Raw genomic sequence first — 109,942 nt, forward strand, 5'->3', positions numbered from 1 at the left:
CACGACGTCCTGGCGGAACTCTTCCGGATAGGGCTTTGGCACAGCGACATCCTTCCCACCTGCCCCACAGGGCAAGCCAGTTCAGATGTCACCCGATCGTGCGGCAGACCCCTCCGCCACAGACCGCTTGGACGGAGCAAGTCCGGCCAGCCACGATCGCCATGTCGCTTCGACATCGTTCATCACACCAGGATGCCCCGCCGACCGCGCGACGTGAGCACGACCAAGGGATCATCCAAGCGAGGTCGGCGCCACCGGCTGAGGGGACCGGGGGAGCGGGGGCGGCTGCCCCGGCCCTCATGCCTCCGCCGGCTGCGGGACCGCGGGCCACAGGCGTTCCACCAGCGGGGTTCTGCGGTGGCGTACCGCGGCGTCGCGGAGGCCGGCCATGGCCACGTCGCGGTAGGGGCTGGCCGCCAGTTCGCGGGCGGCGTCGGCGCGTACGTCCTCCTCCCGGCGGCGGGCGACGGCCGTGTCGAGGGCCTTCTGGAGCATCGCCTGGGGGCCGTCGGCCAGGCCCCCGATCAGCCGCAGCCAGTCCTCGCGGTCCGCGGTCGAGGCCAGTCGGGTCAGCGGCTTCTGCCATTTCCACCCCAGCCGGGTGACTTGGTGGGGGTCCGCCAGGCCGGAGCCCGCCGTCCCACGGGCCACTTCGAGCGCCACCTCGACGGCCTGACCGGGGCCGAACTCGCAGAGGCGCTCCGTCAGGAAACCGGCCCCCGAGTCGTGGATCGCCGTCGTGTCGGCCGAGAGCCGGATCTGCCCGGCCACGGTGTCGACCGCCGCGGCGACGGCTTCCCGCGTGTCCAGTGGGGTGAGGTAGATGGGCCGGCGGCACACGGACGCGGAGGCGCCCGTGCGGCGGGGCGCCGATGGGCAGCTGTAGATGGCCGTGCAGGACGTCACGGCGATGCTGCGCGACATGGCGCGGGCATTCGAGCTGCAGGCGCAGTCGGGCGAATGCGCGTGGACGGCAGAGGGCCAGGCGAACCGGGACGGGCTGGATGCGGGCACGATGCGCACGGTCGCGGGCATCCTCTGCGCGCAGGCCGACGAGATGGACGTCCAGCTCATCGCGATCGCGGGTCAACACGCCTACGGGTAGCCGCCGTTCGCGGCCGTGCACTCCGGGTGGGTCGGGAGTGCCGCTGCGCGACACCGCGGCCGGGGCCGCGGTCGGGTGCTCGTTCGCCGTCGGCCGGTGTGCACCCGACCACTCGCCGCCATCCGCTGGGCCGGCTCGGCTCCGGTTCGTGCCCCCTACGGCAGGGCTACGAAGGGTCGCCGGATTCGGGGATGTCCTCGATCCGCTTCCCGTCGAGCAGATGGGCGGGCAGGCCGGGCTGCTTCGGGTCGAGGGGGAAGCCGCGTTCGTAGGCCATGCTCGCCATCGCGAGGGGCCCGAGGGCGAGGCGGGCGCGCGGCGCCGCCGACCCGGACCAGTACCCGTCGTGTTCCGCGAGGGCTTCCGCCAGCGTCCCGGCGAAGGCGTCGGGGTCACCCGCGACGAGGCGGTGGAAGAGGGCGACGGGCTGGTAGTCGATCCGGTTCACGAAGTCCTTGGGCGCGTGGGTCAAGCGCTCGGGCATGGACGACTCCACGGTGGCCAGCAGCTTCTCCACCACCTCGTCCATGGACCGCCGGGAGAAGTAGGCCTGCAGGGTGTCGACCCAGTGCAGGACGTACGCGTCGACGGAGTCGTCCTCCCGCAGTCGCGCCGGCGGCACCGCGCACAGCCGGCCGATCCGGTCCGTCTGGCGGCATACGATCGCGAGGTACAGGGCGTCGAGCCAGGCGCGGGCATCCGCGGGCGGGTCGGCGGGGGTCGCGGGCAGCTGACCGACCCGGTCTTCGCCGAGTTGGCACTGCTGGGGCCGCGCGCCGGTGAACAGCGCGGAGCCGAGCTGGACCGAGGTGGCCCAGGCGTCCCACGTGTCGATGCCCGCCGCGTCGGGGTCGTCGACGCAGCGGGCGTGGGCGAGCGCGACGGCGGAGCCGAACGCGCCGCCCAGCCCCGCGGGGTCCGTGGCGAGACGCCGTACCGACTCGACGGTCGCCTCGGCGAGTTCGTCGACGTCGGGAGCCTTGTCCGCGGTGCGGGTGGCGATCCGGCCGGCGCCGTCGAGCCGGACCAGTCCCTTCATCATGGCGAGCAACTGCGGCGGGGGCTCCAGGGAGAAGGTGCGGGTCTCCTCGTCGAAGACCGTGAGCGAGGTCAGGCCGCCGGCGTGCCACCAGTAGACCTGCGGCGACAGGGCGCCCTGTCCCGAGTCCTCGTGGGCGCCCAACGCGTAGGCGGCGAGGGCGTTGACCGCGCCGACCACGGTTCCGTCGCTGACCGGGTGGAACACCAGGTTGTGCCGGCTGGGCACGACGACGAGGGCGCCGGTGTCCGGGAGCGGCTCACCGGTGACCTGCCGGGCCGTCTCGGACAGGAACAGGGCCTTGGCGGCGATGAAGTGGGAGTCGCCGTAGACGGAGTGCAGCCGTACCCCTTCTTCGGTGAGTACTTCCGCGTGCTCGACGGGTACCCGCATCAGGTTCGCGTACGCCGCCTGCCCCAGTTCCTGGAGCCCGGCACGCTCGACGTCCCTGTCGGTGAGGATCCGTACGCTGGTGGGTCCGTCGAGGGCGTACGCGAAGACGAGCCCGTCGGCCACCACGCGCGCGTAGCGCATGGCCCCCATGAGCTCGGGAGTGAACGCGGCCAGGGGCAGCAGCCGGGCGTGGACACCGCGCAGCAGTTCGGCGGTGTCCGTCGGGTGAAGGGCGTCGTCTCGATTCACCCCTCCGACTCTACGGGGAGGGTGTGACAGCGTGACCACGGGGCGACGGGGCAGGAGCGTTCTACAAGGTCACGCGTCCCATGTCCTTGCCGCGCCGGTCCAACTCGTCGACGATGCTCCAGTACCCCGGCTGTCCGGATTCCACCGGGTCGGTCAGGGCGTTGGAGAACAGGGGAGACAGTGACGAACAACAGCAGTTCCAGGAAGCGTCCGCCAACGGCGGCGGTACTCGTACCGCTCTTCATACTCGCCGGGTTGCTGCTGGGCCCGGCGGCAGCCGCAGAGGCGGCCGTACCGGCTGCCCGGCAGGCCCCCGCCGCCACGGCGCTGGCGCAGAACTCTCTCCCGGCGGGAGCCGGTGTGGCGGCCGGTCTCCGCGCACCGACGTCGTCCCGGGTCCAGGCCGTCACCGGCGACAAGAAGAGCAAGAAGAGCAAGAAGAGCAAGAAGAAGGGCGGGCTCTTCTCGAAATTGCTGATCGTCGTGCTCGTCGTCATCGTGCTGATCGTGGTCCTGTACGGCGTCCGCCGGGCGATGCGCCGCAGGTCGGCCTGAGGCCTGCCACGCAAGCGGATCCTGTACTCGAGCCCGACATCCTGCGGGACGCGGACCGCGGTCATCTGATGGACCATCAATAGTCTTCCTGCGCGGGCCGGGCCACGGCCCGCGCAGCAGGCCGCACCCCGTGCCCATCGCGGGCGGCCCCAGCTGCCACGACTGTCGGCGGAAGCTGGGGCTGACCTGCTTCCTCCCCGCGCCGATCGACTTTTCCGGGGACGGCCCGAATCCTTTTGGCGGGCACGAGCCTCCTATACGTGTGCCGACGACCGTCGGCACGGGAAACAGGAGGTCTTCATGCTCATCGGCATCGGCATCGCCATCGCCGCCGGAGCCGTGCTGCTCTGCACGTGCGCCTACTTCGTCACGCGCAAGCGGAAGCAAGCCCGTGGCTGACGCGTCCTGGCCCGCCGAACAGCTCGTCGTCGACGCCCAGCGAGGCGACGTCGACTCGATCACCGCACTGGTCGCGGGCTCGCACCCGAACGTACGGCGATTCGCCCGCTCGCTCTGCGCCACTCCCGAGGACGCCGAGGACGCCGCACAGGAAGCCCTGATCATCCTCTACCGCAAGATCGGGACGCTACGGGCGTCCGGCGCGCTGGCCTCGTGGATGTTCCGCATCGTCCGCAACGAGTGCCTGCGGCGCGCGCGGACGATGCGGTCCGACGCGCCCCTGCCGGATGCCGCCGTGAGTTCGGCCGAGGACGTGGTCCTGCAGCGCATCGAGGCGGGCCGGGTCGCCGCCGCCGTCGCCGCTCTGCCGGCCGAGCAGCGCCGCGTGCTGATCATGCGGGACATCCAGGGCTACAGCGGACGGATGGCCGCCGAGGCGCTCGGCCTCAGCACCGCGGCGATGAAATCACGCCTGCACCGCGCTCGCACCTCCGTCCAGCAGTCCCTCCGCGCCACACCCCGACCCACGACCGGAGACACCGCATGACGACGAGCACGGGAGCCGACGGCCCCGACTTCGCGAGTGCGTCCCTGCCCCGCCACCTGATCCGCGGCCTGATCGGCTTCGGCAGCCTGATCGCCTCGGTCGCGCTCGTCCCGACCACGGGCCCGGTCAGCCTGCTGCTCCTGCCGGTCGGCGTACTGGCACTGCGCGGCTGTCCGATGTGCTGGGCCATCGGCCTGATGCAGACCGTCTCACGGGGCCGGCTGCAGCGCTCCTGCGAGGACGGCCGGTGCACGCTGAAGGTCGCGGATCCTGCGGGGGCCGTTCACGCACCCCGGCCGGACCGGAAGCCCGCTGCGGGCCCCGCGGTTCCCACCCTGGGCGCTGCCGAGCCCGCCCGGCACGGGCCGGGGTGACCGGCCACCGACTCCACCCGGTCCGGCGAGCCGTTCCGCCGGTCGTCCCTCTCTCCCCCTTCGTGCGGGGGAGGGGGCGCGACTGCCGGCGGGATGACGAAGGGGTGCTCAAGCCGCCGGGGAACGCCTGACCAGGCGTCCGTTGAGGATGACTTCGAGCCAGGTGTAGCAGTCACCGATCCACAACCCGACCTCCGCCCCGCACCCCTCGCACGCCAGGTTCGGCCCCTCGTGCCCGCCCGGCCCGCAGCAGCCGCCCCACCGGCTGAGGATCTTCGTGGTACCGACCAGGTCGGCCGGGCTCAACAGCAGGTCCACCCCCGGCCCGTGCCCCGCCCGGGACATGCGGAATCCCTTGGGCGGCGAGCCCCAGGTGATGCGCCCCGGTTGCGGGTCGCGGGCGAAGGTGCCCGCCGCCATTCTGGGCGGGCAGGGGTCCACGGGGGAGTCGAGCGGCGTCCAGACCTCGTCCTCCGCGGGCGGTCGCACCTCACGCACCGGCACGGACAAACCGGCGCCGCACACGGCGCAGGCGAAGACCTCGGCACCAGCTGTCTGCATGTCCTCTTCCTCGTCGGTCGGTGCCGCCGAAGCTACCCCACAGCACCTCGGACCCTGTCCACGGCGGTGGTGGTTGGGGTGTCCACGGGAGCGCGACACGTGCGGCCGTCGGCGGATGCGTGCATCAGCGGTCGGGGGAATCGGGCACCCGGCGGAGTTCGAGCAGGGCCACCACGATCTTCACCGCCGTGGAGATCGTCAGGGCCTGGAGAAACGGCATGCCCATGAGCCACAGGGCCACCATCATGACCGTGAGGACCAAGAACGCGGGAAGCAGATGCGTGCGCATGACCGCACCCTTCAGGCGTTCGGCTCTGCTCCGGTCCCGGTCCACCGTGCTGAACGGGCGCGCGGTGAGGCCTTCCTCGTCGGCTTCCGGCATGGGGTGCCGCCCTTCCCTCGTACTCGTCCCCGTCAACAGCCTCGGGCACGACCCGGCGGCCTGCCACCGTTGTCACCCGTCCCCGCGGCCGTCCGGGGTACGGCACGTCCGATCCGGCCAACGGATCAGCATGCACGAGGACCGGAGTGTCGGGAGCGGGCTGACCCCGTACCCGTACACCGTGCCGCGGAACCCCCGGTGGATCTTCTGATCGCGTTCTCGCCAACCAAGCCCCCCGCTCACATTGGTCGTTGATCAGAACGGCCCTAGGGTGCTGTGCCGGGGCCGTGCGCGGGTCCTCGAACGGTGAGGGCAGTCGATGAAGGAGGGGGAGCACGTGCAGCACGTAGTCGTCCTGGGGGGAAGCATCGCGGGGCTGGCCGCGGCACGGGCCCTGCGGAGCCTTGGCACACGGGTCACCGTCGTCGAGCCCGATGGACTTGCCGCGACGGTCGCGCGGCGCGGTGTGCCGCAGAGCGGGCAGCTCCATGCGCTGCTCGACATGGGACGGACGCAGGCCGAACGCTGGTTCCCCGGCTTGTCGAAGGACCTGGTCGCCGATGGCGCGGTCCTCGGGTCGGGGAGCGAGATCCAGCTCTTCTCGAACGGACGGCAGAAGGTCAGCGTTCCCGGGAACGAGCTGATCGGCGTGAGCCGCGGCCTCCTCGAAGAGCACATCCGGCGCCGGACCCTGCTGGACGACGGGGTCACGGTGAGGGTGGGCAAGGCGTGCGGTCTGGACATCCGGGGCACGCGCGTGGTCGGCGTCCGCGTGCGCGCCGCCGACTCCGGCGAAGTGCACGTGGTGTCGGCCGACGCGGTGGTCGACGCCACGGGCCGTTCGAGCCGGCTGGCCTCCTGGCTCCGGGAGGAGGGGTGGCCGGAGCCCCCGGTCGACCGCATGCGGATCGACCTGGGCTACGCCACCGCGCGCTTCCGCAGGGGAGCGGAGCTGCCCGGCGTGCGCGTGGCGCACCAGCTGGCCGCCGCCGCGAGCGGTACCGGCGAGCAGCCGGACACCGGGGCCATGGCCGCGGTGGAGGGCGGCCAGTGGATGGCGGTCATAGCGGCGTACGCCGGCAAGCGCCCGACCCGGGACCCCGCCGATTTCCGCAGGCGCATGAGGGAGATGGACGCGAGCCCCTTCGGGGTCGTCGCCGACCGGTGCGAGCTGATCGGCGAGGTCGAGACGTACAGCATGGCGCACTCCCTGCGCAGGCGTTGGTGGGCCGTGGAGCGTCTTCCCGGAGGACTGTTCGTCGTGGGGGATGCCGTAGCGTCCTTCAACCCGGTGTACGGGCAGGGCATGACCAGTGCCCTTCTGCACGCGTCGTGCCTGGCCGGGTACCTGCGCAAGGGCGGCGGCCTCCATGCGCCGGCCCACGCCTACTTCCACCACATCAGGGTCGTGGTGAACGCGGCATGGGAGATCTCGACGCTGTCCGACCTGGCACAGCCGCACGTCACGGGTCCTTATCCCCGCGGCTACGCGATGGCCAGGAAGATGGCGGAATGGATGGAGGAGGCCTCCACGACGGACGTGTGGGTGAACGAGAGGTTCCTCGACGTCGTCAACATGCGCAGGCGTCCCGCTGATCTACAGGCGCCACGGTTCCTGTGGCGTGTCGCGATGGCGTGCGCTCAGCGGGGGCGGTGACATCGGGACGACCGGGACGACCGGGACGACCGGGACGACCGGGCGGCTAGGAGCTGGAGACCAGCCGCCCGTCCTTGTCCACTCCGGCCGAGGCCAGAACCTCGGGGTGGTCGAGGAGGCGGGCCATGCGGACCAGGTGGGCGCGTTGAGCAGCCGCTTCCAGCTCGGAGCCCGGCAGCGGGACGCCCCTGCCGCTGACCTGGGCGGCTCCGTCCTCGGCGAGCGCCACCGCCCCGAGGAGGACGGCGGCGGCAGCCGCGGCCCGCTCGTCGTCCTTCGACCAGCCGGCGCCGGCGGCAGCCTCGCGGACCCGGTCGGCGGGGGCGTGGCCGAAGTAGGGGTGCAGGCTGCGGATGCCGCTGAGGATGTCGGCCATACGCGTGATCAGGTGCCAGTCCCGTACGTAGACCAGTCCGAGCTGCGCCACCGGGTTGGGCTCGGTCAGCGCGATCCGGGGGTCGGCGCGACGCGTCAGCTGCCACAGCGGGGCCAGCGCCAGGTAGTCCCGACGGTCCGCGCGCCACGTGGCGATGGCGGCACCGGAGAACCCCCAGTTGATGATGATGGCCCCGATCGTGCCGGAGACCGGGCCGAGGCTGTGCAGGGGGTCCAGGCCGCGCCAACCGGTGGCGCCGGCCACGGTGGCCGGCCCGACGCACGCCACGTACCCGGCGATGAACCAGGTGGCGAACGCGATGTGCTGCAGTGCCCGGCGCAGCCTCGGATCGTTCTGCGAGGAGAGGGCGTTGTGCCGGAACCGCAGGGCGGTGGAGACGGAGGCGTAGCCGAGGCCCAGCTGGAACGCGCCCAGCATGACCAGGGTGCCGGGGTCCCGGCCGTAGGTGATGTTGAAGTCCAGCGGGTGCGGTGCGTCGTCGACCCCGGCAGCGAGGAATCCGGTGATCAGGGCACCCGCGACGAGGCCGTACACGACGAGCGGCCCGGTCAGCGGGTTGCGGCCGGCCTCGCCCGACGGGGAAGGGCGCCACAGCAGCGACATGATGTGCGTATGGGCGAAGAAGCCGAGGATGCAGAGGAAGACCAGCAGCTCGGCAAGGTTCTGTCGGCCCGTCAGATCGGCCGTGCCCCGGTAGACCACGGGCGTCGCGAAGACGAAGGCGCCCACGCCCAAGGCGGAGCACATGGCGATCAGCCGCAGCGCGGGCGAGCGTTCCCGCTGCCAGGCGACGAACTTCGCGAAGGTGGTGCACGACCCGATCGCGGCGACGGTGAGGTAGACGATGTTCGCCGTGTCCTCAGACACCGGTCCCCCTGTGACGCAGGGCGGAGCTCACCGAGGTGGTGGCGTCGCCGCTGATGTTGGTGATCATGCTGACGATCAGCCGCCCCAGGGTCTCGGCTTCCAGCTCGGGCGGAGTCTGCCCGCAGGACAGTGTCGTCTCGGGGCCGTCGAAGTAGGTGCGGGCCAGCATCATTCGGCTGACCTTGGGGTTGAGGGCGGGAGCCAGGCTCGCGAGCAGCTCGTCCTGAAGGTCATGTCCCGCTGTTTCCGGATCGTGCCCGAGGAAGGCGTGTGCCAGTTCGTGGGCGATGACGAAGTTCTGCAGGATGCTCTGCGAGTCCTTGTCGACCACGATGATGAGCTCGGAGGGTGCCCGAAGGAGTCCCCCCGTGAGCGGGTACTTCAAAGGGAGGTGGAGGATCCGGATCGGCACCCCGCAGCGGTCGGAGACGGCCGATACGACCTCGTCGATGGTCGGGTGGGCCGGCAGCCCGAGTTGCGAGCAGAAGGTGTTGCGCAATCTGCGGAGGGTGCGGATCTCCCGGAGCGTCTCTGAGACGATTCCGACGGTCTCCCGGATTCCCGCCACGGTCTACCCCTTCTGCAAGAACCACGGCACATGGGACGCGTGCTGTGGTTCCTTCGTGAATCTGCTGGATTCTTCGTACGCGGTCCCACGTCCTTGGACCGCCGACGGTGACGTTCGCCGCGGTTGAACAGGAGCCGGGCTCCGGTGGCTGCCTCCCGCTCTGCGTTCCGCGGTACGGATGTCCGACCCCACGGCGGGCGACCGCGTCTGGAGAGTCACAGTGAGTAGCTTGTACGTTCATTGCGAGGGAGATCAAGTGGGACAGGCTTCCGGTTGGCGTACTTCCTGGATCGGAAAGCCGTGGGGGAGAGGCAATCACGAACGAACCGGGTGATTCCGGCGGGGGCTCCCCGGGCGGGCCGCCGAGCCGGTCGAACGAGGCCTTTGAGGCCGTAGAGGCAGGGGCCGTTGCGGTGGGTGGAGGCGGTGGCCCGCTTCGCGCCGTGGAAGACGCCTGTGGCCGGCGCGAGGCGCTCAGTCCCGGGAGCCGGGCAACGTCCCGAGATAGCGGCTGAGGACCGCCGGGGCGCCGGCTTCGCGCAGCAGTGCAACGAGTTCCACCTGGTCCTTGGTCTCCTGCACCAGGGCGTCGGTGTCGGGGAGGGTGAAGAACGCGGGGCCTGCCTCGATGCCGAAGTGCCTGGCCAGGGCCTCCAGGGGGTCATCCGTGAAGAAGGACGGATCCACCTTGAAGATCTTGCAGAGCAGCTTCGTGGATTCGAGGCTGGGCTTGCTCTTTCCCTCCAGCAGGTTGTAGAGCCACATCCGCGACTTTCCGCATGCCCGGGCCACGTCCGTCTGGGTGTGGGGCCTGCCCTCGTCGGTCGTCCGGGTCTTCAGCAGGTGCCCGAGCCGGCCGATGAACGGGTCGTCTTCGACGCTCTCCCCTGCGGGCCTGCCCGCCCGCAGGGCCTGCAGGAACTCCAGCGGCACACCGGTGGTGTGGCTGACGGCGGCGTTCGACTGGGGCTCGGAGCCTCGCGGGAAGATGTGCGTGAACAGGAATGCGAGACGCTCTGAGATCAGCAGCGCCCGCTGGTCGCCCGTGCCGCTCATCGATCCCTTTCCTGCCACGTCCGAGTGGCTGTCGCCGTGACGGCCTGTCCGGCCGCACGGTGACTGCCGTGATCATCACCGCTTCCGCCGCGTTGGCGAGGGAACCGCCGCCGCACTGGCAGAACTCGGGGCGGCGGGCGCCCCTGCGAGAAGTTACTCGAACTGCATGCTTGCCGCATCAAGTCTAACCAGCAAGCCGTGGCGGCCGTCGATTCCAGCTCCCCGCCGACATCCAAGAGCCCTTGTCCGTCTCCAAGTTGGCGTCATGTGCAAACTATTGTTGACACCGGGCGGAGGGTGCAGCAGGATCTTGTCCATGCCGCCAGCTGGCCGGGCCCCTCCCGAGAGGTGAGGGGTCTTCATGGCTGGTTGTTTGCGCCGCCCGAAGGCAGCGATCCCCACGGGGGAGGGTCGCACCCCGGGTCGGGCAGCCCGTTCGGGCTCCGATCCGACGTCGGAGGGCGGCGCACGGCATCTCTTCCCGCAGGGGCCGGGCTGCGGCACCCGCCACCGACTCCGGCAGGTCCGCGGATCGGTGGAGCAGGTCGTTTCCCGGGCCGGACAGGCGCCCGGGTCCACGGTCCGTCAGGCGGCGGTCCCGCCCGCGTTGCGGATCAGCTGCATGAGCACCTTCACCGTGGTGACGTAGTCCGCGTCCTCGATGCCCTCGTGGAGGGCGGCGCGGATCGCGGGACCGTTGAGTGCGAGGTCGACGCGGGCCCGTTCCCCCTCCTCGGTGAGCCACAGCCGGTCCTCGGCGTCCCGGGTCAGCCAGCCGCGCTCCACGAGCACCTCGGCCTCCGCCGCCAGGTCGTCCTCGGGCCGGATGTACAAGGCCATGGCCTTGTACAGCTCGGGCAGGGTCATTCCCTCGCCGTCGGGCGAGATGTCGTTCTCCGACAGGTTGCGCAGCAGCCAGAACTGGGGCTGGGTGTAGCCCATTTCGGCCTGCCACGCCCGGGTGAAGGCGATGAGCGCCTCGTAGGCGACACCGCTCCAGTAGGCGGCGGGCTCTCCGGCGAGCTCGGCGTCGGAGAGCTGCTGCTGGGTCGTCATGGGATGTCCCCTCCTGGTGCTTCGGGTGCGGAGCCTGCGTGCCGTGCAGGTCATGTGGAGAACGTAGGACCTCAAGTCCGGTCGAGGTCAAGCGGGTGATCTTCCGGACGGCATCGACGCGGATCCCGAGGCGGCTTCCGGAGGCCTGACGGCCGAACGGGTGGCAGGTCTTCGCCGCCGGACAGCGCGGAGGTTCCCCGCGGTTCGAGCTCGTGCCCCAGGCGATCCGGGTGCCGGGTCCGGGAGCCCGACCCGGTACGCCGCTGCACCGCGGTAGTGCCGGGACGGGCCGACGGGGCAGATCAGTGCGCGCCGGTCAGGGGCACACCCAGCAGGGCTTCGAGTCGGGAGATCGTCTGCTCGGGCCGCTGCGCGTGAACTCCCGCGAAGCCGAGCCGCTCGGCCGCCTGCACGTACTCCTCGGTGTCGTCGACGAAGACGCACTCGTCGGCCGACAGCATTCCGCTGCTCGCGGCCCTCGCCTTCCTCCTCGGCCTCGGCGGACTCTTCTTCGACACGGCCGCCACGGCCTATCTGCCGGATCTGCTCGGCCGCGACCCCGCGCTCCTGGAGCGCGCCGACTCCCGCCTGCGCGGCACCCAGACCGCCGCGTCCGGCTTCGCCGGGCCGCCCGCGGGCAGTGCCCTGCTCGCGCTCGGCCGGGCGGTGCCGCTGCTCGCCGACGCGGTGTCGTTCGCGCTCTCCGCACTGCTCGTACGGTCGCTGCCGGCCGCGCCCAGGCCCGTACCGCAGGCCCGTGAGTCGCTGCTGAGACAGGCGCGGGCCGGCGCCTCGTACGTGTTCCGGAACCAGTTGCTGCTCGGGCTCGCGCTGCGTCCGGCGGTCGGGAACATCGCCTTCCTCGCCGTGGAGACCGTACTCGCGCTCTTCGCGCACGACCGTCTCGGCATCGACGCCTTCGGCTTCGGCCTGCTCCTGACGGCAGAGGCCACCGGCGGTCTGCTCGGCGCGGGCATCGCCTCCTTCCTCGGCCGGCGACTCGGCACCGGCACCGCGCTGACCTGCACGGCCACAGTCGAGGGACTCGCCATCCTGGGCCTCGCCGCCGCCCCGAACCCGTACGTCGCCGGCCTCGCGCTCGCCGTCTGCGGAGCGGGCATGGGCGCCACGATGGTGCTCGGCCCCTCCCTCCGGCAGGCGATCGTCCCCCCGCACCTGATGGGCCGGGTCGCCTCCACCTCCCGCATGCTCGCCATGTGCGCCGCCCCGTTCGGCGCCTTCCTCGGCGGCTGGCTGGCCACCGCATACGACGTGCGCACCCCGCTCTACACCGCCGCGGGCCTGCTCCTCACCATGACCGCCGTCACGTCGACCACGACCGGCAACCGCCGGGTCGAGGCGGCGCTGCGGGCCGCCGCCCCGGCCGCCGCCCCGGCCGACGTGCCGGCCGACGTGCCGGCCGACGTGCCGGATCACCCGGAACCCTCGGAATCCGTCCAGGAGCGTGTCGTTCAGGACGCCGTTGCGGCGAAGCGGCCGTCCGCCGGCGAGAAGGGGTGAAGGGATGGCCGGCCATCGAGTTCCTGCCACGACCGTGGCGGTTTGGCCGGAGTTCCATGGATCGCCTGCCACGGCTGTGGCAGGATCGGCTTCGCAACAGCTGCTGTGCCGGCGCTTCGACGAGGATGCCGGGGTGATGCGTCCTGCGCTACGTCGGGGGGACCAGCCGGTGACAGAAGCATTCTCCGTACCGCCCGTGTCCGCCCCGCAGTTGGCCACGGTCGTGGAACGGATCATCGACCTGGGGGCCAAGCTGGGCCGCGGCCGGGACGAGGTCCTGGATCCCGAGGAGCTGCACCGCGCCTCCGGGGTGCCGCTCCACGTCGTACGAGCGCTGCTCCAGGGGCGGCCGGCGGGGGAGCCGGACATCCACGAGCGGTTTCGGCAGCGGCTCGACCTGCTCCACGAGACGTACCTCAAGGAGAACGGCCGCAAGTTCTCGCACGGGGAGATCGCCCGGCAGAGCGGCATTTCCCGGCAGCAGGTTCAGGCGCTGCTCGGTGGCGACCGCCGCCCGACGATGGACCACTGCTCCCGGCTGGAACGGTTCTTCGAACGGCCTGCCGGCTTCCTTCAGTCGGACGACGCCGAGGCGCTGAGCTGCGTCCTGGCCGTCATCGAGAAGGCGCTGCTCCAGGAGTACCGGGAGCACAGCGAACGCGGCGTCCTGGCGGCGGCCCCGGCCGGCGCCCGGCGGCCGAGTCTCTACGAGCGACACGGCGTCGACGGCATCGCGCTGCGCGCGGCCCTGCTGCCCGACCAGGGACGCACCAGGTTGCTGGAGTGGCTCGACGACTACATGGACGAGCGTGCGGCCGAGGGGACTGCGGACGGGAAAGCGGACCGGAACGCCGACGAGCACGCCGACGAGCACGCCGACCGGAACGCGGACGAGAACGCCGCGAAGGACGCCGAAGGGAACCGGCGCTCGCCCGGCGATGCCTCCTGAGGCGCGCCGTCCGTTTCGCGCCGGCGGGCTCGGGGGGCCGTGCCCTGCCCCGGCGGAGCGGGCCGGCCGCGTGGAATCCGCCAGGGCGCGAACTCCTGCCCGTCGCGGAACAGGGCCGGGACCAGAGGCAGAAGCAGTGGCAGGGGCAGGAGCAGGGGAGAGACACGTGTTCAAGCAGCGGGAGATTCGGCGGTCCGTCGGCGCCCTCACGGACGGGATCGGACACCTGAAGTCTCCGGCTCCGGCCGAGGCGGTCTGTCGCGCGCTCTGCGACGCCATGGGGCTTCGCCGGGGGCGCAGGATCGAGTTCCGCACCACGCCCTTCCCTCCGGGCACCGCCAGCGGTCTCGCCCTGGACCTCGGGGACCGGGACCTCGTGGTCGTGGAACAGAAGACCGCGGCCGAGCACCAGATCGTCATCACCGGGCACGAGCTGCGCCACCTGGAGCTGGGCCACTGCCACCTGCACGTGAGCGAGGGCTCCGTGGCCGCTCGTCTCCTTCGCCACGACGCCGACTTACAGGCGGTGGTCGAGTCGGCTCTGGCGGTCGCGGGACGCCACAGTCCCGCCCTCCTCAAGCAGGACAGGGCCGCCGCCAGGAAGCACGCGGGAGAGGAGCAGGCCGCCGAGCGCTACGGCCTCGAACTGGCGCACGCCGTACGGCACCTGCTGGCAGTGCCCGACGCACCCGTACTCGACCGCGGCACGACCTCCGGCCGCATCGCGGCCGCCCTCGGCCACCACGGCATACGGGGCTGAACCATGTCCGATCTCGCCTTCTTCGTTCCGGCCGCGCTGGGGACCGTGGCCGTCCTCGTCCGGCTTCCCAGCCTGCGCAGGAACACCCGCGATCCCCTCCTCCGGGCCGTCGTGGTGTTCCTGCTGACGGCCACGGGGGTCTTCTACTTCGGGGCGACCTCGACGATCGTCAAGGTCAACGAGATCACGGGCGTGCCGAACTTCGCCGCGCCCCTCCTCTACTCGCTCCTGATGGCCTGCTGTGGCTCCGGCATCATCCTGATCATCAACTGGCGAGGTGGCCCGCCCGCCTGCATCCGGAGGTCCACGCGCTGGTGCGCGGGAACCTACGCGGCCCTGGCCGTCGCGATGTACGCGCTCTTCGCCCTCGGCGAGGCCCCGGTCGAACGGCTGGAGGACCTGGACACCTACTACGCCAACACGCCGTACATCCGCGAAATGATCGTGCTCTACCTGGTGGGCCACTCCGCCGCGGCGGTGATCATGGCCTCCCTGTGCCGGCGCTGGCTGAGCGATGTGTCCCGGGAGCTCCGTGCCGGCCTGGCCCTCTTGATCGCGGGCTACACCAGCACCCTCGGCTTCGACGTGTGCAAGTTCGCGGCCGTCGGCGCTCGATGGGCCGGAACGGACTGGGACGTCCTCAGCACCGAGGTGGCACGGCCGTTCGTCACGGTCTCCTTCTGCCTGATCCTCCTCGGTTTCGGCCTTCCCCTCGCCGTCCAGCGCTTCAAGGCACCCTGGCGGGACTGGACCCGGTACCGCCGGCTGGGCACCCTGTCACGCCTGCTGCACGGGCTGACGCCGACCACGGCGGTGGTCAGGATGCCCCTGCTCTCCACGGTGGGCGTACGCCGGCTGCACCGCGAATCGGGCATCCACGACGGACTGCTCACCCTCAACCCCTACTTCGACCTCACCCTGCGGGCCCGCGCACTCGCCGACGCGCTGGCCCATGGCGCCTCCGACGACGACGCCGCCGCGGACGCGGACGCGGTCATGGTCGTCGCCGCGGTCGACGCGCTGCACGCCGACCCCGAGCGCCACGTGATCGCGTCCTCCCACGAACTTCAGACGGAACCCGGCGAAGAGCGCGATCTGGTACGGATCTCGCACGCGCTGGCCCGGATCCTCTCCGGGGGTCCGGGCGGGCCGGCGCCGGAGAGGGAGCACGCATGACCACCGTGTACTTCTACCTTCTCGTCGGCGTCCTGTCGGTCGCCTTCGCCCTGAGGGCGCCCGCACTGGTCAGACACTGGCGCGATCCCCTCGTCCGTTCCGTGTCCCTGCTCCTGCCGTTGGGCGCCGCCGTCTTCTTCTTCGCGGCGCCGCCGACGATTTCCCAGGTGAACGCCCTCACGGGCGTCCCCAACTTCTCGGTGCCGCTGGTCTACGGCACGGTCACCGCCGCCAGCGCCGCGCTCATCAACCTCACCATCACCTGGCGCGGAGGCCCGCGGGACCGGCGCCGGGCCGCCACCCGCTGGTGCGTCGGCGTCTACGGGGCGCTGATCGTGACGCAGTTCACCCTGTTCGCGCTCGGGGACGCGTCCGAGGAACGCCTGCGGGACTTCGACACCTACTACGCCACCACCCCGTACGTCCGGGAGATGGTCGTCCTGTGCGTACTGGCCTACGGGCTGGCGAACCTGGTCCTGGCCCGCCTGTGCTGGCGCTGGTCCCGTGAGGTCCCGGGTCTGCTGCGGACCGGGCTGCTCCTCATCGTGACCGGCTCGGTCCTGAGCCTGGGATACGTCGCGTGCAAGCTCACGGCCATCGGGGCGCGATGGGCCGGCCACGACTGGGACGGCGTCAGCACCACCGTCGCCCCGACGATGTCCTCACTCGCCTCGCTCCTCCAGTGCGTCGGCCTCGCCCTGCCCTCCACCAGCCAGTGCGTGATGAGCCTGTGGCGCCGGTGGTTGCAGTACCGGCGCCTGCGCCCGTTGTGGCTGACCATGCGCGCGGTGACCCCGTACGAACTGGTCCGCATTCCCTGGGGCTCCTCGCTCGGCAAGCGCCAGCTGCGCCGGACCTGCGACATCCGCGACGGCCTCCGGCTGATCGCGCCCCGTCTCGACCGCCACGCGCAGGAAGCGGTACGGGCGGACGCGCTCCCCGGCCCGCTGAAACCGGATGCGGCACGCCACGTCGCCATGGTGGTCGCGGCGTTCGACACCCTGCACGGCACCGGGGCCGACCCGGGGGAATGCAGCCTGGAGAGCATGCTCTCGGGCGACGACGAGCAGCTCGTGCGGCTCTCGGACGCCCTGCGCGTGCTGGCCGTTCCCGACCGGACCCGCAGCCCGGATTCCGGGCGGCCGTCGCTCTCCGAGCGGACCTCCGACCGCGTCTGACCACTCACCGATACGTCGGGCGGGGCCGCGCGGATGCCTGACCGCCGGGCGGCCCCGCTCCCCTGACCAAGAAGGCGCCCGCCCCTCGGCGGCCCGCGAGAGAGCAGTCACATGACCCACCCCGGCAACACCCCCACGGCGGCGATACGACGCAGGGCCATCGTCATGGGCGGCGGCCTGGCCGGCACCCTGGCGGCTGCCGCGTTGCGCGAGGCGGTGGACGAGGTCCTCATCGTCGAGAACGACGAACTGCCGGCCGCCCCGGATCCCCGCAAGGGACTTCCCCAGGCGAGCCACGCGCACATGTTCTGGAGCAGCGGAGTGCACGCCGCCGAAGCCCTCCTGCCCGGCGTCACCGACCGGTGGATGGCCGCCGGCGCGAACCGCATCCCGATCCCCACCGGCATGGTCGGCTTCACCGCCGAGGGCTGGCTGCGCCGCTGGAGCGCGGAGACCGCGTTCCTGATCGCCTGCAGCCGTGACGTGCTGGACCACGTGGTACGCGAGCTCGTGCTGGCCGATCCGAGGGTGACCGTCCTCCAGCGCACCCGCGTCGAGGGCCTCACCGGCACGGCCGCCCGAATCACCGGCGTGCGCATCCGGGGGGCGGACGGCCGGGAAGCGGCCCTGGAAGCCGACTTCGTCGTCGACGCGAGCGGGCGGGGCTCGCGGGCCCCGCGGCACCTGGCGGAGCTGGGGGTCGGGCCCGCCCCCGAGCGCTCCCTCGACCTCGGCCTGACGTACGCCAGCCGGGTCTTCCGGGCACCCGGGGGAACGGCCGGCTTCCCCATGGTCGTCGTACAGTCCGACCCCCGCACGGCGCGCCCCGGGCAGAGCGCCAGCATCCTGCCCATCGAGGACGGCCGGTGGATCGTCACCGCGGCCGGCACGAGAGGAGGCGAACCCACAGCGGTCAACGAAGACTTCGAGCCGTTCGCCCGCGGACTGCGCCACCCCGTCATCGGCGAGATCATCTCCGGCCTGGAGCCGCTGACCGACGTCACGGTCAACCGCAGCACGCGCAACACCCGCCGCTACTTCGAGAACGTCAGGAACTGGCCGGAACGGTTCGTCGTGCTCGGCGACGCCCTGGCGGCGTTCAACCCCATCTACGGGCACGCCATGTCCGTCGCCGCCCGGGCCGCGCTCGCGCTCCGCGATCTCGCGTCCGCCCACGGGGTCGACGCGCCCCGGCTGTCCCGGCGGGTCCAGAAGGCCATGGCCAGGCCGGTCGCGGCGGCCTGGGACCTGGCACTCGGACACGACGTGTTCTATCCGGGAGCGCAGGGAAGCGGCCAGAGCACCCCGACGCGCAAGGACAAGGTCCTGTCCGGCTACACCTACCGCCTGCTCAGCACCTGCTGCGGCAGCTTCACCATGACCAGGGACTTCTTCGACGTCACCTCCCTCCAGGCCCCCCTGACCACCCTGGTCAGGCCGCGCGTCCTCCTCGGCGCCCTGCGCGGCCCGCTGCGCCCGCCCCTGAGCGCACCGCCCCTGACGGACCGGGAACTGACACTCGTACGGACCGCCCCCCGTGCCTGAGGCGTCCGGCCCCGCCCGGCCCACCGCCGTCGTCATCGGCGCGAGCGCCGCCGGCCTCTTCGCCGCAGCCGCGCTCACCGAGTTCGCCGACGTCACGCTCATCGAGCGGGACGAGCTGCCCGAAGGGCCCGAGGGCCGCAAGGGCGTGCCCCAGGCCCGCCACGCGCACCTCCTGTGGAGCGGCGGTGTCCAGGCCTTCGAAGAGCTCCTGCCCGGCCTGACCGACGACATCGTCGCCCGCGGGGGCCGACTGGTCCACATCATGGGCGACATGGTCTCCCGGGCACCGAACGAGGTCTGGTTCCGCCGGTTCACGTCCACCCACCACCGCAACCTCGTCTCCTCGCGGAACCTCCTGGACCACGCCCTGCGCGAGCGGGTGCTCGGGGACCCGCGCATCGGCCTGCTCGACAACACCGTTGCCGAGGGCCTGGAAGGTGATGCCGTCCGCGTCACCGGAGTCCAAATCCGGTCCGGTGCCGGCGTACGGACCCTGTCCGCGGACCTGGTCGTCGATGCCTCCGGCCGCGGCTCCCGCGCCCCGTCGTGGCTCATGGACCTCGGCCTGCCCCGCGTCACCGAACGGGAGGTCGACGCGGGCGTCGCGTACGCCACCCGCGTGTACCGGGCTCCCGCGGCGACGGCGGGCGGCTTCCCGCTGGTCAACGTGCAGGCCAACCCGGCCAGAACGCCCGGTCGGGGCGGGATCATCCTCCCCGTCGAGGACGGCCGGTGGATCGTCACCCTGTCCGGCACCCGTGGCGGCGAGCCCACGAAGGACCCGGACGCCTTCGTCGACTTCGCCCTCGGCCTGGGCGACCCCGTCATCGGCACACTCATCGAGGAAGCCGAACCCCTGGGCGAGATCGCCACCACCCGCGGCACGGCCAATCGGCGCCGCTACTACGAGAGGATGCGCGGCTGGCCGGACGGCTTCACCGTGCTCGGCGACGCCGTCGCCGGATACAACCCCGTGTACGGGCACGGCCTCACCGTCGCCGCCCAATGCGCCCTCGCCCTCGCAGGAGTCCTGCGCGCGACCGGCGTCACCGCCCCCGGCGCGGCCCGCCGCGCACAGCGGTCCGTGGCCCGGCCCGTCGCCGGAGCGTGGGAACTCGCCGTCGGTCAGGACGCGTTCTACCCCGGCGCCAGTGACACGCCGCCCAGGGCCGTCGAGAGGCTCCTCGCCCGGTACGTCGACCGAGCCGTCGAAACCGGAGCCCGCAGCCCGCGTGCTCTCGGCGCCCTCCTGGACGTGATGAGCCTGGAGAAGCCGGCGACCCGTCTGTTCTCCCCGGACATGCTCCTCCCCATGCTCTTCGGCCGCAGACTGCCCCGTCTGCAGGGCCCTCCCCTGAGTGACGCCGAGAAGGAGTGCGTCTGAGCCCTTCGCGTGACCGCCATGGCGCCCTCCGTCCCGGACCTTGTCTCGTCTATCGACAATCGATAGATTTAGATCGTAAGTCGATGGAAGGGTGGGTCATGGGCAAGCTGGCAGTGGGTGCGTTGCGCGCCGTGCTCGCGGTGGTGCTCGTCGCCACCGTGTTCGTGCAGGCAGTGATGGTGTGGGCGTTGGCGACCGATCCCGAGGACGGGTCGCTCCCGCTGACCCCGCTGCGGGTGATCACGATCCTGGGCATGGTGGCGGCCCAGGTCGCCCTCGTCTGCGTAGGGCGGCTGGTGGCGATGGTGCGACGCGGAACCGTGTTCTCCCATGCTGCCTTCCGGTACGTCGACGGAGTGATCGGCGCGATCGTGGCGGCCGCCCTCGTGTGGTTCGCGGTCACGATCATCAACGCGCCCGGTCAGCGGGAGGACCCGGGGGTCACGGTCATCATGGGCGGGGTCGGCGTGGCCATCCTGGGCGTCGCGCTCATCGTGCTCGTGCTGCGGATGCTGCTCGCCCAGGCCGTCGCGCGCGATGGCGAAGCCGCGCGGATGCGGGCCGAGCTGGACGAGGTGATCTGATGCCGATCGCCGTCGACATCGACGTGATGCTGGCCAGGCGGAAGATGTCGGTGGGGGAACTCGCGGACCGTGTGGGGATCACGCCCGCCAACCTGGCGGTACTCAAGAACGGCCGCGCCAAGGCGGTGCGCTTCGCGACGCTCGCCGCGCTCTGCGAGGTCCTGGAATGCCAGCCGGGCGACCTGCTGCGCTGGGAAGCCGAGGAAGCCGTGGACGCCGCGGGCGGATGACGTGCCCCGGGGGCGAGGTTCCGCGCCCGACGCGCCATCGGCGGTAGGGTGCCGCCCGTGTCCGAGCAGCAGCAACGCGACCTCGTCGGCTACGGCGCCGAGCCGCCGCACGCCGCCTGGCCCGGTGGCGCACGCGTCGCCGTCAGCCTCGTCCTCAACTACGAGGAGGGCGGTGAACAGAACGTCCTGGACGGCGATCCCGCCTCGGAAGGCTTCCTCCACGAACTCGTCGGCGCGCCGCCCGTCGTCGGCGGGCGAGACCTGAACGTCGAGTCCCTGTTCGCCTACGGTGCGCGCGCCGGGTTCTGGCGCGTGCACCGCACGCTCGCGGCGCACGGCGCGCCGGTCACCGTGTACGCCGTGGCGCAGGCGCTCGAACGCAATCCGCAAGCGGCGCGGGCGATGGGCGCCGCCGGCTGGGAGGTCGCGGGCCACGGCCGGCGCTGGATCGACTACCGCCACGTTCCCGAGGACGTGGAGCGCACCGACATCGCGCACTCCGTGGCGACGATCGAGCGGCTCGTCGGACGCAGGCCCGTCGGCTGGTACACCGGCCGCACGAGCCCCCGCACGCGGAGCCTCGTCGCCGAGGAGGGAGGCTTCCTCTACGACTCCGACGACTACTCCGACGACCTGCCGTTCTACGTCGAAGCGGCCGGACGCCCGCACCTGGTGGTGCCGTACACCCTCGACGCGAACGACTTCAAGTTCCTCATCGTCCACGGCTTCACCACCGCCGACGACATGCTCACCTACCTCATCGACACCTTCGACGCGCTCCATGCCGAGGGCGCCGACCGGCCGCGCATGATGAGCGTCGGGCTGCACTGCCGCATCATCGGCCGGCCGGGCCGCATCCGCGCCCTCGACGGCTTCCTGGAGCACGTCGCGCGGCGGGGCGGCGCGTGGGTGGCCACGCGCGAACAGATCGCACGCCACTGGCTCGCCACGCACCCGCCTCGGCCCTGAACCGGCGCAGCCGCCACCTCCCCCGACGGTTTCCTCTACGACCCCGGTGTCCGGGCGTCCACGGGCGCCCTCGCGCTCGGTGGCGGCTCGCTCGCGCCGGAGGCGGCCGCGGCCGTCCGCTCGGCTTCGCAGGCGTCTGTTTCCTCAGGTGGTGGGGGCAGCGGACGGGGCGAGGGCTTCGGCGACGGCGCCGGGCAGCCAGTCGGCCGTGCGGGAGAAGGCGAAGCCCAGTTCCTTCGCGCGGGCATTGCTCATGGCGTAGTGGCGGTCGAAGGAGAACGGTGAGGCGGTCCCGCCCGCCGCGGCGGTGCGGTAGACGGGCTCCCGGCCGGTCTGTGCGGCGACGGCCACGGCCAGGTCGCGCACGTCGAGCAGGCCGTCGGAGCAGGCGTTGAGCGGGCCGGTGAAATCGCTGCCGGTCGCCGCCCACCGCAGCAGGTCGGCCAGTTCCGCGTAGTGGATGAACACCGTGGGCAGTGCCCCCGCGTGCACGGTGATCTCTTCGCCGTGGGCGATGCGCCGGGTGTAGTGCGCCAGCCGGCCGGTGAATTCCCGTTCTCCGCCGCCGAGTACGTGTGCGCTGCGTACGGAGGCGAACGCGAAGCCGCCGGCGCGGGTGAAGACGGCCTCGGCCTGGCGCTTGCCCTCGGCGTAGTGCGCCTCCAGGTAGGCCTCGTCGTGCCAGGGCAGGTCCATGGCCACCGGCCAGGCACCCGGGTCCACGTTCTCCTCCGGGACCGGAGCGCCCGCCGGGTCCGGCAGTACGGCGCCCGCCGGGTCGTAGACCTCGATCGTGGAGGTCATGACGTAGCGCCGGGTGCGGCCGGCGAAGGCGCGGGCGGCGATCGCTGCCTGCACGGGGGTGTAGCAGACCTGATCGACCACCACGTCGAAGGTGCGGGCACCGAGTACGGCGACGAGGGCCGCCTCGTCGTTGCGGTCGACGACCAGGTGCTCGACGCCGGCGGGCGGTGGGGTGGAGCCACGGTTGATCACCGTGACCTGGTGGCCGTCCGTTTGCAGGCGCTTCACCAGGAGCTTTCCGAAGTATCGGCTTCCGCCGATGACACAGATCCTTTGCATGCCCCCATCCTCGGCACCTGCCGTCGCAAGCAGAAGTGGCCGATTGCTGCACGGGTATTAAGTATTGCTGTCGACCGATGTGCGGCGGGCGTACGCGCGGGCGGCGCGGGCCCGGTCGCCGCAGCGGGTCGAGCACCACTGGCGGCGGCCGTGGCGCAGCAGGTAGCGGTTGCAGGGGGCGGAGCCGCAGGCGGTGAGGCGTTCGGCGTCCGGGGAGGTGAGGAGGTCGGCGGCGTCGGCGGCGAGGGCCGCCAGGGCGTGGTCGACGATCGCGGTGGTGGGGTGGGTGGTGGCGCGGTAGGGGCCGTTCTCGTCGTCCCAGGCCAGCAGTGGGGCGGTCGGGACGCGGGTCATCGCGTCGTTGACGGCCCGGACGGCGGCGGGGAGGGCGGGGAGCCCGGCGGCGCGGGCCGCGAACAACGACCTGATCTGTTCGCGCAGCGCGCGCAGTTGCGCCGTGCACATCTCCCGCATGCCGGCGTCGGCCGGGGCGAGACCGCGTTCCGTCAGCCAGTGGTTGGCCTGTGCGGGAGTGCCCAGGAGATCGAGGGTGTGCCCGCCGGGCCGTGCGACGGCGCTGTTGGCGAGGGCGAGGGAGATGTGCTCCTCCTCGCCCTGGGCGGGCGGCACGAGGGGTTCTTCCCGTACGGACTCCTTCATGTTCCTCATGTTACGGCTTGCGGCCATCCGTGAGAAACGGCTACCTTCATCTCACGGTTCATCCGAATCTATCCGTGAGGTGTTCTCTCGTGTCCGCTGCGCCCGCATCGACCGACCATTTCCCCGTCCGCGTCCTCGGCGGCCCGACCGCCCTCTTCGAGTACGGCGGCCTGCGCTTCCTGACCGACCCGACGTTCGACGGCCCCGGCGACTACCCGGTACCCGGCACGACGCTCACCAAGACCGCCCCCTCCGCCGCCGCCCCCGGCGACCTCGGCGCCATTGACGTGGTCCTGCTTTCGCACGACGAACACCCCGACAACCTCGACCACTCCGGCCGGGCCCTGCTCGCCGACGTGCCGCTCACCCTCACCACCCCCGGAGGCGGAAAGCGCCTCGGTGGGAGGGCCAAGGGCCTGGCCGACTGGGAATCCGTCGAGCTGGACCGCCCCGGTGGCGGCACGGTCACCGTGACCGGCGTACCCGCCGTACACGGACCCGGGGCGCGCGAGGAGGTCGAGCCGGTCGTCGGCCAGGTCGTCGGCTTCGTCCTGACCGGCGAAGGCCTGCCCACCGTCTACGTCAGCGGCGACAACGCATCGCTCGACGCGGTCAAGGAGATCGCCGGGCGCTTCGCCCGGGTGGACACCGCCGTGCTCTTCGCCGGAGCCCCCCGCTTCCCGGTGCGCTTCGACGGCCGCCTGCTCGTCCTGGACAGCGCCCAGGCCGCCGAGGCCACCCGGATCCTCGGCGCCCGTCGCGTCGTTCCCGTCCACTGCGACAGCTGGGCCCACTTCACCGAGGGCCACGCCGAACTGGAAGCCGCGTTCACCGCCGCCGGATTGGCCGACCGCCTGGACCCGGACTGGCGCCGGCCCGCCTGAGCCGGACGGGGTTCGTGCGCGGTACGGCCCTCACTGACGCGGGACGTCGATGCCGGCCGCGCGCAGGTTCGCCTCGACCAGGGCGTTCAGCCGCACGAGGGCGGGCGACCGCTCTTCCCGGTGGTGGTTGACCAGCCCGTAGCGGGAGGCGGTGTCGGACCGGCTGCGGAACCCGTCCGGCATCGCCAGCCGCTCGCGCTCGGCCAGCAGCCTGTCGGCCAGCTCCGACGCCAGCGCGTCGATCCGGGGGTCGTCCGGATCCCAGGACATCGCCTCCCAGCCGCGCTGGGTCAGCTCGATCCATCCGGGGTCGTCGAGCCACCGTTCGAGCTGGGCGAGGAAGCTGTCGAAGACCTCCGGTACCAGCGCCCGGGCCAGCACCAACGCCTCCCGCTGCGTGGCCGCGTAGTCGGCGCCGAACCCGAGACCGGCGAGCCGGTCCAGGACCGCGCAGGCCCGGTCGGGCAGCAGGGCCCGGTCGCCGTGGGCGAGCCGGTGCAGTGTGTCGCGCCGCGCGGTCAGGTCTTCGATCTGTTCGGTGAGCCGACGGCGGACGTCCTCCAGGGTGGCGGCGAACCGCTCGGGACCGGCGTCGATCAGCCCACCGATCTCGGCCAGCGGTATGCCCGCCCCGGCCAGCGTCCGTACCTGGACCAGCCGCAGCAGGTCGGCCGACCCGTAACGCCGGTAGCCGGAACCGTCGCGTTCCGGCTCGGCGACCAGGCCGAGCCGGTGATAGTGCCGCACCGTCTTGATCGTGACGCCGACGTACGCCGCCGCCTGACCGATCGTGAGCCCGTCTGCCATCGGCTCGGTGCACCTCCGGATCGTAGGTCTCGCCCGGGAGCGGGCGTGCTCGCCGGTGGCCCGCACGCCCGCCTCGCGGTCATGGGCCGCGGGCGGTCCCAGGGGCGAGGGTAGCGCGCATCCGTTCGGACCCCGTCACCCCTTGCGACCGGTGCCGGTTGCCTCAAGGGTCGGACAGGGCTTGAGGTTGACCCTGGGTCAGGGTGCACGCTCCTCGCATGGCCGCTTCGACGGGGCCGGTGGCCGTCAGGGTCACCGCCGCGCCGCCGAGCCGTGCCGGACACCTGCTTCCGAGAGACGAGGAACGACCATGAACGAGTCCCTCCACACCGTCGAGACCGCCGCCGCCGGGCCGGATCGCCCCGAGCTGCGCGAGGCCATCCAGGAGATCGTCGACTCCGGTTTCGCCGGAATGCAGCTGCGGGTGAACGACGAGCGGGGCGAATGGGCCGCCGCCGCCGGGGTGCGCGAGCTGGGCGGGGCGGCCGGGCCCCCCGCCGACGGGCACTTCCGGATCGGCAGCATCACCAAGACCTTCACGGCGACCCTGGTGCTGCGGCTGGTCGCGGAGGGAAGGATCGGGCTGGACTCACCGGCGGACGACCACCTGCCCGGCTTCGGGCTGGACCGACGGATCACCGTACGGATGCTGCTGCAGCACACCAGCGGATTGTTCAGCTTCACCGGGGAGGTCTACGACGACGGGACGGTCGTGCCCGGTGGGGTCCCCGGGATCGGCAAGGAGTGGATGGAGAACCGGTCCCGCACCTACCGGCCGGAGGAGCTGGTACGGCCCGCGCTGTCCCGGCCGGCGCGGTTCGAGCCGGGGACGGACTGGAGCTACTCCAACACCAACTACGTACTGGCCAGGCTGCTGATCGAGAAGGTCACCGGCCGTCCCTACGCCGAGGAGATGCGCCGGCTGGTGCTGGATCCGCTCGGGCTGACCGGCACCGTGATGCCGGAGGCCTCACCGGAGATCCCCGAGCCGCACGCCCACGGCTACTACGGGTACGAGGATGCCGGCCGGTGGACGGTGGCCGACACCACCCGCTTCAACCCCTCCTGGATCTCCGCCGCCGGTGACATGATCTCGACCACCCGGGACCTGCACACCTTCTTCTCCGCGCTGATGGGCGGCAGGCTCCTGCCGGCCCCGCTGCTGGCCGAGATGCGCACGCCGCACCCCAAGATGGGCTACGGCCTGGGGGTGTTCGTGGAGAAGACGGACGACGGCGGCACCATCTTCCAGCACAACGGCGGCTTCTGGGGCTGGGCGGCGCTGATGTACAGCACCCCCGACGGCAGCAGGACCCTGACCGGCTCGGTGACCTGCGGGGACGCGGAGCTCGACCTGGCCGCCACGGTCCGGACGTTCGAGAAGGTGAAGCAGCGGCTCGTCAAGGAGGTCTTCTGCGACGGGCGGACCGCGCCGGATCGGCCGACGGACTGAGCGCGGCAGGACGGCGTACGCGGTACGCGATACGTGGAACGCGGAGCTCCGCGGCCGGGCCGGGCCCCGCCGCGGGGTCCCACGCCGGCCGGAGGGCGGGCGGCGTCGGGTCACTCGCGGAGCCGGGCGTTCGCCGGGGGATGCGACGCTTCGCCGCTGTCCGCGCCCAGGCCCTCGCCCAGGCCCGCGAGCAGGCGCAGCCCGTCCTCGGCGGGGCTGCCGGGGGCCGCGGACAGGACCAGCAGTTCCACTCCCGATTCGTCCGGCAGCGCGAAGTTCTCCTGGTGCAGTTCCAGCAGTCCAACCAGCGGGTGCCGGTACGCCTTGCGTCCGTGCGTACGGGCGCGCACGTCCGCGCGGGCCCACAGGCGGCGGAAGCGCTCGCTGCCCATCGCCAGCTCGCCGACGAGCGAGGCCAGTCGGGGGTCCTCGGGGTACTTCCCGGCGGCCAGGCGCAGGTGCCCGACCACGTCGAGGGTGCATTTCTCCCAGTCCGCGTAGAGGCCGCGCTCGTCCTCCTCCAGAAAGATGTGCCTGGCGATGTTCAGGCCCGGCAGCGGCCGGCCGAAGAGCAGCCCGGCGAGGCGGTTCCCGGCGAGCACGTCCAGACGGTGGTCCATGATCAGCGCGGGTGCGCCGGTGACCAGGTCGAGGACGCGCAGCAGTTCCGGCCGGACCCGCCCGCCCGGCGACTTCGCGCGCCGCCCGCGCTGCCGGGCGAGCCGGCAGAGGTGCCCGCGTTCGGTCTCGTCGAGGCCGAGGACGCGGGCGAGCGCGTCGAGGACCTGATCGGAGGGCTGGGTCGCGCGGCCCTGCTCCAGGCGCACGTAGTAGTCGACGCTGACTCCGGACAGGTGCGCGACCTCTTCGCGGCGCAGCCCTTCGACCCGGCGGCGGCTGTCGACGGGTATGCCGACGGCCGCCGGGTCGACCCGGGAACGCCTGGTCCGCAGGAAACCCGCAAGATCGTCCATGTCCCCAGTATGGCCTCGGAGATGCCCGTGAGGGTGGCCCTGCCGATACCAGGAACCCCGGTCCGATGGAAGAGGAGCCCCTGAACGCCGGGCGCCGCGTCGCCCAGGATCGAAGGCATCCGATCCGAAGGAGTTCCCGTGAAGACGCTGATCGTCCACGCCCACCCCGAGCCGAAGTCGCTCAACAGCTCGCTCAAGGACCTCGCCGTGTCCACCCTGGAGGCCGCCGGGCACGAGGTGCGGGTGAGCGACCTGTACGCGATGGACTGGAAGGCGGTCGTGGACGCCGCGGACTACGGCCCCGCCGCGTCGAGTCCGCTGAAGGTCGCCCTGGACTCGGGCCGGGCCTTCGACGCCGGGACGCTCACGCCGGACGTCCTCGCCGAGCAGGAGAAGCTGCTGTGGGCCGACACGATCATCTTCCAGTTCCCGCTGTGGTGGTACGGCATGCCCGCGATCCTCAAGGGCTGGGTGGACCGGGTGTTCACCTACCGCTTCGCGTACGGCGTCGGCGAGCACAGCGACACCAAGTACGGCGAGCGCTTCGGCGAAGGCACCCTCGCGGGCAGGAGGGCCCTGCTGTCGGTGACCGTCGGCGGGCCGGAGTCGCACTACTCCGCCCGCGGGATCAACGGCCCCATCGACGACCTGCTGTTCCCGATCCACCACGGCATCCTCTACTACCCGGGCATCGAGGTGCTGCCGCCGTTCGTGCTGCACGCCGTGGACAGGATGACGGACGAGGAGTACGCGCCGGTCGCCGAGGCCTGGCAGCGGCGCCTGCTCACCCTGGAGTCGACCGAGCCGATCGCGTTCCGAAAGCAGAACTTCGGCGACTACGAGATCCCCTCGCTGCACCTGAAGGAGGGTCTGGAGCCCGCCGGCCGCACGGGATTCGGGCTGCACGTGCGCGGCTGACCGCCGGAGCCGGCCGCACCGCAGGAGCGCAGCGGCCGTAGGCCTCCCGTTGAGACCCGGGACCGGTCCTGGGCCCACGGACGACAGGCACGGACGGTGACACCTTCGGGTGATCGCCGTACCGGGGTCTTCCGAACGATCCGTTCCGGAAGGAGTCTTGACCCTCCCCCTCACTCACGGAGGCGTATCCGATGACCGGCGAGGACAGTGGAGTACGGGCGGACGAGGAGATCGACTTCTCGTGGGACGGCGACACCCGCTGGGAGGCGGCGAAGTACATCACGCTGCGCCACATGGCCCGGCGTCTCCCGCACCTGATGAAGCGCTCCCTGTCGATCGCCTGGCGCGTCGACCGGGCGTCCGTGGCCGGGCTCCTGGCCTGCCAGGTCGTCTCCGGCATCGCGGCGGCCCTGGGCCTGTTCGCGACCACCTCGACGATCACCGCGCTCATCTCCTCGGGGAACATCACCGACCGGCTGTGGCAGGCGTGGCCCTCCGTCGCGGTGCTCGCCGCCGCGGCCGGGATCAGGGCCACCCTCTACATCGTGGTCACGTGGCTGTCCTCCCGCATCTCGCCCCTGCTCCAGCAGGAGTACGAGCTGATGCTGCTCGACGCGGCCACCGGCAGCGAACTCGCCGCCTACGACAGCCCCGGCTTCAAGGACCGGTGGGACAACGCCGAACGCGGCGCCGTCGTCTCCAAGGACATCATCGAGGAGGGCCAGGACCTCCTCGCAGCCCTCGCCTCCCTCCTCGCCGGCGCCGTCGTCCTCGGCACCCTCCACCCCCTCCTCCTGCCGTTCCTGGTCCTCGCGAGCCTCCCCCAGGGCATCGCCCAGGTCCACAGCGCCCGCGTCACCTACCTGGCCGCCGTGAAGACGACCGGCCACGGCCGCATGATCGGCGTCCTGCGCTGGCACCTCGCCGACCGGCACTCCGCCGACCAGATCCGCGCCGGGACCATGGCGCCCTTCCTCCTCGGCAAGTACCGCCACCTCACCGACCGGGTCACCGCCGTCCACCGCCAGGCCGTCACCGAAGGCGCCCGCATGGCCTTCCTCGGCGCCCTCGGCGGCGGCCTGGCCTCCGCCGTCGTCTGGGGGGTCCTGGTCGCCCTCCTCGCCACCGGCCACCTCACCGTCGCCGCCGCCGGAACCGCCGTGCTCGCGCTGCGCACGGTCACCGGCTCGGTGCAGGGCGTCGTCCGCAACGCTGCCATGATCTTCCGTACCGGCATGTACATGGACGACTGGTCGACGTTCCTGGAGGAGACCGGCGGCTACCGCCTCACCGCCGGGGAGGCCGTCCCCGGCGCCCCGCGCGAGATCCGCACCGAGAACCTCGTCTACCGCTACGAGGGCGCCGACCGCAACGCCCTCGACGGCATCGACTTCACCGTCCGCACCGGCGAGATCGTCGCCCTGGTCGGCGAGAACGGATCCGGCAAGAGCACCCTCTCCAAGCTCCTCACCCGCCTCCACCTCCCCACCGCCGGCACGGTCACCTGGGACGGGCACCCCACGACCGCGCTCGACCCCCACGCGGCCTGGAAGCACGTCTCCCTCGTACCGCAGGACTTCTCCTGCTGGCCGATGACCGCCCGCGACAACATCACCCTCGGGCAGCCCCGCAGCGACGACGAGAAAGACGTCTGGGAAGCCGCCGCCGCTGCCGGTGCCGACGAGGTCGTGCACGAACTCCGCGCGGGCCTCTCCACCCTCCTGGCCCGCGAGTGGCTCAACGGCGCCGAACTCTCCGGCGGCCAGTGGCAGCGCGTCGCCCTGGCCCGCGCCTTCTACCGGCCCGCCGCCCTCCTGGTCCTCGACGAACCCACCTCCGCCCTCGACCCCCGCGCCGAACACCGCATCTTCGCCAACCTGCGCCGGGCCGCCCGTGACCGCGCCGTGGTCCTGGTCACCCACCGCCTCGCCAACGTCGCCGTCGCGGACCGCATCGTCGTCCTCGACCACGGCCGGGTCGTCCAGGAAGGCACCTTCGCCGAACTGTCCGGGGCGGAGGGACTCTTCCGCGAGCTCCTCGAACTGCAGAACGACCGCACCGTCCCCGGCCAGCGCACCCGGAAGGAGACCACCGCGTGATCGCGACGCCGCCCGGCCGGCTGCCGCCCGCGCAGTACGTCGAGACCGTCGCCCGCTCCACCTCGTACGCCTGCCTGTACTTCACCGACACCCTCGGCCGGCCGGTCCGGCTCCGCGCCGCCCGCCAAGAATCGGTTTTCCCGCTGACCTCGACCGACGACCCGGCTCCGCAAGCGGTATGACTTCTCTCCGGTGGACACCCGGTGCCGGGGAACAGCAGTAGCCTCTGCGCCAGTTCCCCGGCCCTTCGGGGCCGACGCTCCAAGGAGAGGGTCAGGAATGCGCGTTTCAGTGATCGGCTGCGGCCACCTCGGCATCCCGCACGCGGCGGCGATGGCCGAACTGGGCCACGAGGTCATCGGCGTCGACGTCGACCGGGCCAAGGTCGACCGGCTCAACGCCGGCGAGTGCCCCATCTACGAGACCGGCCTGCCCGAGCTCCTCGTCCGCCACACCGGCGGCGGGCGCCTGCGGTTCACCACCGACATCCGCGAGGCCGCCGACTTCGCCGAGCTGCACTTCATCGGTGTCGGTACCCCCATCGACGCCGACGGCCGCTCCTACGACACCGCACAGGTCTACGGCGCGATCCGCGGGCTCGCACCCCACCTGGGGCGGCCGTGCACGATCGTCGGGAAGAGCACGGTCACGGTCGGCACCACCAGCCAGGTCACCGCCCTCGCCCAGCGCCTGGCTCCCGCCGGTGAACGCGTGGAAGTGGTGTGGAACCCCGAGTTCCTCCGCGAAGGCCATGCCGTCGAGGACACCCTCCGCCCCGACCGCCTCATCGCCGGCCTCACCACCGCCGAGGCCGAGAAGGCGATCCGCACCGTCTACGCCCCCATCCTCGACGCGGGCGTACCCCTGTTCGTCACCGACCCCCAGACCGCCGAGCTCGCCAAGGGAGCCGCGAACACCTTCCTGGGCCTGAAGATCAGCTACATCAACGCCGTCGCCGACATGTGCGAGGCCGCTGGCGGCGACATCTCGCAGATCGTGGAGATCCTCGGCATCGACTCCCGCATCGGCAGCGGCGGCATGCACCCGGGCATCGGCTACGGAGGCGGCTGCCTCCCCAAGGACGTCCGGGCGTTCACCGCCTCCGCCCGCCGGCTCGGCGTCACCGGGGCAGCCGACCTCCTGCGCGCCGCCGAGAAGATCAACGAAACCCGCACCGACGTCGCCATGGACCTCATCGTCCGCGCCCTGGGCGAGCGCCCCCTCAAGGGCGCCCGCGTCACGGTGTGGGGAGCGGCGTTCAAGCCCGGCACCAACGACGTCCGCGAATCCCCGGCCCTCGCCCTCGCCCACGCCCTCCAGCAGGCCGGCGCCGCCGTCACGGTCCACGACCCACAGGCCGTGCCCACGGCCGTGATCCGCAACCCGGAGCTCGACTACGCCGACGACCTGCCCGCCTCCCTCGACGGCGCGGACCTCGTCGTCCTGGCCACCGAATGGCCCGAATACCGGCAGGCCACCCCCGAGGCTCTCGTGGACCGCCCCGCCAACCCCCTGATCGTCGACTGCCGTACCACCCTCGACCCCGCCCCCTGGCGCACCGCCGGCTGGACCGTCCACCAGCTCGGACGCCCCGGCAAGTAGATCGGGCGCCGACGGCGCCCCGTCGTCGGCCGACCTCCGGGCACAGGACCGTCAGTCGGCTGCTGCCGAGCGCTTGCATGTCCGCAGCCGGCGACGCCAGCCTGGCCGTGCGCCGGAGGCCGGTGCGGCGGGATCCGGCGACGGGACGGGACGGGGCCTTCCCGCTGCTCGACGATGCGCTCGCTGCCGGCCCGCCGCCGCCCACCGCCTGCGGAAGGGTCGCCCCGCGGCCCTTCATGTTCACCACGATGGTCAGGATGCTGCCCGAGGCGCCCCCGTACCCGGTACTCCGACTGGGAGCGGTACGCACACTTCCGCAGCATGATGCGGTGGAGCCGATGGCGCGCGCGGCCAGGGGGAGACGCGGCCAGGGGCAGAGGGGCCGTCCGTCGCCGCCGATCGTCGCTACCTCACATCAAGCCCCCGGCCCAAACCGAGATCAAACGGACGAGTTGACGATCCGCCACTCCTCGGGCCCCGGGCCGGATATGAAGATTTCATGAACGGCCCAACCCCGAAGGGGGTTTGATCATCTTCTCGGTCGATTCCGTCACCGCCCCCGAGGTGACGGTTCGCGATCGAGGAGGTCCGCATCCCCCATGAGGCTGCCCCGCAAACACCGCGCGGACCGAGGTGCCACGGACGAAACCGGAAGCCCGGAGCGGACGGAAGGCCCGAAACGCACGCGGCGCGCCGCCGGCCGGGCGAAGAGCCGCAGGAGAGCGGCCCGGAAGGCGCGTCGCCGCCTCATCGACTTCCCCAGGCGCGGCCGGCGGGGATGGCGGCGCTGGACACCGTCCTGGAAGCTGACCTCCGGCCTGTTCCTGCTCTTCTCCGGCGCCCTCGCCGCCCTCTTCACCGCCGTCTACCTACAGGTCCGGATCCCGGACCCGCACGACTCCGCGCGCCGACAGGCCACCCTCTACTACTGGGCCGACGGCAGCCGGATGGTGAGCGTCGGCGATGTGAACCGGCAGGACGTGAAGCTCGACCAGGTGCCCGAGTTCGTCCAGCACGCCGTCATCGCGGCGGAGAACGCCGACTTCTACACCGACTCCGGGGTGTCGGTGACCGGCATCGGCCGCGCCGCCGTCAACATCGTCAAGGGCGAGGAGACCCAGGGCGGCTCGACGCTCACCCAGCAGTACGTGAAGAACACGTATCTGAGCCAGGACCAGACCGTCCAGCGGAAGATCAAGGAACTCTTCCTGGCCCTGAAGGTCAGCAACCAGCGGCCCAAGACGGAGATTCTTGAGGGGTACCTCAACACCTCTTGGTTCGGCCGGGACGCGTACGGCATCCAGGCGGCCTCGTACGCGTACTACGGCATCCCCGCCCATGAGCTCAACCCCAGCCAGGGCGCCCTGCTGGCCGCTGTCCTCAAGGGCGCGGAGAGCTTCGACCCGTCCCTCGGCGCCGAGAACCGTCAACGCGCCGAGGACCGCTGGAGCTGGATCCTGGACCGTCAGGTCGCAACGGGTTCGATGAGTGCCCAGGAACGCGCGAAGTACACGGTGTTCCCCGAGCCGAAGTCTCCCGTCAAGCCGACCAGCCAGGCCGGGCAGATCGGCTACCTCGTCGACATCGCCAACAAGTACCTCAAGAGCCGCGGCGGGATCACGGACAAGGATCTGGCCGGTGGCGGCTACAGCGTCCACACGACCTTCGAGAAGGACAAGGTGCTCGCGCTGACCAAGGCCGTCGAGCAGGTGTGCGCGGAACGACTGGATCCGAAGAAGCGCGCGGAGGACCAGTACGTGCAGGTCGGCGCCGCCTCGATACGGCCCAAGGACGGGGCGGTCGTCGCGGTCTACGGAGGCTCCGACGCGATCGAGCACTTCACCAACAACGCGGACACCTCGGGCGTGCCCGCGGCCTCGGCGTTCAAACCCTTCGTGTACGCCGCCGCGATGGAGAAGGAGCTCGAAGACGGGGAAGGGTCCGCCGAGGGCGCTGACCAGGGCCAGGACCGGGGCCAGGACCAGGACCCCCTGAAACCCAGGCCGACAGAGCCGCCGAAGGCGTCCACGAACCTCCACTCGGCCCTGGTGAACTCCGACCACACGCCGTTCGTGGAGAGCGGCAAGAGGATCGGGCTGAAGAAGGTCAAGGAGCTCGCGGTCGGGGCGGGACTGCGTGAGGAGAGCATGGCCAAGCTGGAGCCGACCTTCTCGATCGGTACCTCCACCCCCAGCGCCGTGCGGCTGGCCAGCGCCTATACGACCTTCGTCAACCAGGGCCGGGCCACCGAACCCTACTCGGTGGTCAAGGCCGAACGGAACGGTGTCGCGGTGGAAGGCCTGGGCCACCCCAAACCGCGGCGGGCCATGAGCTCAGAGGCGGCCTCGCGCGTCGGCGCGGCGCTCCGCCAGGTGAGCTCGAACGCCGTCGGACCACCGAAGGGCTGGGGGACCAGCCCGCCGTCCTGGGCGGGCAAGACCGGTCCGAACGACCGTATGAACTCCGCCTGGTACATAGGCGCCACGCCGGAACTGAGCACCTCGGTCGCCATGTTCCGTACGAAGCCCGACGTACCGCGACTGCTGCCCATGCAGGGTGTCGGCGGCCCCGATTCCGAGCGGGGCAGCGCCTTCCCGCCGCTGATCTGGAAGGCCTACAACGAGGTGGCGACGCCCGCGCCGCAGCACCCGGCGGACGGACCACAGGACCGCCCGTGACGGCCTCTTAGCGCGGGGCGCCCTCCGGCGCCGGCCGGTCCGGGGACGCGACCGACACGACCGCGCCCCCGGCCGATCCCCCCGCCGACGGCCGTGCCGACCCCGCTCGTCGGGTGTCCGAGCCGGTCGTTAACCTCGGCGCATGATTCCTGACCGGCCTCTGAAGGTCATCACCCGTCACCGCGACGGACGGATCCACGCCTACGTGATCGACTCCGAGGCCCTCGGGACGCTGGAGCCCGCCGCGGTGTTCCGGCCGCCGGACGGCGACGAGGTGGTCGCGTCGGCGGTCCGGCCCGATCTGGAGCGGGTCGTGTACACGACGCTGAACCGCGTCGTCTGCCTCACGCGCGCCGGTGACCCGCTGTGGGCGTCGGACTTCGAGCCGCACTCCGACGTACGCCACGGCCACCGGCCCGGCTGCGCGCTGTCCCTGGACGGCCGGACCGTGTGGGTCTACCGGCCGGACGCGATGGCGGGACGCGGGGGCGGGGACCAGTGGGTGGTGTACGACGCCGACAGCGGGGCGGTCCTCGCCCGCCGGGAGCTGGAGACGGTGGGGCACGGGGCCGGCCACCACGTGCACCCCGTGGACGGCAGCATCTACCTCGATGTCGGGGAGGGCCAGGACGGCTCCGTCGTGTTCCGGGGCACGACCGGAGCCGACGGAGAGGTGGAGTTCGTGGCGTACCCGTGGGGGGACCGCTGTCTGATCGACCTCGCGCCGGTCGGGGAGCAGTTCATGACCGTCGACCACGGGCAGGAGGACGTCGCCTTCCACCGCCACCCCGACGGCGAGGTCCTCTTCACCCTCCCCGTCGAGGCCTTCGGGTACGACCCGGAGGAGACGTTCGTGGAATGGGGCGGCGGCTACCTGACCCCGGACACCGCCGTCGTGGTCCTGGGCGGTGAGACCCAGGATGAGGAGGAGTGGTTCCGTTACCACCTGGTCGACGTGCGCACGGCCACCGTCACCGGTGAGATCGCCGTCGAGGTGACCAGCCCCTACGAACTGGTGCCCCTGGGCGACGGCTCATGGCTCACCGGCGGCCCCGTTCGCTGTTCCCCGGCCACCGGCACGGACCCGGTGGTCCCGCTCCCGTAACCCCGCTCTCTTCGGCGGCAGGCGTCGCCGCAGCCCATCGTGATCACGACGTCGGAGGACCGCACCGCCTTCACCCTGAGGACCTTCGGAATCTCGGAGGAGATGTCGATGCCGGCCTCGACCGCCGCCCGGCGGGCCAGGGGCGCCGGGGTGCTCACGTACCCGCTTTCGCGGGTGCGGCGGGGATCTGGAGCAGGGCGGACAGTTGGGCCAGGGCCAAGCTCGTCCTGATCGAGGGCGAGGCGGACGAGCCCACCGCCTCGACCACCTCGGCGTCGAGGTCGCCACCACCGAGGAGGTCACCGCCGCCACGACCCGCCTGAAGGAGGCGGGGCTGGCCACCTTCGAGGAGAACGACACCTCCTGCTGCTACGCCCTCCAGGACAAGGTCTGGGTGACCGGCCCCGGCGAGGAGCCGTGGGAGGTGTACGTCGGCAAGGCCGACGCCGCCACCCTCGGCAAGAGCGCCGACGCCGCGCCGCAGGCCTGCTGCGACACGCAGACGGGCGGAAGGAAGGCCACCGGCCGCTGATTGGCCCTCGACCCGCAGCCGTGCAGCGGGGAGGCTCAAGATCCGCCACCGTACGTCAGGGAGTCGTGATGCAGGTAGCCGTGGTCACTTTCGACGGGTTCAACGAGCTCGACAGCTTCATCGCCTCCGCGCTGATCAACCGGTGCCGCAAGGACGGCCTGGAGGCCTTCATCACGACGCCGACACCGGTGGTCACGTCCATGGGCGGCGTCGAGGTGACGGGACAGCGCCCGATGGAGTTCGTGACCGAAGCCGACGTCGTGCTGATCGGCAGCGGAGTGAAGACGCGGGACGTGGTCGCCGACGACCGGCTGATCTCCAGGCTGGTCCTGGACCCTTCGCGACAGCTGATCGGCGCGCAGTGTTCCGGCGCCCTGGTGCTGGCCCGGCTCGGATTGCTGGACGGCATGCCGGCCTGCACCGACATGACGAGCCGGCCCTACGTCGAAGCCTCCGGCGTCACCGTGCTGGACGCGCCGTTCCACGCGGAGGGGAACATCGCCACGGCGGGCGGTTGCCTGGCGTCCCAGTACCTGGCCACCTGGGTGGTCGCCCGGACGCTCGGGGAGGACGCCGCGCGCGACGTCATCGACTACGTGGCTCCGGTCGGCGAGAAGCAGGAGACCGTCGAACGCGCCCTGCGCGCGGTCCACATGGGCGAGACCGCCCTGCGCTGACGCTCTGCGGGCCGCGCGTTGCGGCCGCGGGCGGGGGGTATCCGCGTCACGGGCGTCACCAGCGTCACCGGCGTCACGGCAGCCTGAGCAGGCCGGAGCAGGGCGGCGGCCGACGGTGGTCAGCAGCCGAGGAAGGACAGCCGGACCTCGCGGTGGGGATTGTCCCGGTTGGTGTCCACCAGGGTGACGGACTGCCAGGTACCCAGCCGCAGCGCACCGTCGATCACGGGGAGCGTCACATGGGGCGGGACCAGCGCGGGCAGCACGTGGTCGCGCCCGTGGCCGGTGGAGCCGTGCCGGTGCTGCCAGCGGTCGTCGGCGGGCAGCAGCGACCGCAGAGCGGCCAGGAGGTCGTGGTCGCTGCCCGCTCCCGTCTCGATGACGGCGAGTCCGGCCGTCGCGTGCGGTGTGAAGACGTTGAGGAGTCCGCTCCGGCCCAGTGCCACCTCTCCCAGGAAGGAGGCGCAGGCGGCGGTCAGGTCGTGGACGGTCTCCCGGTCCCCGGTCGTCACGTCCACGGTGCGTGAAACGAAGGCATCGCTCACGGCTCCGTCCTCCCCGTGAGCGGCGTCCAGGCCGGATCGCGCCCGCTCAGCCCCACTGCCCTGTCCAGCAGCGGAGCGTCGTCCGGTACGGGCACGACGGCTCCGAAGATGCCCCCGCCCCGGCTCTCGTCCTGCGCGGCAGCCAGCAGGAACTCGTACGAGGCGCGCAACGCGGCCTGATCGGGTACGTACTCCTGGCCGGTGGCCCTGGCCAGGTCCCAACCGTGGATCACCAGTTCGTCGACGGCCACCGCGGCCGCGACGTCGCCGGGCAGGTCCACGCCGCCCGCGCGGGTCATGCCGGTCCGGGCTGCCGGATCCCTCCAGGCTTCGGCCAGTTCGTCGAGGACCCGGGGGAGGTCCGCGCGCCAGGACGCGGACAGGGAGGGTGCGGCCGCACCGGGGGCCGTGGCCGTCGTGGGCCCCAGGTCCTTGCGGGCGGCGTCCCGGAAGGCGACGGCGAGGCCCGCGAGGTGGCCCAGCAGGTCAGCGACTGCGTACGCCGGGCAGGGCGTCCGGCCCCCGAGCCCGGTGTCCGGGACGCCCGCCACGAGACGGGCCACGATCCCGGCCTGCGGTCCGAGGCCGAGGGTCGTCGTATCGGTCATCTGCCGCTCCTCCGGGACGATGGGTCTGCAGGGTAGACCGGCGGCGAAGCCCGTCCTCGGCACAACGCGGTCCGAAGATTCACCCGGGCGGACCGGATTCCGGCCGGTGCCCGTCCCCCCGTATCTCGGATGTACGGGTCCCGGCGGCGCCGCCTACGCTCGGTGCGTGGGCCCCGTCGGACTCGCCCGCGTCGTACTGCCCGTCACAGCCCTGCCGTACGGGATCCTCGGCCTGCGGACCCGTCGGGGGTGGAGGTGGTGGCGGGTCGTCACCGGGCGGCGGGCCGCGCCGGTCGACCCCTACCACGCAGCCGCCGACCGCTGGTTGCTCGGGGACGACATCCAGGCCGCCGCTGCACGCCTGTTGCTCGACGGGCTGGCCACGGTGAACCACCGGGGCAACCTCGCCGTCACAGCGGCCGGCGCGGACCCGCAGGCCGACGCGGGCCACCGCGTGCCGGACGCGTTGCTCGCCGCCCTGCGCCGGCGCACGGCGCCCGTCGCCCTGGGCAACCTCGTATCGCGTGACGTCGAATTCGCCACCGCTCGGGCGGAGTTCCACGCCGCCTGCGGCAACCGTCTCCGGCTCCGGCGGCCGGTGATGCCCGGCGGGACCGACCGTCTGGCCACGCCGGCCGTGTGGGCTGCGTGGGCCGTGTGGGCCGTGCTGGCAGTGATCACGGTGACGACCGTCGCCCTGATCCGGACCGACCCCCACGGGCCGGTGGAGGGTACGGCGGCCACCGCGACCTGGTGTGCGCTGGTCGCCCAGATCGTCGTCCTCGTGGGGTACGGCAGGCCCCGCGACGCCCATCGCAGGGAGGCCGACCCGGGCGCAGCGCCGGCCCTCGGTGACGTGCATCCGGCGCTCACCGAGCTGGTGGCGCGCGACTCCCAGGCCGCGGCCCGGCTCCGGGTGAGCCGCCGACGGACCCGCCGCGGCCGCAACCGCGGCCGCCCCCGCGGCCCCCGCCACCCGGCCGTCGCCTCCCAGGCGATCAGCTCCCCGGCGATCGCCTCCCAGGCGAGCCCGAATGGCCGATCGCCGGCCGGCAAGGCCTGAGGAACCGTCACCGAAGGGAGTGTCCCCCTGGATCGAGGCACCTTCCGCACGCCGTGGACGTTGCGATGGTTGTGATCGAACTCAAACGTGTCATCGCCGTCCTCGCAGTAGCCCTCGTCGGCGCCGCGGCCCTCACCACACCCGGCGCAGCCGCCGACCGCGCCCCGTACGAGCCCACCCGCGCGGGCTCCCGCGCAGCGGGAGGCCCGGCTGCGCCGGACACGGCGACCGTCACGGAGGGGCAGGTCAAGGAGGTCGCGCCCGGGGGTGTGATCACGTACCCGAGCGTCACCAGCTGCCTCACCGTGACCGTACGGCTGGGGGACGGGGGTCTCGTCGGTGCTCACGCCAGCCTGTTCCAGGTACCCGGCGAACTGCGGTCCGATGAGATCCTGGCCGCGCTCAAGGATCGCGTCGGCAACCGCCGCGTGACCGCGGTCCAGGTCAAGGGGGCCGTCGGCGCGTGGCATCCGAGCTACTTCGTGAGGGCGATCGAGAGCTACGGCGAAGGGGAGCGGGTGGCGGTCCCGTCGGGCCCGGACGCCGAGGGGCTCGCCCGGGAAGTCTCGCGGGGGCTCGGCGCGTCCCGCACGCTCGTCACGGTCGAGGACATACCGGACGGGGATCAGATCCTCAGCTGACGTTCGCCGTGCGGGCACCTGCGCGCGAGCTCCCGCGCGCGAGCTCCGCCGCGCCGGCCACTCGCGTCACGAGCGCCTCGTCCGCACCTCACCGTCGGCGCCGAACGCCCGGCCGCGGTCCCCGTCGGCGGAGAGGAAGTCCCGGAACACCCCTGCGGAGCGCGGGTTCCGGGTGCACTGCCATACGCCGTGCGGGCAGTAGTCGGTGATGCTGTGGTAGAGCGGGCGGTGCTGCTCGATCCACTCCAGCATGCGCCCCATGTACTCGGGGTTGTCGCCGTTGCGGAACAGCCCCCACTCGGGGTACGAGATCTGCTTCCCGTGCGCCCTGGCGAAGTCGACCTGCTGCTGGAGTCCGTAGGGCTGGGTCACCTGCTCGTCGAAGGTGTGGCCGGGCGGCTGGTCGTAGCTGTCCATGCCGATGATGTCCACCACGTCGTCGCCGGGGTAGCACCTGGTCCAGGCGATCGCGTCACCACCGCGGTTGGGGGCGAAGTCGAAACGGAACCGCTGGCCCTCCACCGAACGCATGGCAGCCGCGATGCGCCGCCAGTACCTCTTCCAGTTCTCGGGGTCGGGCCGGCAGCGGTGGGTGTAGTCGAAGCCGTTCATCTCCCAGCCGAGCACGATCACCGTGTCCGGCACCCCGAGGCCGACCAGACGTTTCGCCAGCCGCCGGAAGTGGTGGTCGTACTCACCGCGGGCGCCGGAACGGATCAGCTCGGCGACGCGGGCGTCGGGGACGCCGCGCTCGTTGTGATCCAGCATGGGCACGTTCAGCACGAACAGCCGGTCGGGCTTTTCCCTGCGCCACCGCGCCCAGGTGCGCAGGGAATCGGGAGCCCCCTCGATGTTCGCCCATGTGTCGCCGGGCAGGTAGGTGTGGCCCGCGCGCAGCTCGGTGCCCCCGAGCCAGCCCGAGAGCTCCCGCATCCTCTCGACGCCCGGCGAGCCGTAGTGGAGGTACGCGCCCACCGCGACCCCTTCCGGGGATCCGTCGCCGGAACCCGCGCGCGGCGGCGTGGTGAGGGCGACCCCGGTGACGAGCAGGCCGGCGGCGATCGCACTCGTGCAGGCGCCCGCCAGGCGGCGGCCTCGACGGGACATGGTGCCTCCACGCGCTTCGGGACCCGGTGTCTCTCGCGCCGATATTAGGCATCCCATCCGACGAACGGCCCGTCCGATGGCCCGAAGCTGGGCCATTCGCGCTGTCCTGTCGCCCCTCCCGGGCCGACCGGGTGAAACGCGCGCACGCCGACGAGGCCGGGTTGTCGGGCGTCAAGGAATCCTTGACAAGTCGGCGATGTCAAGGTTTCCTTGACGCATGTTGATCTTGAATTCCAAGGTCCGGAGCCGGACCGCCCTTCCCGCCACCGCGCCCACGGCGGGCGCACTGCCGCTCGCCGTCATCCTCCCGGCCGTGACGGTGATGTTCGGCGACCGGTTCGGCACCGCCGGCACGGCCGCCCTGATCGTCGCCGGCCTCGCGCTCATCGCCTGCACCGCCGGCCTGGCCGCCCGGGCGGCGGCCCGCGACTCCGCCGAGCGGGCCCGCCGCGACGAGGAAGTCCTCGACGCCCTCGAACCCCTTGCCGGACTGCGCTGATGAGCGATGAACCGCTGCTCCGCCCGACGGAGATCGACCGGATCCGGGAGGGGATCGCCGCAGCCGTCCTCGGTGCACCCGAAGGGCTGGCCGACTCTCTCGAACACGACGCCCACGGGTACCTGCGTCTGGTGGACGCCTCGCGCGTCGGTGCCGAGGAGTCGAGTCGCCTCCTGCGTGAGGCCGTTCAGGGTGCCAGGGCCGCCGGGCACAGCTGGGACACGGTGGGCCGCGTCCTGGGGGTGAGCCGCCAGGCGGCCCAACAGCGCTTCTCGGGCAAAGCCGGGGAAGCGGGTTCGTCGGCACCGCCCGGCGAGGGATCGAATGCCCCCAAGCGCCGCACGCTCGGCGGGCTGACCGCGTTCGACGAGATGGCGGCCCTGGAGGAGGCCGGCCGCGACGGCTGGCACGTGGTCGGTTACGGCCCCTTCTACCATGAGGTGGAGGCGTCCTCCCATCCCTGGGAGCACTGCCGGGTCGCACTCCCTTCCGCCGCCCGGCACCGGCGGATGGAGTCGGAGGGATGGATTCCGGTGGGCGCGGGATGGTTCCCGTGGCGGTACTACAAGCGGCCCCTCAACCCCGGCACCTGAGGGGCTGCGGGATACGGGGTGCCGTGGGGAAGCGCCGTGCCGCCCGCGCCCGATCCGGTGATCCGGCGCGGTCGGTGCGAACCCGTGCGTCCGGCGGTGCCTCTGGCGGGCCGCCGGCGGCGTCCCGCTCTACCTGAACAGACGGTCGCCGGAGGTGGCCATGCGATGGGTGCCGCCGTGGCGGTTCACCCAGTCACGGACGAGGTTGACGGCGTTGGCGCACTGCCAGCTGTCGTCGTACTCGCGCACTCCGGTGAAGGCTCCGTAGCCCGCGATGATGCCGTCCACACGCCCGTCGCCCAGCAGTTTGTCGACGTACCAGGGGTCGTTGTACGTCGTGGTCCAGGACAGCGTGGCCGCGAGTCGTCCGGCGTCCCGGTCCCCGGCACCCTTCTTCAGTTCCGCGCACGTGTTGGAGGACGCTTCCGTGCAGTTGCCGAAGCCCTTGGTGATGTCGCTGTCGCCGTAGTCCATCACCCGGCGGCCGGCCGGGAAGCCGGAACCGGACCGGTTGAACGCGCCCCGGACCTGGTCGCGGGTGCCGGTCGACGTGATGCCCTCCAGGCTGCCGAGCCTGCCTTCCAGGCTCTTCCAGCCCCGGCCGCCGACGTCCGGGGTGCTGCCGCCGTGGTACTCGTAGAACCCGTAGAGCACCTGGATCCCGGCAGCCGTCAGCCGCTGCGCCTTGTCGCGCAGTCCGGCGACGCTGCACCCGCGGTTCTCCTGCTCTCCGCAGTAGTTGGGGTCCTTGATGTCCAGCCAGACCAGCGACAGCCGGCGCCCCGCGTTCGCGTTCGAGAGGATGCGGTCGACCATGCTGTCGAAGCCGGGGCCCAGCCGGTTGTCACCGGCCGAGGAACAGTCGTGATAGGCCCGCCATTCGTTCGGGTTCCACCATGCGCACACGTCTATCTCGATGCCGTTGGCACCGTGCTTGAGCGCGGCGTCCACGCCGGCCAGGGTGTCCACGCGGTGGGCGATGGCATAGATCGGGTGGCGCTGATCGGCTGCCGCTGCCGGGGTCGCGCCGAGCGCGGCGATACCGACGATCCCGCAGAGGGCGGCGACCAGCGCCCGTAACATCCTCGGTCCGCCGCCGCGCCTGAGGGCGGTGTTCAAGAACGTACTCCTTCGTGTCCGTCCGCTGAGCAGACGATCGATCCCGTCAAACCACATGGTGGCACGCGATGAATGCATGATGAATGAAGTTCGGTCGAAGGAGTTCCGGGGCGGGGCCGTTGCGCGGGGGAGCGTCAATTCCAACGGTGGCTGATTCACCCTCAAGTGGGACGGTCGCGCGAGGATTGACATGGGCTTTCGGTCATGACGGCGCGGGCGGGAGGGGGCCGGGAGGCGGGTGTGGTGGGGGCGGTCTGCCCCCGCCGCCATCGATGACGGCGCGGCGGGAGTCGCTGCGAGGGCGGATTCCGCAAACCCGCCGCGCGGGATTGGCCGAGCCCCTCCATTCGTCACTTTACGTGTTCAGTCGCATGCGATGCCCTTGCGGGAGTGTTCCGCTCCGCCAGGTCACTCGGCAGTCGGGGCCGACCGGCGGTGCGCTTCGGCAGCATCGATTCGAAGGGAAGAATCATGGCAACACCTCCCGCTCCGCTCCGGGTTGCCCTGGCCAACGGCAGCTTCGAGCAGCCCGTCGTCGCCGGTGTGGAGATCCTGCCGGACTCCTCGCAGACGCAGGCGCCCAAGCGGGTCCCGGGCTGGCTCACCACCGCCTCCGACCACAGGATCGAGCTGTGGCACTCGGGATTCCAGGGCGTTCCGGCGGCCGAGGGCACCCAGTTCGCCGAACTCAACGCGAACGAGGTCTCCACGCTCTACCAGGACCTGCCGACGACCCCCGGCTCCAAGCTGTACTGGCGGCTGTACCACCGCGGACGCCAAGGGGACGACACCATGGCGCTGGACATCGGCGCACCCGGCGCCCCGGCGGAGCAGCGGCGCTTCACCGACGGCAACACCGCCTGGGGTTACTACACCGGCACCTATACCGTTCCGGCGGGCCAGACGCTGACGCGCTTCGCGTTCCGTTCCATCTCCGCCGCCGGCGGGAACCGCGGCATCGGCAACTTCCTGGACGGCATCTTCTTCGGCACCGCCCCCTACGTGGTGCTCGACAAGATCGCCGTCCCCGCGGGGCCGCTGGAGGTGGGCGACGTCGTCACCTACCGCATCACCGCCAGGAACGAGGGCGGCGGCGCGGCGGAGAACCTCGCCCTGACCGACGCCGTTCCGCAGGGGACGACGTATCTGCCCGGCTCCCTGCGGATCCTCGACGGCCCGAACGCCGGGGCGAAGAGCGATGCCCAAGGCGACGATCAGGCGCACTACGACGGCCAGGCGAACAAGGTCGTCTTCCGCCTCGGCAACGGCGCCACCGCCGTGGACGGGGGCAGCCTGCCCAGTACCGAGACGGTGCCTGCCGGGACCACGGTCGAGTACCGGGTCACCATCGACCGCGCCGCCGGCGGCAAGCAGATCAGCAACACCGCGACCGCCTCGTACGAGAACCGGCTCGGCGACAGGCCGGAACCCCTGACGTCCACCTCCGACGAACAGGTCACGCAGGTCAAACCGGCCGCCGACCTGAACGTGACGAAGGCGGCCGACGCGACGACCGTCACGGTCGGCCAGACGGTGACCTACCGCGTCACCGTCCGCAATGCCGGTCCGAACGGTGCCACCGGCGTCACCGTCACCGACCGGCTCCCGGACGGCCTCGCCTTCCTGTCCGCCGACGGCCCCGGGACCTACGATCCGGCCACCGGGCTGTGGAGGCCGGGCGGCCTGGCCGAGGGAGCCACCGCCACCCTCGTGCTGCGGGCCAAGGCCACCAGGGCGGGCCTGATCGGCAACACCGCCACGGTCACCGCCAACGAGAAGGACCCCGACACCACCGACAACACCGACACCGTCAGCGTCTGCGTCGAACCGGCCCCCTCCTGCTGCGACCCCTGCGCCGGCCGGAAGTAGCCGCCCACCGGCCCGCGACGACCACCCCGCCCTCCCTCAGGAGACCGGCGGCCTGACGCCGGCTTCGGTGAGGAAGCCCACGAGCAGGGCGGTGACTTCCTCGGGGCGCTCCAGGGAGGGGAGGTGGCCGGCCCAGTCGAGTTCCAGGTGGCGCGCGTTCGGCAGGAGCCCGGCCAGGTCTACGGCGATCTCCCGGTGGTCGGCGAAGTCATGGGCGCCGGCGACGGCGAGGGTGGGGGCCGCGATCCCGGAGAGGTCGAACTCGGGGGCCGCCTGCCGGGTCTCCTGCGCCGCGTCCGACCCTTGCGACTCGTCGGCGGCCTCGGGCCGATCCGGCTCGGAGGCTTCGGCTTCGGCTTCGGCGGCTTCGGCCTCGGCGGCCAGCTGGACCTGGAAGGCGTGCCGCTGCATCTCGGCGACCGCCGCGCGGGTCTCGGCGGCGGCGTCGGGGCCGAGCCAGGTGTCGACGTTCAGGGCCACCGCGCCGTCGAGGTCGTCCGCGTTCAGCAGGGCGTCCTCCCGGGCGCCCCAGGCGCGGAGTTCGGCACTCGGCGCGCGGCCGGGGAGGCCGGAGGCGAGCAGGGCCAGGGCGGTGACCCGCTCCGGGTGGCGCGCGGCGGCGGCCAGGGCCAGCTTGCCTCCGTACGAAGCGCCGATCAGGGCGGCCCGCTCGATGCCGAGCGAGTCCAGCAACCGCCATACGTCCGCGACGGGGTCGTAGTCGCCCGCCTCCGCCGGGGTCTCGCCGAAACCGCGCAGGTCGGCGCGGACCACCCGGTACCCGACAGCCCGCAGGGCCTCCCACTGCGGGTCCCACATACGGCGGTCGCAGACACCGGAGTGGAGGAGGACGAGAGCAGGGCCCGAACCGGCCGCGTCATGAGAAAGGATCACGCCCCCGATCATGTCCGGCCGGAAGCCTTCGGCCAACCGGGAATCCGCCCGTCCGCCGTCCGCCCATCCCCCCGCGAGGAAGCAGGGACACCATGACCATGACCACACAGTCCGCCGACGTCGCGCCCGCGCCGCCGCGCGGGCGGTCCGGAACTGCGCCGGTCCCACGAGGACTTCCGGTTCGCCGTGCCCGAACTCACCGCGGCCATCGACGAGCTCCTCCCCGGGGTGGAGCGCACCCTTGCGGTCGACTGCCGCGACACCGAGTCCCTCTACGGCCTGAACGTCTACGGCGACGGCGACTTCTTCGTACCGCACCAGGACTCCTGGGACACGTTCCGCCCCGGGCGCGTGGTGACCTTCGTCTACTGTCTGCACCGCACGCCCCGTCCCTTCACCGGCGGTACCCTGCGCGTGTTCGACGGCGCGAGCTCTCTGCGTACCGGCGGGCGGCCCCTGGCCCGGGAGGACCGGGCCTGGAGGGACTACGAGCCCGAGCACGACGGCATCGTCTTCTTCCGCCCGACGACGTGGCACGAGGCGCGGAGGGTGCAGTGCCCCGGCGGGCAGCCGCGGGACTGCCGCTTCGCCGTCAACGGCTGGCTGACGCGCCGAGACGCCGACGCGGTCGCGGTGGTGCCGGGACTCTGACGCGGGGCCGCCCGCCGGGCGGACGTGTCCACCGGTCGATGGACAACCGGTCCATCGGTCGGTTGTCCAGATCCACCCCTCTCGGTCCCTAGCGTTGGAGTGGAAGATCCGGGAGAGCCGCGAAGCGCCCCCGCCACTCATCGAAACGAGGGGTTGCACCATGAGTCCGTTCCTGACCGCCTTGATCGCCAGCGGGGTGATCCTGGTCATCATCCTGTCCACCGACCTGGGTACCCGTCAGATCACCAACATGCGGCTGCTGCGCTCGATCATCGCGATCGCCGTCGTGCTCGCGCTCTTCGTCCGTTCGCTCCCCCTGGACGGGAACGACCCCTGGCTCCAGCTCGCCGGAATCGGCGCGGGAATCCTCTGCGGCCTGATCGCCGTACCGTTGCTGCCCGCCCACCGGGGCTCCGACGGCAACGTCTACACGCGGGGCGGCGCCGCCTACGCGATCCTCTGGACCTTGGTCTCCGCCTCCCGCGTGCTGTTCGCCTACGGTTCCGAGCACTGGTTCGGGCAGGACGTCATCATGTTCAGCATCGAGAACAAGCTGAGCGGGCAGGACGTCTACTCGAACGCCTTCGTGTTCATGGCCCTGGCCATGGTCCTCACGCGCACCGGCGTGATGCTCGTCAGGCGCCGTCGGCTGCAAGGCGCCCCGGCCTCGACGACCGAGAACTTCGTCGAAGCGTAGAACCGTTCCACGGTGGCGGCCTTCCGTACCCGGCCGGCCCGCAGACCGGCGGAACGGCGGAACGGCGGACCGGCGGAATGCAATGCGGCGGCGGCGTCGATGTCCCGGGCTTGACGGGCATCGGCGCCGCCGCCGCGCTGCCTTCTAGGGGAGGTCGTCGGGCAGGGTGAAGTGGGTGCCCCGGGCGGCGGCGTCGACGTGGACGACGTGGCGGCCCACGCGGACGGTCTGGGTGCCGGCCGCGGTCCAGGAGCCCGCGGGGCCGTCGCTGTCGGGCAGGGGCGTCCAGACTTCCAGGAAGGTGCTGCCGTCGAGGTTGGTGCCGGTTTCGATCATGCGGGTGCCCTCGGGCCGCAGGGTTCCGATGTCGTGGCCGGGGGAGCCCACGTCGTGGTGGAAGGTGACCTGCTCGCCGTCGTAGGAGGTACTCCCGGCGAAGCCGCGGCTGTCCGCGTACAGGGGGCCGGTCTGGAGCCAGACGACGTGCCCGGTCTCTTCGAGCGGGCCGCCGTCACGGCTGATTCCGGCGCGGAGCCACGCGCCACGGGTCGGTGCGTCCATGGGGCCATGGTGGCAGAGGTCCTGCCGTGCGCCACCCGTCGGCCAGTGAGTCGGCGGTGCGGGGACCAGTGCCGGGTGCTGGTCGGACCGGTTGTACGGCCCCTTAAGTATCTTGACGTCGAGATTAGTCTCGGGCAGGCTGACCGCCGGGTATCTCGACATCGAGATATTTTCGCTGAGGATTCGGGGCTCGGGATGTGGCGGGGCGGGGACGGCTGGGGGAGCGGGAAGGGCCGGCGGGGCCGGCGGGGCGGAGAGGGCGGGCCGGGTCGGCGGGGTGGGGCCGGCCTGTTGGCGCAGCTGCGCCGGCCGCCGGGGGGCCGTCCCGCACGGATCATGCTGCTCGCCCTGTTGCTGGATCGGACCGGCTCGGGAGTGTGGGCCGCGGCCTCCGTCCTGTACTTCACCTTCGTCGTCGGGCTGGACGCCGGGCAGTTGGGCCTGCTGTTCGGCGCGGCCGGAGTGGCGGGCATCGTCGGCTCGCCGCTCGCCGGCCACCTGGCCGGCCGGTTCCCGGTGCGCGCGCTGCTGATCGGCTGTCATCTGCTGCGCTTGGCGACCCTGTGCGCGCTGCTCGTCGTCACCCGCTTCGAAGCGCTGCTGCTCGTGGTCGCCCTCACCAACCTGGGTGACCGGGCGGCCAAGACGCTGGAGATGCTCTTCGCCACACGGGTCGCGGGCGAACGGCGCGCCACCTACCAGGCGTTGTCGCGCAGTTCCGCGAACGCCGGCTACGCGCTCGGCGCGGGCCTCGCCGCGATCGGCCTCGCGGTGGGCAGCCGCGAGGCTTACCAGGCCCTGATCCTCGCCAACGCCTTGTCCTTCGTCGCGGCCGCCACGCTGGTGTGGCGCACCGGGGAGGCGGGCGGCCACCCGCAGGCCCGCACGGCCCGCACGGGCGGCCCGCTCGAACAGGCCGGCCAGGAGGGGCGGGAGGGGGCGTACGGACCGACCGGGCGGCGGAAGCCCGGGCCGAGCCCTTGGCGGGACCGCGGATACCTGCGGTTCGTCCTGCTGGACATGCCGATGAACCTGGACGACTCGGTCCTCGGCGTGGGGCTGCCGCTGTGGCTGGTCCACCACACGGACGCACCCCACGCACTGGTCCCGGCCTTCCTCGTGATCAACACCGTGCTCGTCGTCGTCCTGCAACTGCGGGTGTCCGCCAGGGTCGAGGAGCCGCGCCAGGCGGCGGGCGCGGTCCGCCTGTACGGGCTGACGATGCTCGCCTCCTGCGTCCTGCTCATGCTGTCGACGGGGGGCGGGGCCTGGACCGCCTCGGTCGTCCTGCTGGCGGTGGCGGTACTGGTCACCCTGGCGGAGCTGATGCGGTCGGTGAGCTCCTGGGAGCTGGCGGTGTCCCTCGCGCCCCAGGAGGCGCGGGCGTCCTACCTGGGGGTGGCGGGCATGGCCCAGTCGGTACAGAAGTCCGCCGGGCCGCCGCTGCTGACGGGCGCCGTGATGGCGGCAGGACCCGCCGGATGGCTCGTCCTCGGAACGGCGGTCGCGGGCCTGTCCGTCGTACAACGGCGCTACAGCCTGCTACGGCTGGACGCCCAGGACGCCCGACCGGCCCCGACCGTACCGGTTCCCGCCACCGGACGCGGTTCCGGGACCAGCCGAAGCTGATGCCTCAGGGGCGGACGCGGCGTGAACGCGCCCGTTTCGACAAGAACTTCGAGCGGTGGCTCAGGAGCCTATCCGCTCGATGAGGCGGAGATTGCAGGACGCCTGGCCCCTGCCGTTCTTCGCCAGCACCCAGAACGATCCGTCGCTGTCGCGGCCCACCACGGTCGACGCGCTCTTCAGTGAGTCGGGCCTGTGCTTCTTCGCCACGTCGTACAGCTCGGCGAGCGCCTGCTCCCGGGTCTTGTTGCCGTTGACGGTCCGAACGAGCGTGACCTGCCGGTGCGGTGCCGCTCCTTCGGCCGTGCTCGTCTCCTCCGAGATGATCAACCACGTGGACATCGTTCAGCCTCCTTGTGACGGGCGGTGTGGGCACTCGCTCAACACGAGCGGCGAACCGCAGCCGGATGCGCATCCCGCGGCGGGACACGACCTACGTCTTCGGCCCCGCCCCCGCGACGGTGCCCGTTCCGGGCCGCCGGCTCACCGCGCCGGCGGCTCGTATTGCCCTTCGAGGCCCATGCCACGCACCAGCTCCCGCATCAGCAGCTCGAACATGGGCTCCTGGTCGGAAAAGAGCGGGGCGAAGTGCCCGAAGACCTCCAGTGCGATCTGGCCGTAGAGCGACCGCCAGCAGCTCAGCATCACCACCATCGCGCCGGGGGGAAGGTCCACGCCGGTGTCCGCCCGGTAGTCCAGCATCTGCTGCCGCAGGCGCGGATCCATCTCGTCCTCGGCGAGAACCGGGAACGGGCGTTCCGCCCACAGCCGCACGAAGACCGGACCCCAGAGGGCGGCAAGCCGCCGCACCCAGGAACTGGTCAGCTCGCGGTGCGCGTCGCCGGCGGCCGTGGCCGGCGTGCCGAACAGCAGGTTGAATTCGGGCTGGTGCGTGATGGCCCAATGCCGGAGCGCACGCACCGGTTCGATCATCCGCATCGCGATGTTTTCCGCGGGGTGGGAGAGGGCCGCGGCCTGGAGCTCGTTCACCAGATCGTCGACGATGTCGTCCGCCACCCGGTACACGATCTCCGGGAGTCCGCCCTCGAAATGGTGGTAGAGGGCGGCGGGGGTGACCTCGACGCGCCGGGCGATCTCGGCCAGCGTGAGGGCCTCGACGCCCTGGTGTGTGATGACCTGGCGGGCGGCGGAGCGCACTTCCGCGGACATCTGAGCCCGTAGCCGTTCACGACGCCCTGATGCCGCCATCCGCTCGCCCCTCCTCGCGCCTCGACCTCGGGGAGTACGCTACGTCATCCCTCGTCGGAGAATTCGGCGCGGTGGTCCTTGGCGGAGATCCGCCAACGGTCCACGAACCGGTCCATGAAGGTATAGCTGACGTCCTCCGGCTTTCCCTGCGGATTCAGGGTCATTTGTGCCTCCTTTCCCTTGACTTGCACCTTCTTCACCAACATCCTGCGGCCGCTGTCCGTCAGGAAGTCCGCGTCGGAGCTCTGTGAGGCCGTCTCCATGTACGTGGCGCAATCCCCGTTCGCCTGTTCCAGGGCCTGCCGCGCCTCCGGGGTGTACAAAGCGCACATGCGAGCGAAGTCCCGGTCCTTCATCGCAGCGCCGAACGCGTCCCAGGTCTCCCTCACGCCGCCTTCCCCCGGGTCCGCTCCGATGGATGCCACGCTGCGCGTGGAGATCTGACCGCCTCCGCCGCCACCACGCGCGGCGACCGGCCCCGGGCCGGCGCCGTCATCCCCGCCGACCCACTGCGTGACGCCGTAGCCACCGAGCACGACGGCCAGGACGGCGAAGGCGCCGAAACCGATGCGGGTGGTGCGCTTCCTGCTGCTGTCGATGTTGCCGCCTGCGACCTGGGCGTTCTTCCCGCTGACGCCTCCACCGTTGATGTTGACCTGGTGGTGCGACGAGCCGGAGGTGACGGTGCCCTGGTTGGTGTTGTGCTGGTGGAGCTTCACCGCGTCCTCCAGTTCCCGCGCGAACGAGGCGTCGCTCCGGGCAGAGGCGGCGAGCAGGCCAGCGGTCTCCATCCGGCGCCCTGAATCCTGCGGAGTCTCTTCGAACCGCTCCAGCACCCTCGCGCCGTCAGCCGTGGACCGCAGGCGCTGCCTCACCAGGTCGGTGACCGAACCGGCGGCCATGTTCTGGAGGACTCCGGACAGGAAGTCCCCCGCGATGCCGACCGCTGCCGCCGCCAGGATCCCGAGCTCCACCATCTTTTCCTCCCCGTATCCGGGACAACCGGTCAACCCCTTGAACTAAAGGGCCTTTAGAAAGTAGCGCACCTTTAAGATCGATATCCAGTCAAGTGCGCCAAGGAAAGTCGGACTTGGTGTGAGTATTCAGTGGCTGTCGCAGTAAACGCCGGATTTACTGCGGCAGCGCCGATATCCTCGCCCGGGGCCGGGTGCGCACATTCACTGTGGGAGGACCGGAAGGGGCGGACGGGTGGCGATCGAACGGGCGGCCGTGCCGGAGACCGTGACCATGACCGAGCGCGAGACCGAGCGCGAGACCGAGTCCGAGACCGAGTCCGAGCGCGAGATCGCGTCGCGGGTGCCGAACCCCCGGGCCGCGCCCCCGCTGCCCGCCCCGCCGCGGACGTACGCCTCGGCGGTCGAGCGGTACCTCACCGGTGCGGGCATCGCGGAGTCCTCCGTACGGATCTACCGGATCTCGCTCACCACCTGGGGCTGGATGCTGCGCGGCGAACGAGCCCCGACCGGGCCGGCCCGCCGCCGTGCGACGCCCCCGCCCTTCGACCTCGCGGCGGTCGACGACCCCGGGCTGCCGCCCGTACTCGCCGAACTCGCGGCGGCGCGGGCGGAGGAGATGGACGCCGACACCGTCAACCGCGAAGTGTCCATCGCGCGCAAGGCGATCGGCTGGTGGCAGGCCCAGGGGTGGATCGTGGCAGACCCGACGACCGGGGTCGAACGGCGCCCGGTACCGCCGAACCGCGAGAAGGGGTTGTCGAAGCCTCAGATCGCCGCCCTGTGGGCGCTGGAGGCGTCCTTACGGGAGAAGACGTTCTGGCGGCTCCTCTACGAAAGCGCCGCACGGGCCGAGGAGATCCTGTGCCTGAACGTCGAGCAGCTGTCGCCCGCCGACAAGCGCGGCCGGGTCGTCTCCGAGGGCGGCACCCCCGAGTGGATCCACTGGCGGTCCGGTACCGCCCGGCTCCTGCCCCGGCTCATCGCCGGCCGCGCCCACGGCCCGCTCTTCCTCACCGACCGCAAGGCCCCCGCCCGCACCCCGGCAGCGGACACCTGCCCGACGACCGGCCGCGCCAGACTGTCCTACCGCAGGGCGGAACAGATCTTCGAGGAGAGCACCCGGCTGCTGGCCAACCCGCTCGCGGGCCCCGACGACTTCGCCGGCCTGGAGGGCTGGACGCTCCACCGGCTCCGCCACGGCGTCCCGACCCACGACGCGCAGGACGACACCCCGCCCGGAACATCGCGGAACGCGACCCCGCCGCCCGGCGGAAACCGGGCGTGAGCGGTTCCGGTACGGGGTGGCGGCACCGACGATCCCACCGGGCCATCCGGATCGACCCGCTCGGGTACGGCCGGTCGGCCGGACCGGCCGACCACCCGTGCTCCCGAGGCCGCACGCCGGGGCGCCGTGGTAGCGGACCGGCCCGGCGTCGAGCACGCCGTGGTCCCGGTGGACTCGGGGGAGGCCCGGCGTGTCCGGTCGCGCACTGCGACGATGCGCGGAGTGCCGATGTCGGAGGGCCCGCGTACGGTTCGGTCGACCGCCCGGCCGGGCGGCGAGGAGGGGTGGGACATGAAGTGGGTCGGGGACGCGCGGCTGGCAGCCGGGCCTGAGGCCGCCCGGTACCTGGAGGCGGCTTTCACTCCTGGCGCTCACCTGGGGACGGTGTACGACGATCCGACAACGCCCGTCGTTGTGACGGGCATCGAGGAGGTGACCACCATGCGTGTGCCCAGTGGCCGTCTTGTCGTCGATGCGCCCTGGGACGACGACGACGTCGGGAGATATGAGCGAGGGGTGCCGACGAGGCCCCCGCGGGAGCTGGCCGTGCGCATTCCCCCGGGCGTCTACCGCGTGGAGATCGCGTGGACGGCGGGCCCGTACGAGTTCTTCGGCGAGCACTTCGATGGCATCGAGTCCGCGGCGACGCGCCTGCGCATCAGCGATGTCCCCGTGATCGGGTGGGAGATGGGTCTGGGCGTCGACGAAGACATCGACCGCCTGTCGCCGGGCGAGAAACCCCGGTTCGGCGCGGATCACAATGTCGGCTGTTTCGCCGACGCCGGCGCGTGGACGACCTTGTCCGCGCCGTTTCGCAGGTGCCCGGACGGCCGTTGGGAGCCGCGTGGAAGCGGGCAGCTGCCGGACGGGTGCGAGCGGATAGGCGACGAGTCCCAACAGGCCGATCTGGTGACGTTCACGGCGGAGTCGGGCGGCATCGTCTGGCTGGGGCGGACCGGGACCGGCGACGTGGCAGCGATCGTCGTCACCAGTGGCATGGCCGGCGCCACAGCGTGACGTGTCTCGCCCCGGTCATTCTTCCGGGGGACGGTTCATCGGCTCGGGGATGAGCCGGCCGAGGCCGGGCGTCGTCCTGCCGGGCGACGCGCGGTCGGCAGGCCCACAGCCAGCATGTGGGCATGACGACAACCGACATGCCGAGTGCCTCCCCGGCCGCGCCGCTCTGGGCCCGCCGTGCCGCCCATGCCATCGCCCTGTGTGCCCTCCCGTCCGGCTTATGGCGCATCGCCATGGCATCCGGGGTCTACGTCGGCTACAGCGACGAGGTCCTGCGGGATGTCTACGCCATCCCGGGGTGGGGCATCGCGTACGTCGTCGGCCTGTCCGTCCTCGCCGAACTGGCCGCCCTCTTCCCGCTCCTGCTCGTGAGCGGGCGGCAGCGGCTGCTGCGCTCCCGGACCCTTGCCGCGACGGCCTGCACGGCCGCGGCCGTCCTGGTCGCGGCGACACTGTGGCAGGCCGTGGTCGCCCTGACCGTCGAGAGCCACACGTACCTGTCGAACGGTCCGGCCCAGGTCGTCTGGGCCTTGCTCTTCGCCCCGCTCGCCGCCATACCCGTGCTGATGGCGGCCGTGACCTTCTCGTACATGAAGCGCCGCCGAGAGATCCGGTGACGGGCTGGCTGCCCGGTCCCGGGCGGACGAGCGTTCGCAGGGAGATTTTTCAGGATTCGCGTCCCTCCCCCCGCCCCCGCTCGCTACCGTTTGCCGTCACCGCAGGAGCCGATGCGGGCGGGTTTTCGGGTGATCGGGGGCCGGATTGCATCCAAATCTGCGTGCTCGCGTCCGGCAGGCGATGTCGGATCCGCAGGGACCCGCGCCGTGGTCGACCGACGAGCGCGACAGCGTGCTGGCCGGCCGGACGCACTACAACGTCGCCATGACGCTCTACGACGTGCGTGACCGGCTCACGCCGGACCAGACGGGCGCGGCCGGGGACCTCGCCTTCGACGAGGTCTACCTGACCGCCTACTACTACCTCGCCCGGTGCCGCCACCTGCCCGAGGAAATGCGCGAGTGGAACGTGAACGCCACCCGGCTCCTCTTCGACGTCGTGCACGCGGTGCGGCCCGAGCTCGTGCCCGAGCACCTGCGCGAGCTGCACGAGCGGGATCCGCAGGGAGTGGCCCCCGCGTACGAGATCGTGCACGCCGTGGGAGTCGCCCTGTTCCTGGCCGGCGTGGAGGACGGCCACCGGGAGGGCATCACCGCGTCCACCGTGTGCCTCCTCTGGGCGCGGGAGAAGGCCGAGGGCACGCCGTCCGAGCCCTACATCACGTTCAACCTGGGCTCGGCCGTACTGGCGATGGCCGGTGTCGCCGACGAGCCCCGGAAGTACCGGCGGGCGGGGCTCGACCACATGCGCCGGGCCCTCGCCTCCCTGCCCGACGGCGACCCCGCCCGTGCCGGGATGCTGGCCGGACTCAGGCAGGCACTGGCCGACGAGCCCCCGACCGCGCATCCCGAGGACAGCCCGGAAGCCGAGGTAACCGCATACATGCGGGACGGCGGCCGGGAGCGGCTCGACCGGGCCGTCGACATGCTGCGCGCGGCCGTCGAAGCGCCCCGGATCGAAGAGCCGCACCGCAGCCGGCGCCGCGCCGAACTGGGGCAGGTACTGCGGATGCGCTTCGAGCTCATCGGTGAGATCGCCGATCTCGACGCGTCGATCGCCGTCCTCGAGACCGTCCTCGAGAACACGGCGTTGGACGACGAGACGCTCGCCGCGACGTCCTCCTTCCTGGGCCTGGCCCGTCTGGACCGGTACCACACCTTCGGACAGGCGGCCGACCTCGAAGCCGCCGCGGAAGCCGTCCACCATCCCGCCGTCGCACGGGCGGCAGCCTCCCCCCACCACGCCCAGCGGCTCACCAACCGGGCCGCCGTCCTCACCGCACGCTTCGGTCGCCACCACGACCTCGCCGACATCACGCAGGCCGTCGACGATCTGACGTTCGCGGTGTCGGCGACGCCGCCGTCCCAACACGACCACCCCGTCATGGCGATCAAACTGGCCGTGGCCCTGTTCGAGCGCGGGAAGCACACCGAGGAGCCCGGCGACCTCCACGCGGCCGAGAGGCTCCTGCGGCCGCTCGCCGGGGAGCCGTCGGACGCCGGCCCCAACCAGCTGATGGCCCGGCTGGAACTGGGACACGTCCTGCACGCACGGGCCCGGCTGCTGGGCGGCGTCGAGGACCTTGCCGACGCGGTCGACCAGTACGAGGCCACCGCCCTGGCACCCGCCCAGGACATCCGCAGTCGGCTGCACTGCGCCGCCCTGTGGGGCGTGGGAGCCGCCGAACTGGGCGCCCTGGAACGGTCCCGCACCGCCTTCGACCTGGCGCTGAGCGATCTCGTGCCCAAGCTGACCGGTCGTGCGCTCGGCCGTGAGTCGCAGGAGGCACGGCTGCGCGAGCTGCCTTCCCTCGCCACCGTCGCCGCGACCGTATCGATCAGGGCCGAAGAGGTGCGGGAGGCGCTCGTCCGGCTGGAACAGGGGCGCGGCGTCCTGCTGGCCCAGGCACTGGAACTGCGCGGCCGGCACGACGAGCTCACGGCCGCGGCCCCCCGGCTCGCCGACCGCTTCGAACGGGTCTGCGCCGAGCTGGTGGCATCACACCGCAGCCCGCAGCAGCGCCGCCAGTCGGCGGGCGACTTCGACTCGCTGGTGGCGGAGATCCGGGCTCTGACCGGCTTCGAGGATTTCCAACGCCCGCCCGCCTGGGAGCAGTTGCGCGAGGCGGCGGCGCAGGGGCCGGTCGTCGTGATCAGTGTGTCGCCGCTGGCCTGCTTCGCCCTGCTGCTGACTCCCTCCGCCGACGGCCCGGGGACCCTGGAGCATCTGCCCCTGAGGGTCACGGCGGACGACATCACCGCCCGTGCCGAGACCTTCCGCACCGCCGTCGCGGCGCTCGTCGATCGGGCGACCCCCGGCCCGGAGCGGTACCGGCAGGACCGCGCCATGAAGGACACCCTGCGATGGCTGGGCACACACATCGCCGGCCCCGTCCTCGACCGCCTGGGCTTCAGCCGGAACCCGCTCCCCGGCGAGCCCCTGCCACGGCTGTGGTGGTGCCCGACGGGAGTGCTGTCCCTGCTGCCGCTGCACGCGGCCCTCCTCGACCACGACGACCACACCGGCCACGACGGCGCGTACGTCCAGGACCGGGTCGTCTCCTCGTACGTCCCGACCCTCGGCTCCCTGCTGCACGCGCGCTCCCGGCCGGCTCCGGGCCCCGACCGGGCCTCGCTCCTGACCGTCGCCGTCGACGCCGCCGGTCAGGCGTACCCGCATCTGGCAGCCCTGGACGACGAGCTGACGGCGGTGGGCGCAGTGCCGGGGCGCCGACAGCAGCTGCGGGACACCGCCGCCACACCCGACGCCGTGCTCGCCGCCCTGCGCACGCACACCCACGCCCACCTGGCCTGTCACGGCGTACGGGACCCGGGTGACCCCTCCCGCAGCCGGCTCCTGCTGTCCGGCGGCGAGCTGACCCTGCGCGAACTGGCCGCCGAGCGACTGCCGGACGCGGAGTTCGCCTACCTGTCCGCCTGCCACAGCGCGGCCGCCGGGGAGGAGCTGGCCGACGAAGTCATCTCCGTGGCATCCGCGTTCCAGCTGTGCGGCTACCGGCACGTGATCGGAAGCCTGTGGACGGTCCAGGACGACATGGGGCCGCTCCTGGCCCGCGAGGTCTACCGGAACCTCGCGGCACCGGACGGCCCCGGCCCGGCGTACGCCCTGCACCGGGCGGTCGCCGAGCTGCGCGCCCACGGTGACTACGACGACCCGCTGTTCTGGGCTTCGGTCATCCACAGCGGACCATGACGACGAACGGGGGAAGGACCATGGAGGAAGACCGTTCGCTGCGCCCGGCTTTCTGCGCGGCGATGTCATGGCTGGAGGACGTCATGGCGTCCGAGGGCCGGGGCGACGAACTCCACTCCGCCGCGCGGGCCGTCCGCGCCGGTACGACGACCGTACGGCGGGCGATCGCCGCACTGGGCATCCCGGAGCACGTGCTGACCGGTGCCACGGGTACGACCCGCGGGGAGGGCGAGGGCGACGTTCCCGGACTGGTGCCGCACCCCGCCGGTGAGGTGTACACATGCCCCGACGGCTGGTGCGGCCTGAAGGAGGTCCGGCAGCCGGGCGGTGCGATACCGGCCGGCGGGCGCTGCCGGCTGCGGGACCAGCCGCTGCGCGTCCTGGAGGCCTGAGCCGGTGACCCCCGTACTCGACCAGCTCGGCGAGAAACTGGCCGAGAAGTGGGTGTCCGCCCTGGCGCTGCCCGGGCTGCTCTTCGTCGGGGCGAGCGCCTGCGCCGCCGTGCTCGGCCAGGATCATGCCCTCGACGCGGGTCTCCTGATCGAGAAGGCCCGACACTGGGCCACGACGCTGGCGCACCGGCCGGTCGTGGGTCAGGTCGCGGCGGTGGCGGTGGCCCTCCTCGTGGCCGTGGCCATGGGGATGCTCGTCCGCGTGTGCGGCGAGGGCGCCGTACGGGTCTGGACGGGGGACTGGCCACGACCGGCCCGCCGGCCGGCCCGGCGGGTGACCGCACGTCGGGCCGGGCTCTGGGAGGACCTGCAGCGGCAGATCGACGGGATCCGCCGCGACAACCCGCCGTACGACCGCGACGACGCGCAACTGCGGCAGATCACGGACCTCACCGCCCGCCGTGACCGGATGGGGCTCTCCGCACCGGCCCGGCCCACGTACACCGGCGACCGCTTCGCCGGGGTGGAGAGCCGCCTGCGGGGTCAGTACGGCATCGACCTGGCCGCCTGCTGGCCCGGGCTGTGGCTGGTGCTGCCGGAGGAGGTCAGGACGGAGCTGCGGACGACGAGGGCCCGCTTCGATGCCGAGGTGGCCGGATCGGTGTGGGCCTGCTGCTACCTGGTGCTCGGCTGCTTCTGGTGGCCGGCCGCCGTGGGAGGCGCCGCCGCCGGCCTCGTCGCCTGGCGGCGGGGCCGCCGGGCGGCCGCGGTGCACGCCGGGCTGGCGGAGGCCGCCGTCGACGTCCACCTGCGGAAACTGGCCGAGGAGGTGGGCATCGCCGTGCCCCCGGGGTCCACCTGGGAGCCCCGCGTGGGCCTCCTCCTCAACCGCCTGTTCCGCAAGGGCGCATAGCCTGCCGCCGCCCATGCGGATTCCGGTCGGCCCGCGGGCTCAGCCGAGGGCGGTGACCAGCAGGGTGAAGGCGGCGATGATGACGGCGACGCGGACGTAGTGGAAGCGGTCCCAGCGGTTCATCTGCTGCTTCCAGTCGGCCGGCAGGCCGTCGGCGGTCCACGTCTTGACCCGGTTGTTGATCGGGACGAGCAGCAGGACCGACATGACCACGCTGAGGATCAGCAACGCGGCGGCGGTGACGACGAGGCCGGCGCCGTGGTGGTTCCGTCCGGCGACGGCCCAGACCGCGGCGAGGACGAGCGAGCCGATGTACCAGAACGGCATCACGGCGCCGAGCAGCCGGGCCCCGTGGGTGCGCCCGCGCAGGCCGTTGTCTCCGGGGAGGCCGGCGAGGATCGGGTTGACGAAGAAGGCGACGGAGAACTCCACTCCCACCATCACGCCGACGGCCACGGTGGTGAAGACCTCAAGTGCATGGAGCATGATGACCCCTCCTGGGATCTAGCGTCGCTAGATGATGAGGCAACGCTAGTACTGCTGCCGCTCGTATGTCTAGCGATGCTAGGATCGAATCATGTCGGTACAGGAACGCAAGGAGCGCGAACGGGCGGGCCGCGAGCGCCTCATCTTGGCGACGGCCCGCGAACTCGCCGAGCAGCAGGGCTGGGACGCGGTCACCACGCGCCGTCTCGCCGAGCGCATCGAGTACAGCCAGCCCGTCCTCTACAGCCACTTCCGCGGCAAGCGCGAGATCATCGGTGCCGTCGCCCTCGAAGGCGCCGCCGAGATGGCCGCGGCGCTGCGGGCGGCGGCCTCCGCCGCGGACGGCCCGCGCGCCCGGGTCACCTCCCTCGCCCGCGCCTACCTCGGCTTCGCCGAACGGAACCCGGCGGTCTACGACGCCATGTTCCAGCTCGACGGCGGCCTGGCGTTCGCGCGGGAGGACACCCCGGAGCCCCTGAAGGACGCCTTCGCCGCCCTGCTGGAGAGCCTCGGCGAGGTCGCCGGGGACGGCGTCCACCCGGCGTTGTTCACCGAGGTGTTCTGGGCGGCCCTGCACGGGCTGGCGACCCTGACCCGGGCGGGACGGCTGCCGTCGGGTGACGCCGAGCGGAGGGTGGAGCTGCTGGTGGACCGGCTCGCCATGGTCTGACGCACCGTCCGGGCGGTCCGGCGGCCAGGGCCTTCCGGTCCGGCCGCCGGCCCCGGGTACCGGTTCTGGCCGCTCCCGCTCCCGCCCACGCGGCGGAGCGGCGGACCGCCCGGCCCCGCGCCGCGCCCAGGGCTCAGCCACCGATGGGCAGAGCCGGGTGGTGCTCCATCCGGACTCCGGCGGGCCGCAGCTCCAGAGGGGCCGGCACGGGCGGTGGGAGCTCATCGGAGCCACGGGTCCCGGCGCCCCGGGGGTCGCCTGCTCGGCCGGGCCGGGCATTTGCACCAACGTGCCCGCCTACGCGGACTGGATCCGTACGGCCATCAGGCACAGCGCCTGACATCGGACAGCGGACAGCGGACGAGACGGTCGCCCGCTTCCTGAGCGGCCTCACCGGCCCCACTGAGCCCACTGGGCTCACTGCGACGTCGACGGGCAGCCGCTGCTCTCCCGGGGACCGCGAGGAGCGGCCCGCGCACCGGGAACGGTGTGCGGGCCGCCGTGTGGCCACCGGCTGGTTCAGCAGTGGGGGAGGCCGGGCACGTTGTGGAACTGCGCCGCGCCGTCCACGTACGGTCCGAACGTCCAGCTCACCCCCACAGCGACCGACCGATTGTTCTGCCACACGTTCTCGGTGCGGTACCAGACGTTGCCGTCGCTGCCGACGGGCCCGCCGGCCACCCAGCAGTCCGCCAAGACCCAGTCGCTGCCCGGCGCGAGGGTGATGTTGTTGTACTTGCCGGATCCCGCGTCGGGGGAGGTGTAGACGCCCACGTAGTGGCTGGTGCTCAGCCGGATCCACTGCGGGGTGGAGCCGGTGTGGTTGGGGTTCGGGTCGGCGGACGCCTGCGAGGTCGCGCAGAGGATGGATGCCCCAGCCATGACGAGAGCGGCGAGAGCCTTGATCGAACGGGCCATGACGTTTCCCCGTTTCCTCCCGGCCCCCCGGTGGGGCCGGTCGGTGTACGAGCGAACCTCACCCGGCGCGTGCAGTCCAGGCCGCAAACCGGCCAGGATCCGCAGCCGGACGGCTGCCCGGACGGCGGCCCGGACGGCGGCCCGGGCAGCCGCGGCCGGTGAGGACGTGGCCCCGCCGAGCGGACCGGGTCGGCTACCTCGGGCTGATCGTGACCCGGTAGGTGGCTCCGGCCCTGCCGCGCGTGCTCACGGAGACGGTCTGGCCGTGGTCGTCCCAACTGGCCTTTCCGCCTTGGATGTCGACGCGGTAGCCGCCCGGGTACGTGTCCCTGGGCACGGTGATCTGGGTTGGCCCCTCCGCGTTGTCGCGGGTGCGGAAGGTGAGCGTGTAGGTGCGCGTAGCCGGGTCGTACGCGAACCGGAGCGGGTCGCCCGCGACGGCTCGCGCGTACGGCTGGACGAGCAGCCGGGCGTTGGGCTTCACGGCGCCCGTCTGGTCGAGGAAGCAGTAGCCGCCGCCCCGGCACCACTGCCACCACGTCCAGCCACTGGAGAAGCGGTCCAGGGAGGCCGTCATGTCGGTGACGAACTGGCTCGCGTGCGGAACGTACGGGTTGCCGCCCCATTCCCCCACGATCACCGGCATACGGTTACGGGTCGGGTAGTCGCTGATCGCGGCCTCGTAGGCGGGGATGAAGGTGCCGTTGGGGTCGTAGTCGGAGCCGGTTTCCATCGCGGTCTCGTAGAAGTGCGGCGCGTAGCCGGCGTGCGGGTCGTCGATGCGGCCCATCCGGGTCGGGACGCCGAGACCGACGATGACGGTCGGTTCGACGAACACCCACGACTTCTGGTCGACCAGGCGGATCGCCCGGGCAAGACGGTTCCACATCTCGGTGAGTTCGCCGGCCTCGAAGCGGGCCGCGGCGGCGGGGAGGTCTTCGCCTTCGAGGAACTTCGCGAACGGCTCGTTCATGAGGTCGTACCCGAGAAGCGCCGGGTGCCTGCCCAGGGCGGAGGCCACCGTCAGCCACATGCGGGCGTGCGCGGCGCGGAGGTCGGCGTCCTTGTACAGGTGGTCGAAGGCGGTCTGCACGGACGGCTCGAAGTACTCGGAGAACCAGTCGTCGGGTATGGGCGTGAACGGCAGCCCCTCGTCACGGGTGGCCCAGTCGGGGACGCCGCGGGAGCCGAAGTGGGGGCCGTACACGTCCTGGTGGGCATCGAGGACGACCTTGACGTGGTAGCGGTCGGCCCAGTCGAGGATGCGGCGCATCTTGGCGAGGTAGCCGCGGTCGTAGTGCCCGGGGGTGGGTTCGAGGTCGTCCCAGAAGAACGCGAGGCGCGCGAGGTTGAAGCCCCGGGCGGCCATGTCCTTGAGGTCGCTCTCGTGGATGTCGGCGAACGCGTTGGCGCCTCGGCTGCTCTTGTCGGAGAGGTTGAAGCCGCGCCACTGGAGCGCGCGGCCCTGGCCGTCGGCGATGAAGGTGCGGTCACCTACCGTGACCCGGTCGGGGGCGCGGTCGGGGCGGGCCTGGGCCTGTGTGGGGAGGACGCCGAGCAGGAGGGCGGCCAAGGCGAGGGCGGCGGGGACGACGCGGGAGGTCAAGCGCATGCAGGAGACCCTTTCGCGGGCGGCTGCTGGGCCGGCGGGTTACTGGCGGGTCGGATGTTACTGGCGAGTGGGTCAAGTTCACAGTGGTTCACGGGAGTTGACGAAACCGTGGCCCCGATCAGTGGCTTGCCGGGATCGGCCGCCCGTGCCGTCACCGCCCCCGGATTTCGGACGACGGCACGCACGCGAAGGGGTTCTCGACGGGGACCGGGTATCGCCGCCGCAGACGATCCGGTCTTCGCCGACCGCGGCCTGGCGATCCGGGCCCGCCCAAAGGGCCGGCGACGTCGTCCTGACCCGACCGCCCTTGCTGCCTCACGACCGGCTCGACCTGTGGCAAGCGCGCCCGGCCACGAGTGGAACTACTGCCGGAGCACGCTTCGCCGGTCGCTACCCGGCGGCCACAACCGGGCCGGCCGTGACCTGAGGAGGGTTGGGGAGCAATGGCGCGAGGTTCTCCCGTACGAAGTCCGCCGCCTGCTTGACCGATTCATCGGCCCCGGACCGGTCGGCGAAGACGCCGGTGGAGACCATCACTCCGTCCCCGGCATCCACCCAGTAGTACGCCACGAAACCGGGGACCCGGCGGAGCAGAGGCACGAACCCCTCGTCCACCAGGCGTCCCGCCTCGGCGGAGTCGGTCACTCCTTCGTAACGCCGAATCACTGCGTACACAGCTGATCTCCTCATGCGTCCCTGGGTCACCCTGTGCGGAACGACCTACCCCCACCGAGCGCCTCCCGCTCGGGGGACGTCCGGAAGTGACCCGGATAGGCGCACCGGTGATCCAGAAACGGGCATCTGCCGTGACCAGGGAGGGCCGGGCGAACGGAAGCGGCCACGCCCCGGCGGGGCGGGGTCAGGCCGGCGATGGCCAGAAGCGGCTCGGCAGCATCATCGTCATCGCAGTGCGCTCCGGAGCGATGAGCAGGGGGAAGACCGAGTCGTTCAGTACGCGGCCCGGAAGATGCCTGCGGGCGACGATGACGTCGGTGCAGTAGACGGCGGCACTTCCCGTCAGTCGCCTGGGAACCTCCAACCGCATCTCCCGGTCCATCTCGCTGGCGAGCATGCGCGAGAACGCGGCGAGTTCAGGATCCTGCTGCCGGGTCCCCTTCAGCCGGTACAGCTTTCGCGCGATGTCGAGGAGCAGGTCCGGGCTGTCATCGAACACCGCTGTGTCAGGGCTGTAGATCACGGCGGCCGGGAGGTCGTCCCAGCCGCGCCCGAACAGAGCGTTGTTCGCCTGCACGAGGGCGCCCCAGACCAGGCGGCCCTCGGCCAGCAGCATGTCCTGGACCTTCAAGATCTCCGCGAGCGGATCCTCACGCTCCACCCAGTCGGACCTGGGTATCCGCAGATATCTGAACTTGTCGAACCAGGAGAAGCTACGCGGTGCCTCTCCGAGGGCCGCCCTGCACTGGGCGATGGCTGTCGTTGATCCCGTCACGCCGCAGAGCGTAACCAGCAGCCCCTGCGGACCCGACCCCCGGCCCGGCGACCGCAGGCCGCCGGGACGTGCGGCGGAAAACCGAGCTTCTCGGTCTCCGCCGTCCGGCGGCGGGGTGGCACTCGTGAGGCCCGGCGATCCTTGACCGGAGCGCGAACGCCCCGTGACGTCGGCGGACCGACGTCACGGGGCGTTCGCGGACCAGGATTCCGCACGGCTACCGGCTCACCGGCTGAGCGACTTGAGCGCCTCCGCGTCGTACGGCTTCAGCTCGTCGAAGCGGTTGCCGAGGACCTTCGCCGCCCACTGCGGGTCCTGGAGCAGCGCCCGGCCGACGGCGACCATGTCGAACTCGTCGCGTTCCATGCGGTCCAGGAGGTTGTCGATGTCGCCGAGCGCCGCACCCTCGCCGGCGAAGGCGCGGATGAAGTCGCCGTCGAGGCCGACCGAGCCCACGGTGATGGTCGGCCGGCCGGTGAGCTTCTTGGTCCAGCCCGCCAGGTTCAGGTCCGAGCCCTCGAACTCCGGGAGCCAGTAGCGCCGGGTGGAGGCGTGGAACGCGTCGACGCCGGCCGCCGCCAGCGGGGCCAGGATCGCCTCCAGCTCCTCCGGGGTCTGCGCGAGCCGGGCGTCGTAGGCCTCCTGCTTCCACTGCGAGTAGCGGAAGATCACCGGGAAGTCGGCCGGGACGCGCTCGCGGACCGCGGCCACGATCTCCGCGGCGAACTTCGTACGGGCCACCGCGTCGCCGCCGTACGCGTCGGTGCGGCGGTTGGTCCGCTCCCACAGGAACTGGTCGAGCAGGTAGCCGTGGGCGCCGTGCAGCTCGACGCCGTCGAAGCCGATCCGCGCGGCCTCCGCGGCGGCGTCGGCGAACGCGCCGATGACGTCGTCGAGGTCGGCGCTGGTCATCGCCTTGCCGGTCCCCTCGGTGCCGTCGACGCGGATGCCGGAGGGGCCGACGGCGGGCGCGTCGGCGTACGGTGCCTCGCCCTGCTTGCGCACCATGCCTATGTGCCACAGCTGAGGAACGATCGTGCCGCCGGCCTCGTGCACGGCCGCGGCGACCTTCGCCCACCCCGCCAGCTGCTCCTCGCCGTGGAACCGCGGCACCCGGTCGCTCTGCCCGGCGGAATCGTGGCCGACGTAGGTGCCCTCGGTGACGATCAGGCCCACGCCCGCGGCGGCCCGGCTGGCGTAGTACGCCTGCACGTCCTCCCCGGGCACGCCGCCGGGAGAGAACATCCGCGTCATCGGAGCCATCGCGATGCGATTGGGGACGGTCAGGCCGTTCAGCGTGACGGGCCGGGACAGGATGTCGGCCGCGCGGGAGGCGGTGGACGTGGTGACGGTCATGCGGGTCATGCGGGTCCTCCGGGTTGAGGCTGTGGCTCGTCGGGGTGACAACGAGAAGTGCATAGTACACATGTTATGTATCATGCATATTGCGTGCGCTGCCGCCGGTCCGGCCCCGGCCCTCGCGGGGAGTCGCCCCCGGGCCACCCCGGCAGGGGTCGGCCGGTCCACGGGTCGGCGATAATGGTGGGTGCCGGAAGGAGCGGGAGGCGCAGTGCTGGAGAAACTGGAGCGGGAGCTGATGCTGCTCTCGCGGCACCAGGTGCTGGCCCGGCGCGAGCGCGACCCCGAACGCCTGGAGCGGTCGGCGTACCTGCTGCTCAGCCGGATCGACACCCAGGGCCCCATGTCCATCGGACAGTTGGCGGAGGCCTTCGGGCTCGACACCTCGACCGTGAACCGCCAGACGGCCGCACTGCTGCGCTGCGGACTGGCCGAGCGCGTCGCGTGCCCGGACGGCGGCATGGCCCGCAAGCTGCGCATCACCGCCGAGGGCGGGCGCCGGCTCGCCGGAGACCGCGAGGTCAACCAGTCCTGCCTGGCCCGGGTGGTCGCCGACTGGTCCCCCGAGGAGGTGCGGGAGCTGGAGGACGTCCTGATCCGGCTCAACCGCAGCGCCGAGGCCCTCGAAGGCCGCTTCTGGCCGCGCGCGGAGGAAGACGACACCGCCTCCCCGTAGGAACGCCGGCGACCCGCCCCGTGAAGACGCCGGCGCTTCGGGCGGCGCCCAGACCCGGCGAGCGGCCGTGCCCCGGTCGGGCTGTCGGCCGATCCCTGGGTACTGGTGTCGTCCACCCGGGCCGGGTATCGCACTCGGTCACAACCGAGACTGCGCGCGACAGTTGGTTCCGGCCGCGCTTCCGTGATGACTACGCCTGGAGTTGAGGGAGGGCGTCAGGTTGGATGGTCGGATGGAACGTATCGAGGCTGAACTGTTCACGGATCCGGGGAACGACGCGGTCGTCCGTCTGCCCCCGCGTAATTTTCCGGGCGTGCTGATCCAGGGAGACTCCCTGTCGACCATCCGCGCAGATGTCGCTGAGATCGTAGAAGCATGCGATCAGGGCGACGTCGGTGAAGCCCGCGAGGCTGCGGCCATCCTCCTCTCCAACCTTGACGAGCTGCTGGCTCGCTACACGACGGCTCTGAACGCTCACGGCATACCCATCCCCTTTCACCAGGCTCCCTGACCGCCCAGTTGCAGCAGGTCGTACCTGGCAGCATGCGTTGAGGGGTCTGGACCCCGTGGTGTAGCGGGCCGTGCTCGCGGATGACGGCACGCTGGTCGACGCGAGCGATCGCGGGCCTCGGGGAGCATCGCAGTGTCAGCAGTCCGCCGCACGCGTGCACAGTCGGTATTGGCGTGAAGACCTGGAAGGTCCTTCGCGACCGCCGCGTCAAAGGCGACGGCGTTCACCACGGCATGCTCGGAATCGCCCGGATGCACAACCGCGCCCTCGCGGGATAGGTGGCGGGGCCGAACGACAGGCCACCGCCCCCGAGGCGACCCAGAGATCATTTAGAGGACCGTGCCGGCCGGCGGTCGCGGGGCCGTGTCGGCCCCTCCAGGGGACGGGTCAACTGCCCGGGTGGGAAGCCGCCCAGCCCTGTTCGAGCAGCGCGAAGGCCTCGTCGGCGGCTCGGCGCGGCTCGGCGTGCCGCTGGATGAGGCCACGGGCCTCAAGGGCGAACCGAGCCAGGGCGGCGCAGCCGATGTCGTCCTCGGGAGCGCCGACAGCCTCGGCGATGGCCCGTGCCAGGGCCGCTTCGTGGCGCGTCCACATGCGGTGGGCGTAGTCGCGCAGCGCTGGGGTCTCCCGCACCATACGCGTGAAATCGGCGAACCGCGGGTCCGTGGCATGGACGGCGAACTGGGTCTGCTTCAGCAGGATGTGCTCGCGCAGCGCCTGCGGGATCGACTGGCCGGGGGTGCGCTCGTGCACGGCGGCGACGAGCGCTGCTTCCAGGTCGTCGTCCTGGTCGAAGACCAGGGCTTCCTTGCCGGAGAAGTGCTTGAAGAGGGTGGTCACCGAGACGTCGGCGGTGTCGGCGACGTCCTTGACGCCGACCTGGTCGTAGCCGCGGTCGAGGAAGAGTTCGAGTGCGGCCTCGGCCAGGGACTGGCGGGTCTGGGCCTTCTTGCGCTCGCGGCGCCCGGTCGGTTCGGTCACCCGTCCATCATAGGCCGGCGTGTAGTGACTAGGAAAGTGAAGTCATTGCACTTATTTTGTGAGTGTGCTTTCTTGGTGATACCGGACCTCCCGGCAGCTCACCCACCTCCCGGGGACACTCCCATGAACTCTGCCCGTGATCCCCGCATCGCGATCGTCGGTGCCGGCCTCGGTGGCCTGACCTGCGCCCGAGTCCTGCAGCAACACGGCCGCCACGTCACCGTCTTCGAACGCGAGACCTCCGCCGACGCCCGCCCGCAGGGCGGCACCCTCGACCTGCACGCCGACACCGGTCAGGCCGCCCTGCGGGCGGCAGGACTCCTCGACCGGTTCCAAGCCTTCGCCCGCCCCGAAGGAGAGGAGTGGCGCGTGCTCGACTTCGCCGACGCCACCCTCCTGGCGCATCAGGGGCCTTCCGCCGCCGGTGGCCGGCCGGAGATCGACCGGGGCCGACTACGCGGACTCCTCCTGGACTCGCTCACCGAGGGCACGGTGCGGTGGGACCGCGCCGTCACCGGGGCCACCCCGCTGCCGGACGGCACCTGCCGGCTGCTCTTCGGTGACGGCACCGCCGAGGACTTCGACCTGGTGGTCGGCGCCGACGGCGCCTGGTCGCGTGTCCGCCCGGCCCTGTCGCACGCCGCACCCCGCTACACCGGCGTCACCTTCGTCGAGACCGGATTCGACCACTGCGACACCCGCCACCCCGACCTCGCACGGCTGGTCGGCAACGGATCGATGCTGGCGAAGGGCGCCGGCAGGTCGCTGGTCGCCCAGCGCAACAGCAACGGCCACATCCGCGCCTACATCGCGCTCCGCGCGCCGGAGAACTGGCACGTGGCCGCCGGTATCGACCTCGGCGACCAGCGGGCCGTGCGGACGCACCTGCTGAGGATGTTCGACGGATGGGACGAGAGCCTGCGTTACATGCTGGGCAACAGTGACAGCGGGTTCGTCAACCGGTCCCTCTTCGTTCTGCCCGCCCCGCACACCTGGGAGCACGTACCCGGCGTCACGCTGCTCGGCGACGCCGCGCACCTGATGCCCCCGGTCGGGCTGGGCGCCAACCTCGCCATGCTCGACGGATCCGACCTCGCCCACGCCCTCGTTACCGAATCCGGCGTCGGCGACGCCGTCCACGCCTACGAGAGCATCATGCTGCCGCGCTCGATCGAGGCCGCGACGAGCAGTGCGCAGGGACTCGACCACATCGTTCCGGCGACGGCCTCCTGAGCCGACTCCGCCGCCACCGCCACCGGCCCCGGCCCCGCGCACGCGGCGAGCGCGAGGACGAAGGCGGGGGGTGGAGGCGGCCCTTGGCCCGGCGCGGATCGGGCACCGCCGCGAGGCAGCCCGGAGCCCGAGCCGGTTCCCTGTGTGCGGGCCGCTCCGCGAGCGGCGGTCAGCTCGATGGGGGGACGAGGACGATGCGCCCGCGCCGGCCGCGCGAGGCCAGGGCGTCGTGGGCCGCGGCGGCTTCCGTGAACGGCATCGTCCGGTCCACCCGTAGGGTGACACGGCCGGCGTCCGCGAGGGTGGCCAGTTGGGCGAGCTGCACGGCGTCACTGTGTACGCGGACCTGCGAGACCCGGATCCCGCGCTCCGGTGCCGGACCGGCGCCGAGGACACTGACGAACGTGCCTCCGTCTTCTACCGCGCCGATCACCGACCCGCCCAGGGCCGCGGCATCGATCAGCCCGGTGACTCCGCCGGGAACGGTTGTGCGGATCGCGGCGGCGGGGTCCGCAGAGCGCGGGACGAAGAGGGTGGCTCCCAACTCGCTCACCAGTTCCCGGTCCTGGGACCCGGCGACGGCGACGACCCGCAGACCACGCGCGGCCGCCAGCTCGACGAGGTAGCCGCCCACGGCGCCCGCCGCACCGGTGACCGCCACGGTGGCGCCGTCGGCCGCGGCGAGCAGGTCCAGTGCCTGCCAGGCGGTGAGTCCGTTCAGCGGGAGCGTCGCCGCCTGGGCCGGGCTCGCGTGCCGGGGTGCGGCGGCGACTGCGGTGGCGGGCAGGACGACGTACTCGGCGTGCGTGCCCGCCCGGGTCTCCGGCCAGTCGGACAAGCCGATCACGGCGTCGCCGACCGCGAAGCCCCGGACGCCTGCGCCCAGGGCGTCGACGGTTCCGGCGACGTCGAGACCCGGAACGTAGTGCTCCTGCGCGGGGACGCGCGAGGCCAGGGCGCCGGAACGGATCAAGGCGTCGGCGGGGTTCAACGCGGCCGCCGCGACCCGGATACGGATCTGACCGTCGCCCGGCTGAGGGGTCGGGACCTCGGCGACGCGGAGCACGTCGGAGCCACCGTATTCGGACAGGATGACGGCACGCATCTTCGTGTCTTCTCTCTGAAGGTGTCCCGGCCGGGCGGGCCCCGGCGGTCCACCCCTGGAACCTGGACGGCCGGTTCCTCATTCCGGCGGGGCGACAACGGGCCGAATTGCGCTGGGTGGAGGCGCATGCGGCGCCCGGTGGCACCCACCGCCTGTGGCCGGCCCTGTGGCACGGGCCGGCCTCAGCGGGATTCGCCCTGGGCGACTTCGATGCCGTCGTGCAGGTCGTCGGCCGCCTGGAGGGACGCCCCGGCGGAGAGTGCCACGCAGGCCACCAGTGCCAGCACCGCGGCGCGCCGGGCGAGGGGCCGCGCCGGCCTGGTCTCGGTGCCGTGGCCGAGGAGGGCGGCGACGCGGCGGGGGACCGGCCCGGCGGTCGCGGGGAGGGCCGGACCGGGGCGCGTACGGCCGGTGGCGGAGGAGGCGCGGGTCGCGAGGGCGGCCCGGCCGATGGCCCGGGCGGTCAGGCGCCGGCTGCCCACGGCGCGGGCGGCGGATTCGTCGGCGCTGCGTTCCAGCGCGTACGCCAGCGGCTCGCGCAGGGTCCGCAGTGCCGGGTGGCACAGGCCGGCCAGGTCGACCACGGCGGTGAAGAGGTGGTGGCGCTCCCGGAGGTGGGCGCGCTCGTGGGCGAGCAGGACCTCGCGCTCGGGCGCCGAGAGTGCGCGGAGCATGCCGGTCGTGACGACGATGCGGCCCGGACTTCCGGGCAGCGCGTAGGCGTCGGGGTGCTCGTCCGGCAGGACGACGAGCTCGCCCTCCGCCTCGGCCGCGAGCCTCCCGGCGCGGCGGAGCTGGGTCCGGCGCCGGCGCGCCCCCCGCACCAGCCGGGCGGTGCACCAGGCGAGCAGGGCCCCGGCGGTGACGGCGATCGCGATGACGGCGTCGGGTGAGCCGCTGCTGAGCGGGGTGAGCAGATGGCCCAGGGCGGCGACGACGTGGAGGTGGGTGGCGCCGGGGACGATCAGCAGGGCCAGCGCGCAGGTGCTCCCGGCGGCGAGGCCGACCGCGGTAACCGTCAGCAGCCAGACCACCTGCCGCGGAGGCAGGTGCGCAGACAGGTGCGAGGCCAGCCGCCTGCCCGCCGGTGCGGCCAGGAACGGCACGAGGAGGGGGAGCCAGGCGATGTGGATCACGCCGCGTCCCCTTCCCCGTCGAGCAGGGCGCGCAGCAGGCGCTCGTCCTCGCTGCTCAGCTGCGAGACGAAGCGGCTCAGTACGGCCTCGCGGTCCCGGTCCTTCGCCAGTTCGGCGTGCATGCGCCGGGCGGTGAGGCCGGAGGCGTCCTCGGTCGGCACGTAGACGAACCCGCGGCCGGACCGCTTGCGGGTCACAGCGCCCTTCTCGTACAGGCGCGACAGGATCGTCGTCACGGTCGTGCGGGCGAGGGACCCGCCCATCGTCTCCTGGACCCGGCCCGGGGACAGGGGGCCGTCCGCCGCCCAGAGCGCCGCCAGCACGCCGGCCTCCAGCTCGCCGGCGGGGCGCCGTTCGGGGGTCCTGTCGCCCATGGGTGCGCTCCTCCAGGCATCGATTCCAGGCGCCGATCGTCTACAGTGTTGTAGACCTTGATGTGGAACTGTAGCCGTCAGTCGGCAGGGCGTCGCACCGGACCCTGTTCCTCTCACCCTATGGGAGCTGTTCGACATGACCTTGCCCGCTCTCGCCGCGGCGTCGCAGGCGCTCGGCCCGCAGGCCGTCAACCCGCTGGACGCCGGTTCCCTCCTGTCGGCCTTCGGCGCCCTCGGCGTCGCGGCCGTCCTCTTCGCGGAGACCGGCCTCCTCGTCGGCTTCTTCCTGCCCGGTGACTCCCTCCTCTTCACCGCGGGCCTGCTCTGCGTGGCGGGCGACCACGGACCGGTCCACCTCTCGCTCCCGCAGGTGCTGTGCGCGGCCGTGGCCGGAGCCCTGCTCGGGGCGCAGACCGGCTACCTCCTGGGACGGCGCGGCGGACGCGCCGTGCTGGCCCGCAGCCGCAGCCGCAAACTCCACGAGGGCGCCGCGAAGGCCGAGGAACTCCTCGACCGGTACGGGCACGCGAAGGCGATCGTCCTGGCCCGCTTCGTGCCGATCGTGCGCACCGTCCTGAACCCGATGGCCGGGGCGCTGAACGTCCCCGCCCGCGTCTTCACGCTCTGGCAGGTGAGCGGCGGGCTCGTGTGGACGGTGGGTCTGGTGCTGGCCGGCTACGCGCTCGGCTCCTCGGTGCCCGATGTCGACCGCTACCTCCTGCCGATCGTCGCCCTCGTCGTACTCGTCTCGCTCACCCCGCTCGCCGTGGAAGTGATCCGCCGGCGCAGCCCCCGCACTTCGAACGGAGGCTCGCATTGAGCCTGCTCGCCCTGGACGGCCCCGCCGTCGACGGACACCTGTACACCCGGCTCACCGGCCTCGCCCAGCGGGCCCCCGGCTGGCTCGACGGCCTGGTCACCGCCTGGTCCGACTACGGCCTCGCCCTCTTCGCCGTACTGATGCTGGCCGCCTGGTGGCGCGCCCGGGCGGCGGCCGACCCGGCGAGGACCGCCGCGGCGCTCGCGGCGCCCCTCGTCGTGGTCCTCGCCTTCCTCGCCGACACCGGCATCAAATCGCTCTTCCGGGAGCAGCGGCCCTGTCAGACCCTGCACGCGGTCACGCTGGAGGCCTGCCCGCCCCTGGGCGACTGGTCGTTCCCCAGCAACCACGCCGCCATCGCCGCCGCGGCGGCCGCGGCCCTCTGGGTCACAGACCGCCGGCTCGCGGCGATCGCGGTGCCGGCGGCACTGCTGATGGCCTTCTCCCGGGTCTGGGTGGGCGCCCACTACCCCCATGACGTCGTCATCGGCCTGGTCGTCGGGGCGGCGATCGCCTGGCTGCTCACCCGTGCGGCCCGGCGCGCGACCCCCCTCGTACAGCGGCTGGGCAGCTCGCCGCTGCGGCCTCTGGTGGCACCCCGATGAGGGCCCCGGCCGCGCGGAGGGCCACCCGCTGGGGCCTGGTCGCAGCGCTGTGCGCAGTCCTGTTCGCCGTGCTGGCCGCTCTGGTCGCGGCCCGCCACGGCAGCCCGTACCCCCTCGACGAGAGCCTGCACCGCTGGTCGGTACAGCACCGCCCCGCCGCCGCGGTCGCCTTCGCGCGGGCCGTCACCACGACCGGGACCGGCCCCGTCCCGTACCTGTGCGCCGTGACCGCGGGGCTCCTCGTGGGCTGGGGCCGGGGCGCGCGCGGCCGGCTGCTGACGGCCGCGGGCGCGCTCGGGTTCCTGCTGCTCGCCCAGGGTCTGCGCTACGCCGTCCTGTACGCGGTGGCCCGGCCGCGTCCGCCCGTTGCCGACCGGGTGACGCACGCGTCCGGCTTCTCCTTCCCCTCCGGTCACACCGCCACCTCGGCGCTCGTGGCCGGTCTGCTGGCCTGGGCGGTGTGGCGCACGGCCTCGCCGGCCGCCGCCCGGCTCTGGTGGGTCCTGTTCGCCTGCTGGGCCGTCACGGTCGGCCTGACCCGCGTCTACCTCGGCGTGCACTGGCCCACCGATGTCCTCGGCGGCTGGCTCTACGCCCTGACCTGGCTCGCCGCCGCCATGGCCGTGGACGCCGGGGTCAGACGGGCCCGGGTGCCCCGAGAGGCCGGTGTGTGAGGGGTGGTGCGCGGCGACACGGCGGGTGGGGGCCGCCGGTGTGCCCGGGTGGCAGACGTGCCGCGCGCCATCGTCTACAGTGCAGTAGACGAAAGGGCAGCCTTGCCTAAGTTGAGGCTTGCCGCGGCTTTGCCGTCCCGCCATGCCTGGGAGTACCCATGTCCTCATCCGCCCGCTCGGTGCTCTTCGCCGCCGCCGGTCTCGCGATAGTCACCGCCACCGTCACGGGGTGTGCCCACAAGAGCGACGACAGCGGGTCCGGCGCCATCAAGGTCAACGCGACGGACAGTGCCTGCGAGGTCTCCAAGACCGAGTTCCCGGCCGGCAAGGTCTCCATCGAGGTCGAGAACAAGGGCTCCAAGGTCACCGAGCTCTACGTCCTCTTCCCGGACGACCGCATCGTCGCCGAGCGCGAGAACATCGGCCCCGGCACCAAGGCCACCATCACCGCCGAGATCAAGGCGGGCGACTACGAATTCGCCTGCAAGCCCGGCATGAAGGGCGACGGCATCCGCACCGAGGTCAAGGCCACCGGCAAGAGCGGCGGCGACAAGCGCAGCCCCGAGCTGGACGCCGCCGTCGCGGCCTACCGCGGCTACGTGCTGGCGCAGGCCGACGACTCCCTCCCCGCGGTCAAGACCTTCACCGACGCCGTCCGCGCCGGTGACGTGGAAGCCGCGAAGCGGGCCTTCGCCCCGTCGCGGCGCGGCTGGGAGCGCACCGAGCCGGTCGCCGAGTCCTTCGGTGACATCGACCCGAAGACCGACGTCCGCGAGGACGGCCTGGAGCCCGGCCAGAAGTGGACCGGCTGGCACCGGCTGGAGAAGTCCCTGTGGGCCGACAACAGGATCGGCGACGAGGAGAAGGCCCTCGCCTCCCAGCTGGACACCGACATCGCCGAGTGGCACAAGCGCGTCGGCACGGCGGAGATCGCCCCCACGTCCATGGCGAACGGCGCCAAGGAACTGCTGGACGAGGTCTCCCGCAACAAGGTGACCGGCGAGGAAGACCGCTACAGCCACACCGACCTGGCCGACTTCAAGGCCAACGTCGAGGGCGCCGAGAAGGTCTACGAGCTCCTGAAGCCCGTCACCGTCAAGAACGACGCGGAGCTGGCCAAGAACCTGGACGCGCAGTTCACCGCGATCAACACGCTGCTGGACAAGTACCGGGCGGACAAGACCGGCTACGACTTCACCGCGTACGACAAGGTCACCGAGGAGCAGCGCAAGGAGCTCTCGGACGGCGTCAACGCCCTCGCCGAACCGCTCTCCAAGCTCGCGGCCGCAGCGGCCGAGTAACCGGCGAAAGGAACCCCACGCCGTGTTCGGCAACTATCTGATCGGCCTGCGCGAAGGGCTGGAAGCCAGTCTCGTCGTCTGCATCCTCATCGCCTACCTGGTCAAGACCGACCACAAGGACAGACTCGCGCCCGTATGGCTCGGCATCGGCCTGGCCGTCACCCTCTCGCTGGCCTTCGGCGCCGTCCTCCAGTTCGGCTCCTCCACCCTCACCTTCCAGGCCCAGGAACTGCTCGGCGGCACCCTGTCGATCATCTCGGTCGGCCTGGTCACCTGGATGGTCTTCTGGATGAAGAAGACCGCCCGCAACCTGAAGTCCGAACTCCAGGGGCAGCTCGACGCCGCGCTCGCCGTGGGCACCGGCGCGCTCGTCTTCACCGCCTTCATGGCCGTCGGCCGGGAAGGGCTGGAGACCTCGCTGTTCATCTGGACGGCCGTCCAGGCCACCGGCGACGGCATCCGCCCCCTGATCGGCGCGGTCCTCGGGCTCCTGACCTCGGTCGTGCTGGGCTGGCTGTTCTACCGCGGCGCCCTGAAGATCAACCTGGCGAGGTTCTTCACCTGGACCGGAGCCATGCTGGTCGTGGTCGCGGCAGGAGTCCTCGCGTACGGCTTCCACGACCTCCAGGAAGGCGGTTTCCTGCCCGGCCTGCACACCCTCGCCTTCGACATCAGCACGACCATCCCCTCGGACAGCTGGTACGGGACCCTCCTCAAGGGCGTGTTCAACTTCCAGCCCAACCCGACCGTCCTCCAGGTCACCGCGTGGTGCCTCTACCTCGTCCCGGTGATGGCGCTCTTCCTCGCACCCGCACGCAGCACCACTCCCGCCGCCGGCGCGGAGGCGAAGACGGCGAAGGCCGGCTGAACCCCGCCCTCCCCATGGAACCGAGGCCCGCATGAGCCGACACGTCCTGGTCGTCGAGGACGACCACCGGCTGCGCGACGTCCTGCTGCGCGGCCTGCGCGAGGAGGGTTTCGAGACCACCCCCGCGCAGGACGGCGCGGCGGCCCTGCGGCTGGCCGTGGCCGACATCGACGCCGTCGTCCTGGACATCGGCCTGCCCGACGCGGACGGCCGCGACGTGTGCCAGGCGCTGCGCGCCAACGGGTTCGACCGCCCGGTGATCTTCCTGACCGCACGTCATCACCTCACCGACCGGCTCAGCGGGTTCTCCGCGGGAGGCGACGACTACCTCGCCAAGCCCTTCCACCTCGCCGAACTCGCCGCCCGCCTGAGGGCCGCCGTCAAACGCAGCCCCCGGGCCGCTCCCGTCGCCGGGGGAGAGGTGGTACTGGACGCCGTCCGCCACACCTGCACCGTACGGGGCGTACCCCTGGGCCTGACCCCGACCGAATTCCGGATCCTGGCCGCCCTGCTGGCCGCCGCGGGGGACCTCGTCCCCCGGCGGGACCTGGTCCGCGCCGGCTGGCCGGAAGGCGCCCAGGTCAGCGACAACACCCTCGACCAGTACCTGACCCGGCTGCGCCGCAAACTGCGGGAGGCCGGCAGCTCCCTCGCCCTCGCCACCTCGCGGGGCGTGGGGCACCGGCTGTCATGAGAGTGCTCCGGGACGCGGCGCGGCCGGCCACCCTGCGCGGACGGCTCTCCCTGCTCGCGGTCGCGACCGCCGCCTTCGTCATGGCGGTGTTCACCATCGCCTTCAACGCGTTCGTGCACCAGCACCTGGCCCGCCAGGCGGACGACCAGCTACGGGCCCGCGCCTCCGCCATCGCCGCCACCATCGACACCGGCGGCCCCGTACTGCGCGTACTGGAGACCCCGCAGGAGGACCTCCTCGACACCAACGCCTGGATCTACCAAGGGACGAGCCTGGTCGAGCAGCCCCCCGCCGCCGGGGCGAACAGCCCCGTCACCCGCGCGGCCGCCCGCCTCGCGGCACAGGGCGGCGCCCGGTGCGCCACCGCCTCGCACGCCGGGGTGCAGATCCGGCTCTGCGCCCGGCCGGTACCGCCCTCGCCGGACGGCGGCGGCCCGATGCGGACCGCGACCGTGGTCACCGCGCTCGACCTCACCCCGTACCGCGCATCCGGCGACACCCTGCTGATGGCCTCCCTGGCCCTGGACACCGTCATGCTCCTGTGCACGTACGCGGTGACCCGCTTCGCCGTCGGCCGGGCCCTGCGGCCCGTCCGGACGATGACCGACCAGGCCGCCCGATGGAGTGCGACCGCCTCCGAAGAGCGCTTCAGCGGTGCGCCCCGGCCCGCCGAACTCGCCCGGCTGGGTGCCTCGCTGGACGCCTTCCTCGACCGGATCCGGGCCGCCCTGCGCCACGAACAGCAGCTCACCAGCGAGCTGTCCCACGAACTGCGCAACCCGCTGGCCACCATCGTCGCCGAACTCGACTGGTGGCAGGCCCGCCCCCGCGGCGAGGACGAGACGCGCACCGCACAGCGGGCCATCGGTGATGCGGCCCGCAGCATGCGGACCATCTGCGACACCCTCCTCGCCGAAGCCCGCGAGGGCGCCGGCGGGGCGCCCGGCACCACCGCCGTGCTCCCCGTACTGAACGCCCTTGCCGACCGCACCGACCCGGCCGTCGTCCCGGTCCGTGTCGTATGCGCGGAGGAGGACGGGGAACTGACGGCCGGGGTGCCCGCCGCCGTCCTGGAGCGGATCGTCAGCCCCTTGCTGGACAACGCGCTGCGCTACGCGGCGACAGCGGTCCACCTCCGTGCCTTCCGGGAACCGGGCCGTGTCCGCATCGAGGTGGGCGACGACGGCCCCGGCGTTCCCGAAGGCTTCCGCGCCCACCTGTTCCGGCCCGGCCGCCGGGCCGATCCGGGCGACGGCCATGACGGGGCGGGCCTGGGACTGCCGCTCGCCCGGCGCCTGGCCCGCTCCGCGGGCGGGGAGGCGGAACTCGGCGAACCGGGCGGCGGGGGAGCGGTGTTCGTGGTCAGGCTGCCGGCCGGCTGACCCCCTTCCGGTCGGCGGCGTCCGCGGGCCCCCGCCCGGGTGGCGGGGAGCCGAGCAGTTTCGTCTACAGTTGTGTAGACATTGGTTCGGGTGGCCGGCCGGCTCCGGGATGCCCGGTTGCCGACGCCTGCCCGCACACCGGCATCAGCGGCACGGCGCCCCAGTCGGCGCCGGGAGGGTGGACGTCGATGGCAAGGGTAGAGACGGACAGCAGGACGGCGGCACGGCGGACTCCGCGCGTGCCCGGGCAGGGGGAGTCCCACCACGCCCGACCGGGGGCGGCCCTCTCGAAGGTCCCCGAGGTCACCGCCTGGTTCTGGACGGTGAAGATCCTCACCACCGGCATGGGGGAGACCGCCTCCGACTTCCTGGCCCGGACACTGGGCCCCGTCCCGGCCGGCTGCCTCGGACTCGCCGGACTGGCCTCGCTGCTGATCCTCCAGTTCTGGTCGGCGCGCTACCGGCCGTGGCTCTACTGGTCGGCGATCGTCATGGTCAGCGTCTTCGGCACGATGGCCGCGGACGTCGTCCACGTCATCGCCGGCATTCCCTACACGGTGTCGGCCGTCGGCTTCAGCCTCGCCCTCGCAGCCGTCCTGACCCTCTGGTACGCCTGCGAGCGGACCCTCTCCATCCACAGCATCCACACCACCCGCAGGGAGTTGTTCTACTGGGCGACGGTGCTCACCACCTTCGCCCTGGGCACCGCGGTCGGCGACCTCACGGCCGGCACCCTGAACCTGGGCTACCTGCCCTCCGGGTTCCTCTTCGCGGCCCTGATCGCCCTGCCGGTGCTGTGCCGCCGCTTCCTCGGGCTGAACGCGGTGGCCGCGTTCTGGGCCGCGTACATCCTCACCCGGCCGCTGGGCGCCTCGTTCGCGGACTGGATGGGCGTCCCCGCCACGCGTGACGGGCTCGGGTGGGGGACCGGCGCGGTCAGCCTCGCCCTGCTGCTCCCGATCGCCGCACTTGTCGGATACCTCCAGGTGAGCCGCGCCGACACGCCCGTTGCCCCGGCTCCCGCCGCGCAGGCCGGCTGAGCCGCCCGGGGGCGGCGCGCAACGCCGCCCTTGCCGCACCACTCCATGACAGGTGCACCCGGGAGGCCGACGTACCGGGCCGTCGGCGGGCCGCCGGGTCAGGGGCGCCCGGCGACGAACCAGCGGGCCGGGAGTTCCACCGGCGAGCCGTCGGGGCAGGTCTCGCTCATGGCGAGGGCTGTCGTGCCCTCGTCGAGGACGGTGAGGCCTGCCGCGCGCAGCAGGGCGGCGACCTCGCCCTCGGCGACTTCGCCGGGGCGCAGGTCGTGCTCCTTGACGCGGCGCAGCTTGGGGGAGGGGCCGCCGGGCCGGGCGGCGAGGGCGGCGATGACGTCCTTGGCCCCGCCGGTCGGTTCCAGGACGAGGGCGCGGCCGTGCGCGCCGACCAACCGGGCGACCGCGGCGGCCACCGAGGGGCGGTCCTGCGGGTCGCTCTGGTGCAGGACCGCCCGCATGTAGACGTTGGCGTCGCCGAGGCGCTCATGCAGGTCGCGGGCCTGGACCGGGTCGGCGAGGTTGAGCTGTTCGTACGCGGCCGCGCCGTCCGGGTCGGCGCGGCGGGCGTGGGCGACGGCGGCGGCGGAGAGGTCGACGCCGACGGCGCGGGCGAAGCGGGTGGCGAGGAAGCGGGTCTGGGTGCCGTTGCCGCAGCCGAGGTCGGCGACCGGCAGGCAGTGGTCGGCGTACGGGGCGAGGTGGTCCAGGTCGCGCTGCGCCGTCAGGGCCGGGTCCGCGTCCCAGAAGGGCTCGCCCGGTTCACCGGAGCTCTGCTCCCAGTAGCCGTCCCAAGAGGTGCGGTAGCGGTCGGACACGGTCATGGAGGACTCCTCGCGGTGTGCGGCGTACGGCGTGCGTGTTCGGTGTGCGGCGGTGGTGCATCGGGTTCCGCCGTGCCTGCTGGCTACCCGGCAGGCGACCGCCCCAGCCTCGCGGGGATGTTCGAAAGGGCGCTCATGCCGCCCGCGCGGCCGCGCTCGCGCAGCGAGATGCGGTTGCCGTCCGGATCCGACGTCTTGCCGCGGACGCCGAATCCGTGGTCCTCCGGCTCCGGCCGTCAGTCTGCGAGAGCGGCGTTGACGAGCGCCTTGATGTACGGGAGGTCGTTGCCGGTACCCGTCGGGTTCAGGGAGTACACCAGGCGGTGCCGCAGGTCGCGGGTGGCGAAGAAGCCGTTGTCCCAGCCGGGGCGGGACCCGGTCTTGCCCCATGCGTACTCCTCGTTCGCGAGCTTGTAGCGCATGAGTCCGCCCACGCTGTAGCAGGCCCCCTGCCCGAAGCAGTTCTTGTTGTCGGCGGCACTCTTCACCGTCGGTACCTCGAACACCAGCTTCTGCTGGGCGGGCGGAAGCAGGCGGCCCCGGAACAGCGCGGTGAAGAAGCGGTCCAGGTCGGCGGCGGTGGAGATGAGGCCTCCCTCGGCCCACGGGTACGGACTCTGCTCGGTCACGTCCTGCCCGCCGACGTACACCTGCGCGTGGGGCGAGGGGATCGTCGGGTCATCGGCGGCCGGCAGGCCGGTGTGGCGCAGTTGCAGCGGCCGGATGATCCTGCGTTCCAGTTCGTCGCCGAAGGGGCGGCCGGTGACCTTTTCCACGATCAGTCCGAGGACCAAGGAGTTGAGCCCGTTGTACTGCTGCTCGGAACCGGGTGCGGGCGGCGCGTCGGTGGCTGCGGCGAACGAGTCGCGAAGGCTGTCTCGGGGTGTCACGGACCTGAACTGCCAGCCGGGTCCGTCGGCGGGGGAGGGGGTCGGGGCGGGTTTGGGCAGGCCGCTCGTGTGGTCGAGGAGCCGGCGCACGGTGACGCGGTCGTACGCCTCGGGCACTGTCTCGGGGACGTACCGGCGTGCCGGCGCGTCGAGGTCGATCCGTTGTTCGGCGACGAGTTGGAGCACCACGGTATTGGTGAACACTTTGGTGACACTGCCGATCCGGACGTGCGCGTCGGCGGTGACGGGCCCGGCAGTGGCGCCCACGCCATCCCGTCTGATCAGCGCGCCCGCGACGACATCGTCCGGCAGGTGGTCGAGGATGTCCTGGACGGTGGGGTTCGCGGACGCCGGGGTGCTGGAAGCGGGTGTGGCGGCGGCCGTGGCGGCGGCCGTGGGCAGCGCCGCGGCGGCAGTGAGAGCGGCGGCCAGAGCCAGGCTGGTGACGGCGAGGCGGACGGGCATCGAAGTTCCTCCGAGTGACGCTGACGGGACCTGGTGACCACGCCAACACTGCTGTACACAAAGCTCGTTGCCATCAGTGATCACCCTGACTGCAACCCTGGACCACCCCTGAAGGACCCGCCCCGCCGCAGGGACGGGTTCGGCGGGCAGGATGGGGTGGTGAGCTTCACCGTGCATGCCCGCCGCGTCCGTGACGAGCGTCTGAGCCCTGCCCGGCGCGGCGCCGCCCTGGGCAGTGCCATCGTCTTGTACGGCCCCTTCGGCTTCACCTGGACCCGCTCGTACCTGGGCCTGTTCGGGGATACCCGCCGGGACCCGCGGGCCATGGTGAGGGCTTTGGAGGCGCTGGAACGCAGTCGGAACGCACGTCGCGCCGAGTGGGCGGAGTTCTCCCGCCGCCGGACCATCGAGAAGCACGAGGCGCACCGGCGCACGCCGACGGCAGCCGACCGGGCCTGGATGGCGGCCCCCCGATGGCCCGGCCCGGACCTGCACCATGCACACCGGGCCATGGTGCTGCGGTGGTCGTGCCTGCCCGTCCCCCCGCCCGCGGAGCTGCGCCGTGAGGGGCTGACGACCTGGACCGGGCCGTTACCGCCCAGGTCGACGCCTACCTGGCGGCGGACCGGCCGAACCCCGAGGCGGCAGCGGTCCTGGGTGCACTCCTGCCCCGGCTGCGCCAGGCTGCGGCGTCCACGCGCGGCACGCGGACCGTGAGCCGGTTGGAAGCGCGCGCGGACCGGTTGCGCATGACGGCCGAACTCGTCCTCTGGGACCGTCCCCCCACCTGACCACCCCACCGGTGGGACCCGGTCGCGGGCCCCGCAGGTCGCCCATGACGGCACCCACGACGGTGCCGGCCCGGTCGTCCTCGCCGTCCCCGTACGCCCTGGCGTTGTCGCGGTCACCGCTGCACGCCAGTGCCATGCCGCCGGGCCCGGGCTCCTGGCGTGCGGCGGCGTCAAGAACGAGCGGCCCTCGCGGGGGGACGGTCAGAAGCTCCAGCTGTAGAGGCCGCCACCCGTGTTCGCCGCAGACGCCGCGAGGCGGGCGACGCCCCGCAGGACCGCAAGGAGATCATCGTCGGTCATATCGTCGCCGTCCTCGGACCGGAGCCGCGCAATCCAGCGGCCTGCGAGCTCTTCGAGCTCGGCGGAACTCGCTGTGCCGAGCGCTCGGGTCAGCCGCTTCGGCAGGGCGAACACCTCGACGCCATCGTTCAAGGGGGCGGTGACCCACTCCGGCCACGGCCGCCACGCATAGAGCCGCTCAAGCGGCGGGGCCTCGGCCGAAGGCGCCTCGAAGTACATGTCCCACTCGGCGATGGCACTGTCCGGCTCAACAAAACGGCAGGTCACAGACTTGAAGTCCTCGCCGGGTCCCCGCAGGCGCGTCGAGGCGGCCGTCTCGTCGTCAGGGGCGAGGAAGAACACTATGTCGTGGGCCATCCGAGCATGATGGCAGCCCGCGGCAGACGGGTGCTGCGCAGTCGGTCTCAGCCGTCTCGATGACCCGGCGGCGACCATCGACCGTGATCCACCCGGCCGCGAACAACAGGTTGTTACGACGGCCCTGCGCGCACGTGAGGAGCGGGATTCAGCCGCGGTTGCGGTAGCCGGGGTGGACTCCCGCAGGCAGCTCCTGTTCGGCGGCGACGCGTTCGAGGAGGTCGAGGAGGTGCCTGCGCTGCTCCGGGTCGAGGGCGGCGAGCAGGGCGTCCTCGTGGGCCGCGGCCGCGCGGGAGACCGCGCGGAGCGTGCGTCCGCCCTCCGCCGTGAGGTGGAGTTCGTGGTTGCGGCGGTCCTCGGCGCTGCGCCGCCGTTCGACGAGATCCTTGCCCTCCAGACCGTCGATGAGCGTGACGACCCGACTCGGTACGACGCCCAGTTGCTCCGCGAGGGCCCGCTGGCTGCGCCCCGGCTGCCCGGCGACCATGCGCAGCAGTCCGACGTCCGCCGGGGTCAGTCCCAGGTGGCCGACGCGTTCGGCGAAGCGTCCGGCGGCGTGCGCGCCGATCTGGGCGAGGAGGAACGCGGCTCCGCGCGGCCCGGTGGCCGGGGCCGGGGCCGGGGCGGGATCCGTCGTATGTGGTTGCCGGGGACTGTTCACCCACCTATCGTAAGCCAGGAGCAATGATTCTCATCAGTGAACGATTGACTTGAGAGAACGGATTCTGCCGTGACCGCCATCCCAGAGACCGCCCCTGCCGAGACGCGCGGCCGCCGCGACCCGCAGGCCGGGCCGCCGCCCGGCATCCTCGCCGTGGTCTTCACCGCCCTCTTCGTCGCCGGGCTCGTGTCCAGCACCCTCCTCGCGGGTGGGGACCCCTTCCCCTCGCCCTTCGGCTCCACCGACACCGTGACCTCCTACTTCCGCGACCACACCGGCGCGGTCCGCCTCTCCGGGGCCCTGCAGTTCGCGGCCTCGGTGCCGCTCGCGATCTACGCCGCGACCGTCTCGGCGCGGCTGCACAAGCTCGGGGTCCGCGCCCCCGGCGCCACGATCGCCCTCGCCGGGGGCGTCCTCGGCTCGGCCTTCCTCGCCTGCTCCGGGCTGGTCACCTGGGTGCTGTCGCGGTCCGAGGTGGCCGCTCACGCCGAACTCGTACGGCCCCTGCAGTACCTGGCCTTCGGACTCGGCGGGCCCGCCCACGTCGTCTTCCTGGGGCTGCTGGTCGCCGGGATCGCCGTACCGGGGCTGCTCGCCGGCCTGCTGCCCCGCGCCCTCGCCGTGGCGGGCCTGGTCATCGCGACGGTCGCCGAACTGTCCACGCTGGTCCTGCTGGCCGACGGCGCCGCCCTGCTGCTGCCGGTCGCCCGGTTCGCCGGTCTGCTGTGGCTGATCGCGGCCGGGTTCCTGCTGCCGCGCCGCCGTGTCCGTACGGAGGGCTGACCGCCATGACGGACGACACCACCGCCCCCGCCCACGACCCGGCGGAACGAATGCTCCGCTTCCACCAGCCCGAGAAGCTCCTGCGCCACCTCGGCCCGGCTCCCGACGAGGCCGTGCTCGCGGCCCTGTTCGGGCTCGACGAGGCCGGCTACCGGATCCGCCTGGACCGGTTCGAAGAGCGGAACCGAGCGGCCGCCGCCGCGCTCTCGGCCGCACCGGGGGCGGCCGCACGCCTGGCCGGGCTGCCGTTCCGGCCGGGCGAGCACGTCGTGGCCGTCGGGGAGAGCACCACCGCCGACCGGCTCTCCTGGTTCGAGATCCTGCGGCACCTGCTCCCGGAGGGCGTCCGCTGCACCAACCTGGCCCTGTCCGGGAGTACGACGACCCAAGCCCTGGCGAACATCCCGCTGCTCGCGTTCCAGCGCCCCGACTGGGTGCTGTGCATGCTGGGGGCGAACGACGTCCAACGACTGGACGGGGTCCCGCTGGTCGCCGCCACCGAGACCCGCCGCGCCCTGCGGGCCCTGCGCGACCTGACGGTCCGCCGGACCGGGGCCCGGTGGATCTGGCTCACCCCGACCGGCGTCGATCCCGGGCGGGTCGCGCAGTACGCGCACTTCCGCAGGGCGGGGCTCACGTGGGCCGCGGAGGACCTCGACGCCCTCGCCGAACTGCTGCTCGCGGAGCCCGGGATCACGGTCGACACCCGGGTCGCCGCGCACGGCCACGTGGAGGAGGACGGCCTCCACCTCACCCCCGGCGGTCAACAACGCGTCGCGGCGGTCGTGCTCGACGCGCTCGGGCGGGTACCGGTCCGGGCACAGGACCTCGCCCCCGGTTCGGTAGCGCCACGGGGGTGACCGGGCGGTCCGCCGTCCGACCGGGGCGGGCGTGCGGGGCTCCATCTCCGCACCCCGCTCCGAGGTCCCGGTAGGGCGCGCCTCTTTCGGGAGGGAGGGCACAGGGCCGTGTCCACCACGGCCAGGAGGGTCGCGGCAGCGGTCTCCGTGGTCGGGGTCCCGTTGACCATGACGGTCACCCGGCGCCGGTACGGACGGCTATCGAGCCCGTGCCCATACCTCCCGGGTGAGCTCGTACTCGACCTCGCCGTGCTCGGAACCCCCGATCGCCTCCGGCCAGTCCCCGGTGAAGCTCCGCAGGAAGGACAGCCCCGACTTCTCCATGACGCGCCGGGAACCGGTGTTGACGGCCATCGTGTTCGCCGTGACCCGCTCGACCCGCAGGTCCGTGAACCCCTTGCGGATCAGGGCCCGGGATCCCTCCGTGGCGTACCCGCGCCCCCAGGCCGCCCGGTTCAGCCGGTAGCCGAGTTCGACCACGGCGGGGCTGTGCTCCTCCAGCGGACGGAACTCGAACCAGCCCAGGAAGGTGCCCGTGGTCTTCTCCAGCGCGGCCCGGTATCCGCGGGCTCCCCAGCACGGGTGGTCGTGCAGGAGTCGCGGCAGGACCCGCGTCTCGATCGCCTGACGGCTGGTGGGGCGCCCGCCGTTGATGAAGCGCATGACCTCGGGGTCGCTGTCCAGGGCGAGCAGGTGATCGGTGTCGGCCGCCGTGAACGCGCGCAGGACGAGCCGGTCGGTCTCCAGGAAGTTGGCCATGCCGCGATCCTCGTCACGGCCGGGCGGGCCTGCCACCGGTATTACCGCCCGCAGCCGGATACGGGGACCGCCCCGCCCGCAGCAGGCCGCAGGGAGGGATGGGGGTGGACACCTCGATACGCCGATGACACCGCACCGGCGCAGCCGCCGCAAGGGATCGTGGAACCGGCAGATCCGGCGCGAACGGCACCACGCGGCGCCGGTGAGGCACCGGCTGCCGGCGGGCGGCTCAGCCGCGCTGGGCGCGGATGAGGTCGCGGTACCAGGCGAAGGACGCCTTCGGGGTGCGGACCTGGGTGTCGTGGTCGACGTGGACGAGGCCGAAGCGCTGGTGGAAGCCCTCTGCCCATTCGAAGTTGTCCATCAGGGTCCAGGTGAAGTAGCCGCGGACGTCCACCCCCTGTGCCACGGCGGCGTCGACGGCCCGGAGGTGGGAGTCCAGGTAGTCGATGCGGTCGAGGTCGGGGACGGTGCCGTCCGCGGTGACCACGTCCTCCACCGAACAGCCGTTCTCGGTGATGTAGACCGGAGGGAGGGCCGGGTAGCGCTCCTTGAGGCCGACGAGCAGTTCCCGCAGGCCGTCGGGGACGACGGGCCAGTCGAAGGCGGTGCGGCGGTAGCCCTCGATGGGAGCCTCTTCGAACGGCAGGCCCTCCGACGTCGGAGCCTGGATGCGCGTCGGGTTGTAGTAGTTGATGCCGAGCGCGTCCAGCGGGGCCGAGATCAGTTCGAGGTCGCCGTCCCGGACGGAGCCGCCGAGGGTGGCGTCCGCGCCGTAGGCGGACAGGTCGGGGTAGGTGCCCGTGAGGAGCGGGTCGTTGAACAGGCGGTTGTGGAGGTTGTCGTAGGCCTGCGCGGCGGCGCGGTCGGCGGGGGCGTCCGAGGCGGCCCAGACCGGGGTGCAGTTGTTGGCGATCATGACCTGGAGGCCGCGTGCCCGCAGCTCCCGCAGCGCGAGGCCGTGGGCGAGCAGTTGGTGGTGGACCACCGGCAGGCAGTCCAGGAACAGGGTGCGGCCCGGCGCGTGGACGCCGAGGCCGTAGCCCCAGACCGCGTGGATGAACGGCTCGTTGAGCGTGATCCACTTCTGGACGCGGTCGCCCAGCCGGTCGGCCACGACGGCGGTGTACTCGGCGAAGCGGTACGCGGTCTCGCGGTTCAGCCAGCCGCCCTCGTCCTCCAGGCCCTGCGGGAGGTCCCAGTGGAACAGGGTCGGGACGGGTTCGACGCCGCGTGCGAGCAGGCCGTCGACCAGCCGGTCGTAGAAGTCCAGGCCCCGGAGGTTGACCGCGCCCCTGCCGGTCGGCCGGATCCTGGGCCAGGCGATGGAGAAGCGGTAGCCGGTGAGGCCCGCTTCGGCCATCAGCGCCAGATCCTCCTCGTACCGGTGGTAGTGGTCGCAGGCCACGTCACCGGTGTGCCCGTCGCGGACCGTACCGGTGCGGGCGGTGAAGGTGTCCCAGACCGACGGTCCGCGGCCGTCCTCCTCGGTGGCGCCCTCGATCTGGAAGGACGCCGTCGAGGCACCCCAGACGAAGTCCGCCGGCAGATGGTCCAGCCTCATCTCCTGCAACCTCCCAAAATGTGAGCCTGACTCATATTAGCTGGCTGGATGGGATGATGGAACGGTGAATCAAGACCGCAACCCGGGGACGCTGCGCCGCCGGCCCGTCCAGAAGCGCAGTGCCGAACGTTTCGAGCGGCTGTTGGACGCCTGCGCCGAACTCCTGGACGAAGTCGGCTACGCCGCTCTGACCACCAAGGAAGTGGCGCGCAGGGCCGAGGTGTCCATCGGTACCCTCTACCAGTTCTTCTCCGACCAGGAGGGGCTGATCGGCGCGCTCGCCGCCCGGAACCTGGAGGCCTTCCTGGAGCGGGTCGCGGTACGGATGGAGCGCGAGAACCCGCAGGACATCGCGGGCGTCGTCGAGGTGGCCGTCGAGGAGTACGTCGCCATGCGCCGGACCGTTCCCGGTTTCGGCGTGGTCGACTTCGGCGCGGTGGGCCGGGACCACACCCTCGATCCGGCCCTGGACAACAACACGGCGGTCGCCGGACGGCTGCGCTCGCTGACTGCGTCCCTGTCCGGCGTTCGGGACGACGCCGAACTGGACATCGCCGTCCGGGTGGCCCTGGAATGCGCGGACGGCGTGCTCGGACTTGCCTTCCGTACCGATCCGCAGGGCGACCCCCAGCTGATCGCCGAGTGCAAACGAGTCCTCAACAGCTACCTCAACGATCGGATCCGGTCGCTCGCGACAGGTCGGGAAGCGCACTAGCGGACGCCCCTGACCTTCCAGACCAGGACCGCGCCCAGCGCGGACATGGCCGCCGAGCAGAGGAACAACGAGGGGTAGCCCCCCAGGTCCCCGAGTACGACGGAGGCGATCGGGGGTACCAGGACGTACGGCAGGGAAGCCATCAGGTTGGCCAGGGCCATGTCCTTGCCGCGGTCCGCCGAGGCGGGCAGCACCTCGGTGACCAGGGCGGTGTCGACGGCCAGGTACACGCCGTAGCCCAGGCCCAGGATGACGGCCGCGACCAGCGTCATGGTCCAGGTGGGCGACAGGGCGAGCGGGACCGCGGCGACGGCCATCGTGACGCCGCCGGCGAAGACGAGCATGCGGCGCTTGCCCAGCCTGTCCGAGAGCCAGCCGCTGAGGACGACCGTCGAGACCGTGGCCAGGCAGTTGACGCCGACCACGATGAGCAGGCCGTCCTCGGTGGACCGGCCGGGGAACAACTGCTCGTAGTGCAGGACGTCGTCCAGGAAATACGGCATGTAGAGCGTGCCCAGGCCGTAGCCCAGTCCCATGATGAACCGGGAGCCCATCGCCCAGACGAAGTCGGGGTGCCTGCGCGGGCTGATCCGGTAGCCGTCCAGGAACGCGCGCGGCGAGAACGGCTCGCGGTGGCCGGGGGGAAGCGGCGGGTCCTTCATGACGACCGCGAACAGCGTGATCAGCAGAGGGAACGAGGCCATCAGCACGTACTGCGCGGGGAAGCCCGTGATGAGCCCGAGCAGCAGCCCGCCCGCGATCAGGCCGCCGGCCTGCGGGACCGTGGCCCAGCCCAGGACCACACCGCGCTGTGCGACGGGGACCCGGTCGGGTACCACCGGCGCCATCCCGGCTCCGACGACCATGAAGGCGGCGGACAGGACGAGGGAGCCGACCGCGACCCCGGCGACCGTCGTCTGGACGCCGGTGAAGACCAGCGCCGCCATGCAGGCCAGCGAACCCGCGATCATCCACGGCCGGCGGCGCCCGAAACGGCCGGTGGTGCGGTCGCAGAGCGCGCCCGCCAGCGGCGCGATCACGATTCCCGAGATCGCGCCCATCATGCTGACCCAGGCGTAGGCGCCGACCTTCCCCGCCGGATCGATCTCGGCGATCTGCGCGGGCATCAGGAACGTGGTCGGCACCTGCATCGGGATGAACATCCCGGTGTTGGCCAGCACGTACAGGACGATCCAGCCGGGGCCGACCCTGCGGGTCGGCTCGGCGAGGGCCTCGGGCCGTGCGGGGGCGAGGCTCATCGGGACACTCTCTTGAGGTGGACGAGCTCGCTCGTGCAGTCGAAGGCCAACAGCGGCGGGAGGCCGTGGCCGAGCAGGACGGCGCCTTCGTGGACGGCCCCGGTGTCCTCGTCCCGGTAGCGGGCACGGGGGTCGAGGCCCTTCAGCCGCGTGCGGGCGACGGTGCGGTTCAGCCCGGACGGCTGGAACCGGAAGACGACGGCCTCGTCCCCGGTGAGGTACTGCACGGCGTCCTGTCCGAGCCGGTACAGGGCTCCGCCGTGCACCACGGGCCGGATCCGCTTGTACTGTCCGACCAGCTCCCGGGCCCAGGCCAGCTCGTCCTCGCTCCATGTGCGCAGGTCGCCGCCGATGCCCATGGCCCCGGCCATGGAGACGTGGAAACGGTACCGGACCGGGGCCGGGCGGCCGGTGGAGCCGTTCGGGCTGTCGGTGACCCAGGCGCCCATGGTCCGGGCGGGCAGCAGCTGGCAGTGGCCGTGCTGGATCGCGACCCGTTCGGCGGCGTCGGTGTTGTCGGAGGCCCAGACCTGGTCGGCGCGGGCCAGCACGCCCAGGTCGGCCCGCCCGCCGCCGCCGGCGCACGACTCCAGGTACAGGCCGGGACGGGCGGCGCGCAGCCGGTCCATCACCTCGTAGACGCCGCGCGTGTGCTCGATCCATACCCGGTCGGGGTCGGCGGCCCCCGGCTGCCCCGCCTCGCTGAAGGACCGGTTCATGTCCCATTTGAGGAAGGCGACGTCCAGCTCGGTGACGGTCCGCACCAGCCATTCGACCGCCCATTCGCGGACGTCGCGGCGGGCGAAGTCCAGGACGTGCTGGTTGCGGCTCTGCGTGCGCGTACGGCCGTCCTGGCAGAGGATCCAGTCGGGGTGCGCACGGAACAGGTCGCTGTCGGGGTTGACCGCCTCGGGCTCGACCCACAGGCCGAAGCCCATGCCCAGCGCGCGAACGTGGTCGGCGAGCGGGCGCAGGCCGTTCGGGAAGCGGTCGGGGTTGGGCCACCAGTCGCCGAGCCCCGCCGTGTCGTTGGTGCGGGCGCCGAACCAGGCGTCGTCCACCACGAAGACCTCGACGCCGATCCCCGCGGCCAGCTCGGCCAGCTCGGTCTGCTGCTTCTCGCCGATGTCGAACTCGGTCGCCTCCCACGAGTTGAAGATCAGTGGGCGTTCGGCCGGCCGGGCCGGCAGCACCTCGCCTTCGACGTAGGCGTGCCAGCGGCGGCTGGTGCCGCCGAAGCCGTCGGGGGCGTACAGCCCGGTGAAGACGGGGGTCTCCAGGCGCTCGCCGGGGAGCAGTTTCCAGACCAGGCCCTCATGGCCGAAGCCCCCGGTCCAGGAGGCGCGGCCGTATGGGTCGCGGCGCAGGGTGATCCGGCGGCTGCCGCTCCAGGCGAGGGCCGCGCTCCAGACCTCGCCGTGTTCCTCGGCGGCGTCGTGCGCGTCGAGCATCAACCAGGGTCCGGCGTGCCGTCCCGTGATGCCGAGTCGGCTGGTGAACACCGTCTCTCCGACGGGCACCCGGTCGCGCCGGAGCTGGAACTCCCTGCCCCACTCTCCCACCACATGGCTGACCCGGTAGTCGTCGCGGGCGGGCAGGGTCCAGGCGGCGGAGTCGAACCGCAGGACGTCCACCGGCTCGTCCGCGGTGAGCACCGCCCAGCGTTCCACCTGGTCGTGGCCGTCCCGGATCCGGTAGTGCAGGTCGAGCCCCAGGGAGCGGACGCGGTCGGTGAAGGAGAGCGTGAGCAGGCCGGCCCCGGCCCGGTGCGAGACGAACCGCCACTCGAAGCCGCGCACGCCGTCTTCGAACCGGACGGTCAACGACGGTGCCCCGAACCGCAGACCGCCCTCGACGGCGTACTCCTCGCCGCCGGGGTCGTCACCGCCGGGGTCCTCGGCGGGCAGGTCGCCAGCGATCGCGACGGCCTGCTCCAGGGTCAGCGGCCGGCCCCAGTGCACGTGCCGGGGGACGTCGTCCGCGTCCAGCCGGAAGGCGTAGGAGGTGCCGGGCGTGCTCAGCAGCCAGAGACGGGCTTCGGAATGGTAGGTGATCACACGCAGCCTCAATGTGAGTAGGGCTCATGTTTTGCGCGTATGCTACGTGAGCGCACCTGCGGCGCCAACCCCCTTGACGGGGGCCTGTGTCGGGGAAAGAGCTCTGGCGGGGGCGGGCTCCTCCCAAGGGCGAGGGCGGGGGCGCCGAGCGCGTATGGCGGTTCGACCGGCCGGGCTCAGGCTTCCCGCAGCGGCACCAGGGCCGGGGGGCCGGAGCGGTGTCCCGGCATCAGCGGCGGCACGCTGATGACCCGGGCCCGGCGCGCCCCCTCTCGCCGACCTGCCGGCACGAGACTTCCGCGTCTACAACTACGACCGCCGGGGCCGCGGCGACAGCGGCGGCCCGCCCGACCGCGACGTCCGGCGGGAGATCGACGACCTGGACGCCGTGATCGGGCTGGCAGGCGGCCCGGTGCTGCTCTTCGGCATGTCCTCCGGAGCCCTACTCGCCCTGGAGGCCGTGGCCAGGGGGCAGCGCCGTATCCGCCCTGGCCCTGTACGAACCGCCGTTGGTCGTCGACGGGACCCGCCCGCCGCTGCCCGCGGGCCTGGCCCTGCCGCCGCGGGCCGCCGCCGAGCTGCGCGACGGTCCCGCGCGGACGGCCTGGCGGGCCGCCGCCCGCACCCTGCCCTGCGACGGCATGCCGATGTGCGACCTCATGTCGGGCCGCCCGCTGTCCCGCGACCGCTGGCGCACCGTGGACGTCCCCGTCCTCGTCTGTCACGGCGGCGCGGGCGAGCCGTACATGGCCAGGGCGGCCGGACAACTCGCCTCTCGGTCGGACCGCTTCACCCTCCACGCCCTCCCGGGGCAGGACCGCGCCGTCGACCCCCACGCCCTCGCGCCCGTCCTCACGGAGTTCTTCACCGCGTCCCGAAGCCGGGCCGCCTCTTCGGACCGCCTCGCCGACCGGAGGAAGACGGAGGTGAGCGATCCGCGTGGTCCGGCCCCTTCTCCGTGCGCTCCAGCGCGTTCGTCGCACCTGTCGTGGCCGAGCCTGCCTTCAGGGTGGCGGGTAGGCGGGAGCACGGGTAGCCACCGGCTGCGCGCGGCGAAAAATACCCCCGGGGGTACCCGTGCTACGCTCCAAATATACCCCCGGGGGTAAATGTCAGCCGAAAGGAGCGAGCACGTGTTCTTTATCGACACCATCGAGACCGAGGGCCTCGGAAACCGCAGCTACCTGGCGGGCGGCGCGCACACCGCGGCGGTCGTCGACCCGCCCCGCGACATCGACCGGGTGCTCGCGGCGGCCGCGGCACGCGGGGTGCGGATCTCCCACGTGCTCGAGACCCACCTGCACAACGACTACGTGACCGGCGGCCTGGACCTGGCCCGCCTGACCGGCGCCGCCTACCTGGTGCCCGCCGGCGCGCACGTCGGCTTCACCCGGACCCCGGTGACCGACGGCGACACCGTGGGCGTCGACGAAGGGATCACGCTGCGGGCGCTGGCCACCCCGGGCCACACGCCCCATCACACCTCCTACGTCCTGGAGGACCAGGGGGCGGTCGCGGCGGTCTTCACCGGCGGTTCGCTCCTGATCGGCTCGGTGGGCCGCCCCGACCTGGTGGAGCCCCGGCTGACCGTGGAACTGGCCCGCGCCCAGCACGCCTCCGCGCACCGCCTGGCGGCCGAGCTCCCCGACGAGACGGCAGTGCTGCCCACCCACGGATTCGGCAGCTTCTGCTCCTCCTCCCAGTCCGAGGGCGACACCACCACCATCGGCAAGGAGAAGACCGCCAACGACGCCCTGGTCCAGGACGTCGACAGCTTCGTCGCCGCCCTGCTGGCCGGCCTTGAGGACGTGCCCGCCTACTACGCCCACATGGGCCCCGCCAACGCCGCCGGCCCCCGGCCGGTGGACCTGAGGACGCCTCCCCTGACCGACGCGGCCGACATCGCGGAACGTCTGGCCGCCGGAGAGTGGGTGGTGGACCTGCGCAACCGGGTCGCGTTCGCCGAAGGACACGTGGCGGGCTCCTTCAACTTCGAGGCCGAGGGGAAGATCGCCACCTACCTCGCCTGGATGATCCCCTGGGGCAAGCCCGTCACCCTCCTCGCGGAATCACCCGCCCAGCTCGCCGCCGCCCAGCGCGAACTGGTCCGGGTCGGCATCGACCGCCCGGCCGCGGCCGCCACCGGCACCCCCCGCGACTGGATGCCCGACGGGTACTCCCCGCGGTCCTTCCCCCGGGCCACCTTCGCCGACCTCGCCGCCCGAGCTCGGACGGCGGACTCCGAGCCGGTGGTCCTGGACGTGCGCCGCAGCTCCGAGCGCGCCACGGGCTGGATCGAGGGCTCCGTACACATCCCCGTCCACGACCTGCACCGGCGCCTGGCCGACGTCCCGGCCGGAACCGTTTGGGTGCACTGCGCCGGCGGGATGCGGGCCGCGATCGCCGCCTCCCTGCTGGATGCGGCCGGACGTGACGTCGTCGCCGTCGACGACTCCTTCGCCGCCGCCTCCGAGGCCGGCCTGCCCCTCACCGGCGGCAGCTGAACCCCCACCCCCACCCCCACCCCCACCCCCACCCCCACCCCGACACCGACACCGAGAACCGGAAGGAAGACGGATGTTCCTCTTCCGTCGCGGCACCGCCCGCGTCACCCCCGCCCAGGCCCACCGGGACACCGCCGACACCGCCGACGGAGCCGCCGTGCTCCTCGACGTGCGCGAGCAGGCCGAGTGGAACGCCGGACACGCCCCCGGAGCCGTACACGCCCCGCTCTCCCGGCTCGCCACAGGCGCCGCCCTCCCCGCCGCCGCCCGGAACCGGCCGCTGGTGGTGATCTGCCGCTCCGGGCACCGCTCCCGGCAGGCCGCCAAGCTGCTCACCGGGCGCGGAGCCGACGCCGTGGACGTCAAGGGAGGGATGAACGCCTGGGCGTCGGCCGGGCTCCCGGTCGTCGACGGGCGCGGAAGCCGCGGCCGGATAGCGTGAGCACGCTCATACTCGCCCTCGCCGCCGGAGCCGTCATCGGACTGGCCCTCGGGGCGCTCGGCGGCGGTGGCAGCGTCCTGGCCGTACCCGCCCTGATCTACCTCCTCGGCTTCACCCCGGCCGCGGCCACCACCGCATCCCTGATCATCGTCACCGCCACTTCGGCCACCGCGCTCCACACCCACGCCACCTCCGGCAACGTCCGGTGGAAGACCGGCGCCCTGTTCGCGGCCGCGGGCATCCTGCCCGCCATGGCCGCGGCGATGCTGGCCGCCCGCGTCCCCGAACCCGTCCTGACCGCGGCGTTCGCAGCCGTAGCCGCCCTCGCGGCCTGGCGGATGTTCAGCTCGTCGGGCCCCGGCCGGCAGCCCCGGCCCGTACGGCCCGCCCGTGCTGCCGGAGCGGGCGCCGGGCTCGGTGCGGTCACCGGGTTCCTGGGCGTCGGCGGCGGCTTCCTGGCCGTCCCGGCCCTGGTCTCCGTACTGGGACTGCGTATGCGCGCCGCAGTCGGCACCAGCCTCCTGGTGATCACCGTCAACTCCCTGGCCGCGCTCGCCGCCCGCGCCGGCAGCCACACCCCGCTGCACTGGGCGGTCATCGCCCCCTTCGCCGGCGCCGCGATCCTCGGCGCGTGGGACGGAAAACGCCTCGCGGCCAAGGTCTCGGGCCCCGCCCTTCAGCGGATCTTCGCCACCGTGCTGATGGCCGTCGCCGCCCTCATGCTCGCCGACGCCCTCCACTGACCTCGCGAATCGCCCCTTCACCACACCACCATCAATACCCCCATGGGTATCGCGAGAGCGGCCCCCCACCAATGAGGAACACCATGAACCAGCCCCGCACCCTCGACGTTCAGCAGGCCGGCAGCCGGCTGCACGAACTGATCGTCCTGGACGTCCGCACCCCCGGCGAATACGCCACCGGTCACCTCCCCGGCGCCCTCAACATCCCCCTCGACGACCTCACCCGCGCCCTGCCCGACATCCGCGAAGCCTCCGACCGCGGCGACATCCTCGTCGTCTGCGCCTCCGGAAGCCGCTCCGCCAGGGCCTGCGAGACCCTCGCCGACAACGGCATCACCGCCGCCACCCTCGCCGGAGGCACCGACGCCTGGACCGAGGGCGGCCACACCCTCCACCGTCCCGACAACGCCCCGCGCACCGCTTGGAGCATGGATCGCCAGGTCCGCCTCACCGCGGGCGCCGTCGTCCTGACCGGCCTCGCCCTCGGCCGCCTGCGCCCCGCCTTCCGCCTCGCCTCCGCGGGCGTCGCCGGAGGCCTGGCCTTCTCCGCTCTCACCAACACCTGTGGCGTGGCCGTCCTCCTCGCCAAACTTCCCCACAACCGCCCCCGCCAAGGCGACCTCGAAGCCACCTTCAAGGCCCTGCGCGACCACTGACCCCGTCGAGCAGATACCCCCTGGGGTACCATGGGTGGACAGCGCACAACGCCAGGAGGCACCGGTGAAGGTCGACGACGACGCAGTGAACGCAGTCCTCAACCGGCTGCGTCGCGCCCAGGGGCAGCTCGCGGGCGTCATCGCCATGATCGAAGCCGGACGCGACTGCAAGGACGTGGTCACCCAGCTCGCCGCCGTCTCCAAGGCCCTGGACCGCGCGGGCTTCAAGATCGTGGCCAGCGGCATGCGCCAGTGCATGACCAACGCCGACGAGAGCCAGCCCCCCATGACCGAGGAAGAACTCGAGAAGCTCTTCCTCGCCCTGGCCTGACCCGTACCCTCACGCCGAACCGCTCACACCCGATGACCGGGCTGCCGACATGCCACGGCAGTCACCGGCGAGCCCAACCCTCGATCGGTGACGGTGCTTCACCTCCTGACGGCAGCCGCATGGTGAACCGGCCGTCGGCGGGGCTCGCCGTCCAGGACCGCCCACATGCGCCGACCATCCTCCCCGGTGTCCGTTCCGACCGAGTCGACAGTGGTGAGCATGGCCACTGTGCCGAGCACGGTCTGGTCGGGCGCTCCCGTGGTGTGGCTGAGGACGGCGACGAGCACCTTCCGGTCCTGGTCGCCCAGATGCACACTGAGCCGCTTTCCCCCATCCGCCACGGCTGAGGTGACGAGCAGCCGAACGGCGCTCGCCAGATCTTCCTCGTTCAGGGCCGGGTATCCCCACCCCCGGACCGTCTCAAGGACTTGGCGTACGGCCTTCGTCGGGGCCCATTCATCCGCCCGGAAGGGGTGCGCGGCCGTACGCCGGTTCCGTACCACCATGCGCGGCCGGGTACGCAACGGCATCCCGTCGGCCGACTTCGTCGCCGGCTGCGGTCGCGGGGGCTCCATCGGCTTCTTCTGCGGCGGCGGGGTCCTCGGGGGGTAACTCGGCGGGACCTTGGGCCCCTTGGCCTCGGGACTGGTCAACGCGGCCTCCTCGCAACAGGGGGACTCCATCTTGGCAGGCTTCTTCCACCCCGGGAGCCGATTCATCCGGCTCGGGACACGAATCCGGGCCAGGCCGCTCATCGGTACGACGACGGCAGGACGGCTCCGGACACCGCCGGTGTCAGTGCGAGTTGGCAGTATGACCCCATGAGCAAGGTAGTGAATTTCAGCATGGCGAACCGCGGCGCGGTCGCGCGCTTCGTACCCGCCCGCGATCTGACGGCGGACGAAGAGCGCCGTCTGGGCAACATGCGGGCGAAGGCGCGGGCGCGCCAGGACGATCTCGATGCCCAGGGAGTGGACTGGGAACTGCCGGTGCCGGACGCGCTGGAGGGTCTGATAGCCGGTCGGGCGGACTCCACCGCCCAGTACGCCGGCTGCGCCTATTACGCGGCCCTCCAGATCATCATCGATCACAACGCCTCCGACCCCGACACCCTGGCGAGTTACCGGAGCCCCGTCACCTACTTCTCCGCGCTGGACGGCGCATTGAGCGCGGTGGGCGTCCCCGCGGACCTGCTGCCCTCCCAGTACGTCTTCAGCGGTCCGCCCACGGAGATCGGGATCCACATTCCCGGCCCCGTGGACGGCTCACCCGAAATCGGCTGCTGGCCGCTGGCGCAGGCCGGCCCCGCGGTGGACGCCTACCGCGCGGTGCTGGACCGGATCGACACCGATCTGCGGTACGACCTGGAGGAGCTGATCAAGGCCCTAGACAGCTGGGCCTCCGAGTGGAACGACGGCCGGGGCGCCTGGTGGTGGGCCGAGGACGGCTCGATCTTCTTCTCCATCGTCGGCTGACCGACGATACGGAGCCCGGGGGCAACCGCACCCGACGGTGCGCCCCCGGGGCGAGAGGCACGGCGGCAGGTCAGTCCGGCGCTCCGGGCAGGAGCAGGGTGAACGTGGCCGGAGAAGCGCCGCGCAGGCTCAGCCTGCCCCCCGCCGCCTCCGCGAGCTCCCGGGCCACCGCCAGACCGATCCCGTTGCCGGAGCCGCCCGTTCCGCCCCGTGCGAAGACCGCCCCGGCGTCCAGGGTGAGCGTCCCCTCGTCGGCCACATCGACCGCGACGGCCCCGGCCGCCTCGCGGGCGGTGACGGTGGTCGTACCCCGGCCGTGGCGCAGGGCGTTGTCGATGAGGACGTCGAGGATCTGAGCCGTGGTGCGGGCGGGGACCTCGAAGGAGCCGGCCCCCGGCTGGGAGCGCACCTCCAGCCGTCGGCCCGCCGCGGCGAGCACACCGTGCCACCGCGACTCCGCCCGCTCCAGCACCCGGCCGAGCGGCTCACGGGGGAGGGGAGGCCCCCCGCCGACCCCGGACCGGGCCAGCCGCAGCACCTCCTCGACCGTCTCTTGCAGATGGCGTGCCTGCTCCAGGGCCTCCCGCAATGCCGGACGCAGGTCCGAGCCCGGCGGGAGCCGCCGGGCGTCCTCCAGACCGAGCTGGAGCCCGGTCAGGGGAGTGCGCAGCTGGTGCGAGGCGTTGGCGCTGAAATCGCGCTCGCGGCGCAGGAGCTGGGTCAGCCGCTCGACCATGGTGTTCTGGCTGCGCGCCAGCTGGTCCAGCTCGGTGATCCCGCAGGGCCCTGCCCGGGCGCCGAGGTCACCGTCGGCGATCTCACGGGCCGTACGGGAGAGCGCCTCCACCGGAGCGCTGAGCGCGCGGGCCTGCCGGCGTGCCACCAGAACCGCCGTGGCCAGCGCGACCAGGGTCACTCCGAGGAGCAGCGCCCAGGCCCACAGCACCCGGGTCCAGACCGACCGGGCGGGGACCGCGGCCCGCACCACCGCGATCACCTTCTCGGTGGAGACCACCGGGACGGCGACGACCAGGTCCGATCCGGTGCGGCCACTGACGGCCTTGCCGGCGGCCGCCTCACGGGTCACCCGGTCCGCGGCCGGCCCACCTGTGCCCCCGCGCAGTCGCGACGCGAGGTCGTACACCCCCAGCGTCCCGCCCGGCCTGGGCGACGTCAGCTCCAGGGCGTCGCCGGAGGCGAACTCCGGCCCCACCGTGACCGTCGCGGCCAGGGCCGTACGCTCCAGGGCGCCGCGTTCGTCCTCGAAGAAGGACCGGTGGATGACCCAGGCGAGCGGCACGGCCAGCAGGACCAGGGCCACCAGCACGGCGGACACCGCGACACGCACCACACGCTGCCTCATGCGCCCATCATGGCGCCCGGTAACCGGTTTTGCCGTCGTCTCACCGTCGCCGCCCCGGGGCTTCACCTTCCGCCGCCTAGCGTGGAAGACACCTCGTCCTGCGGAGGTCCTCATGAACGTACGCGGCACACTCGCCCCCTGCGCGGGAGTCGTCCTCCTCACCGCGGTGCTCGCCGGATGCGACGCGTCCGGCTCCGCCACGGCCGCCGGCCCGAAGCCACCACCGCCCGCCCCCACCGAGTCCAACCCACCCGGTGACATCCCCGACAACCAGGCCTACGTGCCCTTCGCGCCTCCCGGCACGGGGTTCACGGTCAGCGTGCCCGAGGGCTGGGCGCGCACCACCACCGGCCCCGTCACCACCTTCACCGACAAGCTGAACCGCATCGAAGTGTCCGAGCACCCCGCCGCGAAGCCGCCCACCCCCGCCTCGGTGACCGCGGGGGACGTGCCGTCGCTGGCCGGGACCGTCCCCGCCTTCGCACCCGGCAAGGCCACCGACGTCAGCCGCAAGGCCGGCGCCGCCGTCCTGTACACCTACCGGGGCAACTCGGCCGCCGACCCGGTCACGGGCAAGGCCGTACGCGACGCCTTCGAGCGGTACGTCTTCCACCACCGGGGCCGTGACGTCGTCGTCACCCTCTCGGGACCGGTCAACGCCGACAACGTCGACCCCTGGCGGACCGTCACCGATTCGCTGAGGTGGCGGTGATGGACGTGGCGACGGACCGCGCGGGCACCGTGCCGGCCCTCGACGCGCGCGAGCTGTACCGCTTCTACCGTTCCGGGGAGGAGGAGACCCTCGCCCTGCGCGGAGTCTCCCTCACGGTGGCCCCGGGAGAGCTCGTGGCCGTGGTCGGCCCCTCCGGCTCGGGGAAGTCCACGCTGCTGGCCTGCCTCGCGGGCCTCGACGAGCCAGCCGGCGGGTCCGTACGGATAGCGGGGGAGCGGATCAGCCACCGCCCGGAGGCGGAGCGGGCCGGGGTCCGGGCCCGCCGGATCGGCATCCTCCTCCAGACGGAGAACCTGATCGCCCACCTCGACGTGGCACGCAACATCCGCCTCGCCCGCACGGCCGCCGGCCGCCACGCTCCCCCGGCCGCCGGCCGCCACGCCACCCCGGCCCAGGACATCGACGTACTCCTCGACCAGGTCGGCCTCCTCGGCCGGGCCCACGCCCTGCCCCGGGAACTGGCGGGCGGGGAACTGGCCCGCGCCGCACTGGCCGTGGCCCTGGCCAACGACCCCGACCTGCTGCTCGCCGACGAGCCCACGGGAGAACTCGACGGGAGTACCGAACACCGCGTCCTGGAACTGCTGAGGGCCCGGGGCAGCGACGGACGGCGGGGCGTGCTCCTCGTCACCCACAGCACCGCCGTCGTGGCGGGCGCCGACCGGGTCCTGACCCTCCGCGACGGCAGGCTCCGGCCATGACCGGCCGGGCGCTCGTCACCTGCCGGGACGCCGGGCGGACGTACGGGCGCGGGCCCGCGGCGGTGGTCGCCGTACACGGCACGAACTGCCAGGTGCACGCCCACGACCGGATCGCCGTCATGGGGCCCTCGGGCTCGGGAAAGTCCACCGTGCTCCACCTGATGGCCGGACTGGAACAGCCGACCGCGGGCGAAGTGGTGTGGCCCTGGCAGGCGGACGCCGCCGGCCCGCGGGCCTGGGTACGGGCGAGGGCGATGGCCATCGGGGTCGTCTTCCAGAGCCCCAGCCTCATCGCCACCCTGGACGTCGCCGAGAACACCGGCCTGCCGCTCGTGCTGGCCGGTGAGAGCGCCGACCGCGCCCGCGTACGAGCACTCGCCGCCCTGGAACGCGTCGGCGTCGCCGACCTCGCCGACAGGCTGCCCGACGACATCTCGGGCGGCCAGGCACAGCGCGTCGCGGTCGCCCGGGTCCTGGCCTCCCGGCCCCGCCTCGTCCTGGCCGACGAACCGACCGGCCGTCTCGACCGCGCCACGGGCCGCCACGTCGTGGACGTCCTGCTGTCTGCGGCCGACGAGATCGGCGCGGCCCTGGTGGTGAGCACCCACGACCCGGCCGTCGGAGAACGCCTGCGGACCCGCTGGACCATGCGCGACGGCCGACTCCTCCTCCACCCGGACGGAGGCACACCCCCGTGAACACCGGCCGACCGGCAGCCAGGGGCCGGCACTGCCCCGGCCCCCTCGCCCTGACCGCCCTCTTCCTCGTCCTCGCCGCAGTCGCAGTGCTCTTCGCGGCGCTGCCCCACCCCGCTCCGGCCGACGAACCGGCGGGACGCGGCGACCACACCATCGTCGGGCGCCTCGCCGACGTCCTCGGGGACACCGTCGCCGAGAAGGGGGCCGCGGGCCCGGCACCCCGGCACACCCGGGGAGCCGGCGGACCTCCACGAGCTGCCCTGACGGTGAGCGACGGACACCCGACCACCACCGCCGCAGGAGGCGCACCGTGATCACCGCCTGGCTGGCCGGCCTGCTCCGCCACCGCGGCGGCAGGCTCCTCGTCGCCGCCCTCACCGTAGCCCTGGCCGTCGCCCTCATCGCCGCGCTCGGTACGTTCCTGACCGCCTCCCGCTCGACGATGACCGCGCGCGCCGCCCGGTCCGTCGCCGTCGACTGGCAGGTGCAGCTCCAGCCCACCGCGCAGCCCGCCACCGTGCTCGACACGATCCGCCACACCCCCGGGATCCGCACCGCACTGCCCGTCACCTACGCCCGCAGCACCGGCTTCCAGACGAAGGCCGCCGGTTCCGTACAGACCACCGGCGAGGGCGTGGTGCTCGGCATCCCCGACGGCTACCGCACCGCCTTCCCGGGCGGGATCCGGCCGCTGACCGGAGCCCGGGACGGAGTCCTCCTCGCCCAGCAGACCGCCGCCAACCTGCACGCCGCCCCCGGCGACACCGTGCACATCACCCTGCCGGGCACCGCCGCCGCCACCGTCACGGTCGCCGGAGTCGTCGACCTGCCCCAGGCCGACTCCCTGTTCCAGAAGGTCGGCGCCCCACCCCAGTCGCAACCCGCCGCCCCGCCCGACAACGTCGTGCTCCTGCCCGCCGCCCTGTTCGACTCCCTCACCGCGCGCACCAGGGCCCTGGATCCCGCCGCCGTCACCACCCAGGTGCACACGGCCCGGGACGCGCGCCTGCCCTCCGACCCCGCCGCCGCGTTCAGCGCCGTCACCGGAGCCGCCCACCACCTCGAAGCCCGCCTCTCCGGAGCCGTCCAGGTCGGCGACAACCTCGGCGCGGCCCTGGACGCCGCACGCCAGGACGCCCTGTACGCCCAGCTGCTCTTCCTGTTCCTCGGAGCCCCCGGCGTGCTCCTCGCAGCCCTGCTCACCTCCGCCCTGGCCGGCGCCGGAGCCGACCGCCGCCGCCGGGAGCAGGCCCTGCTGCGCACCCGCGGCCTCGACCGGCGCCGGGTCACCGCGCTCGCCGCGGTCGAGGCCGGCGCCATCGGCCTGGGCGGAGGCCTGCTCGGCATCGCCCTCGCCGCCGTGGCCGGCCGGATCGCCTTCGGCCGCGCGTCGTTCGGGGCCGCCGGCCTCGTACCGCTGCGCTGGTCCCTCATCGCCCTCGCCGTCGGTGCGGCCGTCGCGGCCGTGACCGTCCTGCTGCCCGCCGTACGGGACCAGCGCACCACCACGGTCACCACCGCGCGCCGCGCTCTCCCCTCGACCGGTGCCCCGCTGTGGCAGCGCACCGGACTCGACTTCATCCTGCTCGCGGTCGCGCTCCTCCTCTTCCGGGCCGCCGCCGGCAACCAGTACGCCCTGGTCCTCGCCCCCGAAGGAGTGGCGAGCATCTCGGTGTCCTACTGGGCCTTCCTCGGCCCCGCGCTGCTCTGGCTGGGCTCCGCGCTGCTCCTGTGGCGGCTGACGACGTACGCCTTCGCCCACGGCCGGCGCCCGCTCACGCTCCTGGTCCGGCCGCTGACCGGCACCCTCGCCGCCGCGACGGCCTCCGGCATGGCCCGCCGGCGGCGCGTCCTGGCACGCTCCGTCGTCCTGCTCGCCCTCGCCGTGTCCTTCGCGCTCTCCACCGCCGCCTTCAACGACACCTACCGCCACCAGGCGGAGGTGGACGCCCAGCTCACCAACGGCGCCGACGTCACCGTCACCCGGCCACCCGGCACGGCGACCGGCCCCGACGCCGGGCACGCCCTGGCCTCCGTCCCCGGAGTCCGCCACGTCGAACCGCTCCAACACCGCTTCGCCTACGTCGGATCCGACCTCCAGGACCTCTACGGCGTCAACCCCGCCACCATCACCTCCGCAACCGCCCTCCAGGACACCTACTTCGCGGGCGGCAGCGCCCGAAGCCTCCTGGACGGGCTCGCGGCACGCCCCGACTCGGTCCTCGTCAGCGAGGAAACGGTGAAGGACTTCCAGCTGACCCCGGGCGATCAGCTCAATCTGCGCCTCCAGGACAGCCGCACCAGGCAACTGCGCACGGTGCGGTTCCACTACGCGGGCGTCGTCAAGGAGTTCCCGACCGCCCCCAAGGACAGCTTCTTCGTCGCCAACGCCGCGTACGTCGCCCGCGAGACCGGGAGTGACGCCGTCGGCGCGTTCCTGGTCGACACCGGCGGCGTACACCAGCAGACCGTCGCCGCCCGGCTGCGCGAGCGACTGGGCACCACGGCCACGGTCACCGACCTCACCCAGACCCGGTCCGCCGTCGGCTCCAGCCTCACCTCGGTGGACCTGGCCGGACTGACCCGGATCGAACTCGGCTTCGCCGTGGCGCTGGCGGCCGGCTCCGGAGGAGCGGTACTCGCCCTCGGCCTGGCCGAGCGCCGCCGCACCCTCGCCGTGGCGAGCGTTCTCGGCGCCACCCGGGACCAGCTGCGCGGCATGGTCCTCGCCGAGGCGGCCACCGTCGCACTCGCCGGCCTCGCCGGGGGAGCCCTCATCGGCTGGGCCCTCGCGCAGATGCTCGTCAAGGTCCTCACCGGCGTCTTCGACCCGCCGCCGTCCACCCTGTCCCTCCCCTGGCCCTACCTGGCCCTCACCCTCCTCGTGACGCTCGCGGCCCTCACCGCCGCCGCCCTGCACGGCGCCCGCGGTTCCGGCCGCCCCGCCGTCGAAGAACTCCGCGAACCGTGACCAGCGCATAACCTCACACCATGAGCACCGGTACCGCGGGGCGCCCGCCCACCGCCCTGGTCATCGAGGACGACGACACGATCGGCCGCCACCTGGAGCGCGGGCTGCGCGGCAACGGCTACACCACCACCTGGTGCCGCACCGGCTCCTCGGCCCTGACGGCCGCCCACCACAACCCGCCCGACCTCGTCCTCCTGGACCTCGGCCTGCCGGACCTCGACGGGATCGACCTCGCCCGCCGCCTTCGTGAGGACCTCCCGGACCTCCTCATCGTCATCCTCACCGCCCGCACCGACGAGATCGACGTGATCGCCGGACTGGACGCCGGAGCCGACGACTACCTGGTGAAGCCGTTCAGCATGACCGTTCTCCTCGCCCGCCTACGGGCCCACCTACGCCGCAGACCTCCCGCGGAGGCGGAACAGGGCACCGAGCCCATCCGGCTGGGCGACCTCACGGTCGACACGGCGGCCAGGCGCGCGCTGGTCGCCGACCTGGAAGTCCCCCTGCGGGCGAAGGAGTTCGAACTCCTCGCCGAACTCGCCCGCCATCAGGGGAGCGCCGTCTCCCGGGAGACGCTGATGGCGCGGGTGTGGGACGAGAACTGGTTCGGCCCGACCAAAACCCTCGACGTCACCATGGCCTCCCTCCGCCGCCGCCTCCACACGGCCGAAGCCACGGCACCGCACACCCTCCGCCTCCCGCAGATCACGACACTCCGCGGCCACGGCTACCGACTCGACCCGGCGCCTTCCCGATGACCCGTTCCTCGTCCCCGGAGCCGGTCCGTTGCCGGATGGTGGCATTCGGGGAGTCAGGGGCTGGTGCTGGTGCGGGCTTGTCCCAGGAGGCGTTCCCAGGTGCGGGGGGATCCGCCGTGTTCCTGAGCGAGGACGGCGGCGCTGCGGCTGAGGGGTGTGTCGCCCGCGGTGTTCAGGGCTTCGGCGGCGGTGTGCAGTCGCGGATCGCCTTCGTAGGCGTGGGCTTTGCGGGGACCTTGGCCCTGGCCGGGCCTGCGGCCGCCGCCCTTTCCCTGTCCGGGTGGGTTGTCGCGCCGGTTCTCGATCTCGTGGCGGGGCCAGACGCGGGTGCCGTAGACGCTCTCGCCGCGTGAGAGGTACTGCACGGCCGGGCTGGAGCGGGCGACCGCGGGGTCCGTCGAGATCCTCGGGACGGACGTCCGCTCACTCAGCCCCCGCAAGCAGGCCGCGTTCCGCAGCGAGAACATCGGCTTCGTCTTCCAGGAGTACAACCTCGTCAGCTCGCTGACGGTCGAGGCAACATCACCCTGCCGGCGCGGCTCGCCGGCCGCCGGGTGCCCAGGGCGCGGGTCGAGGACGCCATGGCGCGGCTCGGCATCGCCAAGCACGCGCGGCGACGCCCCGACCGCCTCTCCGGTGGCGAGCGCCAGCGCGTCGCGGTGGCCCGGGTGGTGGCGAACCAGCCGCGGATCGTCTTCGCCGACGAGCCGACGGGTGCGCTCGACCTCAAGTCGGGTCATGTGGTGCTCGACTGGCTGCAGGCGCTTCCCGCGCAGGGGAGCACGGTGCTCATGGTCACCCACGACCCTCATGCGGCCGCGCGGGCCGATCAGGTCGTGGTGATGGGGTCCGGGCGGGTACACGCCGTCATCCCCGGTGGCGACTCCCGCGCGGTGGGCGACGCCGTCCTCGCGGCGCAGTCGGCGGACGAAGCGGGCGGGGAGGAGTCGTGATCCGGCTCGTGCTGTCGGACATCCGCCTGCAGGCGTCGATGTGGTGGTGGACGCTCCTGTGCTCCACGGTCGGCGCGGCGTGCTCGGCGGGCTCGGCCATAGCGATGTTCACCGCCGTCTCGGCGGCGCGGGCGGCGGGTGACGCACGGATGGTCTCCGCGTCGATCGCCCTCGGCGGCAACATCGTCTTCTTCACCGTGCTCGCCGCCGTGGGCGTCGTCGCCTCCGCGGTCGGTCTGATGCTGACGGCCCAGCGGCGCGAGCACGCCCTGTGGGTGATCCTCGGGGTTCCGCGCCACCGGGTCAGGTTCATCCTGCGGACGGAGATGGTGGTGCTGGGCGCGGTGGCCGGCGCGCTGGCCGCACCGCTCGCCCTGCTGGTCGCGGGTGTCGCCCTCGCGCAGTGGAAGGGGACGGGTCTCGAACTGCACGGGGCCTCGGTCGGGTTCCGGTTCTGGTACGTCGGCGTGAGCGTGCTGTTCGGACTGGTTCCGTGCCTGCTCGGGGGCTGGGGCGTCACCCGGCGGGCCGCCAGGACGCCGGAGTTGCGCGCCTTCCGGGACTTCTCCGATCCCCCGGCGCGGCCGGGCGTAGCCCGCGGTGGCCTCGCCCTGTGCCTGCTCGCCGGCGTGGTCGGGATGTGGGTCCCCGGCCTGGGCCTCGAACTCAAGGGCGGGCTCGCCCAGCGGACGGCCTTCGCGTTCGCCGGGAACCTCTTCCTCGTCTGCCTGCTGCTGCTGATGGGGCCGTGGGTGCTCACCCCGCTGATGAAGCTCTGGACGGCGCTGGTGCCCTCGCGCGGTGTCGCCTGGCACCTTGCCGTGCAGTCGTGCCGGGCCCGCGCGACGAGGAGCGTCACCACGGTGCTGCCCTCCGCACTCTCCCTGTCGTTCGTCGGCCTCTTCATGGTGATGGGGAAGGTCATGCCCGGAGGCAGCGCCGGGCTGGACAACATCCTGGTCGTGCTGGGCTGGGTCTTCGTCGTGTCCTGGGTCGGGGGCCTCGCCGTGATCGCCCTCGTCGGGCGGGAGCGCGCCCGTGACTCCGCCGTCGTGACGGTGGCCGGTGCGCGGCCGGGCGTGGTCACCCGGTCGATGGTCTACGAGGGGGCGATCTACGCGGGGACGGCGATCGTCTTCGGCGCGCTGTTCGTCGCCGTGTCGAGTCTCACCGCGGACTTCTCGGCCGGACCGCCGGCGGCGACGTCCGGCTGTCGGACCTCCACGGAGCCAAGCTGGCCCTGGAAGGCGGCGACGGAAGCATCGAGGGCGACGGGATCTGCGCCCGGTCCGTCAGCGTCACGTCGCGGAACGGCAACGTCGACCTGGGCCTGGCCGCCGTGCCCGACCTGGTCGACGTGCAGAGCAGGGACGGCAACGTCGAGCTGGGCCTGCCGGAATCGAAGTACGCGGTCCGCACGGCCGCGAAGAAGGGCGACGTCACCGTGAACGTCGCGAAGGACGACGCGAGCGGCCATTCCGTGGCCGTCCGGACCCGCAACGGCAGCATCGCCATCGGCAAGGGCGGGAAGTCCTAGCCACCGCGCAGCAACCAGGCCGGAAGCGTTCGATCGAGCGCGAAAGTCGAACAGGAAAGAACGAATGTCAAGCAACTCCCTCTCCGGAATCAAGACACCTCGGGTACGGCGGCGTACAGCCCTGGCGCTCGCCGCTTCGATGACGGCTGCCGTGGCGATGACGGCGTGCTCCCACAACTCCACGGACAACTCGGCCCCTCCGGCAGCGGGTGCTACACGGGTAAGCGCCGACCTGCAGAAGCTCATGAGTACCGCGCTGTGGTCGTCGGGCCAGTGGGGCCTGCAGGTCGCCGATCTGCAGACGGGGAAGGTCGTCCAATCCAAGGGCGCCGATTCTCAGTTCATGACCGGTTCGACGGCCAAGACCTTCGCGGTCAGTGCTGCGCTCGATGTCCTGGGTGACGACCATCGCTTCCGTACGCCCGTGGTGCATTCGGGTACGGTCTCCGCGGACGGGCGGCTCTCCGGCGATCTCATCCTGGTCGGGAGCGGCGATCTGGCACTCGGTGGGCGGACCACCGCGTCAGGCGGACTGGACGTCCCCGACTTCGACCACTATGACGCCAACGCCGTACCCGGCATGGCGACCATCACCGAAGAGGATCCGCTGGCGGGTGTCAACGAGCTGGCTCGACAGGTCGCGGCCAGTGGAGTCCGCCATGTCGACGGCGACGTGGTGATCGACGACCGACTCTGGGATCCGGTGTCGATCGGCGGGGTGCCGGTCACTCCGACCATCGTCAACGACAACCTGATCGACGTGCTCATCACGCCGGGGGCACCCGGCGAGCCAGCCAAGGTCGACTGGCGCCCGAAGACGGCCGCCTTCGGCGTCGACGCGCAGGTGACGACCACACCCGCCGGAAGCAAGCCGACGGTGACGACCGAAAGCGTGAGTCCTGGTCGTATTCGGGTCCGAGGTTCCGTGCCCGCGGACGTGAAGGCTCCCTTCGTGACGACCTACCGGGTTCCCGACCCGGCGGCGTTCGCCCGCACCGTCCTCATCGAGGCACTCGCCAGAAACGGCGTCAGCGTATCCGCCCCCTCGCTGGGAGCGAACCCCGACGGCAAGCTTCCTCCGTCGGCGGAAGTGAGCTCGCTGCCCGTATCGGCGACCTACACTTCTCCGCCCTTCAAGGAGTACGCAAAGCTGATCAACAAGGTCAGCCACAATCTCGGGGCGAACCTTCTGCCGCCGCTGATGGCAGCACACAACGGGCAACGAACCCATGCGGACGGCATGAAGATCGAGAAGGAGTTCCTCGCTCACTCAGGTGTGGATCCGAATGCAGTGAGCCTCGTCGATGCCCAGGGCCTCCCCGGCGACAAGGCGACGCCGACTGCCCAGGTGGCGCTGCTGCGGCACCTGGCACGACAGGACGACTTCGACGTCTTCTACGACTCCATGCCGAGCATGGGCGTCGACGGTTCGCTTGCCGACGTCATCGAGCGCACCGATCCCGCCGCAGGACACATCCGTGCGAAGACCGGCACCCTGGTCAGTTCCTACCAGGGCAAGCTGGCTCTCGGCACGAAGGCGCTCGCAGGCTATATCGATGCGAAGGACGGCCGCCGCTACGCCTTCGCGATCTACGTGAACAACATTCCGGTGCCCAGTGACTCCGTGAGCGATGCCATCGACCTCGCGCTCAAGGCCAACAAGCAACTGGGAGCGATGGCCGCCACCATCTACAAGTCGCCCAAGGCGTGATGGGCAGCCCGAGCAGGTGATGTTTTGCGGTATGGGCTGTCCGGTAGGAATCCTGCCGCGCCTCGGCTGCGGAGACGGCAGGATGCGGCCATGGCTGACGATCTCTTGCTTGTGCGCGCCCGGGAGCTCTGGGCGGAGCTGGCGGGCTCACCGGTCGAGTTCCGTCCTTCAGGAGGGGCACAGGTCGTGGTCGCGCCCGGGTCACGGTTGTGTCCGCCATCGTGGACCGGGATCGTGCGGATCGGTGACGCCGTCCTCGTCACTGCGCCGAGCGTGCAGGCTGCCGGGCTGGTGGACGACGCCGCGCGGAGGATGACCCACGAAGAGGTCGTTGACGTCGCTCGTCTGCGTGCGGTGCTGCCCGTTCTCGATGTTCTCGGGCCGGCTTCGCTCTTCTATCTCGGCCACGACGGCTTTCTTCCCGCGCATGAAGGCATCGGGGTCGAGCAGTCGCCGAGCGGTGATGGCGGCCTGGTCGCGCTGCTGGCCCTGGCGGGGGAGGAGGAAACAGACGAGAGCGGTCTGGAGGACATCTCTTCTCCAGCGTTCTGTCTTCGTCGGGGCGATGAGGTGGTAGCTGCAGCCGGGTACCGGTCCTGGCCGCAGTCGGTAGCCCACCTGAGTGTGCTGGTTGCCCCCCACTGTCGGGGCCGGCGCCTGGCCCGGGTCGTGGCGTCCGCAGCAGTGGCCCATGCGCTCGATGCCGGGTTGCTGCCGCAGTGGAGAGCACGGTCCTGTCCATCACGGCGTGTGGCTGTAGCTCTGGGGTTCCGGGAACTGGGCACCCAGCTCAGTGTTCGGCTCGGCGACGTCCCCCTCGACGAGGGCCGGTAAGGACGGAGCCTCTTCTGGTTCCGAAAGCGCGGACGACATGGCAGGGCAGGTCCCGTGAACACCGGCCACCGTCCCCGGGCCCGTACCGCCGAGACTCTCGCCGCCCGGCACCGCAAGACACGGACCGCGCTCGGACGGGGGCCCATGAGGCCATCACCCGCCTCCGCCGCGAAAAAGCCCCGGTCGGCGTCGCCGCCGGCGCCCGCCGCGCGGACGTCTCCCGCACCCTCCTCCACGACGACCCTGAGGCCGGAGCCGCCGAAGCCTCGCCGAGCAGGAGGACGG

The 109,942-nt window shown here is 72.3% G+C and carries 114 protein-coding genes and 5 pseudogenes; 75 read left to right on the plus strand and 44 right to left on the minus strand.

Annotated features, from left to right (window positions below):
- Positions 1-297 precede the first annotated feature (297 nt).
- Positions 298-906 carry a hypothetical protein gene (locus ACEPPI_RS05915; protein WP_373914158.1) on the minus strand — a complete coding sequence of 203 codons (609 nt, stop codon included), beginning with the start codon at positions 904-906 and terminating at the stop codon, positions 298-300.
- Between ACEPPI_RS05915 and ACEPPI_RS05920 the strand changes: the two genes are divergently transcribed.
- A complete protein-coding gene (locus ACEPPI_RS05920; protein ID WP_373914159.1) occupies positions 887-1,105 on the plus strand; it encodes a hypothetical protein in 219 nt (72 codons plus the stop codon). The genes ACEPPI_RS05915 and ACEPPI_RS05920 overlap by 20 nt on opposite strands.
- A 166-nt stretch (positions 1,106-1,271) precedes the next feature.
- On the opposite strand, the gene ACEPPI_RS05925 is transcribed toward ACEPPI_RS05920, so the two are convergent.
- The gene (locus ACEPPI_RS05925) at positions 1,272-2,786 is read right to left on the minus strand and encodes an immunity 49 family protein (RefSeq protein WP_373914160.1); all 1,515 of its coding nucleotides are present in this window, start codon (positions 2,784-2,786) and stop codon (positions 1,272-1,274) included.
- A gap of 180 nt (positions 2,787-2,966) precedes the next feature.
- On the opposite strand from ACEPPI_RS05925, the gene ACEPPI_RS05930 reads away from it, so the two are divergent.
- The 4 genes from ACEPPI_RS05930 (at position 2,967) to ACEPPI_RS05945 (ending at position 4,661) form a co-directional block, all read left to right on the plus strand.
- Complete coding sequence (locus ACEPPI_RS05930) at positions 2,967-3,341, plus strand: hypothetical protein (protein ID WP_373914161.1); 375 nt, start codon at positions 2,967-2,969, stop codon at positions 3,339-3,341.
- Between the two features lie 300 nt (positions 3,342-3,641).
- On the plus strand, positions 3,642-3,740 hold the full coding sequence (locus ACEPPI_RS05935; protein WP_373914162.1) for an LPXTG cell wall anchor domain-containing protein: 99 nt from the start codon (positions 3,642-3,644) through the stop codon (positions 3,738-3,740).
- Positions 3,733-4,287, plus strand: a complete 555-nt coding sequence (locus tag ACEPPI_RS05940; RefSeq protein ID WP_373914163.1) for an RNA polymerase sigma factor — start codon at positions 3,733-3,735, stop codon at positions 4,285-4,287. Before ACEPPI_RS05935 ends, ACEPPI_RS05940 begins: the two co-directional genes overlap by 8 nt.
- Entirely contained in the window at positions 4,284-4,661 is a 378-nt protein-coding gene (locus ACEPPI_RS05945; protein WP_373914164.1) for a hypothetical protein, read from the plus strand. Before ACEPPI_RS05940 ends, ACEPPI_RS05945 begins: the two co-directional genes overlap by 4 nt.
- Before the next feature lie 108 nt (positions 4,662-4,769).
- On the opposite strand, the gene ACEPPI_RS05950 is transcribed toward ACEPPI_RS05945, so the two are convergent.
- Complete coding sequence (locus ACEPPI_RS05950; RefSeq protein ID WP_373914165.1) at positions 4,770-5,222, minus strand: hypothetical protein; 453 nt, start codon at positions 5,220-5,222, stop codon at positions 4,770-4,772.
- A 124-nt stretch (positions 5,223-5,346) separates the two neighbouring features.
- Positions 5,347-5,604 (minus strand): hypothetical protein, encoded by a 258-nt coding sequence (locus ACEPPI_RS05955; RefSeq protein WP_373914166.1) that lies wholly within the window; start codon positions 5,602-5,604, stop codon positions 5,347-5,349.
- A gap of 337 nt (positions 5,605-5,941) precedes the next feature.
- Here ACEPPI_RS05955 and ACEPPI_RS05960 point away from each other — a divergent pair, with 337 nt between their 5' ends.
- Positions 5,942-7,261 carry an NAD(P)/FAD-dependent oxidoreductase gene (locus tag ACEPPI_RS05960; protein ID WP_373914167.1) on the plus strand — a complete coding sequence of 440 codons (1,320 nt, stop codon included), beginning with the start codon at positions 5,942-5,944 and terminating at the stop codon, positions 7,259-7,261.
- A gap of 46 nt (positions 7,262-7,307) precedes the next feature.
- On the opposite strand, the gene ACEPPI_RS05965 is transcribed toward ACEPPI_RS05960, so the two are convergent.
- From ACEPPI_RS05965 to ACEPPI_RS05985, 5 genes are all read right to left on the minus strand, one after another.
- Entirely contained in the window at positions 7,308-8,525 is a 1,218-nt protein-coding gene (locus ACEPPI_RS05965; protein ID WP_373914168.1) for a DUF6545 domain-containing protein, read from the minus strand.
- Positions 8,518-9,093 (minus strand): ImmA/IrrE family metallo-endopeptidase, encoded by a 576-nt coding sequence (locus tag ACEPPI_RS05970; RefSeq protein ID WP_373914169.1) that lies wholly within the window; start codon positions 9,091-9,093, stop codon positions 8,518-8,520. The genes ACEPPI_RS05965 and ACEPPI_RS05970 overlap by 8 nt, the downstream gene beginning before the upstream one ends.
- A 474-nt stretch (positions 9,094-9,567) precedes the next feature.
- Entirely contained in the window at positions 9,568-10,149 is a 582-nt protein-coding gene (locus ACEPPI_RS05975; protein WP_373914170.1) for a helix-turn-helix domain-containing protein, read from the minus strand.
- Between the two features lie 585 nt (positions 10,150-10,734).
- Positions 10,735-11,205, minus strand: coding sequence for a MarR family transcriptional regulator (locus ACEPPI_RS05980; protein ID WP_373914171.1), 471 nt, complete (start codon positions 11,203-11,205; stop codon positions 10,735-10,737).
- 302 nt (positions 11,206-11,507) lie between these two features.
- On the minus strand, positions 11,508-11,666 hold the full coding sequence (locus ACEPPI_RS05985; RefSeq protein ID WP_373914172.1) for a hypothetical protein: 159 nt from the start codon (positions 11,664-11,666) through the stop codon (positions 11,508-11,510).
- Between ACEPPI_RS05985 and ACEPPI_RS05990 the strand changes: the two genes are divergently transcribed.
- From ACEPPI_RS05990 to puuE, 10 genes are all read left to right on the plus strand, one after another.
- Positions 11,629-12,726: an MFS transporter gene (locus tag ACEPPI_RS05990; protein ID WP_373914173.1), complete on the plus strand. Its 1,098-nt coding sequence runs from the start codon at positions 11,629-11,631 to the stop codon at positions 12,724-12,726. The two genes, ACEPPI_RS05985 and ACEPPI_RS05990, sit on opposite strands and share 38 nt — an antisense overlap.
- Before the next feature lie 169 nt (positions 12,727-12,895).
- Positions 12,896-13,675: a transcriptional regulator gene (locus ACEPPI_RS05995; RefSeq protein ID WP_373914174.1), complete on the plus strand. Its 780-nt coding sequence runs from the start codon at positions 12,896-12,898 to the stop codon at positions 13,673-13,675.
- A 166-nt stretch (positions 13,676-13,841) separates the two neighbouring features.
- A complete protein-coding gene (locus tag ACEPPI_RS06000) occupies positions 13,842-14,435 on the plus strand; it encodes a toxin-antitoxin system, toxin component (RefSeq protein ID WP_373914175.1) in 594 nt (197 codons plus the stop codon).
- Positions 14,436-14,438: 3 nt separating this feature from the next.
- On the plus strand, positions 14,439-15,611 hold the full coding sequence (locus ACEPPI_RS06005; RefSeq protein ID WP_373914176.1) for an MAB_1171c family putative transporter: 1,173 nt from the start codon (positions 14,439-14,441) through the stop codon (positions 15,609-15,611).
- Positions 15,608-16,789 (plus strand): MAB_1171c family putative transporter, encoded by a 1,182-nt coding sequence (locus tag ACEPPI_RS06010; protein ID WP_373914177.1) that lies wholly within the window; start codon positions 15,608-15,610, stop codon positions 16,787-16,789. The genes ACEPPI_RS06005 and ACEPPI_RS06010 overlap by 4 nt, the downstream gene beginning before the upstream one ends.
- Positions 16,790-16,900: 111 nt before the next feature.
- The gene (locus tag ACEPPI_RS06015) at positions 16,901-18,334 is read left to right on the plus strand and encodes an NAD(P)/FAD-dependent oxidoreductase (protein ID WP_373914178.1); all 1,434 of its coding nucleotides are present in this window, start codon (positions 16,901-16,903) and stop codon (positions 18,332-18,334) included.
- Complete coding sequence (locus ACEPPI_RS06020) at positions 18,327-19,718, plus strand: FAD-dependent oxidoreductase (RefSeq protein ID WP_373914179.1); 1,392 nt, start codon at positions 18,327-18,329, stop codon at positions 19,716-19,718. Before ACEPPI_RS06015 ends, ACEPPI_RS06020 begins: the two co-directional genes overlap by 8 nt.
- A gap of 98 nt (positions 19,719-19,816) precedes the next feature.
- Positions 19,817-20,302, plus strand: coding sequence for a DUF2975 domain-containing protein (locus tag ACEPPI_RS06025; protein WP_373914180.1), 486 nt, complete (start codon positions 19,817-19,819; stop codon positions 20,300-20,302).
- The gene (locus tag ACEPPI_RS06030) at positions 20,302-20,532 is read left to right on the plus strand and encodes a helix-turn-helix domain-containing protein (protein WP_373914181.1); all 231 of its coding nucleotides are present in this window, start codon (positions 20,302-20,304) and stop codon (positions 20,530-20,532) included. Before ACEPPI_RS06025 ends, ACEPPI_RS06030 begins: the two co-directional genes overlap by 1 nt.
- A 48-nt stretch (positions 20,533-20,580) precedes the next feature.
- The gene (gene puuE, locus ACEPPI_RS06035) at positions 20,581-21,501 is read left to right on the plus strand and encodes an allantoinase PuuE (protein ID WP_373914182.1); all 921 of its coding nucleotides are present in this window, start codon (positions 20,581-20,583) and stop codon (positions 21,499-21,501) included.
- Positions 21,502-21,645: 144 nt separating this feature from the next.
- On the opposite strand, the gene ACEPPI_RS06040 is transcribed toward puuE, so the two are convergent.
- A complete protein-coding gene (locus ACEPPI_RS06040) occupies positions 21,646-22,584 on the minus strand; it encodes an NAD-dependent epimerase/dehydratase family protein (protein WP_373914183.1) in 939 nt (312 codons plus the stop codon).
- Between the two features lie 57 nt (positions 22,585-22,641).
- Positions 22,642-23,244, minus strand: a complete 603-nt coding sequence (locus ACEPPI_RS06045) for an ABATE domain-containing protein (protein ID WP_373914184.1) — start codon at positions 23,242-23,244, stop codon at positions 22,642-22,644.
- An 89-nt stretch (positions 23,245-23,333) separates the two neighbouring features.
- Between ACEPPI_RS06045 and ACEPPI_RS06050 the strand changes: the two genes are divergently transcribed.
- Positions 23,334-24,128, plus strand: coding sequence for an MBL fold metallo-hydrolase (locus tag ACEPPI_RS06050; protein ID WP_373914185.1), 795 nt, complete (start codon positions 23,334-23,336; stop codon positions 24,126-24,128).
- Between the two features lie 30 nt (positions 24,129-24,158).
- On the opposite strand, the gene ACEPPI_RS06055 is transcribed toward ACEPPI_RS06050, so the two are convergent.
- Positions 24,159-24,935, minus strand: coding sequence for a MerR family transcriptional regulator (locus ACEPPI_RS06055; RefSeq protein WP_373914186.1), 777 nt, complete (start codon positions 24,933-24,935; stop codon positions 24,159-24,161).
- Positions 24,936-25,245: 310 nt separating this feature from the next.
- Between ACEPPI_RS06055 and ACEPPI_RS06060 the strand changes: the two genes are divergently transcribed.
- The gene (locus tag ACEPPI_RS06060) at positions 25,246-26,388 is read left to right on the plus strand and encodes a serine hydrolase domain-containing protein (protein WP_373914187.1); all 1,143 of its coding nucleotides are present in this window, start codon (positions 25,246-25,248) and stop codon (positions 26,386-26,388) included.
- Between the two features lie 110 nt (positions 26,389-26,498).
- Here the strand turns inward: ACEPPI_RS06060 and ACEPPI_RS06065 are convergent, their stop codons facing one another.
- Positions 26,499-27,362: a helix-turn-helix transcriptional regulator gene (locus tag ACEPPI_RS06065; protein WP_373914188.1), complete on the minus strand. Its 864-nt coding sequence runs from the start codon at positions 27,360-27,362 to the stop codon at positions 26,499-26,501.
- A 138-nt stretch (positions 27,363-27,500) separates the two neighbouring features.
- Here ACEPPI_RS06065 and ACEPPI_RS06070 point away from each other — a divergent pair, with 138 nt between their 5' ends.
- The 6 genes from ACEPPI_RS06070 to ACEPPI_RS06095 all read left to right on the plus strand — a co-directional run bounded on the left by ACEPPI_RS06070 (position 27,501) and on the right by ACEPPI_RS06095 (position 35,764).
- Positions 27,501-28,280: an NAD(P)H-dependent oxidoreductase gene (locus ACEPPI_RS06070; protein ID WP_373914189.1), complete on the plus strand. Its 780-nt coding sequence runs from the start codon at positions 27,501-27,503 to the stop codon at positions 28,278-28,280.
- 191 nt (positions 28,281-28,471) lie between these two features.
- Complete coding sequence (locus ACEPPI_RS06075) at positions 28,472-30,379, plus strand: ABC transporter ATP-binding protein (RefSeq protein ID WP_373914190.1); 1,908 nt, start codon at positions 28,472-28,474, stop codon at positions 30,377-30,379.
- Positions 30,376-30,561 carry a hypothetical protein gene (locus ACEPPI_RS06080; RefSeq protein WP_373914191.1) on the plus strand — a complete coding sequence of 62 codons (186 nt, stop codon included), beginning with the start codon at positions 30,376-30,378 and terminating at the stop codon, positions 30,559-30,561. The genes ACEPPI_RS06075 and ACEPPI_RS06080 overlap by 4 nt, the downstream gene beginning before the upstream one ends.
- A 97-nt stretch (positions 30,562-30,658) precedes the next feature.
- Positions 30,659-31,981, plus strand: a complete 1,323-nt coding sequence (locus tag ACEPPI_RS06085; protein WP_373914192.1) for a UDP-glucose/GDP-mannose dehydrogenase family protein — start codon at positions 30,659-30,661, stop codon at positions 31,979-31,981.
- Between the two features lie 599 nt (positions 31,982-32,580).
- Positions 32,581-34,659, plus strand: a complete 2,079-nt coding sequence (locus ACEPPI_RS06090) for a transglycosylase domain-containing protein (RefSeq protein WP_373914193.1) — start codon at positions 32,581-32,583, stop codon at positions 34,657-34,659.
- A 142-nt stretch (positions 34,660-34,801) separates the two neighbouring features.
- Positions 34,802-35,764, plus strand: a complete 963-nt coding sequence (locus tag ACEPPI_RS06095) for a hypothetical protein (RefSeq protein WP_373914194.1) — start codon at positions 34,802-34,804, stop codon at positions 35,762-35,764.
- Positions 35,765-35,781: 17 nt separating this feature from the next.
- Here the strand turns inward: ACEPPI_RS06095 and ACEPPI_RS06100 are convergent.
- Positions 35,782-35,892 (minus strand): annotated as a pseudogene (locus ACEPPI_RS06100) (phosphotyrosine protein phosphatase); the annotation flags it as partial.
- A gap of 90 nt (positions 35,893-35,982) precedes the next feature.
- Between ACEPPI_RS06100 and ACEPPI_RS06105 the strand changes: the two are divergent.
- Together ACEPPI_RS06105 and ACEPPI_RS06110 are read left to right on the plus strand one after the other, a co-directional pair.
- Positions 35,983-36,296: pseudogene (locus tag ACEPPI_RS06105) on the plus strand (ArsI/CadI family heavy metal resistance metalloenzyme); the annotation flags it as partial.
- A gap of 68 nt (positions 36,297-36,364) precedes the next feature.
- The gene (locus ACEPPI_RS06110) at positions 36,365-36,973 is read left to right on the plus strand and encodes a DJ-1/PfpI family protein (RefSeq protein WP_373914195.1); all 609 of its coding nucleotides are present in this window, start codon (positions 36,365-36,367) and stop codon (positions 36,971-36,973) included.
- 119 nt (positions 36,974-37,092) lie between these two features.
- Here the strand turns inward: ACEPPI_RS06110 and ACEPPI_RS06115 are convergent, their stop codons facing one another.
- Positions 37,093-37,518, minus strand: a complete 426-nt coding sequence (locus ACEPPI_RS06115) for a secondary thiamine-phosphate synthase enzyme YjbQ (protein ID WP_373914196.1) — start codon at positions 37,516-37,518, stop codon at positions 37,093-37,095.
- On the minus strand, positions 37,515-38,126 hold the full coding sequence (locus tag ACEPPI_RS06120; RefSeq protein WP_373914197.1) for a TIGR03086 family metal-binding protein: 612 nt from the start codon (positions 38,124-38,126) through the stop codon (positions 37,515-37,517). The genes ACEPPI_RS06115 and ACEPPI_RS06120 overlap by 4 nt, the downstream gene beginning before the upstream one ends.
- Before the next feature lie 166 nt (positions 38,127-38,292).
- Between ACEPPI_RS06120 and ACEPPI_RS06125 the strand changes: the two genes are divergently transcribed.
- Both ACEPPI_RS06125 and ACEPPI_RS06130 read left to right on the plus strand, forming a co-directional pair.
- On the plus strand, positions 38,293-39,189 hold the full coding sequence (locus ACEPPI_RS06125) for a hypothetical protein (RefSeq protein ID WP_373914198.1): 897 nt from the start codon (positions 38,293-38,295) through the stop codon (positions 39,187-39,189).
- A gap of 65 nt (positions 39,190-39,254) precedes the next feature.
- A complete protein-coding gene (locus tag ACEPPI_RS06130) occupies positions 39,255-39,830 on the plus strand; it encodes a hypothetical protein (protein WP_373914199.1) in 576 nt (191 codons plus the stop codon).
- A 66-nt stretch (positions 39,831-39,896) separates the two neighbouring features.
- Here ACEPPI_RS06130 and ACEPPI_RS06135 read toward each other — a convergent pair whose 3' ends face one another.
- Positions 39,897-40,937, minus strand: coding sequence for a glycoside hydrolase family 26 protein (locus ACEPPI_RS06135; RefSeq protein ID WP_373914200.1), 1,041 nt, complete (start codon positions 40,935-40,937; stop codon positions 39,897-39,899).
- A 217-nt stretch (positions 40,938-41,154) separates the two neighbouring features.
- On the opposite strand from ACEPPI_RS06135, the gene ACEPPI_RS06140 reads away from it, so the two are divergent.
- A complete protein-coding gene (locus ACEPPI_RS06140; protein WP_373914201.1) occupies positions 41,155-41,436 on the plus strand; it encodes a hypothetical protein in 282 nt (93 codons plus the stop codon).
- Entirely contained in the window at positions 41,436-42,029 is a 594-nt protein-coding gene (locus ACEPPI_RS06145) for a hypothetical protein (protein WP_373914202.1), read from the plus strand. The genes ACEPPI_RS06140 and ACEPPI_RS06145 overlap by 1 nt, the downstream gene beginning before the upstream one ends.
- A gap of 129 nt (positions 42,030-42,158) precedes the next feature.
- Here ACEPPI_RS06145 and ACEPPI_RS06150 read toward each other — a convergent pair whose 3' ends face one another.
- A complete protein-coding gene (locus ACEPPI_RS06150; RefSeq protein ID WP_373914203.1) occupies positions 42,159-43,112 on the minus strand; it encodes a phospholipase in 954 nt (317 codons plus the stop codon).
- A 507-nt stretch (positions 43,113-43,619) separates the two neighbouring features.
- Between ACEPPI_RS06150 and ACEPPI_RS06155 the strand changes: the two genes are divergently transcribed.
- Positions 43,620-45,017 (plus strand): hypothetical protein, encoded by a 1,398-nt coding sequence (locus ACEPPI_RS06155; protein WP_373914204.1) that lies wholly within the window; start codon positions 43,620-43,622, stop codon positions 45,015-45,017.
- Positions 45,018-45,053: 36 nt separating this feature from the next.
- Here ACEPPI_RS06155 and ACEPPI_RS06160 read toward each other — a convergent pair whose 3' ends face one another.
- Positions 45,054-45,911: an alpha/beta fold hydrolase gene (locus ACEPPI_RS06160; RefSeq protein WP_373914205.1), complete on the minus strand. Its 858-nt coding sequence runs from the start codon at positions 45,909-45,911 to the stop codon at positions 45,054-45,056.
- Positions 45,912-46,097: 186 nt separating this feature from the next.
- On the opposite strand from ACEPPI_RS06160, the gene ACEPPI_RS06165 reads away from it, so the two are divergent.
- Both ACEPPI_RS06165 and ACEPPI_RS06170 read left to right on the plus strand, forming a co-directional pair.
- Complete coding sequence (locus ACEPPI_RS06165) at positions 46,098-46,562, plus strand: 2OG-Fe(II) oxygenase (RefSeq protein WP_373914206.1); 465 nt, start codon at positions 46,098-46,100, stop codon at positions 46,560-46,562.
- A 160-nt stretch (positions 46,563-46,722) separates the two neighbouring features.
- Positions 46,723-47,259 carry a hypothetical protein gene (locus ACEPPI_RS06170; protein WP_373914207.1) on the plus strand — a complete coding sequence of 179 codons (537 nt, stop codon included), beginning with the start codon at positions 46,723-46,725 and terminating at the stop codon, positions 47,257-47,259.
- 144 nt (positions 47,260-47,403) lie between these two features.
- On the opposite strand, the gene ACEPPI_RS06175 is transcribed toward ACEPPI_RS06170, so the two are convergent.
- Complete coding sequence (locus tag ACEPPI_RS06175; RefSeq protein ID WP_373914208.1) at positions 47,404-47,820, minus strand: hypothetical protein; 417 nt, start codon at positions 47,818-47,820, stop codon at positions 47,404-47,406.
- Between the two features lie 291 nt (positions 47,821-48,111).
- Here ACEPPI_RS06175 and ACEPPI_RS06180 point away from each other — a divergent pair, with 291 nt between their 5' ends.
- On the plus strand, positions 48,112-49,449 hold the full coding sequence (locus tag ACEPPI_RS06180; RefSeq protein WP_373914209.1) for an MFS transporter: 1,338 nt from the start codon (positions 48,112-48,114) through the stop codon (positions 49,447-49,449).
- Positions 49,450-49,509: 60 nt separating this feature from the next.
- Here ACEPPI_RS06180 and ACEPPI_RS06185 read toward each other — a convergent pair whose 3' ends face one another.
- From ACEPPI_RS06185 to ACEPPI_RS06195, 3 genes are all read right to left on the minus strand, one after another.
- Positions 49,510-49,788 (minus strand): hypothetical protein, encoded by a 279-nt coding sequence (locus ACEPPI_RS06185; protein ID WP_373914210.1) that lies wholly within the window; start codon positions 49,786-49,788, stop codon positions 49,510-49,512.
- A 141-nt stretch (positions 49,789-49,929) separates the two neighbouring features.
- Positions 49,930-50,616 (minus strand): TetR/AcrR family transcriptional regulator, encoded by a 687-nt coding sequence (locus tag ACEPPI_RS06190; protein WP_373914211.1) that lies wholly within the window; start codon positions 50,614-50,616, stop codon positions 49,930-49,932.
- Between the two features lie 83 nt (positions 50,617-50,699).
- Positions 50,700-51,632, minus strand: coding sequence for a hypothetical protein (locus ACEPPI_RS06195; protein ID WP_373914212.1), 933 nt, complete (start codon positions 51,630-51,632; stop codon positions 50,700-50,702).
- A gap of 232 nt (positions 51,633-51,864) precedes the next feature.
- On the opposite strand from ACEPPI_RS06195, the gene ACEPPI_RS06200 reads away from it, so the two are divergent.
- The 6 genes from ACEPPI_RS06200 to ACEPPI_RS06225 all read left to right on the plus strand — a co-directional run bounded on the left by ACEPPI_RS06200 (position 51,865) and on the right by ACEPPI_RS06225 (position 59,070).
- Entirely contained in the window at positions 51,865-52,917 is a 1,053-nt protein-coding gene (locus ACEPPI_RS06200; protein ID WP_373914213.1) for a site-specific recombinase, read from the plus strand.
- Between the two features lie 291 nt (positions 52,918-53,208).
- Entirely contained in the window at positions 53,209-53,934 is a 726-nt protein-coding gene (locus tag ACEPPI_RS06205) for a DUF4241 domain-containing protein (protein ID WP_373914214.1), read from the plus strand.
- 122 nt (positions 53,935-54,056) lie between these two features.
- Positions 54,057-54,551: a hypothetical protein gene (locus ACEPPI_RS06210; RefSeq protein WP_373914215.1), complete on the plus strand. Its 495-nt coding sequence runs from the start codon at positions 54,057-54,059 to the stop codon at positions 54,549-54,551.
- A gap of 181 nt (positions 54,552-54,732) precedes the next feature.
- A complete protein-coding gene (locus ACEPPI_RS06215; protein ID WP_373914216.1) occupies positions 54,733-57,765 on the plus strand; it encodes a CHAT domain-containing protein in 3,033 nt (1,010 codons plus the stop codon).
- 20 nt (positions 57,766-57,785) lie between these two features.
- Complete coding sequence (locus ACEPPI_RS06220; protein ID WP_373914217.1) at positions 57,786-58,157, plus strand: hypothetical protein; 372 nt, start codon at positions 57,786-57,788, stop codon at positions 58,155-58,157.
- 4 nt (positions 58,158-58,161) lie between these two features.
- A complete protein-coding gene (locus ACEPPI_RS06225) occupies positions 58,162-59,070 on the plus strand; it encodes a hypothetical protein (protein WP_373914218.1) in 909 nt (302 codons plus the stop codon).
- A 39-nt stretch (positions 59,071-59,109) separates the two neighbouring features.
- Here ACEPPI_RS06225 and ACEPPI_RS06230 read toward each other — a convergent pair whose 3' ends face one another.
- The gene (locus ACEPPI_RS06230; RefSeq protein ID WP_373914219.1) at positions 59,110-59,556 is read right to left on the minus strand and encodes an anthrone oxygenase family protein; all 447 of its coding nucleotides are present in this window, start codon (positions 59,554-59,556) and stop codon (positions 59,110-59,112) included.
- A gap of 91 nt (positions 59,557-59,647) precedes the next feature.
- Here ACEPPI_RS06230 and ACEPPI_RS06235 point away from each other — a divergent pair, with 91 nt between their 5' ends.
- On the plus strand, positions 59,648-60,226 hold the full coding sequence (locus ACEPPI_RS06235) for a TetR/AcrR family transcriptional regulator (protein ID WP_373914220.1): 579 nt from the start codon (positions 59,648-59,650) through the stop codon (positions 60,224-60,226).
- Between the two features lie 519 nt (positions 60,227-60,745).
- On the opposite strand, the gene ACEPPI_RS06240 is transcribed toward ACEPPI_RS06235, so the two are convergent.
- The 5 genes from ACEPPI_RS06240 to ACEPPI_RS06260 all read right to left on the minus strand — a co-directional run bounded on the left by ACEPPI_RS06240 (position 60,746) and on the right by ACEPPI_RS06260 (position 65,562).
- Positions 60,746-61,144 carry a hypothetical protein gene (locus ACEPPI_RS06240; protein WP_373914221.1) on the minus strand — a complete coding sequence of 133 codons (399 nt, stop codon included), beginning with the start codon at positions 61,142-61,144 and terminating at the stop codon, positions 60,746-60,748.
- 193 nt (positions 61,145-61,337) lie between these two features.
- Positions 61,338-62,756 (minus strand): cellulase family glycosylhydrolase, encoded by a 1,419-nt coding sequence (locus ACEPPI_RS06245; protein WP_373914222.1) that lies wholly within the window; start codon positions 62,754-62,756, stop codon positions 61,338-61,340.
- Positions 62,757-63,146: 390 nt separating this feature from the next.
- The gene (locus ACEPPI_RS06250) at positions 63,147-63,431 is read right to left on the minus strand and encodes a hypothetical protein (RefSeq protein ID WP_373914223.1); all 285 of its coding nucleotides are present in this window, start codon (positions 63,429-63,431) and stop codon (positions 63,147-63,149) included.
- A 184-nt stretch (positions 63,432-63,615) separates the two neighbouring features.
- Positions 63,616-64,206, minus strand: a complete 591-nt coding sequence (locus ACEPPI_RS06255; RefSeq protein ID WP_373914224.1) for a hypothetical protein — start codon at positions 64,204-64,206, stop codon at positions 63,616-63,618.
- Positions 64,207-64,431: 225 nt separating this feature from the next.
- On the minus strand, positions 64,432-65,562 hold the full coding sequence (locus ACEPPI_RS06260) for an NADH:flavin oxidoreductase (protein WP_373914285.1): 1,131 nt from the start codon (positions 65,560-65,562) through the stop codon (positions 64,432-64,434).
- A 241-nt stretch (positions 65,563-65,803) separates the two neighbouring features.
- Here ACEPPI_RS06260 and ACEPPI_RS06265 point away from each other — a divergent pair, with 241 nt between their 5' ends.
- From ACEPPI_RS06265 to ACEPPI_RS06275, 3 genes and pseudogenes are all read left to right on the plus strand, one after another.
- Positions 65,804-66,241 carry a MarR family winged helix-turn-helix transcriptional regulator gene (locus ACEPPI_RS06265; protein ID WP_373914286.1) on the plus strand — a complete coding sequence of 146 codons (438 nt, stop codon included), beginning with the start codon at positions 65,804-65,806 and terminating at the stop codon, positions 66,239-66,241.
- A gap of 232 nt (positions 66,242-66,473) precedes the next feature.
- Positions 66,474-66,752 (plus strand): hypothetical protein, encoded by a 279-nt coding sequence (locus ACEPPI_RS06270; RefSeq protein WP_373914225.1) that lies wholly within the window; start codon positions 66,474-66,476, stop codon positions 66,750-66,752.
- 173 nt (positions 66,753-66,925) lie between these two features.
- Positions 66,926-67,030, plus strand: a pseudogene (locus ACEPPI_RS06275) (IS5/IS1182 family transposase); the annotation flags it as partial.
- A gap of 109 nt (positions 67,031-67,139) precedes the next feature.
- Here the strand turns inward: ACEPPI_RS06275 and ACEPPI_RS06280 are convergent.
- A complete protein-coding gene (locus tag ACEPPI_RS06280; RefSeq protein ID WP_373914226.1) occupies positions 67,140-67,733 on the minus strand; it encodes a TetR/AcrR family transcriptional regulator in 594 nt (197 codons plus the stop codon).
- 123 nt (positions 67,734-67,856) lie between these two features.
- On the opposite strand from ACEPPI_RS06280, the gene ACEPPI_RS06285 reads away from it, so the two are divergent.
- A complete protein-coding gene (locus ACEPPI_RS06285) occupies positions 67,857-68,966 on the plus strand; it encodes an FAD-dependent oxidoreductase (protein ID WP_373914227.1) in 1,110 nt (369 codons plus the stop codon).
- Between the two features lie 169 nt (positions 68,967-69,135).
- On the opposite strand, the gene ACEPPI_RS06290 is transcribed toward ACEPPI_RS06285, so the two are convergent.
- From ACEPPI_RS06290 to ACEPPI_RS06300, 3 genes are all read right to left on the minus strand, one after another.
- Complete coding sequence (locus tag ACEPPI_RS06290; RefSeq protein ID WP_373914228.1) at positions 69,136-70,071, minus strand: NADP-dependent oxidoreductase; 936 nt, start codon at positions 70,069-70,071, stop codon at positions 69,136-69,138.
- A 182-nt stretch (positions 70,072-70,253) separates the two neighbouring features.
- Positions 70,254-71,207: a M56 family metallopeptidase gene (locus tag ACEPPI_RS06295; RefSeq protein WP_373914229.1), complete on the minus strand. Its 954-nt coding sequence runs from the start codon at positions 71,205-71,207 to the stop codon at positions 70,254-70,256.
- Positions 71,204-71,581, minus strand: coding sequence for a BlaI/MecI/CopY family transcriptional regulator (locus ACEPPI_RS06300; protein WP_373914230.1), 378 nt, complete (start codon positions 71,579-71,581; stop codon positions 71,204-71,206). Before ACEPPI_RS06300 ends, ACEPPI_RS06295 begins: the two co-directional genes overlap by 4 nt.
- A gap of 136 nt (positions 71,582-71,717) precedes the next feature.
- On the opposite strand from ACEPPI_RS06300, the gene ACEPPI_RS06305 reads away from it, so the two are divergent.
- The 8 genes from ACEPPI_RS06305 (at position 71,718) to ACEPPI_RS06340 (ending at position 78,965) form a co-directional block, all read left to right on the plus strand.
- On the plus strand, positions 71,718-72,401 hold the full coding sequence (locus tag ACEPPI_RS06305; RefSeq protein ID WP_373914231.1) for a DedA family protein: 684 nt from the start codon (positions 71,718-71,720) through the stop codon (positions 72,399-72,401).
- Positions 72,398-73,006 (plus strand): phosphatase PAP2 family protein, encoded by a 609-nt coding sequence (locus ACEPPI_RS06310; protein WP_373914232.1) that lies wholly within the window; start codon positions 72,398-72,400, stop codon positions 73,004-73,006. Before ACEPPI_RS06305 ends, ACEPPI_RS06310 begins: the two co-directional genes overlap by 4 nt.
- Positions 73,003-73,680 carry a phosphatase PAP2 family protein gene (locus ACEPPI_RS06315; RefSeq protein WP_373914233.1) on the plus strand — a complete coding sequence of 226 codons (678 nt, stop codon included), beginning with the start codon at positions 73,003-73,005 and terminating at the stop codon, positions 73,678-73,680. Before ACEPPI_RS06310 ends, ACEPPI_RS06315 begins: the two co-directional genes overlap by 4 nt.
- A 158-nt stretch (positions 73,681-73,838) precedes the next feature.
- Positions 73,839-74,981 (plus strand): iron uptake system protein EfeO, encoded by a 1,143-nt coding sequence (gene efeO / locus ACEPPI_RS06320; protein ID WP_373914234.1) that lies wholly within the window; start codon positions 73,839-73,841, stop codon positions 74,979-74,981.
- Between the two features lie 22 nt (positions 74,982-75,003).
- Entirely contained in the window at positions 75,004-75,849 is an 846-nt protein-coding gene (efeU, locus tag ACEPPI_RS06325) for an iron uptake transporter permease EfeU (RefSeq protein ID WP_373914235.1), read from the plus strand.
- A 31-nt stretch (positions 75,850-75,880) separates the two neighbouring features.
- Complete coding sequence (locus ACEPPI_RS06330) at positions 75,881-76,543, plus strand: response regulator transcription factor (RefSeq protein ID WP_373914236.1); 663 nt, start codon at positions 75,881-75,883, stop codon at positions 76,541-76,543.
- A complete protein-coding gene (locus ACEPPI_RS06335; protein ID WP_373914237.1) occupies positions 76,540-77,925 on the plus strand; it encodes a sensor histidine kinase in 1,386 nt (461 codons plus the stop codon). The genes ACEPPI_RS06330 and ACEPPI_RS06335 overlap by 4 nt, the downstream gene beginning before the upstream one ends.
- A gap of 188 nt (positions 77,926-78,113) precedes the next feature.
- A complete protein-coding gene (locus ACEPPI_RS06340) occupies positions 78,114-78,965 on the plus strand; it encodes a hypothetical protein (RefSeq protein ID WP_373914238.1) in 852 nt (283 codons plus the stop codon).
- A gap of 98 nt (positions 78,966-79,063) precedes the next feature.
- On the opposite strand, the gene ACEPPI_RS06345 is transcribed toward ACEPPI_RS06340, so the two are convergent.
- A complete protein-coding gene (locus tag ACEPPI_RS06345; protein ID WP_373914239.1) occupies positions 79,064-79,783 on the minus strand; it encodes a methyltransferase domain-containing protein in 720 nt (239 codons plus the stop codon).
- Between the two features lie 236 nt (positions 79,784-80,019).
- Complete coding sequence (locus ACEPPI_RS06350; protein WP_373914240.1) at positions 80,020-81,138, minus strand: serine hydrolase domain-containing protein; 1,119 nt, start codon at positions 81,136-81,138, stop codon at positions 80,020-80,022.
- Between the two features lie 159 nt (positions 81,139-81,297).
- Between ACEPPI_RS06350 and ACEPPI_RS06355 the strand changes: the two genes are divergently transcribed.
- Entirely contained in the window at positions 81,298-81,855 is a 558-nt protein-coding gene (locus ACEPPI_RS06355; RefSeq protein WP_373914241.1) for a hypothetical protein, read from the plus strand.
- Between the two features lie 275 nt (positions 81,856-82,130).
- Here ACEPPI_RS06355 and ACEPPI_RS06360 read toward each other — a convergent pair whose 3' ends face one another.
- Together ACEPPI_RS06360 and ACEPPI_RS06365 are read right to left on the minus strand one after the other, a co-directional pair.
- Positions 82,131-82,586, minus strand: coding sequence for a hypothetical protein (locus tag ACEPPI_RS06360; protein WP_373914242.1), 456 nt, complete (start codon positions 82,584-82,586; stop codon positions 82,131-82,133).
- A 148-nt stretch (positions 82,587-82,734) separates the two neighbouring features.
- Positions 82,735-83,247, minus strand: coding sequence for a MarR family winged helix-turn-helix transcriptional regulator (locus ACEPPI_RS06365; protein WP_373914243.1), 513 nt, complete (start codon positions 83,245-83,247; stop codon positions 82,735-82,737).
- Positions 83,248-83,316: 69 nt separating this feature from the next.
- Here ACEPPI_RS06365 and ACEPPI_RS06370 point away from each other — a divergent pair, with 69 nt between their 5' ends.
- Both ACEPPI_RS06370 and ACEPPI_RS06375 read left to right on the plus strand, forming a co-directional pair.
- Positions 83,317-84,030, plus strand: coding sequence for a hypothetical protein (locus ACEPPI_RS06370; protein WP_373914244.1), 714 nt, complete (start codon positions 83,317-83,319; stop codon positions 84,028-84,030).
- 5 nt (positions 84,031-84,035) lie between these two features.
- Positions 84,036-84,890, plus strand: a complete 855-nt coding sequence (locus tag ACEPPI_RS06375) for an SGNH/GDSL hydrolase family protein (protein WP_373914245.1) — start codon at positions 84,036-84,038, stop codon at positions 84,888-84,890.
- A 198-nt stretch (positions 84,891-85,088) separates the two neighbouring features.
- Here the strand turns inward: ACEPPI_RS06375 and ACEPPI_RS06380 are convergent, their stop codons facing one another.
- Complete coding sequence (locus tag ACEPPI_RS06380; protein ID WP_373914246.1) at positions 85,089-85,649, minus strand: GNAT family N-acetyltransferase; 561 nt, start codon at positions 85,647-85,649, stop codon at positions 85,089-85,091.
- A gap of 229 nt (positions 85,650-85,878) precedes the next feature.
- A complete protein-coding gene (locus ACEPPI_RS06385; RefSeq protein ID WP_373914247.1) occupies positions 85,879-87,213 on the minus strand; it encodes a GH1 family beta-glucosidase in 1,335 nt (444 codons plus the stop codon).
- A gap of 64 nt (positions 87,214-87,277) precedes the next feature.
- Here ACEPPI_RS06385 and ACEPPI_RS06390 point away from each other — a divergent pair, with 64 nt between their 5' ends.
- Complete coding sequence (locus ACEPPI_RS06390) at positions 87,278-87,928, plus strand: TetR family transcriptional regulator (RefSeq protein WP_373914248.1); 651 nt, start codon at positions 87,278-87,280, stop codon at positions 87,926-87,928.
- On the opposite strand, the gene ACEPPI_RS06395 is transcribed toward ACEPPI_RS06390, so the two are convergent.
- Together ACEPPI_RS06395 and ACEPPI_RS06400 are read right to left on the minus strand one after the other, a co-directional pair.
- Complete coding sequence (locus ACEPPI_RS06395; RefSeq protein WP_373914249.1) at positions 87,925-89,187, minus strand: MFS transporter; 1,263 nt, start codon at positions 89,185-89,187, stop codon at positions 87,925-87,927. The genes ACEPPI_RS06390 and ACEPPI_RS06395 overlap by 4 nt on opposite strands.
- Positions 89,184-91,250 carry an alpha-galactosidase gene (locus ACEPPI_RS06400; RefSeq protein WP_373914287.1) on the minus strand — a complete coding sequence of 689 codons (2,067 nt, stop codon included), beginning with the start codon at positions 91,248-91,250 and terminating at the stop codon, positions 89,184-89,186. The genes ACEPPI_RS06395 and ACEPPI_RS06400 overlap by 4 nt, the downstream gene beginning before the upstream one ends.
- A gap of 271 nt (positions 91,251-91,521) precedes the next feature.
- Between ACEPPI_RS06400 and ACEPPI_RS06405 the strand changes: the two are divergent.
- The 6 genes and pseudogenes from ACEPPI_RS06405 to ACEPPI_RS06430 all read left to right on the plus strand — a co-directional run.
- A pseudogene (locus ACEPPI_RS06405) lies at positions 91,522-92,280 on the plus strand (alpha/beta fold hydrolase); the annotation flags it as partial.
- Between the two features lie 97 nt (positions 92,281-92,377).
- Entirely contained in the window at positions 92,378-93,748 is a 1,371-nt protein-coding gene (locus tag ACEPPI_RS06410) for a rhodanese-like domain-containing protein (RefSeq protein ID WP_373914250.1), read from the plus strand.
- 73 nt (positions 93,749-93,821) lie between these two features.
- Positions 93,822-94,190: a rhodanese-like domain-containing protein gene (locus ACEPPI_RS06415; RefSeq protein ID WP_373914251.1), complete on the plus strand. Its 369-nt coding sequence runs from the start codon at positions 93,822-93,824 to the stop codon at positions 94,188-94,190.
- Complete coding sequence (locus ACEPPI_RS06420; protein ID WP_373914252.1) at positions 94,187-94,933, plus strand: sulfite exporter TauE/SafE family protein; 747 nt, start codon at positions 94,187-94,189, stop codon at positions 94,931-94,933. The genes ACEPPI_RS06415 and ACEPPI_RS06420 overlap by 4 nt, the downstream gene beginning before the upstream one ends.
- Before the next feature lie 83 nt (positions 94,934-95,016).
- A complete protein-coding gene (locus ACEPPI_RS06425) occupies positions 95,017-95,589 on the plus strand; it encodes a rhodanese-like domain-containing protein (RefSeq protein ID WP_373914253.1) in 573 nt (190 codons plus the stop codon).
- Positions 95,590-95,653: 64 nt separating this feature from the next.
- On the plus strand, positions 95,654-95,920 hold the full coding sequence (locus ACEPPI_RS06430; RefSeq protein ID WP_266845506.1) for a metal-sensitive transcriptional regulator: 267 nt from the start codon (positions 95,654-95,656) through the stop codon (positions 95,918-95,920).
- A 98-nt stretch (positions 95,921-96,018) separates the two neighbouring features.
- Here ACEPPI_RS06430 and ACEPPI_RS06435 read toward each other — a convergent pair whose 3' ends face one another.
- Positions 96,019-96,573 (minus strand): hypothetical protein, encoded by a 555-nt coding sequence (locus tag ACEPPI_RS06435; protein WP_373914254.1) that lies wholly within the window; start codon positions 96,571-96,573, stop codon positions 96,019-96,021.
- Positions 96,574-96,741: 168 nt separating this feature from the next.
- On the opposite strand from ACEPPI_RS06435, the gene ACEPPI_RS06440 reads away from it, so the two are divergent.
- A complete protein-coding gene (locus tag ACEPPI_RS06440; protein WP_373914255.1) occupies positions 96,742-97,395 on the plus strand; it encodes a hypothetical protein in 654 nt (217 codons plus the stop codon).
- Positions 97,396-97,465: 70 nt separating this feature from the next.
- Here ACEPPI_RS06440 and ACEPPI_RS06445 read toward each other — a convergent pair whose 3' ends face one another.
- Positions 97,466-98,758 carry a histidine kinase dimerization/phospho-acceptor domain-containing protein gene (locus tag ACEPPI_RS06445; RefSeq protein ID WP_373914256.1) on the minus strand — a complete coding sequence of 431 codons (1,293 nt, stop codon included), beginning with the start codon at positions 98,756-98,758 and terminating at the stop codon, positions 97,466-97,468.
- A gap of 112 nt (positions 98,759-98,870) precedes the next feature.
- Here ACEPPI_RS06445 and ACEPPI_RS06450 point away from each other — a divergent pair, with 112 nt between their 5' ends.
- From ACEPPI_RS06450 to ACEPPI_RS06475, 6 genes are read left to right on the plus strand one after another with little or no spacing between them, the layout of a single operon-like run.
- Entirely contained in the window at positions 98,871-99,470 is a 600-nt protein-coding gene (locus tag ACEPPI_RS06450) for a hypothetical protein (RefSeq protein WP_373914257.1), read from the plus strand.
- Entirely contained in the window at positions 99,470-100,192 is a 723-nt protein-coding gene (locus tag ACEPPI_RS06455; RefSeq protein WP_373914258.1) for an ABC transporter ATP-binding protein, read from the plus strand. Before ACEPPI_RS06450 ends, ACEPPI_RS06455 begins: the two co-directional genes overlap by 1 nt.
- A complete protein-coding gene (locus ACEPPI_RS06460) occupies positions 100,189-100,890 on the plus strand; it encodes an ABC transporter ATP-binding protein (RefSeq protein ID WP_373914259.1) in 702 nt (233 codons plus the stop codon). Before ACEPPI_RS06455 ends, ACEPPI_RS06460 begins: the two co-directional genes overlap by 4 nt.
- The gene (locus tag ACEPPI_RS06465; protein WP_373914260.1) at positions 100,887-101,204 is read left to right on the plus strand and encodes a hypothetical protein; all 318 of its coding nucleotides are present in this window, start codon (positions 100,887-100,889) and stop codon (positions 101,202-101,204) included. Before ACEPPI_RS06460 ends, ACEPPI_RS06465 begins: the two co-directional genes overlap by 4 nt.
- Positions 101,201-103,861: an ABC transporter permease gene (locus ACEPPI_RS06470; protein ID WP_373914261.1), complete on the plus strand. Its 2,661-nt coding sequence runs from the start codon at positions 101,201-101,203 to the stop codon at positions 103,859-103,861. Before ACEPPI_RS06465 ends, ACEPPI_RS06470 begins: the two co-directional genes overlap by 4 nt.
- A gap of 20 nt (positions 103,862-103,881) precedes the next feature.
- A complete protein-coding gene (locus ACEPPI_RS06475; protein ID WP_373914262.1) occupies positions 103,882-104,622 on the plus strand; it encodes a response regulator transcription factor in 741 nt (246 codons plus the stop codon).
- Positions 104,623-104,675: 53 nt separating this feature from the next.
- Here the strand turns inward: ACEPPI_RS06475 and ACEPPI_RS06480 are convergent, their stop codons facing one another.
- Entirely contained in the window at positions 104,676-105,089 is a 414-nt protein-coding gene (locus ACEPPI_RS06480) for a hypothetical protein (RefSeq protein ID WP_373914263.1), read from the minus strand.
- Positions 105,090-105,176: 87 nt separating this feature from the next.
- Between ACEPPI_RS06480 and ACEPPI_RS06485 the strand changes: the two genes are divergently transcribed.
- The 5 genes and pseudogenes from ACEPPI_RS06485 (at position 105,177) to ACEPPI_RS06505 (ending at position 109,657) form a co-directional block, all read left to right on the plus strand.
- Positions 105,177-105,575, plus strand: a complete 399-nt coding sequence (locus tag ACEPPI_RS06485) for an ATP-binding cassette domain-containing protein (protein WP_373914264.1) — start codon at positions 105,177-105,179, stop codon at positions 105,573-105,575.
- Positions 105,576-105,814: 239 nt separating this feature from the next.
- A pseudogene (locus ACEPPI_RS06490) lies at positions 105,815-106,054 on the plus strand (ABC transporter permease); the annotation flags it as partial.
- A 761-nt stretch (positions 106,055-106,815) separates the two neighbouring features.
- Positions 106,816-107,112: a DUF4097 family beta strand repeat-containing protein gene (locus ACEPPI_RS06495; RefSeq protein ID WP_373914288.1), complete on the plus strand. Its 297-nt coding sequence runs from the start codon at positions 106,816-106,818 to the stop codon at positions 107,110-107,112.
- A 244-nt stretch (positions 107,113-107,356) separates the two neighbouring features.
- Positions 107,357-108,823 carry a D-alanyl-D-alanine carboxypeptidase/D-alanyl-D-alanine-endopeptidase gene (gene dacB, locus ACEPPI_RS06500; RefSeq protein WP_373914265.1) on the plus strand — a complete coding sequence of 489 codons (1,467 nt, stop codon included), beginning with the start codon at positions 107,357-107,359 and terminating at the stop codon, positions 108,821-108,823.
- 90 nt (positions 108,824-108,913) lie between these two features.
- A complete protein-coding gene (locus ACEPPI_RS06505; protein ID WP_373914266.1) occupies positions 108,914-109,657 on the plus strand; it encodes a GNAT family N-acetyltransferase in 744 nt (247 codons plus the stop codon).
- Positions 109,658-109,942 lie beyond the last annotated feature (285 nt).

The organism is Streptomyces sp. AB3(2024) (assembly GCF_041862025.1).
In the GTDB taxonomy this organism is placed as follows: Bacteria; Actinomycetota; Actinomycetes; order Streptomycetales; family Streptomycetaceae; genus Streptomyces.

Coding starts and splice junctions, on each gene's coding strand:
- ACEPPI_RS06085 (WP_373914192.1), top strand. CDS start 30,659: ATGCGCGTTTCAGTGATCGGCTGCGGCCACCTCGGCATCCCGCACGCG.
- ACEPPI_RS05980 (WP_373914171.1), bottom strand. CDS start 11,205: ATGACGACCCAGCAGCAGCTCTCCGACGCCGAGCTCGCCGGAGAGCCC.
- ACEPPI_RS06395 (WP_373914249.1), bottom strand. CDS start 89,187: ATGAGCCTCGCCCCCGCACGGCCCGAGGCCCTCGCCGAGCCGACCCGC.
- ACEPPI_RS06455 (WP_373914258.1), top strand. CDS start 99,470: ATGGACGTGGCGACGGACCGCGCGGGCACCGTGCCGGCCCTCGACGCG.
- ACEPPI_RS06065 (WP_373914188.1), bottom strand. CDS start 27,362: ATGGACGATCTTGCGGGTTTCCTGCGGACCAGGCGTTCCCGGGTCGAC.
- ACEPPI_RS06150 (WP_373914203.1), bottom strand. CDS start 43,112: ATGTTACGGGCGCTGGTCGCCGCCCTCTGCGGGATCGTCGGTATCGCC.
- ACEPPI_RS06285 (WP_373914227.1), top strand. CDS start 67,857: ATGAACTCTGCCCGTGATCCCCGCATCGCGATCGTCGGTGCCGGCCTC.
- ACEPPI_RS06055 (WP_373914186.1), bottom strand. CDS start 24,935: ATGGCAGACGGGCTCACGATCGGTCAGGCGGCGGCGTACGTCGGCGTC.
- ACEPPI_RS06350 (WP_373914240.1), bottom strand. CDS start 81,138: ATGCCCGTCCGCCTCGCCGTCACCAGCCTGGCTCTGGCCGCCGCTCTC.
- ACEPPI_RS06380 (WP_373914246.1), bottom strand. CDS start 85,649: ATGGCCAACTTCCTGGAGACCGACCGGCTCGTCCTGCGCGCGTTCACG.
- ACEPPI_RS05955 (WP_373914166.1), bottom strand. CDS start 5,604: ATGCCGGAAGCCGACGAGGAAGGCCTCACCGCGCGCCCGTTCAGCACG.
- ACEPPI_RS06240 (WP_373914221.1), bottom strand. CDS start 61,144: ATGGCCCGTTCGATCAAGGCTCTCGCCGCTCTCGTCATGGCTGGGGCA.
- ACEPPI_RS06135 (WP_373914200.1), bottom strand. CDS start 40,937: ATGTCCCGTCGAGGCCGCCGCCTGGCGGGCGCCTGCACGAGTGCGATC.
- ACEPPI_RS06425 (WP_373914253.1), top strand. CDS start 95,017: ATGAACCAGCCCCGCACCCTCGACGTTCAGCAGGCCGGCAGCCGGCTG.
- ACEPPI_RS06190 (WP_373914211.1), bottom strand. CDS start 50,616: ATGTCCGCGGAAGTGCGCTCCGCCGCCCGCCAGGTCATCACACACCAG.
- ACEPPI_RS05950 (WP_373914165.1), bottom strand. CDS start 5,222: ATGCAGACAGCTGGTGCCGAGGTCTTCGCCTGCGCCGTGTGCGGCGCC.
- ACEPPI_RS06505 (WP_373914266.1), top strand. CDS start 108,914: ATGGCTGACGATCTCTTGCTTGTGCGCGCCCGGGAGCTCTGGGCGGAG.
- dacB (WP_373914265.1), top strand. CDS start 107,357: ATGAGTACCGCGCTGTGGTCGTCGGGCCAGTGGGGCCTGCAGGTCGCC.
- ACEPPI_RS06110 (WP_373914195.1), top strand. CDS start 36,365: ATGCAGGTAGCCGTGGTCACTTTCGACGGGTTCAACGAGCTCGACAGC.
- ACEPPI_RS06015 (WP_373914178.1), top strand. CDS start 16,901: ATGACCCACCCCGGCAACACCCCCACGGCGGCGATACGACGCAGGGCC.
- ACEPPI_RS05975 (WP_373914170.1), bottom strand. CDS start 10,149: ATGAGCGGCACGGGCGACCAGCGGGCGCTGCTGATCTCAGAGCGTCTC.
- ACEPPI_RS06210 (WP_373914215.1), top strand. CDS start 54,057: ATGACGACAACCGACATGCCGAGTGCCTCCCCGGCCGCGCCGCTCTGG.
- ACEPPI_RS06230 (WP_373914219.1), bottom strand. CDS start 59,556: ATGCTCCATGCACTTGAGGTCTTCACCACCGTGGCCGTCGGCGTGATG.
- ACEPPI_RS06090 (WP_373914193.1), top strand. CDS start 32,581: ATGAGGCTGCCCCGCAAACACCGCGCGGACCGAGGTGCCACGGACGAA.
- ACEPPI_RS06305 (WP_373914231.1), top strand. CDS start 71,718: ATGACCTTGCCCGCTCTCGCCGCGGCGTCGCAGGCGCTCGGCCCGCAG.
- ACEPPI_RS06140 (WP_373914201.1), top strand. CDS start 41,155: ATGTTGATCTTGAATTCCAAGGTCCGGAGCCGGACCGCCCTTCCCGCC.
- ACEPPI_RS06145 (WP_373914202.1), top strand. CDS start 41,436: ATGAGCGATGAACCGCTGCTCCGCCCGACGGAGATCGACCGGATCCGG.
- ACEPPI_RS05935 (WP_373914162.1), top strand. CDS start 3,642: ATGCTCATCGGCATCGGCATCGCCATCGCCGCCGGAGCCGTGCTGCTC.
- ACEPPI_RS06170 (WP_373914207.1), top strand. CDS start 46,723: ATGAGTCCGTTCCTGACCGCCTTGATCGCCAGCGGGGTGATCCTGGTC.
- ACEPPI_RS06460 (WP_373914259.1), top strand. CDS start 100,189: ATGACCGGCCGGGCGCTCGTCACCTGCCGGGACGCCGGGCGGACGTAC.
- ACEPPI_RS06440 (WP_373914255.1), top strand. CDS start 96,742: ATGAGCAAGGTAGTGAATTTCAGCATGGCGAACCGCGGCGCGGTCGCG.
- ACEPPI_RS06345 (WP_373914239.1), bottom strand. CDS start 79,783: ATGACCGTGTCCGACCGCTACCGCACCTCTTGGGACGGCTACTGGGAG.
- ACEPPI_RS06290 (WP_373914228.1), bottom strand. CDS start 70,071: ATGCGTGCCGTCATCCTGTCCGAATACGGTGGCTCCGACGTGCTCCGC.
- ACEPPI_RS06185 (WP_373914210.1), bottom strand. CDS start 49,788: ATGTCCACGTGGTTGATCATCTCGGAGGAGACGAGCACGGCCGAAGGA.
- ACEPPI_RS06060 (WP_373914187.1), top strand. CDS start 25,246: ATGAACGAGTCCCTCCACACCGTCGAGACCGCCGCCGCCGGGCCGGAT.
- ACEPPI_RS06005 (WP_373914176.1), top strand. CDS start 14,439: ATGTCCGATCTCGCCTTCTTCGTTCCGGCCGCGCTGGGGACCGTGGCC.
- ACEPPI_RS06245 (WP_373914222.1), bottom strand. CDS start 62,756: ATGCGCTTGACCTCCCGCGTCGTCCCCGCCGCCCTCGCCTTGGCCGCC.
- ACEPPI_RS06215 (WP_373914216.1), top strand. CDS start 54,733: ATGTCGGATCCGCAGGGACCCGCGCCGTGGTCGACCGACGAGCGCGAC.
- ACEPPI_RS06010 (WP_373914177.1), top strand. CDS start 15,608: ATGACCACCGTGTACTTCTACCTTCTCGTCGGCGTCCTGTCGGTCGCC.
- ACEPPI_RS06260 (WP_373914285.1), bottom strand. CDS start 65,562: ATGACCGTCACCACGTCCACCGCCTCCCGCGCGGCCGACATCCTGTCC.
- ACEPPI_RS06475 (WP_373914262.1), top strand. CDS start 103,882: ATGAGCACCGGTACCGCGGGGCGCCCGCCCACCGCCCTGGTCATCGAG.
- ACEPPI_RS06205 (WP_373914214.1), top strand. CDS start 53,209: ATGAAGTGGGTCGGGGACGCGCGGCTGGCAGCCGGGCCTGAGGCCGCC.
- ACEPPI_RS06300 (WP_373914230.1), bottom strand. CDS start 71,581: ATGGGCGACAGGACCCCCGAACGGCGCCCCGCCGGCGAGCTGGAGGCC.
- ACEPPI_RS06415 (WP_373914251.1), top strand. CDS start 93,822: ATGTTCCTCTTCCGTCGCGGCACCGCCCGCGTCACCCCCGCCCAGGCC.
- ACEPPI_RS05985 (WP_373914172.1), bottom strand. CDS start 11,666: ATGCTGTCGGCCGACGAGTGCGTCTTCGTCGACGACACCGAGGAGTAC.
- ACEPPI_RS06030 (WP_373914181.1), top strand. CDS start 20,302: ATGCCGATCGCCGTCGACATCGACGTGATGCTGGCCAGGCGGAAGATG.
- ACEPPI_RS06075 (WP_373914190.1), top strand. CDS start 28,472: ATGACCGGCGAGGACAGTGGAGTACGGGCGGACGAGGAGATCGACTTC.
- ACEPPI_RS06095 (WP_373914194.1), top strand. CDS start 34,802: ATGATTCCTGACCGGCCTCTGAAGGTCATCACCCGTCACCGCGACGGA.
- ACEPPI_RS06175 (WP_373914208.1), bottom strand. CDS start 47,820: ATGGACGCACCGACCCGTGGCGCGTGGCTCCGCGCCGGAATCAGCCGT.
- ACEPPI_RS06340 (WP_373914238.1), top strand. CDS start 78,114: ATGGCAAGGGTAGAGACGGACAGCAGGACGGCGGCACGGCGGACTCCG.
- ACEPPI_RS06045 (WP_373914184.1), bottom strand. CDS start 23,244: ATGAAGGAGTCCGTACGGGAAGAACCCCTCGTGCCGCCCGCCCAGGGC.
- ACEPPI_RS06445 (WP_373914256.1), bottom strand. CDS start 98,758: ATGAGGCAGCGTGTGGTGCGTGTCGCGGTGTCCGCCGTGCTGGTGGCC.
- ACEPPI_RS06315 (WP_373914233.1), top strand. CDS start 73,003: ATGAGGGCCCCGGCCGCGCGGAGGGCCACCCGCTGGGGCCTGGTCGCA.
- ACEPPI_RS05945 (WP_373914164.1), top strand. CDS start 4,284: ATGACGACGAGCACGGGAGCCGACGGCCCCGACTTCGCGAGTGCGTCC.
- ACEPPI_RS06220 (WP_373914217.1), top strand. CDS start 57,786: ATGGAGGAAGACCGTTCGCTGCGCCCGGCTTTCTGCGCGGCGATGTCA.
- ACEPPI_RS06330 (WP_373914236.1), top strand. CDS start 75,881: ATGAGCCGACACGTCCTGGTCGTCGAGGACGACCACCGGCTGCGCGAC.
- ACEPPI_RS06375 (WP_373914245.1), top strand. CDS start 84,036: ATGACGGACGACACCACCGCCCCCGCCCACGACCCGGCGGAACGAATG.
- ACEPPI_RS06235 (WP_373914220.1), top strand. CDS start 59,648: ATGTCGGTACAGGAACGCAAGGAGCGCGAACGGGCGGGCCGCGAGCGC.
- ACEPPI_RS06120 (WP_373914197.1), bottom strand. CDS start 38,126: ATGACCGATACGACGACCCTCGGCCTCGGACCGCAGGCCGGGATCGTG.
- ACEPPI_RS06480 (WP_373914263.1), bottom strand. CDS start 105,089: ATGTTCTCGCTGCGGAACGCGGCCTGCTTGCGGGGGCTGAGTGAGCGG.
- ACEPPI_RS06270 (WP_373914225.1), top strand. CDS start 66,474: ATGGAACGTATCGAGGCTGAACTGTTCACGGATCCGGGGAACGACGCG.
- ACEPPI_RS06130 (WP_373914199.1), top strand. CDS start 39,255: ATGGTTGTGATCGAACTCAAACGTGTCATCGCCGTCCTCGCAGTAGCC.
- ACEPPI_RS06265 (WP_373914286.1), top strand. CDS start 65,804: ATGCTGCTCTCGCGGCACCAGGTGCTGGCCCGGCGCGAGCGCGACCCC.
- ACEPPI_RS06025 (WP_373914180.1), top strand. CDS start 19,817: ATGGGCAAGCTGGCAGTGGGTGCGTTGCGCGCCGTGCTCGCGGTGGTG.
- ACEPPI_RS06155 (WP_373914204.1), top strand. CDS start 43,620: ATGGCAACACCTCCCGCTCCGCTCCGGGTTGCCCTGGCCAACGGCAGC.
- ACEPPI_RS06385 (WP_373914247.1), bottom strand. CDS start 87,213: ATGAGGCTGGACCATCTGCCGGCGGACTTCGTCTGGGGTGCCTCGACG.
- ACEPPI_RS06335 (WP_373914237.1), top strand. CDS start 76,540: ATGAGAGTGCTCCGGGACGCGGCGCGGCCGGCCACCCTGCGCGGACGG.
- ACEPPI_RS06360 (WP_373914242.1), bottom strand. CDS start 82,586: ATGGCCCACGACATAGTGTTCTTCCTCGCCCCTGACGACGAGACGGCC.
- efeO (WP_373914234.1), top strand. CDS start 73,839: ATGTCCTCATCCGCCCGCTCGGTGCTCTTCGCCGCCGCCGGTCTCGCG.
- ACEPPI_RS06450 (WP_373914257.1), top strand. CDS start 98,871: ATGAACGTACGCGGCACACTCGCCCCCTGCGCGGGAGTCGTCCTCCTC.
- ACEPPI_RS05920 (WP_373914159.1), top strand. CDS start 887: ATGGCCGTGCAGGACGTCACGGCGATGCTGCGCGACATGGCGCGGGCA.
- ACEPPI_RS06040 (WP_373914183.1), bottom strand. CDS start 22,584: ATGCAAAGGATCTGTGTCATCGGCGGAAGCCGATACTTCGGAAAGCTC.
- ACEPPI_RS06195 (WP_373914212.1), bottom strand. CDS start 51,632: ATGGTGGAGCTCGGGATCCTGGCGGCGGCAGCGGTCGGCATCGCGGGG.